The sequence below is a fragment of the Pseudomonas sp. TSO6 genome (assembly GCF_056098905.1).
In genome coordinates this window covers 110,927-226,269 of the sequence record NZ_JBLZWV010000026.1, presented here as the reverse complement: position 1 = coordinate 226,269, position 115,343 = coordinate 110,927, and the positions used below count along the sequence as shown (strand labels likewise).

96 protein-coding genes and 6 pseudogenes (1 of these 102 cut by a window edge) are annotated in these 115,343 nt (G+C 54.2%); 57 read left to right on the top strand and 45 right to left on the bottom strand.

What is annotated here, in order from left to right; genetic code table 11:
• Positions 1–380 precede the first annotated feature (380 nt).
• Genes ACN6NG_RS10780 through ACN6NG_RS10755 form a run of 6 tightly spaced genes read right to left on the bottom strand, consistent with a single transcriptional unit; the run spans position 381 to position 5,119 of the window.
• Positions 381–980 carry a prepilin-type N-terminal cleavage/methylation domain-containing protein gene (locus ACN6NG_RS10780; RefSeq protein ID WP_474313939.1) on the bottom strand — a complete coding sequence of 200 codons (600 nt, stop codon included), beginning with the start codon at positions 978–980 and terminating at the stop codon, positions 381–383.
• Positions 977–1,339: a type II secretion system protein gene (locus ACN6NG_RS10775; protein ID WP_474313937.1), complete on the bottom strand. Its 363-nt coding sequence runs from the start codon at positions 1,337–1,339 to the stop codon at positions 977–979. The genes ACN6NG_RS10780 and ACN6NG_RS10775 overlap by 4 nt, the downstream gene beginning before the upstream one ends.
• Positions 1,336–1,782 carry a GspH/FimT family pseudopilin gene (locus ACN6NG_RS10770; RefSeq protein WP_474313935.1) on the bottom strand — a complete coding sequence of 149 codons (447 nt, stop codon included), beginning with the start codon at positions 1,780–1,782 and terminating at the stop codon, positions 1,336–1,338. The genes ACN6NG_RS10775 and ACN6NG_RS10770 overlap by 4 nt, the downstream gene beginning before the upstream one ends.
• A complete protein-coding gene (gene gspG, locus ACN6NG_RS10765) occupies positions 1,779–2,198 on the bottom strand; it encodes a type II secretion system major pseudopilin GspG (RefSeq protein ID WP_474313934.1) in 420 nt (139 codons plus the stop codon). Before gspG ends, ACN6NG_RS10770 begins: the two co-directional genes overlap by 4 nt.
• 10 nt (positions 2,199–2,208) lie before the next feature.
• Entirely contained in the window at positions 2,209–3,411 is a 1,203-nt protein-coding gene (gene gspF, locus ACN6NG_RS10760) for a type II secretion system inner membrane protein GspF (RefSeq protein ID WP_474313932.1), read from the bottom strand.
• Positions 3,404–5,119: a GspE/PulE family protein gene (locus ACN6NG_RS10755; RefSeq protein ID WP_474313931.1), complete on the bottom strand. Its 1,716-nt coding sequence runs from the start codon at positions 5,117–5,119 to the stop codon at positions 3,404–3,406. Before ACN6NG_RS10755 ends, gspF begins: the two co-directional genes overlap by 8 nt.
• 517 nt (positions 5,120–5,636) lie before the next feature.
• On the opposite strand from ACN6NG_RS10755, the gene ACN6NG_RS10750 reads away from it, so the two are divergent.
• Entirely contained in the window at positions 5,637–5,888 is a 252-nt protein-coding gene (locus tag ACN6NG_RS10750) for a hypothetical protein (RefSeq protein WP_474313930.1), read from the top strand.
• A 41-nt stretch (positions 5,889–5,929) separates the two neighbouring features.
• Positions 5,930–8,623 carry a beta-glucosidase gene (locus tag ACN6NG_RS10745; protein WP_474313929.1) on the top strand — a complete coding sequence of 898 codons (2,694 nt, stop codon included), beginning with the start codon at positions 5,930–5,932 and terminating at the stop codon, positions 8,621–8,623.
• A gap of 304 nt (positions 8,624–8,927) precedes the next feature.
• On the opposite strand, the gene ACN6NG_RS10740 is transcribed toward ACN6NG_RS10745, so the two are convergent.
• The 4 genes from ACN6NG_RS10740 to ACN6NG_RS10725 all read right to left on the bottom strand — a co-directional run bounded on the left by ACN6NG_RS10740 (position 8,928) and on the right by ACN6NG_RS10725 (position 14,110).
• Positions 8,928–9,590 (bottom strand): TetR/AcrR family transcriptional regulator, encoded by a 663-nt coding sequence (locus ACN6NG_RS10740; RefSeq protein ID WP_474313987.1) that lies wholly within the window; start codon positions 9,588–9,590, stop codon positions 8,928–8,930.
• 58 nt (positions 9,591–9,648) lie between these two features.
• On the bottom strand, positions 9,649–10,896 hold the full coding sequence (locus tag ACN6NG_RS10735) for an MATE family efflux transporter (RefSeq protein ID WP_474313927.1): 1,248 nt from the start codon (positions 10,894–10,896) through the stop codon (positions 9,649–9,651).
• A 940-nt stretch (positions 10,897–11,836) separates the two neighbouring features.
• The gene (locus ACN6NG_RS10730) at positions 11,837–12,994 is read right to left on the bottom strand and encodes an alpha/beta hydrolase family protein (protein ID WP_474313926.1); all 1,158 of its coding nucleotides are present in this window, start codon (positions 12,992–12,994) and stop codon (positions 11,837–11,839) included.
• A gap of 171 nt (positions 12,995–13,165) precedes the next feature.
• A complete protein-coding gene (locus ACN6NG_RS10725) occupies positions 13,166–14,110 on the bottom strand; it encodes a LysR family transcriptional regulator (RefSeq protein WP_474313925.1) in 945 nt (314 codons plus the stop codon).
• A gap of 270 nt (positions 14,111–14,380) precedes the next feature.
• On the opposite strand from ACN6NG_RS10725, the gene ACN6NG_RS10720 reads away from it, so the two are divergent.
• The 12 genes from ACN6NG_RS10720 (at position 14,381) to ACN6NG_RS10665 (ending at position 27,873) form a co-directional block, all read left to right on the top strand.
• Positions 14,381–15,322 (top strand): VOC family protein, encoded by a 942-nt coding sequence (locus tag ACN6NG_RS10720; RefSeq protein ID WP_474313924.1) that lies wholly within the window; start codon positions 14,381–14,383, stop codon positions 15,320–15,322.
• 3 nt (positions 15,323–15,325) lie between these two features.
• Positions 15,326–15,724, top strand: a complete 399-nt coding sequence (locus ACN6NG_RS10715) for a Rieske (2Fe-2S) protein (protein ID WP_474313922.1) — start codon at positions 15,326–15,328, stop codon at positions 15,722–15,724.
• Positions 15,725–15,819: 95 nt separating this feature from the next.
• A complete protein-coding gene (locus ACN6NG_RS10710; RefSeq protein ID WP_474313921.1) occupies positions 15,820–16,941 on the top strand; it encodes an FAD-dependent oxidoreductase in 1,122 nt (373 codons plus the stop codon).
• Between the two features lie 85 nt (positions 16,942–17,026).
• Entirely contained in the window at positions 17,027–18,709 is a 1,683-nt protein-coding gene (locus tag ACN6NG_RS10705; protein ID WP_474313920.1) for a DUF1302 domain-containing protein, read from the top strand.
• 14 nt (positions 18,710–18,723) lie between these two features.
• The gene (locus ACN6NG_RS10700) at positions 18,724–20,091 is read left to right on the top strand and encodes a DUF1329 domain-containing protein (RefSeq protein WP_474313919.1); all 1,368 of its coding nucleotides are present in this window, start codon (positions 18,724–18,726) and stop codon (positions 20,089–20,091) included.
• A 56-nt stretch (positions 20,092–20,147) separates the two neighbouring features.
• A complete protein-coding gene (locus tag ACN6NG_RS10695; protein ID WP_474313917.1) occupies positions 20,148–21,206 on the top strand; it encodes a WD40/YVTN/BNR-like repeat-containing protein in 1,059 nt (352 codons plus the stop codon).
• 3 nt (positions 21,207–21,209) lie between these two features.
• Positions 21,210–23,669: an efflux RND transporter permease subunit gene (locus tag ACN6NG_RS10690; protein ID WP_474313916.1), complete on the top strand. Its 2,460-nt coding sequence runs from the start codon at positions 21,210–21,212 to the stop codon at positions 23,667–23,669.
• An 87-nt stretch (positions 23,670–23,756) separates the two neighbouring features.
• Positions 23,757–24,530, top strand: a complete 774-nt coding sequence (locus ACN6NG_RS10685) for an SDR family NAD(P)-dependent oxidoreductase (protein ID WP_474313915.1) — start codon at positions 23,757–23,759, stop codon at positions 24,528–24,530.
• Positions 24,531–24,541: 11 nt separating this feature from the next.
• The gene (locus ACN6NG_RS10680; RefSeq protein WP_474313913.1) at positions 24,542–25,114 is read left to right on the top strand and encodes a cupin domain-containing protein; all 573 of its coding nucleotides are present in this window, start codon (positions 24,542–24,544) and stop codon (positions 25,112–25,114) included.
• Positions 25,111–26,103: a fumarylacetoacetate hydrolase family protein gene (locus tag ACN6NG_RS10675; protein ID WP_474313912.1), complete on the top strand. Its 993-nt coding sequence runs from the start codon at positions 25,111–25,113 to the stop codon at positions 26,101–26,103. Before ACN6NG_RS10680 ends, ACN6NG_RS10675 begins: the two co-directional genes overlap by 4 nt.
• Positions 26,094–27,092 carry an NAD-dependent epimerase/dehydratase family protein gene (locus ACN6NG_RS10670; protein WP_474313910.1) on the top strand — a complete coding sequence of 333 codons (999 nt, stop codon included), beginning with the start codon at positions 26,094–26,096 and terminating at the stop codon, positions 27,090–27,092. Before ACN6NG_RS10675 ends, ACN6NG_RS10670 begins: the two co-directional genes overlap by 10 nt.
• Positions 27,079–27,873 carry a cyclase family protein gene (locus ACN6NG_RS10665; protein ID WP_474313908.1) on the top strand — a complete coding sequence of 265 codons (795 nt, stop codon included), beginning with the start codon at positions 27,079–27,081 and terminating at the stop codon, positions 27,871–27,873. Before ACN6NG_RS10670 ends, ACN6NG_RS10665 begins: the two co-directional genes overlap by 14 nt.
• 166 nt (positions 27,874–28,039) lie before the next feature.
• Here the strand turns inward: ACN6NG_RS10665 and ACN6NG_RS10660 are convergent, their stop codons facing one another.
• Positions 28,040–28,510 carry a MarR family winged helix-turn-helix transcriptional regulator gene (locus tag ACN6NG_RS10660; protein WP_474313906.1) on the bottom strand — a complete coding sequence of 157 codons (471 nt, stop codon included), beginning with the start codon at positions 28,508–28,510 and terminating at the stop codon, positions 28,040–28,042.
• A gap of 273 nt (positions 28,511–28,783) precedes the next feature.
• Between ACN6NG_RS10660 and ACN6NG_RS10655 the strand changes: the two genes are divergently transcribed.
• The 5 genes from ACN6NG_RS10655 (at position 28,784) to ACN6NG_RS10635 (ending at position 34,947) form a co-directional block, all read left to right on the top strand.
• The gene (locus ACN6NG_RS10655; RefSeq protein WP_474313904.1) at positions 28,784–29,734 is read left to right on the top strand and encodes a PDR/VanB family oxidoreductase; all 951 of its coding nucleotides are present in this window, start codon (positions 28,784–28,786) and stop codon (positions 29,732–29,734) included.
• Positions 29,735–29,768: 34 nt separating this feature from the next.
• On the top strand, positions 29,769–30,848 hold the full coding sequence (locus ACN6NG_RS10650) for a Rieske 2Fe-2S domain-containing protein (protein ID WP_474313903.1): 1,080 nt from the start codon (positions 29,769–29,771) through the stop codon (positions 30,846–30,848).
• A 63-nt stretch (positions 30,849–30,911) separates the two neighbouring features.
• A complete protein-coding gene (fdhA, locus tag ACN6NG_RS10645) occupies positions 30,912–32,111 on the top strand; it encodes a formaldehyde dehydrogenase, glutathione-independent (RefSeq protein ID WP_474313902.1) in 1,200 nt (399 codons plus the stop codon).
• A 191-nt stretch (positions 32,112–32,302) separates the two neighbouring features.
• Positions 32,303–33,637 carry an MFS transporter gene (locus ACN6NG_RS10640; RefSeq protein ID WP_474313900.1) on the top strand — a complete coding sequence of 445 codons (1,335 nt, stop codon included), beginning with the start codon at positions 32,303–32,305 and terminating at the stop codon, positions 33,635–33,637.
• A 35-nt stretch (positions 33,638–33,672) separates the two neighbouring features.
• Complete coding sequence (locus ACN6NG_RS10635) at positions 33,673–34,947, top strand: OprD family porin (protein ID WP_474313899.1); 1,275 nt, start codon at positions 33,673–33,675, stop codon at positions 34,945–34,947.
• Positions 34,948–35,115: 168 nt separating this feature from the next.
• Here the strand turns inward: ACN6NG_RS10635 and ACN6NG_RS10630 are convergent.
• Together ACN6NG_RS10630 and ACN6NG_RS10625 are read right to left on the bottom strand one after the other, a co-directional pair.
• A pseudogene (locus ACN6NG_RS10630) lies at positions 35,116–35,327 on the bottom strand (hypothetical protein); the annotation flags it as partial.
• Between the two features lie 601 nt (positions 35,328–35,928).
• The gene (locus ACN6NG_RS10625) at positions 35,929–36,828 is read right to left on the bottom strand and encodes a helix-turn-helix domain-containing protein (RefSeq protein ID WP_474313897.1); all 900 of its coding nucleotides are present in this window, start codon (positions 36,826–36,828) and stop codon (positions 35,929–35,931) included.
• A 134-nt stretch (positions 36,829–36,962) separates the two neighbouring features.
• Between ACN6NG_RS10625 and pobA the strand changes: the two genes are divergently transcribed.
• On the top strand, positions 36,963–38,147 hold the full coding sequence (gene pobA, locus ACN6NG_RS10620; protein WP_474313896.1) for a 4-hydroxybenzoate 3-monooxygenase: 1,185 nt from the start codon (positions 36,963–36,965) through the stop codon (positions 38,145–38,147).
• Between the two features lie 377 nt (positions 38,148–38,524).
• Here pobA and ACN6NG_RS10615 read toward each other — a convergent pair whose 3' ends face one another.
• The 12 genes from ACN6NG_RS10615 to ACN6NG_RS10560 all read right to left on the bottom strand — a co-directional run bounded on the left by ACN6NG_RS10615 (position 38,525) and on the right by ACN6NG_RS10560 (position 53,203).
• On the bottom strand, positions 38,525–39,358 hold the full coding sequence (locus ACN6NG_RS10615; RefSeq protein WP_474313894.1) for a cache domain-containing protein: 834 nt from the start codon (positions 39,356–39,358) through the stop codon (positions 38,525–38,527).
• A gap of 236 nt (positions 39,359–39,594) precedes the next feature.
• Positions 39,595–40,380: a cyclase family protein gene (locus ACN6NG_RS10610; RefSeq protein WP_474313892.1), complete on the bottom strand. Its 786-nt coding sequence runs from the start codon at positions 40,378–40,380 to the stop codon at positions 39,595–39,597.
• A 144-nt stretch (positions 40,381–40,524) separates the two neighbouring features.
• Positions 40,525–41,499, bottom strand: coding sequence for an NAD-dependent epimerase/dehydratase family protein (locus ACN6NG_RS10605; protein WP_474313890.1), 975 nt, complete (start codon positions 41,497–41,499; stop codon positions 40,525–40,527).
• A complete protein-coding gene (locus tag ACN6NG_RS10600; protein WP_474313889.1) occupies positions 41,490–42,482 on the bottom strand; it encodes a fumarylacetoacetate hydrolase family protein in 993 nt (330 codons plus the stop codon). The genes ACN6NG_RS10605 and ACN6NG_RS10600 overlap by 10 nt, the downstream gene beginning before the upstream one ends.
• A gap of 57 nt (positions 42,483–42,539) precedes the next feature.
• Positions 42,540–43,130 (bottom strand): malonic semialdehyde reductase, encoded by a 591-nt coding sequence (locus tag ACN6NG_RS10595; protein WP_474313888.1) that lies wholly within the window; start codon positions 43,128–43,130, stop codon positions 42,540–42,542.
• A gap of 77 nt (positions 43,131–43,207) precedes the next feature.
• Positions 43,208–43,951, bottom strand: a complete 744-nt coding sequence (locus ACN6NG_RS10590; RefSeq protein WP_474313886.1) for a glutathione S-transferase family protein — start codon at positions 43,949–43,951, stop codon at positions 43,208–43,210.
• Positions 43,952–44,007: 56 nt separating this feature from the next.
• The gene (locus ACN6NG_RS10585) at positions 44,008–44,961 is read right to left on the bottom strand and encodes a PDR/VanB family oxidoreductase (protein WP_474313884.1); all 954 of its coding nucleotides are present in this window, start codon (positions 44,959–44,961) and stop codon (positions 44,008–44,010) included.
• Between the two features lie 77 nt (positions 44,962–45,038).
• Complete coding sequence (locus ACN6NG_RS10580; RefSeq protein WP_474313883.1) at positions 45,039–47,516, bottom strand: efflux RND transporter permease subunit; 2,478 nt, start codon at positions 47,514–47,516, stop codon at positions 45,039–45,041.
• A 23-nt stretch (positions 47,517–47,539) separates the two neighbouring features.
• Positions 47,540–48,610: a WD40/YVTN/BNR-like repeat-containing protein gene (locus ACN6NG_RS10575; RefSeq protein WP_474313882.1), complete on the bottom strand. Its 1,071-nt coding sequence runs from the start codon at positions 48,608–48,610 to the stop codon at positions 47,540–47,542.
• Between the two features lie 64 nt (positions 48,611–48,674).
• Positions 48,675–50,045, bottom strand: a complete 1,371-nt coding sequence (locus tag ACN6NG_RS10570; RefSeq protein ID WP_474313880.1) for a DUF1329 domain-containing protein — start codon at positions 50,043–50,045, stop codon at positions 48,675–48,677.
• A gap of 16 nt (positions 50,046–50,061) precedes the next feature.
• A complete protein-coding gene (locus ACN6NG_RS10565; RefSeq protein WP_474313878.1) occupies positions 50,062–51,741 on the bottom strand; it encodes a DUF1302 domain-containing protein in 1,680 nt (559 codons plus the stop codon).
• A gap of 556 nt (positions 51,742–52,297) precedes the next feature.
• Positions 52,298–53,203 carry a LysR family transcriptional regulator gene (locus tag ACN6NG_RS10560; protein WP_474313877.1) on the bottom strand — a complete coding sequence of 302 codons (906 nt, stop codon included), beginning with the start codon at positions 53,201–53,203 and terminating at the stop codon, positions 52,298–52,300.
• A 140-nt stretch (positions 53,204–53,343) separates the two neighbouring features.
• Between ACN6NG_RS10560 and ACN6NG_RS10555 the strand changes: the two genes are divergently transcribed.
• The 11 genes from ACN6NG_RS10555 (at position 53,344) to fdhA (ACN6NG_RS10505) (ending at position 66,526) form a co-directional block, all read left to right on the top strand.
• Complete coding sequence (locus ACN6NG_RS10555) at positions 53,344–54,402, top strand: fumarylacetoacetate hydrolase family protein (RefSeq protein ID WP_474313875.1); 1,059 nt, start codon at positions 53,344–53,346, stop codon at positions 54,400–54,402.
• A gap of 1 nt (position 54,403) precedes the next feature.
• Positions 54,404–55,411 carry a VOC family protein gene (locus ACN6NG_RS10550; RefSeq protein ID WP_474313873.1) on the top strand — a complete coding sequence of 336 codons (1,008 nt, stop codon included), beginning with the start codon at positions 54,404–54,406 and terminating at the stop codon, positions 55,409–55,411.
• A 242-nt stretch (positions 55,412–55,653) separates the two neighbouring features.
• On the top strand, positions 55,654–56,517 hold the full coding sequence (locus ACN6NG_RS10545) for a fumarylacetoacetate hydrolase family protein (RefSeq protein WP_474313871.1): 864 nt from the start codon (positions 55,654–55,656) through the stop codon (positions 56,515–56,517).
• 12 nt (positions 56,518–56,529) lie between these two features.
• Positions 56,530–57,504, top strand: a complete 975-nt coding sequence (locus ACN6NG_RS10540; protein ID WP_474313869.1) for a C-terminal binding protein — start codon at positions 56,530–56,532, stop codon at positions 57,502–57,504.
• Between the two features lie 18 nt (positions 57,505–57,522).
• On the top strand, positions 57,523–58,818 hold the full coding sequence (gene eno / locus ACN6NG_RS10535) for a phosphopyruvate hydratase (protein ID WP_474313868.1): 1,296 nt from the start codon (positions 57,523–57,525) through the stop codon (positions 58,816–58,818).
• Positions 58,815–59,846, top strand: a complete 1,032-nt coding sequence (locus tag ACN6NG_RS10530; RefSeq protein ID WP_474313866.1) for a phosphotransferase — start codon at positions 58,815–58,817, stop codon at positions 59,844–59,846. Before eno ends, ACN6NG_RS10530 begins: the two co-directional genes overlap by 4 nt.
• Before the next feature lie 32 nt (positions 59,847–59,878).
• On the top strand, positions 59,879–61,012 hold the full coding sequence (locus ACN6NG_RS10525) for an FAD-dependent oxidoreductase (protein ID WP_474313864.1): 1,134 nt from the start codon (positions 59,879–59,881) through the stop codon (positions 61,010–61,012).
• Positions 61,013–61,036: 24 nt separating this feature from the next.
• On the top strand, positions 61,037–62,080 hold the full coding sequence (locus ACN6NG_RS10520; RefSeq protein ID WP_474313862.1) for a Rieske 2Fe-2S domain-containing protein: 1,044 nt from the start codon (positions 61,037–61,039) through the stop codon (positions 62,078–62,080).
• 56 nt (positions 62,081–62,136) lie between these two features.
• On the top strand, positions 62,137–62,592 hold the full coding sequence (locus tag ACN6NG_RS10515; RefSeq protein WP_474313861.1) for a nuclear transport factor 2 family protein: 456 nt from the start codon (positions 62,137–62,139) through the stop codon (positions 62,590–62,592).
• The gene (gene ppc / locus ACN6NG_RS10510; RefSeq protein ID WP_474313860.1) at positions 62,589–65,273 is read left to right on the top strand and encodes a phosphoenolpyruvate carboxylase; all 2,685 of its coding nucleotides are present in this window, start codon (positions 62,589–62,591) and stop codon (positions 65,271–65,273) included. The genes ACN6NG_RS10515 and ppc overlap by 4 nt, the downstream gene beginning before the upstream one ends.
• Before the next feature lie 53 nt (positions 65,274–65,326).
• The gene (gene fdhA, locus ACN6NG_RS10505) at positions 65,327–66,526 is read left to right on the top strand and encodes a formaldehyde dehydrogenase, glutathione-independent (RefSeq protein ID WP_474313859.1); all 1,200 of its coding nucleotides are present in this window, start codon (positions 65,327–65,329) and stop codon (positions 66,524–66,526) included.
• Between the two features lie 309 nt (positions 66,527–66,835).
• Here the strand turns inward: fdhA (ACN6NG_RS10505) and ACN6NG_RS10500 are convergent, their stop codons facing one another.
• Positions 66,836–67,891, bottom strand: a complete 1,056-nt coding sequence (locus ACN6NG_RS10500; RefSeq protein ID WP_474313857.1) for a Rieske 2Fe-2S domain-containing protein — start codon at positions 67,889–67,891, stop codon at positions 66,836–66,838.
• 653 nt (positions 67,892–68,544) lie between these two features.
• Positions 68,545–68,823: pseudogene (locus ACN6NG_RS10495) on the bottom strand (isochorismatase family protein); the annotation flags it as partial.
• 239 nt (positions 68,824–69,062) lie between these two features.
• On the opposite strand from ACN6NG_RS10495, the gene feaR reads away from it, so the two are divergent.
• Positions 69,063–70,037, top strand: a complete 975-nt coding sequence (gene feaR, locus ACN6NG_RS10490) for a transcriptional regulator FeaR (RefSeq protein ID WP_474313856.1) — start codon at positions 69,063–69,065, stop codon at positions 70,035–70,037.
• Positions 70,038–70,081: 44 nt separating this feature from the next.
• On the opposite strand, the pseudogene ACN6NG_RS10485 reads toward feaR, so the two are convergent.
• The 4 genes and pseudogenes from ACN6NG_RS10485 to ACN6NG_RS10470 form a co-directional block, all read right to left on the bottom strand.
• A pseudogene (locus tag ACN6NG_RS10485) lies at positions 70,082–70,258 on the bottom strand (hypothetical protein); the annotation flags it as partial.
• 65 nt (positions 70,259–70,323) lie between these two features.
• Positions 70,324–70,467, bottom strand: a complete 144-nt coding sequence (locus ACN6NG_RS10480; protein ID WP_474313855.1) for a hypothetical protein — start codon at positions 70,465–70,467, stop codon at positions 70,324–70,326.
• A 339-nt stretch (positions 70,468–70,806) separates the two neighbouring features.
• Positions 70,807–72,246: an APC family permease gene (locus ACN6NG_RS10475; RefSeq protein ID WP_474313853.1), complete on the bottom strand. Its 1,440-nt coding sequence runs from the start codon at positions 72,244–72,246 to the stop codon at positions 70,807–70,809.
• Between the two features lie 128 nt (positions 72,247–72,374).
• A complete protein-coding gene (locus ACN6NG_RS10470; RefSeq protein ID WP_474313852.1) occupies positions 72,375–73,193 on the bottom strand; it encodes a MoaF C-terminal domain-containing protein in 819 nt (272 codons plus the stop codon).
• 317 nt (positions 73,194–73,510) lie between these two features.
• Between ACN6NG_RS10470 and ACN6NG_RS10465 the strand changes: the two genes are divergently transcribed.
• From ACN6NG_RS10465 to ACN6NG_RS10445, 5 genes and pseudogenes are all read left to right on the top strand, one after another.
• Positions 73,511–74,851 (top strand): alginate export family protein, encoded by a 1,341-nt coding sequence (locus ACN6NG_RS10465; protein ID WP_474313851.1) that lies wholly within the window; start codon positions 73,511–73,513, stop codon positions 74,849–74,851.
• A gap of 111 nt (positions 74,852–74,962) precedes the next feature.
• Positions 74,963–76,195: pseudogene (locus ACN6NG_RS10460) on the top strand (methyl-accepting chemotaxis protein); the annotation flags it as partial.
• Between the two features lie 150 nt (positions 76,196–76,345).
• Positions 76,346–77,101 carry a methyl-accepting chemotaxis protein gene (locus tag ACN6NG_RS10455; RefSeq protein ID WP_474313986.1) on the top strand — a complete coding sequence of 252 codons (756 nt, stop codon included), beginning with the start codon at positions 76,346–76,348 and terminating at the stop codon, positions 77,099–77,101.
• 146 nt (positions 77,102–77,247) lie between these two features.
• Complete coding sequence (locus ACN6NG_RS10450; protein WP_474313849.1) at positions 77,248–78,735, top strand: aldehyde dehydrogenase family protein; 1,488 nt, start codon at positions 77,248–77,250, stop codon at positions 78,733–78,735.
• 237 nt (positions 78,736–78,972) lie between these two features.
• Positions 78,973–80,274, top strand: coding sequence for an NAD(P)/FAD-dependent oxidoreductase (locus ACN6NG_RS10445; protein WP_474313848.1), 1,302 nt, complete (start codon positions 78,973–78,975; stop codon positions 80,272–80,274).
• Between the two features lie 56 nt (positions 80,275–80,330).
• On the opposite strand, the gene ACN6NG_RS10440 is transcribed toward ACN6NG_RS10445, so the two are convergent.
• The 4 genes from ACN6NG_RS10440 to glnT form a co-directional block, all read right to left on the bottom strand.
• Positions 80,331–81,656: an FMN-binding glutamate synthase family protein gene (locus ACN6NG_RS10440; protein ID WP_474313847.1), complete on the bottom strand. Its 1,326-nt coding sequence runs from the start codon at positions 81,654–81,656 to the stop codon at positions 80,331–80,333.
• 15 nt (positions 81,657–81,671) lie between these two features.
• Positions 81,672–82,346 carry a protein glxC gene (locus ACN6NG_RS10435; protein ID WP_474313846.1) on the bottom strand — a complete coding sequence of 225 codons (675 nt, stop codon included), beginning with the start codon at positions 82,344–82,346 and terminating at the stop codon, positions 81,672–81,674.
• Between the two features lie 26 nt (positions 82,347–82,372).
• The gene (locus ACN6NG_RS10430) at positions 82,373–83,278 is read right to left on the bottom strand and encodes a class II glutamine amidotransferase (protein ID WP_474313845.1); all 906 of its coding nucleotides are present in this window, start codon (positions 83,276–83,278) and stop codon (positions 82,373–82,375) included.
• 72 nt (positions 83,279–83,350) lie between these two features.
• Positions 83,351–84,685, bottom strand: a complete 1,335-nt coding sequence (glnT, locus tag ACN6NG_RS10425; protein WP_474313844.1) for a type III glutamate--ammonia ligase — start codon at positions 84,683–84,685, stop codon at positions 83,351–83,353.
• Between the two features lie 330 nt (positions 84,686–85,015).
• Between glnT and ACN6NG_RS10420 the strand changes: the two are divergent.
• The 7 genes and pseudogenes from ACN6NG_RS10420 to ACN6NG_RS10390 all read left to right on the top strand — a co-directional run bounded on the left by ACN6NG_RS10420 (position 85,016) and on the right by ACN6NG_RS10390 (position 92,589).
• Positions 85,016–85,621 (top strand): annotated as a pseudogene (locus ACN6NG_RS10420) (helix-turn-helix domain-containing protein).
• A gap of 202 nt (positions 85,622–85,823) precedes the next feature.
• Positions 85,824–86,690 (top strand): formyltetrahydrofolate deformylase, encoded by an 867-nt coding sequence (gene purU / locus ACN6NG_RS10415; RefSeq protein WP_186478122.1) that lies wholly within the window; start codon positions 85,824–85,826, stop codon positions 86,688–86,690.
• Positions 86,687–87,589: a bifunctional methylenetetrahydrofolate dehydrogenase/methenyltetrahydrofolate cyclohydrolase FolD gene (folD, locus tag ACN6NG_RS10410; RefSeq protein ID WP_186478121.1), complete on the top strand. Its 903-nt coding sequence runs from the start codon at positions 86,687–86,689 to the stop codon at positions 87,587–87,589. The genes purU and folD overlap by 4 nt, the downstream gene beginning before the upstream one ends.
• The gene (locus tag ACN6NG_RS10405) at positions 87,571–88,812 is read left to right on the top strand and encodes an FAD-dependent oxidoreductase (RefSeq protein WP_474313842.1); all 1,242 of its coding nucleotides are present in this window, start codon (positions 87,571–87,573) and stop codon (positions 88,810–88,812) included. Before folD ends, ACN6NG_RS10405 begins: the two co-directional genes overlap by 19 nt.
• A gap of 11 nt (positions 88,813–88,823) precedes the next feature.
• Positions 88,824–89,126 (top strand): sarcosine oxidase subunit delta, encoded by a 303-nt coding sequence (locus ACN6NG_RS10400; RefSeq protein ID WP_186478119.1) that lies wholly within the window; start codon positions 88,824–88,826, stop codon positions 89,124–89,126.
• Positions 89,123–92,020, top strand: a complete 2,898-nt coding sequence (locus tag ACN6NG_RS10395) for a 2Fe-2S iron-sulfur cluster-binding protein (RefSeq protein WP_474313840.1) — start codon at positions 89,123–89,125, stop codon at positions 92,018–92,020. Before ACN6NG_RS10400 ends, ACN6NG_RS10395 begins: the two co-directional genes overlap by 4 nt.
• A 2-nt stretch (positions 92,021–92,022) precedes the next feature.
• A complete protein-coding gene (locus ACN6NG_RS10390) occupies positions 92,023–92,589 on the top strand; it encodes a sarcosine oxidase subunit gamma (protein ID WP_474313838.1) in 567 nt (188 codons plus the stop codon).
• Positions 92,590–92,694: 105 nt separating this feature from the next.
• Here ACN6NG_RS10390 and ACN6NG_RS10385 read toward each other — a convergent pair whose 3' ends face one another.
• Both ACN6NG_RS10385 and ACN6NG_RS10380 read right to left on the bottom strand, forming a co-directional pair.
• Positions 92,695–94,449, bottom strand: a complete 1,755-nt coding sequence (locus tag ACN6NG_RS10385) for a UvrD-helicase domain-containing protein (protein ID WP_474313836.1) — start codon at positions 94,447–94,449, stop codon at positions 92,695–92,697.
• A complete protein-coding gene (locus tag ACN6NG_RS10380) occupies positions 94,442–96,520 on the bottom strand; it encodes an ATP-dependent nuclease (RefSeq protein WP_474313835.1) in 2,079 nt (692 codons plus the stop codon). The genes ACN6NG_RS10385 and ACN6NG_RS10380 overlap by 8 nt, the downstream gene beginning before the upstream one ends.
• 238 nt (positions 96,521–96,758) lie before the next feature.
• Between ACN6NG_RS10380 and ACN6NG_RS10375 the strand changes: the two genes are divergently transcribed.
• Positions 96,759–98,348, top strand: coding sequence for an amidohydrolase (locus ACN6NG_RS10375; RefSeq protein WP_474313833.1), 1,590 nt, complete (start codon positions 96,759–96,761; stop codon positions 98,346–98,348).
• Here ACN6NG_RS10375 and ACN6NG_RS10370 read toward each other — a convergent pair.
• Positions 98,342–98,560, bottom strand: a complete 219-nt coding sequence (locus ACN6NG_RS10370) for a hypothetical protein (protein ID WP_174369508.1) — start codon at positions 98,558–98,560, stop codon at positions 98,342–98,344. The genes ACN6NG_RS10375 and ACN6NG_RS10370 overlap by 7 nt on opposite strands.
• Before the next feature lie 176 nt (positions 98,561–98,736).
• On the opposite strand from ACN6NG_RS10370, the gene ACN6NG_RS10365 reads away from it, so the two are divergent.
• From ACN6NG_RS10365 to ACN6NG_RS10355, 3 genes are all read left to right on the top strand, one after another.
• The gene (locus tag ACN6NG_RS10365; RefSeq protein ID WP_474313831.1) at positions 98,737–99,699 is read left to right on the top strand and encodes a CobW family GTP-binding protein; all 963 of its coding nucleotides are present in this window, start codon (positions 98,737–98,739) and stop codon (positions 99,697–99,699) included.
• Between the two features lie 188 nt (positions 99,700–99,887).
• Positions 99,888–100,748 carry a transporter gene (locus ACN6NG_RS10360; protein ID WP_186596341.1) on the top strand — a complete coding sequence of 287 codons (861 nt, stop codon included), beginning with the start codon at positions 99,888–99,890 and terminating at the stop codon, positions 100,746–100,748.
• An 80-nt stretch (positions 100,749–100,828) separates the two neighbouring features.
• Positions 100,829–101,935 (top strand): MFS transporter, encoded by a 1,107-nt coding sequence (locus ACN6NG_RS10355; RefSeq protein ID WP_474313830.1) that lies wholly within the window; start codon positions 100,829–100,831, stop codon positions 101,933–101,935.
• A gap of 21 nt (positions 101,936–101,956) precedes the next feature.
• Here the strand turns inward: ACN6NG_RS10355 and ACN6NG_RS10350 are convergent, their stop codons facing one another.
• From ACN6NG_RS10350 to hpaA, 4 genes and pseudogenes are all read right to left on the bottom strand, one after another.
• Positions 101,957–102,907: a helix-turn-helix domain-containing protein gene (locus ACN6NG_RS10350; RefSeq protein ID WP_474313828.1), complete on the bottom strand. Its 951-nt coding sequence runs from the start codon at positions 102,905–102,907 to the stop codon at positions 101,957–101,959.
• Between the two features lie 66 nt (positions 102,908–102,973).
• Positions 102,974–104,170, bottom strand: a complete 1,197-nt coding sequence (locus ACN6NG_RS10345; RefSeq protein ID WP_474313826.1) for a Bcr/CflA family multidrug efflux MFS transporter — start codon at positions 104,168–104,170, stop codon at positions 102,974–102,976.
• An 87-nt stretch (positions 104,171–104,257) separates the two neighbouring features.
• Complete coding sequence (hpaR, locus tag ACN6NG_RS10340) at positions 104,258–104,680, bottom strand: homoprotocatechuate degradation operon regulator HpaR (RefSeq protein WP_474313825.1); 423 nt, start codon at positions 104,678–104,680, stop codon at positions 104,258–104,260.
• Positions 104,681–104,919: 239 nt separating this feature from the next.
• Positions 104,920–105,825 (bottom strand): annotated as a pseudogene (gene hpaA / locus ACN6NG_RS10335) (4-hydroxyphenylacetate catabolism regulatory protein HpaA).
• A gap of 176 nt (positions 105,826–106,001) precedes the next feature.
• On the opposite strand from hpaA, the gene ACN6NG_RS10330 reads away from it, so the two are divergent.
• From ACN6NG_RS10330 to hpaI, 8 genes are all read left to right on the top strand, one after another.
• Positions 106,002–106,673, top strand: coding sequence for a fumarylacetoacetate hydrolase family protein (locus ACN6NG_RS10330; protein ID WP_474313824.1), 672 nt, complete (start codon positions 106,002–106,004; stop codon positions 106,671–106,673).
• Entirely contained in the window at positions 106,670–107,437 is a 768-nt protein-coding gene (locus ACN6NG_RS10325; protein ID WP_474313822.1) for a fumarylacetoacetate hydrolase family protein, read from the top strand. Before ACN6NG_RS10330 ends, ACN6NG_RS10325 begins: the two co-directional genes overlap by 4 nt.
• Before the next feature lie 5 nt (positions 107,438–107,442).
• Positions 107,443–108,903, top strand: a complete 1,461-nt coding sequence (gene hpaE / locus ACN6NG_RS10320; RefSeq protein ID WP_079230505.1) for a 5-carboxymethyl-2-hydroxymuconate semialdehyde dehydrogenase — start codon at positions 107,443–107,445, stop codon at positions 108,901–108,903.
• Between the two features lie 91 nt (positions 108,904–108,994).
• Complete coding sequence (hpaD, locus tag ACN6NG_RS10315; RefSeq protein ID WP_474313820.1) at positions 108,995–109,918, top strand: 3,4-dihydroxyphenylacetate 2,3-dioxygenase; 924 nt, start codon at positions 108,995–108,997, stop codon at positions 109,916–109,918.
• A 66-nt stretch (positions 109,919–109,984) separates the two neighbouring features.
• Positions 109,985–110,395: a 5-carboxymethyl-2-hydroxymuconate isomerase gene (locus ACN6NG_RS10310; RefSeq protein ID WP_474313819.1), complete on the top strand. Its 411-nt coding sequence runs from the start codon at positions 109,985–109,987 to the stop codon at positions 110,393–110,395.
• 50 nt (positions 110,396–110,445) lie between these two features.
• On the top strand, positions 110,446–111,759 hold the full coding sequence (locus ACN6NG_RS10305; RefSeq protein WP_474313818.1) for an MFS transporter: 1,314 nt from the start codon (positions 110,446–110,448) through the stop codon (positions 111,757–111,759).
• An 11-nt stretch (positions 111,760–111,770) separates the two neighbouring features.
• A complete protein-coding gene (hpaH, locus tag ACN6NG_RS10300) occupies positions 111,771–112,574 on the top strand; it encodes a 2-oxo-hept-4-ene-1,7-dioate hydratase (protein WP_474313816.1) in 804 nt (267 codons plus the stop codon).
• A 10-nt stretch (positions 112,575–112,584) separates the two neighbouring features.
• Entirely contained in the window at positions 112,585–113,388 is an 804-nt protein-coding gene (gene hpaI / locus ACN6NG_RS10295; RefSeq protein ID WP_474313815.1) for a 4-hydroxy-2-oxoheptanedioate aldolase, read from the top strand.
• Positions 113,389–113,518: 130 nt separating this feature from the next.
• Here the strand turns inward: hpaI and hpaR (ACN6NG_RS10290) are convergent, their stop codons facing one another.
• Positions 113,519–113,941, bottom strand: coding sequence for a homoprotocatechuate degradation operon regulator HpaR (hpaR, locus tag ACN6NG_RS10290; protein ID WP_474313814.1), 423 nt, complete (start codon positions 113,939–113,941; stop codon positions 113,519–113,521).
• 359 nt (positions 113,942–114,300) lie between these two features.
• Here hpaR (ACN6NG_RS10290) and ACN6NG_RS10285 point away from each other — a divergent pair, with 359 nt between their 5' ends.
• Positions 114,301–114,666, top strand: coding sequence for a cupin domain-containing protein (locus ACN6NG_RS10285; protein ID WP_474313812.1), 366 nt, complete (start codon positions 114,301–114,303; stop codon positions 114,664–114,666).
• A 393-nt stretch (positions 114,667–115,059) separates the two neighbouring features.
• Here ACN6NG_RS10285 and ACN6NG_RS10280 read toward each other — a convergent pair whose 3' ends face one another.
• Both ACN6NG_RS10280 and ACN6NG_RS10275 read right to left on the bottom strand, forming a co-directional pair.
• Positions 115,060–115,305: a DUF2274 domain-containing protein gene (locus ACN6NG_RS10280; RefSeq protein ID WP_343473046.1), complete on the bottom strand. Its 246-nt coding sequence runs from the start codon at positions 115,303–115,305 to the stop codon at positions 115,060–115,062.
• Positions 115,302–115,343, bottom strand: the final stretch of a protein-coding gene (locus tag ACN6NG_RS10275) for a TraB/TrbI/VirB10 family type IV secretion system protein (RefSeq protein ID WP_474313811.1). Its footprint extends 1,236 nt past the window's final position; the window shows 42 of its 1,278 coding nt (coding positions 1,237–1,278); the start codon falls outside the window, past its right edge; the stop codon is at positions 115,302–115,304. Before ACN6NG_RS10275 ends, ACN6NG_RS10280 begins: the two co-directional genes overlap by 4 nt.

Below are 115,343 nucleotides of genomic sequence, written 5' to 3'. Positions count from 1 at the left end.
TAATGACTGAGCCACCTGTTGAGCTTGTTGCCCCCCGTATCCACAGGCGATCAGAACTCCCTTAATGTCATCAGCGCTTGCACTATTGAGGTCGAGCTTGCCTCGCTCGCTTCTCACGCTCACGGACAGTCTCGAGTCATCAAATTCCAGATGATGAACCTCACCGTTGCTCTTCCAGGGATTGCCAGGCCCTAGCGCTTGAAGCCCCATGACTGCGAGTGTGATACCGGCCTCAGCGGCAAGACCTGCTTGCGTCTGCTGCATCTGGTACCTGGCCTGGAATTGATGAAGTCGTACCGTCCCCGCAATGACCCCTAGCGAGGTTGCTAGAACTGCCAATACGCCCAGCACTAAAAGCAGCGCCATACCCCTCTGCCGCGTCATTGAGATAACGAACCGCTACCGAGATCAAGACGCAAACGAACACTTTGGGTCACCCACGAAACCGGCCCTCCCAAACGTGCGTCAATCCGAACCTCTCTGGGCAGCCGTTCAGGCCACGGCCACGTGCCCTGCCATCCGCTGTCCTTACCCTGCGGGGAGGTACCGCGGAAACTGAAACTAAAACTTTCGACATCCTTGATGAGTACTTGGGATTCCCCAACCGCTTGAAGCTCATCCACCTGCAGGCGTGCGAACTTAGCCACCAAGCGCTGATCGCTAAAGCTGATGTGCTGCTGGAAAAGCCCTCCTCCTACTGAATCTGGCAGCGGCGCGAAAAAAACCACCGAAGATGTGTCGCCAGCAAAACGCACAGTAGGGCCATCCCCTGCGACAGCGATAGGTAACGCCTGGCTAATCGAGCCACGCAGGTACTGCTGAGCCGCTCTCAGCTCATCAAGCCGAGCGCCGAAAACTTCGACTTTCACGAGACTGCGATTTACGCCAATGATGAGGGTGCCAACGAGTACCAGCAGCACTGTCAGTAGGCTCAGGACGATCAGTATCTCAATCAAGGTAAAACCATCTTGGCGGTTCATTTGCGGGTAGTACCCACTCGGGCTTGAAGTGTGCTCAAACGAATCTTGCGCTTGCTCGCCTCCAGCGTGAGGTCGATGCGGTAGAGTTCTAGAGTGGTGTGAGCTGAAGGGATGAGGGCGATGTTGCTGTACCACCTGATGTCATTCAGGTATCCATCCTGCCGGCCGACGGTCAGCGGGCTGGCGGTCAGCGCATCCATCAACGACTTCCCTGCCTGATCTAGCTGGTTGCTCACAGCGAGGCGACGCATGCTAGCCGCTCCCTGGCTCACCCCACCAATAATGGTGGTCGCGCAGATAGCGAGAACGGCCAAGGCAGCAAGTGTCTCCAGCAGCGTAAAGCCGCGCTGCCGCTTCATGGCAGCTTCCTGAGATGCACTACGCCCGTAAGCCAATTGATATCAATCCGCCAATGGCGCCCGCGCCCAGTGATGGTCAAGTTTCCGCCGCTCGCGCTGCCATCGGGAAAGAACTGATAGCTTTCGCCCAATCCCTGAGCCGTGTTGAGCTGAACCTGCCAACCCTCAGGCCACTGCCTCGTTGGTTGTCCGGGCCCCTTGATTGAACGCGCGATTAGGCCGAACTGAGCCGTGGCCGGTTGGCCCGAAACGATCGCTTGAACTCTCGCAGCGCGCAGCGCCTGAACCATGGCAGTGAGTGCTTTATCCTCAGCGAGTCGGTGCTGATATCGCCCTATACCGATACTCAGTACGACCATCGCAGCTGCTATCAGTGCAACAACCGCGAGCATTTCGAAAAGCGTGAAACCACGACTTCGAAAGCGCGACCGGTTCAACCTCACTCCCAACTACCCACGTCTGCCCTGTAGCCGTCACCGCCAGCCTGGCCATCTTGACCGTAAAAAATCAGGTCAAAGCTCCCGTGCTCACCAGGATATTTGTAGCCAAATGCGTGGCCGAACGGATCCTTCAAATCCGATTTCTTCGCGTAAGGCCCGACCCAGCCAGTGGCGCTACCAGGTTTTTTCACCAGTGCTTCCAGGGTTTGAGGAGGGGTGCCAACATCAAGGGTGTAGTTCTCGATCTTCATGCTCAAGCTGGCCAACTGTGCCTTGCCGGCACCAAACTTGCCTTTGTCGACGTTACCACCGACTTGCCGTACCACGATCGTGGCAACAATCCCCAGCAAGACAATAACGGCAAGCATTTCGAGCAGCGTAAACCCAGCCTGACGGCGTGCTTTCTTTTGCGATTTCATCAACTATTCCTCAGATATTACTGGTCAGGCTCATCAGTGGCAGCATGATGGCGAGCATTATCAGTGCCACCATCCCAGCCATAACGACCGTCAGAGTGGGCACCAATGCCGCCAAGATACGGTCGATCCCGCGCTTGGCTTCTACATCAAAGGTGTCGGCGACCTTGATAAGCATCGAACTGAGCTTCCCGGATTGCTCACCAACTTCGATCATTTGGACGGCCAGTTCAGGAAGTAACCGCTGATCACTAATCCCCTCGGTTAGCGTTCCTCCACCCTTCACGTGCTCAGTGGCCTGCTCCAAAAGGGCTCGGATCGCGACGTTGGAGGTTGCTTGCCGAACGATGATCAACCCTTGAAGCAACGGCACCCCATTTTCCAAGAGCGTGCCCAATGTGCGAGCGAAGCGCGCCGCCTCTAGCTTTTGCGACAGCGGGCCAATCACTCTCAGCCGCAATAGCCATCGATCCTGGCGCACGCGCCGAGCGTCAGTTCTTTGTCCAGCCACCAGCATCCAGACCGCGAACCCCACCGCGATCAACATGATCAGTCCATAGCTGCTTAGCAGTTCGCTGAGCCCTAGAATGGCTTGCGTGATCCAGGGGATCGGGACGCCCAAGTCTGCAAAAATGGGAACAAATTGGGGGACTACATATGCCAAAAGCAAGGCAAGCGCCCCGACCACTCCGAAGACTAGAAATGCAGGATAAATGAGGGCGTTGATGACCTCGGCTCGTAGCTTGTGTGACCGCTCTAGGTAGGCCGCAAGCTGTTCCATCGCCGTCTCAAGCGCTCCACCGGCCTCACCCGCGCGGATAAGGCTTACGTAGAGTGGGGAGAACTGCCCCTCTTCACGCAGTGCTTCTGAAAGCGGCTTACCCTCTTTCACCTGCTCGCGTATTCGATTAACTAATCCACGACGTTTTTCATTTGCTTGATTGCCGAGGGTATTGAGCGCGCGCTCAAGAGGTTGCCCAGCGCCTAAGAGGGTCGCCAGCTGTTGAGTAAAAGTGACCAAGACAGCACCGGAGAGCAGCTTTTTAGTCCGAGCTGTGAAAGCGCTCCTGTGACCAGTCTCTACCTGCAGTACCAACAAGCCTCTGGCCTGTAACTGCTGGACGGCGGACTGCTCCGACACGGCCTCTACATTGCCGCGGTGTTCTTTCCCAGCAGCATCCAAGACCTTGTAGGAAAAAGACCTCGCCTCAGTCATTGCGCGCGACCCTCATGACTTCCTCGAGAGACGTGATACCCGCGAGTGCCTGGCGAAGACCATCACGGTACAACGTGATGAGACCGTTCCTGGAAGCCGCATCTTCCAGCTCCCTGGCATCGGCTTGCCGCATCAACAATGTGCGTAACTCATCGTTCATTACGAGCAACTCTGTGATTGCGCTGCGCCCCACATAACCACCACCTGCAGCTGACTCGTCCGGTCGATACAGCACAATTGGCCGTGCATCTGTGAGCAGGTCAAGGCGGTGTTGCGCAATCAATTCGTCCGGAGCTTCAAAGGCGATCCGAGTTGCAGGATCCAACTTGCGAACCAACCGCTGTGCCAGTATTCCCTGCAGCGTCGACGCGATGAGGTAGTGCTCAACCCCCATATCCAGCAGCCTGGTGATACTTGCCGCAGCGCTGTTCGTGTGCAGTGTCGAGAGAACCAGGTGACCCGTCAGCGACGATTGAATAGCTATCCGGCACGTTTCCAAATCACGCATCTCACCAATCATGATCACGTCCGGGTCTTGACGAACAATCGAGCGCAAAGCGCTGGGGAAGCTCAACCCGATGGCCGGTTTCACTTGTATCTGATTGATTCCTGCGAGCTGATACTCAACAGGATCTTCAACCGTGATTATCTTTTTCTCGGCGGTATTGAGACGAGAAAGCGCAGTGTAAAGAGTCGTGGTTTTACCCGAGCCAGTAGGGCCTGTGACAAGCAAAATCCCATGCGGTCGTTCCAACAAGCCAAGGAGGGTCTCAAGTCGCTGTCCATCGATCCCCAGCGTCGGGAAGTCGAAACTGATCGTCTCCCGATCCAGTAGTCGCATGACCACGGACTCTCCAAAACTCGTGGGCACTGTCGATACCCGAAGGTCGAGCTCGCGACCCTGTATGCGGAGCATGATTCGGCCATCTTGGGGTAGACGTCGCTCTGCGATGTCCTGACGAGCAAGGATCTTGAGGCGAGAGATGATCGCTGCAGCCTGGCTCGCGGGAAGAGCCTCTCCGTTAACCAAAAGGCCGTCCACGCGATAACGCACTTGTAGCCTGTCTTCAAAAGGCTCCACGTGAACATCGGATGCTCGAAGCTCCGCCGCTGTCTGCAAGATCAGATTCACAATCCGGATCACCGGCGCTTCTGATGCGAGATCCTTTAGATGCTCAATGTCATCGTGATGTACATCATCCTGTTCCAAGGACTCGACGAGAGCCCCCATCGCTGAGCGGCTCTCGCCAGATGCCTGATCGAGCAGAACATCAAGCTCCCCGGAGGTAGCAATGACAGGAGTCACCTCTCTTCGACTCAGGTATGCCATCGCGCCTAGTGAATACCGAGTCAACGGAGGACGGGCAGCGACCACCAAGCGATGTTCATCCAGACCGATGGCTGCGACACCGTAGTGCCGCATGAAACGCTCAGTGCCGACCTGAATGTCCTGGGCACTCAACAGCGCATCAGCGAGAGCGAGGCGCGGTGCTTTCATCAGCGCGGCGTAGGCGTCACACGCTTCATCATCGTTAACACTGCCGAGCCTCAGAAGTGCTCGCAGCACTTCCTGCTCATGCCCGTCCTCAGCCTGACAGAGTTTACGGGCACGGTTTAAATCGGACGGTTTCAAAGCACCGTTCTCGACTAGCCAATTGCAAATTTCTGACTGGACAGGGACGCTAAAGGGCGAGTTGTTTCCGAACATAAGATGCACTCACCCTACAAATATCGGATATAGCAATAGCCACCAACCCAGGCTAAGGCACACCCTGCCATATATTTAAATAGTCAAAAGAAACCCCCGGCAAGACACAACAGCGCTCGCCGAAAGCATAAGTAAGTTTTTCGCACCTGGCATATACAGACCAGCGCCGAGCAAGGTTACCAGAGCAAAAAACTGAATGCTATATTAGTTTAGCAAAAAGAGCAGAATTAACTATAATATCAATCTGAATTGGTGATTTATATCTATAAATTCATTTTTACAGACATTTTCATGCTTAAGAGGCCCCTTAACCAGCGTCAAACCCTACCGCCCGCTAACAAAAAACCTGCAACATCATCGCAACTGAAGGCATATTGATATCACATGCACGCTTGCAGTTTTTTGGGGCGAAACAGTTGTAATTTTAATATTGATAACCCTACTATCTGCCCCGCCATAGGTACCCGGCATTCTGCGCGGTGTAACTTTTCAAAAAAATCCATTCAGAGATCCAACCATGAAGCGACCGTTGTTGCCTGTAGTAGGCGCATTGTTTCTGTGCGCCCAGAGTTTATCTGCGCTGGCAATCGAGCCAACGACTCAGCCATCCAATGGCGCAGACCAAAAACTTAGAGAGCAAGTCGAGCTGAAGCGTGATCAGATTTCTGGGGCAGCCGATATCGCGCCTTCCAAACAGGAGGGCTCTGTCAACGTCATGGACGCTCCGATCGATACAGAAGACGCCCCGACCCAGTCGCTAGATCAGTGAAACCGCCAACCACTCGATCATCTCAGTTAAGGACAAACCCCTTGCTAGCTATCAAACACACACTAGGGCTAAGCTTGCTGGCTTTTGGAGTCATTCAGGCCAACACCGGCCTTGCGGCCACCACGCCCATGACCGGCAATGAGGTCGAAGCACGCGTTGGTGCAGTCTTGGACAACATGACGCTGTCTGAGAAAATTAACTTCTCGAGAGTTGATGACGGGCACATGATCCCCGTCCTGAACCGTTTTGGCATGCCAGGAACCGTAGCCTACGATTCCTCCCATGGCGTGCACGTCAACAATGCTACCTTCGGCGCACAGTATCCTTCGCAGACGGCATTGTCGGCGACATGGAGCGTCAACCGGGCCAAAGAATTTGGTCTGGCTATCGGTTACGAGACTCGGATCGCAGGTGGACAGCAAATGCTTTCACCGGGCGTCAATTTGTACCGGACTCCATACGGCGGTCGCGCAGCGGAATACCTAAGCGGCGAAGATCCGTTCCTCGGCGCCGTTTTGGCTCCAGCGGTCACAAACGGTATTCAAGCTCAGGGCATTCAAGCCTCCGGCAAGCACTACATCGCGAACGAACAGGAAGCGAACCGGCACTACGTCGACATCCATGTGGATCAGCGCACCTTGCGCGAGATGTACATGCCTGGCTTCGAATCGATGGTGAAGAACTCAAACATCGCGTCGATCATGTGCGGTTACAACAAGATCAATGGCGACTATGCGTGCGAAAACCACCATCTGATCACTGACGTACTGAAAGGCGAATGGGGCTTTCAGGGCTTCGTGATGAGTGACTTTAACTCTGTTCAAGACGCCTTCAAAGGCGCCTGGGCGGGAACAGACATCGACATGCCTTCAGGCCTTCAGTTTACTGAAGCAAAGCTGATGCCCTATGTCTGGAGCGGACAGCTTCACCAGAGCGTCATTGACGACAAAGCCCGTCGCAACCTCAGAGGCATGGTGAGCTACGGTTTCGATAAAGGTCTCAACAAAGCGCAGCCTTTGGAGCACCCTGAGTACGGAGCACGTGCATCGCTCAACATGGCGCGTGAATCGATCGTCATGCTGCGCAACGAAAATACTTCCGAGGGCAAGCCACTTCTGCCCCTGTCGAAATCGGCAAAGATCGCAGTGATTGGTGACCTGGCCCTGCAAGCACCGGCCTCCCCGTTTGGTACTGGCAATGCGACGCCCAACACATACGTCACCGAACTCAGCGGCCTGCAACAGCTTTCTTCGAATCTGAAGAACGTCGAGTATCTGCCTGAACTGAGCCTCAACCCCAAAGCATCCGCCTGGTACCAACCAAGTGCCGGGAATTCTCAGGTCAGCAATAGTGGCGTCAAGGCCGAATACTTCAACAACGCTGACTTCGCCGGCTCTCCAGCCGTCACGCGCATTGAGCCTGGCGTAAACCTGAACTGGACGAGCAACAACAACATCACCAATGCTGGCACCACCAGCGTCAGTGGTTTCTCCCCAACGCCTGGCGCGTTTTCGGCACGCTTTACCACAACCGTGAAGCCAACGATTACTGGCCCGCATGTATTCAAGGTACGTGCAGACGGCCCCTACAAGCTGTGGGTAAACAACGAGCTTGTGGTGGAAAGTGACGGGAAGGCGCTCTCCTTTGACCTGCTCAATGCGCTGACTACGTCCGGTAAGACGCACAAACTCATCGCTGGTAAAACCTATGATGTGAAGCTTGAGTATCGTCGCTTGGAAGGCAACTTCACTACCGTTTTGGGCGGTCTGGCGGGTGTTCAAATGAGCTGGGCATCGCTCACGCCTCCTGCAGATCTCGCCAAGTATGATGCTGTGGTCGTTGCTGTCGGCAGCAGCTTTGAGTATGAAGGTGAGTCCTCTGACCTCAAGTACGAACTGCCTGAGTATCAAGCTGACCTGATTGGCAAGACAGCCAAAGCGAACCCAAATACTATCGTAGTGATGCACGGTGGTGGTGGCTTGAACATGCAGCCTTGGGCCAAGAAGGTTGGCGCCACGCTACATGCCTGGTTCCCAGGTCAGCAAGGTGGGCAAGCGCTGGCTGAAATTCTGTACGGCAAGGTCAACCCGTCCGGCAAGCTTCCATTCACCATCGACAAGCGCATTGAGGACAACCCTACCTACGCCTCCTATCCTGATCCAAAGCTCTATCTGGGTGACAATGCGCTAACAGATATGACCTACAGCGAGGGGATCTACCTAGGTTACCGTGGGTACAACAAGAAGCACGCCAAGCCGCTCTACCCGTTTGGTTTCGGCCTCTCGTACACCACATACAGCTACAGCGATCTGCATCTCTCCAGCAACGTCATGACTCCGGGCGCGACGGTGGATGTGAAGTTCACCATCACCAACACCGGTGACAAGGCTGGTTTCGAAGTAGCACAGCTCTATATTCAGCCCGTTAAGCCAGCTGTTGACCGCCCTATCAGGGAACTCAAGGGCTTCACCAAAGTGTATTTGAAGCCCGGTGAGAGCAAGGTTGTGAGTATTCCGGTCGACGCGCGCTCCCTAGCTTACTACGTGGACAATACCGCCAGCTGGAATGTGGATGCTGGGAAGTACAAAATTCGAGTCGGCTCTAGCTCTCAAGAGCTTCCACTGACTCAAACCCTTACCACCCTTTACCCTGAGCAGTTGACCACCCGCGACAGTAATCCACTGCCAACGCCGTTGCGCAAAGCGGTTCAGGTCTCGGCTGCCCAAACCTACTAAGACCTCACCAGACTCAAGGACGAGTCTGGTTCGTTTGCCGGCGGCAGGGTATCTTCTGCTGCCGGATTTTTTACCACCCAAAGCAGCCCGCGCCCCTCTAGAACGAGATAGCGCCTGGTTGTAATGCCCGCCAAATTACCCTTTCAGCCTGCAAGTCCCAGCTCTGGGTCAGCTCACCGACGACTGATCAGCGCGAATGCTTGAACTCACCCTGCACATCCGCAGCCTCACCGCCCACCCAGCGCGGGCTTCTACTGTTAGCACCCTGGCTGAGCCCAAAGCCCACCACCCAGCGTTGCTCCATCTAGGAATGATTGGCACTATCTGGCCTGATATCCCTGACTAGGCGCTCAAGGTAGGTATCAAAGACCTTCATGACATCGACTCGGTCAGGGCTTCTAAGCCACTGAATCTGAATCCCGTCCATGACGGAAAATATTTCTTGAGCGAGCGAGGCGAGATCGACATCGTCGCGAATCTGGCCCGCTACCTTCAAGGATGACAGATGGGTAGCAGCGTACTCGTGAATGGTGAGGAATTTCTCCTGATACCAAGGAAATGCAGGGTGCTTTTCTGACAGGCTATCGGCATTGATCATGACCGAAGCCCTACATTCACTTTCACTTTCTACACTCATCGCCATGCTCGCGCGTAGAAACGCCACAAAACCATCAAGAGACGGCTCAATGCCGAGCTTGGAGAACCTTTCCGAATCACGGCTGTTTCTCCGCTCAATGAGGGCCTGCAGGAGAGCCGGCTTGTTAGGAAAGTGATACAGAAGGCCTACTGCGCTGATACCCGCAATGTCTGCGACGTCACGTAAAGACGCCGCGTAATAACCATCCCGAGCAATGATCAAGGTCGCAGCGTCCAACAGCGCTGCTCGCCGGAACTCCCCCTTGGGAGCTCGCCGGCGTTTCGGTGCGTTCAGCTCCATCCCCTCGTCAGATGTTGTGTTCGTGTCCATAGGATCCTTTAACACTAAAACTTGCATTGAGAACGCGATGAGTTGCATTCGGCCATCATCATATCCCCTTGAGCGTTCGCCGGCACACGTAGCACGCCATGCAAATCGAGAGGATCGACACCAACGCGTTCCCACACCACAGCCCCATCAAGGCGCCCGGGGCGCCCTGCCATTGTGCGCCTAGGTAAACAAAAGGGAAGGTTCCCAACGTACCCCTGACCCATGCAAAGATAAGCACCCACCGGGCTTGACCCATCGTGAGAAAAATCGCCTGAGCTACGAAGTCCAACCCAAAAATGATCCATAGCCCAGCCCCGGCACGACCAAATGCACCAAACATTTCTGCCGCAGCCCCCTCGAGGTTCAGATGGTGAACCGCCAAGGGAGCCAGAAGGCTTACCGCGAACCAGACGGTCAAACCATAGACAACCACCAGCGCCATTGCACTCTTGAGCGTCGCCAACACGCGGGCGGAATGGCCACCACCCATGTTCTGGCCAAGGATGGGTACCAACGCACTAGGTATTGCGAAGTAAAAACAATAAGCGAACTGCATTACACGATCCATAACCGCCATGCCCGCCATTGCAGATGCGCCCATTGTCGCCAGGATGGTCATGAGGTAAGTGAGGCTTATGGGCGTAGCGAGGTTGCCGAGGGTTGCAGGCAAAGCTATTGGCAAAATTTGTCGGAGATGCTCCAGTAACGCGCCCTTCTGGGGCTTGTAGATTCCACCAGCGCCCTTTAAAAACCACACTCCGCAGGCCAGAGAGATAGTCGCGGACAGCGCAAGCGCGGCACCTGCGCCCTCGAGCCCCATTTCAAAGCCAAAGATAAAAATGGGATCAGCTATTGCTAAAGACAAAGCACCTGAAAGCGGTACCCCAACCGCCCGCCCGACCTCCCCACTAGCACGCAGCACCTGACTGCATGTCTGGGAGACTGCGAGCAGAGGACAGGACGCCAGGGCCATCCATCCGAAGTTTTTCGCGGCATCTACCGTCTCCGTATCCGCTCCAACCCACTGTGTCAGGCGCGAGAACGCCATAGTCTCCAGCAAGACAATAAAAAGGGAGAACAGAAAAGCCAGGAAGAGCAAATGTGCAATGAGATGACTGTGCACCCTAGACCCGGACTCACCTATCGCCTTCGACAGCAGGACACCCGCAGAAATTACCAATCCAGAGCAAAAGGCAACGTTCAAAAACACCAAGGTTTTGGCTAGACCCACAGCGCCAACCAGTACAGGCTGACTCAGCTGGGAAACGTAAATCACGGTAAAAAAGTCTGCCAAGAATGTGGCCAACAGCCCCACTCCGCTCGCCCCCATCATCCGGGCAACATGGCGCAACGCAGAGCCATGCGTAAACAAAGCTGGTCTATAGATAATCAAGATATTGACTCAGTGAGAGTGCAAGGTTGGTAGTAACTTTACTCGGACCAGTTGCAGCTCAGATGAAGATGAAAACCAATATCGCAATGCGTACAACTGAATTGTTAGAGAGGATATTCTCCGGTCAGACCATCCTCTATCTTAAGACCGCTTTGGGCCAGCCTCATCTCCCTGATTCTCACCAATCACTAGGCTCCATCCCCACGCTGTCGTGAGTGGACGCAGAAGCTTCCGTTCATTTAACGAAATGCCGCCTAAAAAGCAACTGAAAGAGCGACTGCGAAAGGGAGAACAGCAGACCCAGCGGGTTCAACGCACTGGCTGACGCACGCAGAGAGCCCGCTCATGCGGTTTGCACCTGGCGCCCCAGATTAAAGATCGCGGCAATCTCGTCGTTCAGGAGCAGACTCTGCATCGTAGCCGCCTATACATGATGGTGGTCGGTGCCAGAGAGTAGACGGAGGGCACAATAGTATTCCGAAACCGAGATGGCCAAACTGTCGGGGTGATGGAGTGGACGGATTATTGAGTTGGCAGCGCCAGGAAATCGAAGCGCCGGATGCGGCCCTGCATCGAGAGACGTTCCGGGGACTTGACAAGGTCAAATGTCAGGGGGGCCAAACCCTCACCCAACGCTACATCATCCATTCTGCCCTTGGCATCAAAAGGAGTTCCGTTACGGGCCCGATATAGATAGTTAGGCTCCGCTGAAGGTTCTCCGTGGTCTCACGGCTATCGCCAACTGGAAGCCTCCTCCTACCCGTAACTGCTCGACGGAAGGGATGCCCACCATAAATTTTACTCTGACGGTGGGCACATAGCTTGCTAAAATCCGATCTATGTCCGCCCTTACTCAGGCCGTACGCCCAGCCAGCGTCTCTGCAACCCAATCCGCAATGTATTGGCCTGCATTGATACTGTTATCAAAACTAGAGTGTTGCACCCCCCCTTCACGCTCAGTGAAAATTTTCAACTCGCGTTTGGGGCTGTTCACCAGATGTTCGTACGTGCGATGTGCCCATTTCAAAGGAATCTGCGAATCCTTCTCTCCGTGAGTTACAAGGAAAGGTACTTTGATGCGATCTAAGATGCCGTCCAGATGTACCTTATCTGCGAGCCGCATGAAGTCGTCAATGCTTTTCGCGCCCCATACCCAGCATACGTGTGTCCAGTAATGTGGAACGGGCAGACTGCCTTCTTTTTCCAGGCGGCGCTTCTGCACGTCACGCCAATCATGATTGGCACCCCATACCACGCCGCAAGCGAAGCGTGGCTCAAAAGCAACCGCCCTAGGGCAGTAGTAACCACCCAACGATACACCTTCCATTCCGATTCGAGTCGAATCAATCTCTGGTCGCGTCTCCAACCAATCTACGACCCTGCTTGCCCAATGTTCGCTATCAAAGCGAGCGGTAAGGTTCTGGAGACGCAGTGCCTCGCCAGTCCCAGGCTGATCGATAAGAAGAGAGGACACTCCCCGTTTTGCCAGCCAAACAGGTAACCCTACGCGGTATTTCATCTCCTTGGTCGAATCCAAGCCATTGACTTGCAGGAGCAGCGGGGCTGGCCCCACTACGCCCTCTGCTCGCACGTACAGGCCTGAAAGCACTTTACCCTCGTAAGGGATCTCGACACGTTCGCAGTTCTCCTTGGACAGCGCTATGCCACGAGCGAAAGTCTGCAGAAACTGCTGGTATAGATCATCACGGCCCGGAGCACCATGAGCCTGCAAGCGCTCGCACGTTAGGTAGTAAGTAGCAGCCCGATTGTACTTTTCACCTGCAGACAGCATGCGGCCAACAGCCTCGTCCTCTTCAGCAAGGCCGCAGAGCTTGTCCGCCATCTTTGACCAAGTTTGGCGGAAGGCGGCGGTACCCGCAGCGTCAGGTTGTGTTGCAGCCTCCAGCAGCGGAGCGCACATTTCTTCAATCTCACCCATGCGAGCCCCCATCTCGATGGCAAGATCTACAGACAGGTTCCAAACGTAGTTGGTTGGGAAGTAACGGAACATTCTTATTTTCCTTTTCAGTCGGAAGGCGAACGCAGAGCTTGCGAGAACACCAGGTATGGTGAAAAGGACGTTATTGAGCAGGCTCAGCTTTGACCAATCGCGAATAAGGATGCAAGGTATCGCCAAATTCAATGTCTGAAGCGAGTGCTAGACGCCTTCGCGTTTGACTACTCACCGGCATGGAATATGATCACGACGATCAGGTGCATTATCGAGTGCCAAAATGGAGTCACGTATAGCCTCTCTAAGCCAGCGATGCATAGAATCTCCATCCATGCTGCGATGCCATTGCATAATTTCCTTCATAACCGGAATGTTTACTGGAGGCGGAAGAATCCGTAGAGGTAGATACTGCGAGTAAAGCTCAGCCAGTCTTCGGTGCATGGTGGCGATCCGATGAGTGCCAACCAACAGCTGAGGTAGCGTGTTGAAGTCGTTAGTGATTACTTCGAGCCTACGCTTGAACCCGTATTGACTCATGAACCACTCCTCAATGCTCAGCTGCCGTGTGCGCCCAAACCCGACTGATACATGCCCCATTTCCATATATTGTTGCAAGGAGAGGGTAGAACCAACCAAGGGGTTCTGACTCCAAACCACACAGACGTGCTCCTCATCGAACAGCAACTGAGACGGATGACCTTCGATGCAGTAACGCTCAGGGACGAACATCAGGTCAATTTCACCCCGGCTGGTCATCTCTACAGCCTGCTCCCCCGGTGGATACATCTCAAAGGTGATCCCTGGAGCTTCCTGATGGATGCGCTGAATCACTCGCGAGAAGAGAACACTGATCAAGTAATCAGACATGGCGAGGCGAAAATGCCGCTTGCTGGACGACGGGTCGATGACAGGCTTTGCAGTGATCGAAGAACGAATGGTCAGCAAGACTTCTCGGACAGGAGTTGCCAACTCCAGGGCGTAAGCAGTGGGCTGCATTGAGCGCCCAACCTGCACCAGCAACTCATCCTCAAAGTATTTTCGAAGCCGCCCGAGCACCCCGCTTGTTGCAGACTGCGTCATGTGAAGGCGTTCGGCTGCCCGGGTTATATTCTGCTCCTCCAAAAGGACATCCAGAGCTACGAGCAGGTTCAGGTCCAAGTGGTGAAATCGCATCGCGATGCATCCTTGTGATTCTATTTATTTTTGAAATACCTTCGCCCTGCATTCTCGATACGTCAAGTCGTTATCTAATGCGTCACCCGCTCAACCCCGAGTTCACCTGCCTCCCGTCCATGTATTGAATTTGCGGATGACAGGCATCCCAAGTCGCGATTAGTCAGCACCGTAGCCAGCTATCACTCTCATTCGCGTCATGTGGCATGCCTGCCGCAGAGACCACCACCGGCACAACTGCCGGATCATAATTTCAACGGAGTGGTTTCCATGAAAATTCTTGGGCTTGATGCCTTGGTTTTTGGCGTCGACGATCTACAAGCCTGTGCAGATTGCCTGCGTGACTATGGACTGGAGGCTGTCCAGTTTGACGCCGAAGGTGGACGCTTTGAGGCACTGGACGGTACATCCATCATTATCCGATCTCCAGATGACTCTTCCCTTCCGCCGCCTATTGGCCCAGCCCCGTCGCTCAGAGAAACCGTCTACGGCGTGGAAAGCAATGCCGATCTGGCAGCTATTGAAGATGAATTGAGCAGAGATCGTGATGTTCACCGAGATGCCAATGGCGCACTGCATACCTTCGACGACCTTGGATTTGCCATTGCTTTTCAGGTCACCTGTCGCCGCCCGTTCAGTGCGCCCGCTGACCTTACCAATGCGCCCGGCAGTGCGGCACAACGCCCCATGAATCAGCTGGGTATCACGCCCGACATGGTCGCCCTTCCCCGGACACTCTCACACGTTGTCTATTTCGTGCCTGATGTCGCCAAGGGCGAAGCTTTCTATCGTGATCGGTTGGGATTCGTGACAACTGACAGCTTTGTTGGCGTCGGCCCTTTCATGCGTACGAACGGCATGGATGATCACCACTGCCTGTTCATGATTCAAACACCGCCTCACATGCAAGGCTGCGAGCATTTCACCTTCCACATGGGCAGCGGAACGGAAGTGCTGCTAGCCGGGTATCGTCTACAGCAAAAAGGATGGACGAGTTTCTGGGGCCCAGGCCGCCACCTTTTCGGCTCAAATTGGTTTTGGTACTTCAACAGTCCCCTCGGCTGTCATATCGAATACGACGCCGATATGGACAAACACGATGATACTTGGGCTGCTCGCCAGGCACCAATGTCCGCTGATAACTCTCAACTGTTCCTATTCAACTCCCGCGACAAATGGGCACCAGGTGGCCCACCTCCGAAGCAGGAATGAGAGATGGATCGTAGCGTAGTGCTATGCCCACTCGATCATCTGCAAGAAGGCACAGCTGTGGGTTTTGATCCGTTCAACTCCGGGCGGACGACCGTGTTCGCGATGGTCTATCGAGGCGAAGTGCGCATCTATCGCAACAGCTGCCCTCACCTTGATGTGCCTCTGGAGTACCGAAAGGATCGCTTCCTGTCTGCAGATCGTGAGCGAGTTATCTGCTACGCGCACGGAGCGCAATTCATGCCTGACACTGGCCTGTGCGTCCACGGCCCTTGCTTGGGGAATTCCTTAACGGCGCTCGAGTATAAGTGCGAGGCCAATCTGATTCTCCTTTCGATCGATAGCCTCGGGCGCCCTATCGAGGTATCGCGAACCGCGATAGGTCGCATCCGAGGAGTCGATTAGTCAAATCTGTCTGCTCTGGGGAAACTCAGCCCAACCACGAAAATGGCCACATCCGTAAATGGCGGGCCGAACAAGAACAACACGTGAGTACCTTCATGAATATCGAAAAAACCCTGATCGTTGGTGGCGGAATTGGTGGCCTGTGCGCAGCAATCGCATTGCGCCGTAAAGGTATCGCAGTCGATTTGGTCGAGATTAAAACCGAATGGACTGTCTATGGGGTGGGCATCATCCAGCAAAGCAATGTTGTTCGAGAAATGGCAAAGCTGGGGCTGCTCGATGCCTACCTTGACGCGGCATATGCTTTCGAAGACGTGGGTATTTACGACACCGATGGCGTACCTCTGGTTCGGATTCCTGGCCAACGCCTTGCGGGGCCAAAATACCCAGCCAACGTAGGCATATCCCGCCGCGCGTTACACAAGGTACTCAGCGAAACTGCGATTGAGCTCGGTACTCAGGTACGACTGGGTATTTCGATCAAAAGCTTCGAGCAGCACGCGAATAACATCGATGTGGTTCTGAGTGACGGAACAAAAGACAGCTACTCTCTGGTTGTGGGTGCTGACGGCCTGTTCTCCAAAGTGCGCACCTTACTTTTCGGCGACAAGTACGTTCCCAAATTCACTGGCCAATCTGTTTGGCGTTACAACTTCCCCCGGCCATCAGAGATCGACCACTTGGCTAATTACCAGGGGCCCTCCGGAAACGCGGGACTTGTGCCACTGGCAGATGACCTCATGTACCTCTTCACCACCTCCCATGAGCCAGGTAATCCTCGAATGGATGAGAACCACTTGGCGGAAGAACTACGTAATCGCTTGGAAGGATTCGGTGGTTTGATCGGGCAACTGCGCGAATCGATAACCGACAACACTCAGGTTGTATACAAGCCGCTTGAGGCTGTTTTTGTTGATGAGTCCTGGTTCCGGGGTCGTGTTCTGCTGATTGGGGATGCCGCACATGCCACCACGCCCCATCTCGGCCAAGGTGCTGGCATGGCTATCGAGGACGCCATTGTCCTGAGCGAAGAACTCACCTCAGGAGGTACGATTTCCGAACAACTTGATCGATTCATGACGCGCCGTTTCGAGCGCTGCAAGTACATCAGTGAAAACTCGTTGCTCGCCGGCGAAAAAGAGATCCAAAAAGACCGCAACTTCGACCGCATCGCCCTCGTGAAGCAAATGCTCGAACTCACTGCTCGACCTGTGTGAATCCTAGGGGGCGCATCCGGCTACCTGCGGTGGCCCCTATATAAAAACTAACACTGTCAAAAATAAAAATAATGAGGTGACTTAAATGCCGTCTTACAAACGCTCGCCTAAAAACAGAGCGCCCGCCCTCAAGCCAATTGCATTGGCCGTAACATTCCTTTCGATCACGGCAGGCTTGCCTGACGTTCACGCATTCGAGATCGACACAGGGAATCCCGATCTGCGAGTGCGCTGGGACAACACGTTAAAGTATAGCGCAGCATGGCGTACCAAAAGTCAAAGTGACAAGCTGACCGAAAGCCAGACAGCTTTGAACCAAGACGATGGCGATCGAAACTTTAGCAAAGGCCTTATATCAAACCGCCTTGACCTTCTATCGGAAATGGATGTTACATATCAAAACTTCGGTGCCCGCGTTAGTGGTGCCGCGTGGTATGACGACGTTTATAACCAAGGCAACGACAATAACGACCCAAACCGGGCCAACAGCTATTCTGTTAGATATGACGCTTTCACTGATGACACCCGTACACTCCATGGACGTGAAGGTGAGCTACTCGATGCATTTATTTTCGGCAAAACCGAAATAGGTGACATGCCGATAAGCGGTCGGATAGGTCAATATGCGATGCAATGGGGTGAAAGCCTTTTCTACGGTATGAACGGTATCGCGGGCGGTATGGCCCCCATTGACGTGGTCAAGGGCCTGTCGGTGCCCAACACGCAATTTAAAGAGCTCATCCGCCCTGTACAGCAGATCTCCGGCCAGTTACAGATCACCCCTGATGTTTCCCTTGGTGCGTACTACCAATTTGAGTGGGAAGCCAACCGTTTGCCTGCTTCAGGCAGCTACTTCTCTAGCTTCGACAACATCGGAGATGGCAACGAACGCATGTTCATTGGAGCCCCTGTCTTCCCAGGTGGTCAACCTCTGGCGTTTTTCCATGGAAATGACAAAGAGGCAAAAGACTCCGGTCAAGGCGGTGTTCAGCTTCGTTGGCGAACTGAGACTGTCGATTGGGGTCTCTATGCAATCCGCTTCCATGATAAGAATCCTCAGCTGAATGTTCGCCCTGATTTCGCCAATCTCAACCCTCAGTCTGGGAAAGCGGGTGAATACTACTGGGTTTATCCTGAAGGTATCGAAGCATTCGGTGCAAGCTTCTCCACAACACTCGGGAACTACAACGTCGCCGGCGAATTGTCCACGCGCTGGAATCAGCCATTGGCCTCTACCAATCAGCATATTCTTGCGCCAGGTGAGGTCATCAACAACGACTCAAATCCCATCTATGCGACAGGCCGCACGCTGCACGCCAATATATCTTGGCTGTCCAGTATGGAGCCCAGTTTCGTTGCGCAGGAGGCAAGTTTCGTAGGGGAAATCGCCTGGAACAGAGTCATGAGCATCAGCAAGAACAAAGATGCATATGATCCGAATGCTGATCGCGACGCGACAAGCATCAGGGTTGTATATGAACCAATGTACCGCCAACTTTTCCCGGGGTTAGATGTATCTGTACCCGTAGGCTTTAGCTACACAAATGGCGCATCCGGCGCACTAGGCACTGGTTTCGGCGCCAACAATGGCGGCGACATAAACATAGGCCTGAAAGGTAACTACCTGAACACTTGGAACCTAGGACTTACCTACACGCATTACTACGGGCCAGAGAACACTTTCCTGGACGAAAATAACAATTACACCTTTGAACAAGCGCTCAAAGACCGCGACTTCATCGCCTTTACTGTCAGCCGCACCTTCTGACCGAGGACACCTGGATGATACACAACAAGAAAATTCTTGCTGCTCTCACTGCCTTGAGTGCTTCGTTACTTTTTTCGCATGCAACCATGGCCGCCGTTTCAGCAGAACAAGCTGCCAAGTTGAAATCGTCGCTAACTCCCTTTGGAGCAGAGCGTTCCGGAAATGCCGACGGCAGCATCCCCGAATGGACTGGAGGCCTTACGAAAGCAGATCCCGCCTACAAAGAGGGCGGTAAACGAAGTGATCCGTATGCAACCGACCAACCCGTGATGACCATTACAGCCCAAAACATGGCTCAGTATGCGGACAAGTTGACTGCTGGCACCCAGGCCATGCTGAGGAAATACCCGGACACCTACAAGGTTGTAGTCTACCCCACCCATCGCAGTGCCGCCGCGCCGCAATCTGTTTACGATGCAACCTTCGCAAACGCGACAAGTGGCAAGCTCGTGGATGGCCCCGCTGGGCCAATGCCACAAGGTGCGGCGGGTGGGATTCCGTTTCCAATTCCAGAGAATGGCGCACAAGCCATTTGGAACCACCTGTTACGTTGGCGCGGGGCATCTTGGCAAGCCAATTTCACGCAGTATCTCACTACCGCCGACGGCAAGCACGTCCTGACTAACGACTCGCGGGCAGATCTGCAGATGCCTTGGTACTTGCCAGGCTTTAGTGGCGATAAAGGGGTGTATTGGTCAATTCGCATGATCAACGACGGTCCGCCTCTTCGCGCAGGCGAGGCCATTACAGGTCTTGAAAACCTGAATGCCGACAACTCCGCGGCCTGGACGTACCTACCTGGGCAAAGACGGGTTCGTCGCCTGCCTAACGCTTGCTGTGACACGCCCACTCCTGCAACTGCAGGGGTGATGAGCTTCGATGAGCTGAATGTCTTTAACGGTCGAATTGATCGCTTCGATTGGAAGCTTGTAGGAAAAAAAGAGATGTACATCCCGTACAACTCGAACCGGGTGTTCACCGCCTCCTCGCCGGAGTCCCTGTTCGATGCTCACCACATGAAATCGGAAGCCGTGCGCTGGGAGCTTCACCGTGTCTGGGTAGTTGAGGCAACGCTAAAAGCAGGTGCTCGCCACGTCATGCCGAAGAGCACCTACTACCTCGATGAAGACACCTGGACTGCGGTTCTGGGCGATCGATATGACGCGCGCGGTCAGCTCGCCAAAGTGCTGTGGACTTCACCAGTTGTTCTTCCCGACCTACCTGGCACCGCGTCGCTGACCACAGGCTTCTACGACCTGCTCTCCGGCTCTTGGTTTGTAGGCGACGTGTTCGCTGGCAAAAACCAGCAATACCGCATCGTACAACCCTTCAAGGACTCGGTCTTCACCGCTGATGCCATGGCAGGTGAAGGGGTTCGCTGATGCAGGCGGGGCGATCGCCCCGCCCGCCTCTAACAAGAAGAAAAAGGTTTTACGAGATGAAGAAGATAGTCTCAGGTTTGCTCTTACTTGCGAGTTGCGCACTGCCGACCGTAGCGCCAGCAACGTCTATGGATTCCCTCTCCCAAGGCGCAGTGCTTGGGCCTCAAGCGCTACAAGCAGTGCTGTTGGATGTCGCCCTTGTCGGCTCTCGCTTGGTTGCAGTCGGCGAGCGTGGCGTTGTCCTGCTCTCTGACGATTCAGGCCTCAGTTGGCGGCAAGTACCAAGCCCCGTCAGTAGCACGTTAACTAGCGTGCAGTTCGTCGATCCTCTGAATGGCTGGGCCGTTGGCCACTCAGGTGTGGTGCTCCATAGCGGCGACGCAGGAGCAAGCTGGCAGGTACAACTGGACGGTATGCAAGCCGCAGCAATCGAACTAAGGGCCGCAGAACGCTCAGAAGACGCAAGACGCTTAGCCTCCGCTCAGCGATTGTCAGCTGATGGTGCCGATAAGCCTCTGCTAGCGGTCAACTTTAGCGATGCTAATAACGGAATGGTCGTCGGCGCTTATGGACTCGCATTGACGACCCGTGATGGGGGGAAAACCTGGCAGTCCAGGATGGGCGAACTTCCGAACCCTCGTGGCTTGCACTACTACGCGATGGCACGCCATCGCGATGAGATCCTGATTGCTGGAGAGCAAGGTCTTCTTCTGCGCTCTACAGACGGGGGCGCCAGCTTCCAAGCCCTGAAAGGTTCATACGATGGAAGCTACTTTGCTGCTGCCATCCTACCCAGTGGAAAGCTTCTGATTGGCGGTCTACGCGGCAAGCTCTTCTCTTCGGATGATGGCGGAGTCACTTTCCAGGCGATAGCCACTCCAATTCCTGCATCCCTAAATGCCATCCGTATCGAGGAGGATCAGCTGCTGCTGACCAACCAAGCCGGAATGCTTCTGAAGGGCAGTCTCAGTGGTTCAGGCTTCCAACCCATTGCGGTATCTGAAGGGCTGCCTTTAAGCGCTGTTGCAGGTTCACCCGACGGCAATCTGGTCGCTGTTGGCGTTGCGGGCGCCCTTCGTGTCGCCCCCTCCCCCCATTTGAAAAACGCGGACTAAGCCATGCATGTACCAACCTCTTCCGCTCCCCCTTCAGTCAGTCTTGAAGACTTCAACAGTGCTTCCGGCTCATTACTGGAGCGCGCTCTGTTCAACCATCGAGCGTTGGTTCTGCTGCTATGCCTGGCGGCAACGCTTTTCTTGGGATGGCAGGCAACACGCCTCACCTTGAATGCCAGCTTCGAAAAAATGATCCCACGTGATCACCCTTTCATCGTCAATTACCTGGATCACCGTGACGAGCTAAAGGGCCTCGGCAACGCTGTGCGTATTGCCGTAGCGAACCCCCAGGGAAGCATTTACGACAAGGCGTACCTTCAAGTCCTCCAACAAATCAATGATGAGGTGTACCTGCAACCAGGCGTTGATCGGGCCGCCATGAAATCTCTATGGACACCATCAACCCGCTGGACGGGGGTGACCGAAGAAGGTCTCGAAGGTGGCCCCGTGATTCCCGACGGCTACGATGGCGAGTCTGAGAGCCTTGAGTCGCTGAAGCGAAACATCGAACGCTCGAACGAAATTGGCCAGCTGGTTGCCTTTGATCAGCGCTCCAGCATCATCTATGTACCACTGCTGGAGCAGACGCCGGACGGACAACCGCTGAACTACGCAAGCTTCGCTCATCAGCTTGAGTATCTGCGTGTCAAGTACCAAGCCCAAGGTGTAGAGATTCACATCACGGGCTTTGCGAAGGTCGTGGGAGATCTGATCGATGGCCTGAAGCAGATTCTGGTGTTCTTCGCTGTTGCGATCCTGATTACTGCTGCCGTGCTCTATTGGTACACACGATGCATACGCAGCACTTTCTTGGTCGTCATGTGCTCTCTGGTAGCAGTTGTCTGGCAACTAGGCTTGCTGCCAGTTCTTGGGTATGAGCTCGATCCTTACTCAGTTCTGGTGCCATTTCTCGTCTTTGCTATTGGCATGAGCCATGGTGCCCAAAAGATGAATGGCATCATGCAAGACATTGGACGAGGTATGCACCGGCTGGTAGCTGCACGCTTCACATTCCGACGGCTTTTCCTCGCAGGCCTGACGGCCCTGTTATGCGATGCGGTGGGTTTCGCCGTTTTGATGATCATCGACATTCAAGTGATCCAAGACCTGGCGGTAATTGCGAGCCTTGGTGTAGCTGTATTGATTTTCACCAATCTGATCCTGCTGCCAATTGTCCTCTCGTACATCGGTGTAAGCCCGAAGGCTGCTCGGCGTAGTTTGCGTACAGAAGAGGCTGAGGCGTCGGGTGCAGAAAAGCATGCGCTGTGGCGCTTTCTTGATCTGTTCACCCGCAAACGTTGGGCAACAGCCTGCGTCTTCGTAGCTGCTGCAGTGGCCGTAGCAGGCTACGCGGTGAGCCTGCAATTGAAGGTCGGCGATCTTGATGCTGGTGCTCCAGAGCTGCGACCTGACTCTCGATACAACCAGGACAATCGCTTCATTACCCAACACTACGGTGCGAGCAGTGACCTCTTTGCAGTCATGATCAAGACACCCCCGGGGCAATGTTCTGCGTTCAACACCTTGAAAAAAGTCGACGACTTGGATTGGCAGCTTCGCGGGCTTGAAGGCGTAGATTCGACAAATTCGTTGGCGTTGCTCAATCGTCGCGTGCTGGTTGGCCTCTCTGAAGGCAACCCAAAATGGTACGAGTTGGTGAACAACCAAGCGACCTTGAACATGGTCACTGCAGGCGCCTCTCGCGGTCTGTACAACGATGATTGCAGCCTGCTTACTGTCTTTGCCTACCTCAAAGACCATAAGGCGGACACCCTCACTGACGTAGTTGCGAGCGTTGAGCGCTTCTCCTTGGCCAACTCTTCAGAGGACGCCAAATTCCTGATGGCCGCAGGAAGTGCGGGGATCGAAGCGGCGACCAATATCGTCGTGAAGAAGGCTAACCACGACATGCTCTGGTGGGTCTACGGCGCGGTGACGTTGTTGTGCCTGGTGACATTTCGCTCCTGGAGGGCAGTGCTTTGCGCAGTGCTCCCGCTTGTACTTACCTCCCTTCTTTGCGAGGCCTTGATGGTAGCACTGGGGATCGGGGTCAAAGTCTCCACTCTCCCCGTGATCGCCTTGGGCGTCGGCATCGGTGTGGATTATGCGTTGTATGTGATGAGCATCGTCTTGGCACAAATGCGTCAAGGCGCCAGCCTGTCCCGAGCCTACTACCAAGCGCTGCTCTTCACTGGAAAGGTCGTAATGCTGACGGGTGTGACTCTGGCGATCGGCGTGGGTACCTGGATCTTCTCTCCGATCAAGTTCCAAGCCGACATGGGTGTGCTACTCGCCTTCATGTTCATCTGGAACATGGTTGGCGCCCTCATCCTACTGCCTGCACTTGCCTATTTCCTACTCCCCCAGCGTACGCCTGGAAAATCAGAGGCTGCGGTTCCCGAGCAGAAACACACCCAAACCCTTCCCTGCAGTGAAGTGCATAGGGCCGTGCCTTGGGCGTAGTAGCATTGGAAGCCTCGATGGGCTGTCGGTTGCAGATGACGCAGCGATTGACGCCCATAGCTCAAATTATCCGGGCATAGGTGCCGTATGAACGAACTCTTTTCTCTCACTACTAAAACGGCGCTGATCACCGGTGCTACGCGTGGAATAGGCCTTGCGATTGCCAATGCCCTTGGGCAAGCCGGTGCCCAGTTGATTGTAAGCAGTGAAAGCCATGACGAAACCGCTCGCGTCGCGCAGAAATTGAATGATGCCGGGATCAATGCCATTGCGATTCCTGCTGATTTGAACAACCAAGACGAGGTGCAGGCGCTGGCTGCTCAAGCGATCGAACACTTGGGGCACATCGACGTCTTGGTTTGCAACGCCGGTGTTGCGCCGCACTTGGGTGCGATGAGCGCGGTAAGCGATGCAGACTGGGAGTTGACCCTCAACGTCAACCTGCGAAGTGCTATCTGGCTCACCAATAGCTTACTGCCCGCCATGGCTGAACATGGCGGCGGCAGCGTCATTCTCATGTCAAGCATCGCTGGTGTTCGCGGAAACAAGGCGCTCGGTCTGTATGGCCTTTCCAAAGCGGCTCTCTCACAGCTCGCACGCAACCTAGCGGTTGAATGGGGGCCACAAAACATTCGGGTGAACTCGATCAGCCCCGGTGTGATTCAAACCGAGTTCGCCCGCCCCCTCACCGATAACGCCGAACTTATGCAGCGTCGTCTCGCACTGACGCCACTGCGCCGTGTTGGACGCCCCGAGGAAGTAGCTGCTGTTACGTTGCTGCTTGCCTCGCCAGGCGGTGCATTCATCAGTGGTCAAAACATCATTGTCGATGGTGGCACAACCATCGGTGACGGAAACTAAAAGGAGATCCTATGCAAAACCTTCCTACTTTCAAGCGTGTGGTGACTGGACACAATGGTGAGGGACTGGCGGTGGTCGCCCACAGTGCGCCAACGCCCAACAACTTCCCGCTCAAAGCAGTTCCTGGCACTGTCTTTTACGAAGTCTGGAACAGTGCTACGACCCCTGCGCCGCTAGATAACGCCGATGATCCGACCTCCCAGCCACTACAGCTGAGCCCTAGCCCACTGGGTAGCGTCATTCGCGTCGTGGACATTCCCCCAGATAGCGTACAGAACCAGGTCAGTGCCGAGGATGCTGCCGCCGCATTTGCCGAAATTGGTGATTCTCACGCCGGAACCGGGAAAGCGAATTCCAAGCATAAGCTCATGCACCGCACCGAGACGCTTGATTACGGCATCGTCACCGAGGGCGAGGTATGGCTGGTGCTGGACGAAGGAGAGGTGCACCTCAAGCGCGGTGACATAGTTGTCCAGCGCGGCACGAATCACGCTTGGAGTAACCGCACTGAACAGATGTCGCGGATGGTATTCATCCTTATCGACGGGCGTTATGCGCCTGAACTGCAGGAGCTACTGGGATGAAGCTCGCAACCCTCAACGACCATACCCGGGACGGAGCCTTGGTTGTAGTCTCTCGAGACCTGCAGCAGGCTGTCATCGCCGGCCCGTTAGCTCCCACAATGCTGGCGGCATTGGAAAATTGGGCGAATGTTGAGGCGCACCTCGCATCGCTGTACTACAAACTGAATTGTGGTGAGGCTGCCGATGCGTTCGCGCTCACGTTTGATCGATTGATGGCTCCCCTGCCTAGGGCGTGGCAGTGGCTGGATGGCTCCTGCTTCCTAACTCATGGCAAGCTGATGCAGAAAGCATTCAATCTAGAACCGATCGAGAACGCTGATACCATTCCGTTGATTTACCAAGGAGCGGGGGACGATTTCCTTGGCCCAAATGAAGACGTTGCACTCCCTTCTGAAGCAGACGGCATCGATTTCGAAGGCGAGTTTGCGGTGCTGCTTGGCGACGTTCCCATGGGATGCCCTGCAGACGAAGCGTTGCGCCATGTCCGCCTAGTCCTCCAACTGAACGACGTCAGCTTGCGTGCCATCGGCCCGCGCGAAATGAAAACGGGTTTTGGTTTTCTCCAGGCCAAACCCTCCAGCAGCTTCGCCCCTGTAGCAGTAACTCCAGACGAGCTGGGTGATGCATGGCGAGATGGCCGAGTGCACCTCCCTCTGAGCGTGGAGTGGAATGGTGAGTGGTTCGGTGATCCGCATGGAGGTGAAATGCACTTCGGCTTTCATCAACTGATCGCCCATGCTGCACGGACCCGCCAACTGAGCGCTGGCACACTTGTAGGATCAGGCACTGTCTCCAATAACGATCGATCCGTAGGGTCGGCTTGCATCGCTGAACGCCGGGCAATCGAAACCATTGCTGACGGAGCACCTAGCACTCCGTTCATGCGCTTCGGAGACCGCGTGCGCATGGAGGCGAAGTGCGCTGACGGTAGCGTACTCTTCGGGCCTATCGACCAGCGAATAGTGCAGGGAGGTAGGTCATGCGTGTAATGATCAGCGGAGCTAATGGCTTCGTCGGTCGGGAGCTCGTCGAACGCTTGCTTAAGCAAGGTGAGCTACGCGGAAAAAAGATCGAAGTCATTCTTGCGGTAGACCAAACTACCGATGGTCTTCCTGACGATAACCGTGTTCGCCGGCAGGAAGGGAGCATCACCAATCCTGCGCTCCTACGTCGAGTGCTGGCAGATGGGATTGATGTCGTTTTCCACCTCGTAAGCATCCCGGGAGGCGCAGCAGAGGCCAATTACGATCTGGGTTACCAGGTCAATCTACAAGCCAGCCTGGAGTTGCTTCAACAACTCCGTAACCGCCAGCGCCCTCCTATCCTCGTCTATGCGAGTAGTGTGGCGGTCTACGGAGGGGATTTACCAGTTCGCATGGATGAGTCCCAGCCTGCGCATCCGCAATTGTCATATGCGGCACACAAGCGGATGATCGAAATAGGCATCGAAGATCTGGTGCGCCGGGGTGAGCTGGACGGTCGAGTTGTTCGGCTGCCTGGGATAGTGGCTCGTCCTCAGGAGCCGAACGGTTTGAAGTCAGCATTCATGAGCGATCTACTTCACGCCTATGCAGCGGGCGAAGACTATGAGTGCCCGGTTTCACCTAAAGCGACTTGCTGGTGGATGTCCGCAAGCTGCTGTGTGGACAATCTAATCCTTGCAGCGGAATTGAACGGGCTTCGAAATAATCGGGTCTGGCAGCTCCCAGTTTTGCAGTTGTCTATCAGCGAAATCCTTGAAGCGCTCAGCTCGCAGTTTGGCGCTGAAAACTACAAGAAAATCCGGTTCAATCCAGACCCCCAGCTTGAGGCGCTCTTCGGGAATCTACCTCCTCTGCGAACCACTCGCGCCCGCGATTTTGGTTTTCGGAATGATCGCTCAGCGGCCCTAATGATACGGAATGCACTCGGCAAGCACCCGGCCCTCACACGCCCCAAGGGTACGAAAGTAGGGACTGCTAATCATGAACTTCGCTGAGTTGCGCTTGCTCGACCTTTCAGTCAACCTAGACAACAACCCCTATACAGATCCCCCACCCCTGCTTCCCAAGATTGACTACATGGACCACCAGCAGGGTTGGCCAGAGATGGCTGCCATGTTCCCGGGGCTTCGCAAGGAGGATTTACCTGGGAATGAATCGTGGGCAGCAGAACGATTAAGTATCACCACGCACAGCGGTACCCACATGGATGCGCCTTGGCACTATGCATCGACAACAGACGGTGGCAAGCCGGCATACGGCATTGATGAACTCCCTCTCGAGTGGTGTTTACAGCCTGGCGTGAAACTGGACTTCCGTCACTTCCCCGACGGCTACGTCGTAGCCGCTGCGGACGTAGACGCGGAATTGAAACGCATCGGCCACTCGATACAGCCTCTGGAAATCGTGGTGATAAATACACGCGCAGGAAGCTTATTCGGCCAACCCGGGTACCTTGATGCGGGTGTTGGAATGGGCCGCGAAGCGACGATGTTCCTGCTCGAACGTGGTGTTCGCGTCGTCGGCACTGATGCCTGGAGCTGGGACGCGCCCTTTAAGTTCACACGCGAACGGTTCGCCCAGAGCGGTGACGCCTCGATCGTCTGGGAAGGACATAAGGCGGGCCGTGATATCGGCTACGGTCAAATGGAAAAGCTGGCAAATCTTGATCAGCTTCCGTCTACCGGGTTCTGGATTTCATGCTTCCCATACAAGATCCGCCATGCATCAGCAGGCTTCGTCAGAGCAGTAGCATTACTTGAAGGTGAGCGCTCCTGATACCCATCTAAAACGTGGCCTCGCGCTTAACTGCGAGGCCACGCGCCCGAGAAATCCTTCTGAAGACGCATCGCTATTTCCCTGACCATGCCATTCAAGATGGCCATTGACGACTCACGCAGTCTGCCGAACCTCGTTACGGACTGCGCAATACTTGAGTCGCAACCTAGTTTTGGCCCTCCGGCTCCACTGCATTCACTGCCTCCAACTGAGCACTCATTCTGTGCAGGAAGCCAATCAACATATCAACTTCATCTTCGTTCAGAGCTGCGAGAAGAAGCTGTTCCCTCCTAAGGGCTGTCTGCAGGACGCGATCGTGAAGACTCCGCCCTGCTTCAGTCAAAGACACCGTGGTGCGGCGAGCATCCTGAGGATCCATTGCAGAGCTGACATAGCTATCGCGCTCCAGCAGCTGAAGCGATCGACTTACCGCGCTTTTGTCCAGTCCGATGGTTTGCACCATCCGATTCGCGTTCGCCTGCCCTTCCACAGCTAACAGTGCTAGCAGGCGCCACTCGACTATCCCAATGCCGAAGTGTTTCCGATAGCAGGCCGACGCGCCGCTGGACATTTTATTGGTCAGGAAGGTCAGGAGCGCAGGTACATACCGTTCCAGGTTCATTGATGGGTGAGGCATGACAGGTGGTTTCCTGCTTCTCGTCAAAAAAGGTTGATACCGCAACTAAATTGGTTGACACCGCAACCAATGTGGCTAGTATACAAAAACATAGATGTCGCGTCCGCATTCTACGCTTACGCGCCCATACAATAAAAAATTGAGAGACCGTGCCATGCCCCCTTCCCTAGCCTCCTCCTCCCCCTGACTCCGAGTCTTCATCCGCTTCGCCACTGAAACGGATCACATCTACTTGCCTTTTAAACGCTGCATTTATGCGGCGGGGGAACACTCATGCTCGAAGTACGCGTATCACGAAAAATTACTGAAGCCGAGGGGGTCTGCTCCTTTGAGTTAATCGCTGCAAACGGGGGAAGTCTGCCCGCATTTACAGCAGGTTCGCACATCGACGTCCATGTCGCGCAAGGCCTTACTCGCCAATACTCACTCTGCAACCCCCCTCATGAACAGGATCGCTACGTCATCGCAGTGCTTCAGGATCCGTCATCCCGAGGAGGATCCAAAGGCATGCACGGCAATATTTCGCAGGGTACGAAACTTGGCATCAGCAAACCTCGAAATCTGTTTGAGCTCGATTTGACTGGTCAGCGCTACGTGCTGTTTGCAGGAGGGATTGGCATCACACCGATTCTGGCCATGGCTCACACACTGCTGGCGGAGGGCAAAGATTTCGAGCTGCATTACTGCGGTCGCTCGGTGGAACGACTCGCCTTTCTCAACCTCTTGCGCGAGCCGCCCTTCGCGCAACACCTTCATCTACATGTTGATGACGGTGATGCCGAGCAACGACTGGATGCTGCGAACATTCTGCAATCACCTAACGCAAATGAGCAGATCTACGTCTGTGGCCCCACTGGCTTCATGAATCACATTCAAGACGTCGCACAAGCAGCGGGCTGGTACGAGAGTCAGGTGCATCGAGAAGACTTCGCAGCGCCTGCGCAGGTACTCGAAGGCGACCAGTCGTTCGAGATTGAGCTTCAACGCTCTGGCCGCGTGTTGACAGTTCCAGCCGACAAAACTGCGCTTGAAGTGCTGATTGAACATGACATTGAGATCGAAAGCTCGTGCGAACAAGGCATCTGTGGCTCGTGCGTGACTCAGGTGCTCGCCGGTGTCCCTGATCACCGCGACCAGTTCCTAGATGCAAATGAACGAGCTCGCAACTTCTTCACCCCATGCTGTTCACGCTCCCAGAGTCCTCGCCTTGTGCTGGATCTCTGAGACCAATTAGCCCACCTTCGTTACGGAGAATGCCATGAATACATCCCAAGCCCAGACGCTGGCCTACGATGCCGGACCACCAGCAGATCTGCCCGCCTTTCCCCTTAATCAGTGGTACGTAGCCGGGTTTGCCTGGGAACTCAAGGACAAGCCGGTTGGCCGCACGCTGCTAGGTAAACCGATCGTGCTCTTCCGAACTGCAGATGGCTCGCCAGCAGCTTTGGAAGACCGCTGCTGTCACCGAGCCCTGCCTCTCTCTCACGGCACTCTCGAAGAGAAGGGAGTTCGCTGCGGCTATCACGGGCTGCTGTTTAACGGTGCGGGACAGTGCTTGGAAGTGCCTGGCCAGGCAAAGATCCCTTCCAAAGCAAAAGTCCCTGCGTATCACGTCAAGGAAAGCAATGAGATTATCTGGATCTGGTTCGGTAGCGCTGATTATCCTGAGCCCGCGTGTGAGCCGCCAGATTACGCTGTGCACAGCGACGGCGAGTATGTGTTTGAAGGCGATGTCTACCATTACGAGGCACCTTACCAGCTTATCCATGACAATCTGCTGGACTTGAGCCACTTGGGGTATGTGCACCTGAGAACGATCGGTGGCAATGCCAGCATCCACATGAACGCTGAGATGCGGGTCGAAAGCGATGACAAGAGCGTGCGTGTGACTCGACACATGCTTGGCTCAGAGCCACCTCCAACCTATTCGGCGGCTTATCCATTCAAGGATAAGGTTGATCGCTGGCAGGAAATCGAATTCTTCGTTTCCCACCTTCGCATATGGACAGGCGCTGTCGACGCTGGCACAGATTCTCTGGACGATCCGAGTCGCGGAGGCTTTCACATGCGTGGATTCCATGGCGTAACCCCGGAGACGGAAACCACCAGCCATTATTTCTGGACGATCGCAACCAACCCCAAGAGCAATCATGAGGAGATCAAGGCAAAGGTAGTCCAGCAAACAGCCATGACCTTTGACGAAGACAAGGTTGTGATCGAAGCTCAATACAAAAATATGCTGGAGTTTGGCCCAAAACCTATGGTGGATATCCATGTGGACGTCGGCGCCAACCGAGCCCGCAAGATCATCGAGCAGTTGCGCCAAGCATCTAAATAGCCGCTTAACGATAAGCCCTTTCCAAAGACCCAAAGATTTGCGTCTTAGACGCAAGGAGCAGGTATGTCTGTAAATCGTGGCGTAGTGTATCTCGGTGCGGGAAAAGTCGAGGTTCAAAGCATCCCTTATCCAAAGATGCAGGATCCACAAGGTAAGCAAATAGATCACGGCGTCATACTGCGTGTTGTCTCCACCAACATCTGCGGATCAGACCAGCACATGGTCCGCGGACGTACCACTGCGCCAGTCGGCCTGGTGCTGGGTCATGAGATTACCGGTGAAGTGGTCGAGGTTGGACGAGGCGTTGAAACCATGAAGATCGGAGACCTGGTCTCTGTCCCTTTCAACGTCGCCTGCGGCCACTGCCGAACATGCAAAGAGCAACACACAGGTGTTTGCTTGACGGTAAACCCATCTCGCGCCGGCGGTGCCTACGGCTATGTGGACATGGGAGGCTGGGTAGGTGGCCAGGCAGAATATGTTCTAGTCCCGTACGCCGATTTTAACCTGCTGAAGCTTCCTAACCGCGATGCCGCCATGGAAAAAATCCGCGACCTCACGTGCCTCTCGGACATTCTGCCTACCGGGTATCATGGCGCGGTTACAGCAGGAGTGGGCCCTGGTAGCACGGTCTACATTGCCGGTGCGGGGCCTGTTGGTCTCGCTGCGGCAGCCTCTGCTCGCTTGCTGGGCGCTGCAGTCGTCATTGTCGGCGACGTCAACCCGACCAGGCTTACTCATGCCAAACGCCAAGGGTTCGAGATCGCCGACCTATCCAAAGATACCCCGCTCCACGAGCAGATCGTTGATTTGCTGGGCGAGCCTGAAGTCGACTGTGCGGTTGATGCAGTTGGATTTGAGGCACGAGGACATGGCCAACACGGCTCACAGCAGGAAGCTCCTGCAACGGTGTTGAACTCTTTGATGAGCGTCACGCGCGTAGCTGGAAAGATTGGAATCCCAGGTCTCTACGTGACTGAAGATCCAGGTGCAGCTGACGCGGCGGCTAAACAGGGAGGTCTTAACATTCGCTTTGGCTTGGGCTGGGCGAAATCGCACAGCTTCCATACCGGGCAAACCCCCGTGATGAAGTACAACCGTCAACTGATGCAGGCAATCATGTGGGATCGCATTAAGATCGCTGACATCGTTGGAGTGGAGGTCATCACTCTGGATCAGGCCCCCAAAGGCTACGGCGAATTCGATGCGGGTGTCCCTAAAAAATTCGTAATCGATCCGCACAACCTATTCCGCGCCGCTTGATTCAACCGTGACTGGCCAAGGCCGATTATCAGTTGGCCTTGGCTGGAACCTATTCGGCCAGCCTGGCTGATTCCTTGCAGTGCTTCGATAAAAACAAGAAGAAGGTCGCCAATGAATTTCTCAAACTCCCTATTAATCAGGGTGCCTGCGCTCGCCCTCAGAAGCTTTCGTCTCGTATGGAGGAAAGGACAATGAGCCAGTCCATCAATCATCAACTTGATCATAACCGGATGAGCTTGTTTCAGTGGTTAGTCATATCCCTGTGCTTCCTCATCAACATGCTCGACGGATTCGATGTTTTGGTCATGGCGTTCACTGCCGCATCCGTATCTGCTGAATGGGGCCTGAGCGGGATAGAGCTTGGATACCTGCTCAGTGCCGGACTGGTGGGAATGGCAATCGGATCTCTCTTCATCGCTCCGTGGGCAGATCGTTACGGGCGTCGGCCTCTGATTCTCGTCTGCATCTCAATAGCGGGTCTGGGAATGCTTGCGGCTTCACAAGCCCATTCCGTACAACAACTGGGACTGCTTCGATTTGTGACCGGGCTCGGCATAGGCGGCGTCCTGGCAAGCAGCTACGTAATTGCAGGCGAGTTCGCCAACCAGAAGTGGCGTAGCTTGGCGATCAGCCTGCAGTCCACGGCCTATGCTTTCGGGGCCACAGTGGGCGGCATGATCGCGGCTCACATTATTCCAAGCATGGGATGGCGTTCTGTGTTTTTCTACGGCGGCATAGCAACCCTTCTCACGCTCCCGGTGATGTATTTCCTGCTCCCGGAATCCATCGCCTACCTGATTGCTCGCCAACCAAGCAAATCACTATCGCGAATCAATAAACTGCTCAAGCGCGTGGGTATTGGGCAAATCGATGAGATGCCGCAAGCGTCAGTCGGCGCCACTGCATCGCTGCGCCAAACCTTCACAGGCTTATTCTCAAAACCGCTTTTACGTTCCACCTTATTGGTCTGGGCGGGATTCTTTCTTGTGATGTTCGGTTTTTACTTTGTGATGAGCTGGACTCCGAAGCTGCTGGTTGCAGCCGGCCTGTCCAATCAGCAAGGCATCACAGGAGGGGTTCTGCTTAACGTAGGCGGTATCATCGGTACGTCCTTGATCGGCTTGCTGGCTGCGAGGTTCCAGCTACGTAGTGTTTTGATGATCTACCTAGGCCTCAATGCTCTGCTCCTCGGTGTTTTTGTGAACTTCACCGACAATTTGGGCCTCGCGTTCGGCCTAGTCCTGATTATTGGAGTGCTTGTGAACGGCTGCGTGGCAGGCCTCTATGCCCTCACCCCTACTTTCTATTCCCCCGAGCAACGCGTTACCGCACTGGGGTGGGGAATCGGCATGGGCCGCGTTGGCGCAATTCTCTCACCACTAGTCGCAGGTTTTCTGATCGATGCCAGTTGGAAACCAACCGACCTTTACGCACTCTTCGCCACGGCATTTCTCATCGCGGCGCTAGCAGTCTGGTCGATGAAGCGACAGCACAAACCGCAAGCAGCGCTAACAACTACTGCCTGACCTGATCACCAATAAAAACAACAAGGTGTAATGCCATGTGCAACCGGCTTTTAAGCCTCAGGCGTCCTGGTCTGGGCATCATCGCGCTCGCGTTCGCGCAGAACGCCTGCGCAGCGTTTCTTGACGACAGCAATGTATCGCTAACCGCTCGCAATTTTTATCTGGATCGGGATTACAAAGGCGACACCCCGTACTCAGCAGCCCGGGAGTGGGCTCAGGGTTTTATTCTCCGGGCTAATTCGGGGTTCACCGATGGCAAAGTAGGCTTGGGTATTGATGCAACGGCCATGCTTGGACTCAAGCTCGACTCTTCACCCGACAGAACAGCCACACAGTTGCTGGCCTACAACCCGGTGACGCGGGAAGCGAAGGATGAGTATTCAGAGCTTGGGCTGGCAGTCAAAGCCAAAATATCCAAGTCTCAGCTTTCGGTAGGCACCCTCTTCCCTTCGCTACCGGTGATCACCGCCAGTCCTGCGCGCCTTCTCCCTCAATCGTTTCGTGGGGCGTACCTGGTGTCCGATGATCTGGATCGACTTACCGTGCATGCCGGCAGGATCGATCGCGTCAATTTGAGAGACTCCACAGACTATCAACCCATCTCGCTGGCATCGCCAAACGGGAGATTCAAAGCTGGGGCGACTTCCACACGGTTCGACTTCTATGGTGGGGATTATCGATGGACGGACACGCTAACACTTCGGCTTTTCCATGCACAGCTTCAAGACATTTACACGCAGGACTACCTTGGGTTACTGCATACGCTTCCATTGGGGGACGGCAAGCTTAGAAGTGATATCCGAGTTTTCAACAGCCGAGAAGATGGTCAAGCCAAGGCAGGAAATGTGGATAACCTGAACGTCGGCGGCATGTTCACCTACATTTTGGGAGGTCACAGTCTAGGTGTGGGGTACATGCGTCAATTTGGCGATTCGGCATTTCCTTACATAGCTGGTGGGGAGCCAGTCGTACTCAGTGACGGCACGATGAGCGCCGACTTCGTCAACCCAAAAGAGCGCACCTGGGCAGTACGGTATGACTACAACTTTGCTGCATCCGGTATTCCAGGTCTCTCGGCAATGGTGCGCTACCTTCACGGCGACAGCATAAACCTCCCTGCTTTGGGCGGCAGCGATCTATCTGAATCCTCTAAGGATTTCGAACTGTCCTATGTCATCCAGTCTGGGCCGGCCAAGGACTTGGCCTTTAGAATCCGCGAAGCGTTCTATCGAAACGAGCATACGACTGCGTCTACGTTTCGAAGTGATAATGAAACAAGGGTGAACATTGATTACACCATAAAATTTTAGGTAAACGAGCCCCAGCCCTACCGCAGGCGGTATATGATGCGTGGACCAAGGCGCACGTTTAGAAAATTGACTGAGTCCTGCCTAAGTCAAAGCAGGGATGAGCTAATTTAGCGCTTCCTCGGTAGCTTCGAGGTCTGTATTGAGCAAGTCATCCTGCAAGGTGCGTTAAGCCGGGTTGATTTGCTCGCTACGGATGAAAAGTTTTTGGCGTTGGAGAACGGCGGTTTCGCAACTATGCTGTTCGATGGTGGTGGTGTCGTTCTGGATGCCCTGCTCATGGCCTCGACTTGGGACTGCAACCGAAACGCTTGTGAGCCCAATGCACGAAGCTTTTCCGGCCAAGGCTGGGTGAGGAAGTCACGCCACCTATTGTGTGCCAGAGCAGGCGCAGGACGACCCGCGGGTCTGCGAAATGCCAACGTTTACAGCATGATAATCGCACCGTTTATGCCAACTCGCAGCCACGGTAACTCCAGCACAATTATCTGGAGTTATCAACCGTCGAGTTTGACCCCATAGTCGTGGCCAATGCCGGGCCAGGGAAGCACACCTTGGTTTTGTCACCACGATGCAAACCAGACTCCTCCGTGCACCTGCACTTTCATCTGTTGGCTTAACGCTTGATGAAACGTTAAGGGATGTAGGGCTTCGCCGCATCGGACACCGCGGTCATATGGCCTGATGCGGACTCGCTATGTCCATAGGCTTGTCGACCAGCCAGATCGGTTCAACGAGGATATTGCTATAGCCCGATCGCGCAGCCCTCATATTCTGAAGATTAAAAATCGACGCAGGCCGCGCCCAGTCCATTCGAATTGGCGAACAGCTTGCTCAGGAGAAGACGCCGGAAGTAACTCTCTTAAAGGGTGAAGCTCTCGACAGGATCAAATCATGGGCTCTCATTTGAGCAATGTGTCATTAGCGGCTTCCTGCCTACTGCTCCCTGAAAAAACTATCAGCATTCAGTATTGCAATTTAATACTAATCTGGGCGCTCGACAAAGTGAGCCGGGGGCGCAATAGTTTCAGTTCGGAATTCTCGCGGACTCTTTCCTGTGAGCCTACGAAAGAAACGTGCGAAGTATGTGGGCTCGGCGAACCCAAGACAGTCGCTGATTTGGGTAATACTCATAGTGGTGTAAATAAGCTGACGCTTTGCCTCAAGCAGCAAGCGCTGATGAAGCAGAGGCAAAGCACTTTCCCCTCCCCACTCCCTGCAAGTGGCATTTAAGGTTCGTGCAGATACGCCCAAGCGATGTGCCAAGTTTTCGACCTTTGGCTGCATCTTGAATTCCGAGTCGAGCAATCTATAGAAACGGCGCATAAGCTCCCGTCCTGGTTTGGAGGATATGCTGCTATGGCGCTGTAAAAGGAACCTACGGCCAATCCAGACCAAAACGATCTGGATCAAAGATTGGAGCATCACGTCTCGCCCCGGGCTGGAACCGTGGTATTCGTCACTAAGTGCAGAAAGTTGTGTATAGAGATGGTTTGCGTCATCTCCGACCGGCCAGTCGCCAGGATACTCAAACACGCTTGAGCCCAAACCCGTGATAGCACCCAGCCTAGCCACCATAGGAGCGGCCATTGTAATTATGTATCCATCAACGTTCTCAGAGAATCGAAAACCATGGATGCACAGAGGAGGTATGAACTGAAGCGTGGACTCGGTTACTAGACGCACCTGCCCCTCGATCTCAATCTGAGCTTGGCCCTGATGGATGTACAGCATCTGGGCTAGATCGACATGTCGGTGTGGTGTGATTTCCCAACGATGAAGTCTGCTGCGTTTTGGAATGCTCTCACAGTGCAGGAGGTCTGGCGTTGGCCAAGCTAAATCATCCCCGTAGAGGGTATACACAGGTACGTCATTCGCCACCATGCCGTATTACTCCGCTCGATAAACGCACACTTTTCCAAAAAATCCCTATATACCACCGAAAAGTGCCTATATTAAAGCAATCTTCCGCACAAAAATACCTGCATACCAATCATAAAAACGCAGGAATAATTATAATGAAAACCCAAGTCGCGATTATAGGTGCTGGTCCATCAGGGCTTCTGCTTGGGCAGCTGCTGCACAAGGCAGGCATCGATAATGTCATTCTGGAGCGTCAAAGCCCCGACTATGTTCTAGGTCGCATACGCGCCGGCATCCTCGAGCAAGGCTTGGTCGACCTCCTGAGGAAAGCTGGGGTCAACGACCGACTGGATGCGGAAGGGCTGGTTCACGACGGCGTCGAGCTGATATCTGGTGGAAAGCGTGTACATATCGACCTGAAGACGCTTACTGGAGGTCAGAGTGTGATGGTCTATGGCCAGACAGAAGTAACCCGCGACCTTATGCAAGCGCGGGCAGAGAAAAACCTTCCCAGCTTTTACGAAGTTAGCAATGTGCGTCCAAATGGACTTGAGACCGATTCACCTTGGATCACATTCGAGAAAGATGGCTTGTCGCTCCGCCTTGATTGCGATTATATAGCAGGCTGTGACGGTTTCCACGGTGTCTCTCGACAGTCGGTACCATCCGACATCCTCAACATCTTTGAGCGTGTGTATCCGTTCGGATGGCTTGGGGTGCTGGCAGATACGCCACCAGTCAACGAAGAACTCGTGTACGCTGCCCACGAGAGAGGCTTTGCGCTGTGCAGTATGCGCTCTCCCACTCGCACTCGTTACTACATTCAAGTGGAAGCAACGGAAAAGGTAGAAGATTGGAGCGATGAACGCTTTTGGACAGAACTGAAAGCCCGCTTACCACAAGACTTAGCAGACTCGCTAATTACGGGGCCGTCGATTGAAAAGAGCATCGCCCCCCTGCGAAGCTTCGTTGCTGAGCCCATGCAGTATGGTCGACTATTTTTGGTAGGTGATGCTGCGCATATCGTTCCACCGACGGGTGCGAAAGGCCTAAACCTAGCGGCCAGTGACGTAAGTACACTCTTCGACATTCTCGTAGAGGTGTATGGGCAAGGCCGAACGGATCTCATCGCCCAATATTCACCAATTTGTTTGCGTAGGGTTTGGAAAGCCGAGCGCTTCTCTTGGTGGATGACTAGTATGCTGCACAATTTCCCCGATCAAGATGCATTCTCGCAACGGATCCGCGACACCGAGATAGACTATTTCCTCAGCAGCGAAGTTGGCAAACAATGCATTGCAGAAAATTACGTTGGACTTCCCTACGAGAAAATAAGTTAATTTCAACGCTTGACAGCTAGAGAAAGCCTTAGTCAAGGAGGGGAAACTCATAATCCCCCTCCCTGGATTTCAGCTATCCGAAAACAATATAAAATGAATTCTCGCCCCTCACTAAACCCTCCAATACCATTGGCACACCCGCACCCAGTGCATTGCCAAGGAATTTAGACGCACCCTTAGATCTTTGCGTGACAACAACCACTATATTTATACACAAACCAGAGGCTTACACAGATCGAAAGATCTCCTCATCGAAAAACTCGACCAAGGAAGATAGCTTATAATCTTAACCACTATTTTACTCGACACGCTCAGATAACTCTCTGAGCGAATCTAATCAGCCCACCACTGAAACGTTCAACAATCGGCCTTCATAACTATTCAGTTTTCTTGTAGTAACCGACAGCTACCAGCATATTCCCGGTCTTACGCAGCAAAGCGAATTTCTGTTCTACTTGGCCAGTAACAGGATTCTTCCATCGGTATTCATACCCCCCTTTGTCCTTATCTTTCATCATGGCGAGAATGGGTATACCTACAGGCTTTCCGTCAGGATCTTTGATCGTCTTGAAATCAACACCTAAAAGGCGGAGGTTATACCCGTGGGCGAGATAGCGCCCCGTAGTCATATCAATTACAAAAATATACAAATCGTCTTCACGAAAGCTTGGGGACAATGAATTGATCGCTGCCAGGCTTCCCTTCGGATCCTCGGATACTGACTTAACTGCTTTATCGAGAAGTTGCTCGGCCTGCTGCGGTGAAGCTCTAGGAAGGTTTGAACCAACCGCCAGAATACGGTCGCCTACGCGCTGGAAGTAAACTCTTCTAACCTCGACGCGGGCATTTCGAGAGTTCATCCAGCGATACTCAGCAGAATGCACCTCACTGTCTGGGGTCTCAAGCGCCTCTTGGAAACGTCCTCTTAGCTCGGGCTCAAGAGCGTTAGTAACGTCACGACCAATCAATACGGCGGACGAGCCTCCACTGGCTAGCATCGTACCTTTCGTATCGACAACGAAAACGTAGTGATCGCCGTCAATGAATTCGCCTTGCCGGCTGAATGCAGCGAAGGATGCGTCACCTTGCACCTCGTAATACCCGACGGCCTTCTGTAGAAGATGCTTGGCTTCCAGATCTTCTGCTGCCTGCACGGCTGTGACAAAAAAACCGAGCGCTAGGGCACTTCGCAACTGATACAGTATTTTCATAATCACTCCATGCAGCGGACTTGGAGATGCCCGTTAAGAATCCAGTGGGAGCATCCAAACACTCCGCTAATATCATTTGAGCAAAGCACGTCCGGTGGAAGCGCTATATGGATTTAGCTAAAAGAGCATTCGCCAGACTGAAACCGCTGTGCAGCTCACGTTACAGTCGAAAAATAGACGCACTTTTCAGGGCGCGCCTAAAATTTTCAAGACGACGCTTTGAGCGTAGAAAACCCTCAGTCTTCAAAAATGGCGACCGCCCTGACGAATCCTGCAGAGGCTTTTTCGATCTTGTAGGGAAAGCATGAAATCATAAAGCCATACGGGGGGAGATTATCCAGATTTGCCAGCTTTTCCATTTGGCCGTAGCCAATATCCCTACCCGCCTTGTGCCCCTCCCAGATGATCGAAGGATCACCTGTTTCCTCGAAACGTTCACGCGTGTACTTGAATGGTGCGTCCCAGCTCCATGCGTCGGTGCCGACCACCTTAACACCGCGTTCCAGCAGGTACATTGTTGCTTCCCTGCCCATGCCAACACCGGCATCCATGTACTCGGGTTGGCCGAATACACTTCCTGCACGCGTGTTGATCACGACGATATCAAAGGGCTTCAAATCGTAGTTGATGCGCTTTAGTTCCGCCTCTACCTCGGCAGCAGTGATCACATGCCCATCGGGGAAGTTCCGAAAGTCCAGCTTAACGCCAGGTTGGAGACACCATTCAAGTGGAAGCTCATCGATACCAAACGCTCGTTTGCCGCCGTCAGTCGTGGAAGCGTAGTGCCATGGCGCATCCATGTGCGTGCCGCTGTGGGTGGTGAGCTGCATAAATTCGCCAGCCCAGGCCTCACCTCCCGGCATATCCTCCTTCTTGAGGCCAGGGAAGGTGGCAGCCATTTCGGGCCACCCTTGTTGGTGATCCACATAATCAATTTTCGGCAGCAATGCCGGTGGATCGGTGTAAGGATTGTTCTGCAGGCTGACCGACAGATCGACGAAGCGGCGTTTTTTTTGGTTCATCACGGGACTCCCTTACTAACAGCTCTTGGCAGTAAATACTTTTGAGTGAGCAAACGCGGTTGGCAAAAAAACCATCGAGTCGAGCATGCCGCCCGTTGACGTGGACTGTTCGTTGAAAGCGATGAGCGTTTTCATACCCAGTCCTCAAGAATGATTGGCGCGCGTTCGCCGAGGTCGTGATGGGAGGTTGAGTGCGTTTCGAATAAGGAGTTGCACAGTCCCATCATGCATAAAACCCAACGCCTTAGCGGTTGGCGCACGAAGTAATGAGCTTCTAATTGGAGAACCTTCTGGTTCAGCCCCCACCTCGAACGAAATCAAGCTTCTCCTTGCCTCACCGAACTCCTCGATAAGCGCCTCGAATACCTCACCCACCGTCACTTGAAGTACCGGTAGCTGCCAGCAACGTAGGGCCTCGGAGGTCACTAGCTCCGCCGCATGGACGAGATTCTCAACACACCGCCTAGCCGACATGCACCAAGCCTTTGCGGAGGGCGACAGCGGGCACACATAACGGCTAGACTCGGTGACTGCTCGGATGAGGTTACTTACACAGGAACCAGCGAAATCATTCGAAGCTCCAGGGCGAGCAACTAGCTCCGGAAATCGAAGCGACCGCCCATCAAGCTCGTTACGTCGAGTAAGATCGATGAGATGAGTTTCAATCATCAGCTTGTGAGCTCCGTACGACGTATGGGGCTTCAGCGCAACGTGCTCATCCACGCGCGCCGGCAAATCGGGGCCATACACTGAAACGCTACTGGCAAAAACCACGATCGGTGGCTTTTCCCGGTTCCGCAGTTGGTCGAGCAGCTCAAGGCTCGCCATCAAATTGATTTTTCTACCCTGCGCGTATTGCTTCTCAGCAGCGCTCTCAAGCAACCCGGCCAAATGGAAAACTACATCTGCTCCATCGGCCAGAGTGCGCCGCAACAGGGTTGCATCCGTGATGTCGCCCTCATGAAGTCGAAGACGCGAATCAGCCGCAAAGCCGTGAAGCTTAAAATCGAGCAAGATCAATTTCTGAATTGGTGAGCCGCGCAGAGTTCCAGCGCGCTGGAGCTGCTCTACGAGCAGCCGCCCGATAAAGCCACCGGCACCGGTGATGATCACGCGCATGGAGCAGCGGCCTCGATCACTTGTTGGTCGATCGCGCCAAAGAGCGGTTGTCCCTGCAGATCCCGAGCTTCCATGCGGATACGGTCACCGAATCGCATAAACCCAGTAACTGGCGCACCATGCTTGATAATTTCGATCGCGCGACGCTCGGTAATGCAGGCAGATCCAACGCTACCATCGGCATTGGACACCGTGCCAGAACCGATCACAGTGCCGGCACTCAAGCGCCTGGTGAGAGCAGCGTGGGCGACAAGCTCTTGGAAGCTGAAGTGCATGTCGCCGCCATTAGGGTGACCAAACCAGTCGCCATTCCACTCAATGTTCAAAGGCAGATGCACTCTGCCTCCGCGCCATGCATCACCGAGCTCATCAGGGGTAACCGCTACCGGAGCAAAGCTGGTCGCGGATTTGGCTTGAAGGAACCCAAAGCCTGTCTTCAGCTCTCGAAGGGCTAGAGCCCGAAGGCTCATATCATTCAACTGCACAATCAACTTGATATGGGACTGCGCCTGGGCTGCGGTGCAACCCATAGGTACCTCGTCGACGATGACAGCAAACTCGCCTTCAAAATCGATCCCGTGCGCCTCACTGGGCAATGGAATGTCTTGTCTAGCAGCCAGAAAATCGTCGCCAGCGCCCTGGTACATCAAGGGGGTGACGTCCAGTCCTTCAATAGGTGCCGAGTTGAATGCTCTCTGCATGAGCGATCCATGGTTCAAAAAGCATGACCCATCAAGCCACTGCCAAGCTCTTGGCAGAGGAGCCATCACTCGCATCGGATCAAAGGGATGTGCCGCACCGAGGGATCCGCCATTAAGCGCCTCATAACGCGCCTGAAGGTCTTTTTCTACAACACTCCAAGAGTCGACTGCCGACTGGAGTGTGCTAGCAATATCGCTAGCGTCGACGGCACGAGTCAGGTCGCGAGAAACCAGAAGCAAGCGACCATCTTTACTACCGTCAGCAATAGTGGCTAGTTTCATTATTTTGTCTCCAGAAACTCACTAGAGAAAATCAGTATGAATACAGAAAAACCTGCTTCAGATAATTCGACAAGCTTCTTCAAATGACAATCTAGGCCCTGCGGGATAGAGCTTGGAATCATCACCGTAACCCACGCAGCACAGGAAGTTACTGCGCCACCGGCCATCAGGGAAAAACGCCTCATCAACTGCTTTGTTATCAAAGCCAGACATTGGGCCACAATCCAACCCCAGCGCCCTAGCTGCCATCATGAGATATGCACCTTGCAAGCTTCCATTTCGAAGCGCCGCAACATAGGTAGCATCAGGGCTATCACGATATTGAGCGGCTGCATCATAAATCGGAAACAACTTAGGAAGATGCTCATAGAAGCTGCTATCCCAAGCCACAATCACGGTCACAGGTGCCTGAAGCATTTTCGCCCCATTATGGCCTTTTAAGGCCGGCAACAGTTTGTCTTTTGCCTCGGCGGAACGCACAAAGACGAAACGAGCTGGACAGCAATTGTTGCTTGTCGGGCCTTGCCGTAGGAGGTTGTACAACTCCTTGATCAAATACTCCGATACATCAGTATCTTTCCACGCGCTGTGGGAGCGCGCACTCAAGAACAATTGGTCGAGAGAGGATTGATTAAGTGGCTCACGCATGATCATCACACCAAATGTAGTTTGAAGTTACCAGCACATTAGCGTTGTGCTGATTTTCGAAAGCACGCTCTTTCGGCTCAGTTTGCGAAATCGCCCAGACGGCTGCCTGGTGGATACGCCGCCTCGAAGGCCGGTTTCTCCTGCAAGCGCTTGTACCAGGCCTGAACGTGCGGCAGGTCGGCGTACAAATCTGTTCGACCAAGGTCTTCAAGTCGTACGACGCTTGGCATCGCTGCGATATCGGCAAGGGTCAACTTGTCCCCAACAAGCCAGAGGTTGCTGGATAGAGCGGCCTCCATACGCTTGAGGCTTGAGCGGATCCGATCAATAGCCGCGTTCAAGGCTTTGTCAGGAAAACCGTCTTTACCCTCAATCTCCAGAGCGAAATGCTTACGAAGTGGAAGACGGTCGGCATATTCCTGACGCTGCTCGTCGCTCAAACCGCGAATATGCCAACCGAAAAACTTCTGGAAAGATGGGTAACGAATGGAGGGAGTCATAACCTCGTCCAGGTACTGAACCCATGCTCTCATCTGGGAGCGCTGGTAAGGATCCTCTGGGATGAGCGAATTAGCCGGGAATACCTCATTCAGGTATTCATTGATGACGCTTGAGTCGTTTATGGCCCGTCCATTGTGGACGATAGCGGGAACGAGCCCATTTGGGTTAACTCCAAGGTAATCCGGACGGAGGTGCTCACCCAGGTCAAGGCGAATAGGCCGGCTTTCATAACCAATACCCTTCTCTGCCAATACGAAACGTACACGTTGGCTGCAGGTTGAGGCTCCAGCGTGATACAACTCCAGGGCATTATTACTCATTCTCTTCCCCTATAAATAATCATGGTCGCGAATCGGTCATCGGCCACGAGACATCGTCAGATGTCTAGCACAAGGACTTTGCTCTTTGCTCGAGAGCAGCATGGCGTGAACTGATCGTTGCGAGCATGTTCGGCTTGAGTCAGGAACATGTCGCGATGATCAGGCTCACCTTCCAACACGCGAGTCAGGCAAGTTCCGCAAATGCCCTGTTCGCAAGAAAGAGGAATTTCAATTCCGACATCCGCTAGAACTTCCGCGACGCTTTTCTCAGCGGGAACTATGACTGTCTCACCAGTGCTAGCGATCTTGACCTCGAATGAGCCGTCATCGGCTTTCGAGGTAGGCGCTGCTGCGAAATACTCACGATGCAGTTGAGCATCTGTCCAGCCGGCTTGACGTGCGCTTGAAAGTACAAATTCCATGAAGCCGCCAGGCCCACACACATAGAGGTGCCGACTGCTACCTGCGTCAGCAATTACCTTCCGTATATCCAGCTTCTGAGTGGTATCACCGTCATCGAAGTGGAAATGCACTTTTTCAGCGAACAAGGACTCCTTGATCCGGTTGACAAAAGCAGTGCGTTCCTCAGCGCGAGAGCAGTAATGCATTTCGAAGTCTGCGCCGCTCTGTGCCAAGCGTTCAGCCATGCACAGGATCGGTGTGATGCCGATACCTCCGGCGAAGAGGATAGAGCGCGAAGCTCCGTGCTCAAGCGCGAACAGGTTGCGCGGCTCGCTAATTTTCAACTTGGTTCCTTCGTGCACGTCCTCGTGCATGGCCTTGGAACCCCCGCGAGAAGCAGGATCGAGCAGCACGCCAATCATGTACCGATGGCGCTCCTCGGGATGGTTGAACAGCGAGTACTGGCGAACATGGCCACCAGGGAGGTGAACATCAATATGGGAGCCAGCACTAAAAGCGGGAAGGAGCTCACCGTCTTCACGAGCCAATTCGAAGCTGCAGATGTCTTTGGCTTCTTCCCGCTTGCGTACCACAGTAACGTCGATCATTTCACACCTGCCTAAAAATGCGTACACGTTCAGGTTATCTATGCCCTCATGAGGGGCATTTGGGTTATTACAGGTAGCTACTTAACAGCCGCCTCAAGAAGCACTGAACTTTGATTAGGTTTTAAGGCGCTTACGGCTTTAGCGCTTTGGATATCTTCGATTGGGGTTTCTTCTGTTTCTGTAACAGAGGTTGAAGGCCGAAGGAAAAAGTAGGCCAGCGCTGGCAACAGCACCAACGCACCGACCATGTTCCAAACAAACATAAATGCAAGCAGCAGGCCCATGTCTGCCTGGAACTTGATCGGCGACAACATCCAGGTACCAACTCCAATGGCCAGTGTAATGCCAGTAAGCATGACAACCCGGCCCGTTGAAATCAGGGCGGCGTAGTACGCTGTGGTAAGGTTCGCACCTTTGCGTAATTGCGCGATCATGATGCTCATCACATACAGTGCATAGTCGACACCAATGCCGACACCCAATGCGATAACAGGTAGCGTCGCAACCTTAACCCCCATTCCAAGCCAGACCATCAGGGCTTCGCACAAAATGGAAGTCAGTGCCAATGGGATTACCGCACAGACGGTCGCTCTCCAAGACCGGAATGTTACAAGGCACAGCAAACTAACGACGCCATATACCCAGAACAGCATTTCTCGATTTGCTTTAGAGACCACCATGTTGGTTGCTGCTTCGATACCCGCGTTGCCCGCTGCCAGTAAGAACTGGACATCAGCGGTGTTTTCTTTACGAGCAAACTCTTCAACGTGGGTAACAATGCTAGAAAGCGTGCCAGCCTTATGGTCGGTCAAATACGCATAGACGGTAAGCAGGCTGCAGTCGTCGTTGTACAGACCACGGGGTGCCCCGGCGGTCACCATATTGAGCATCGACTGGTTATTTTGCAGCTCATACCAGCGAGGACTGCCTTCCGACAAGCCTACAAGCATCCTGCGGTTCAACAGAGCTAAGGAATTGGTGCTTTCAACACCTGGGAGCTGACGTAGCTGCCAATCCAGCCGATCCACCTTTTCGAGGGTCTCATAACGTGAGCACGCTCCAGGAGCGGTTCTAACCATGACGGCAAATACGTCACTGCTGGCTCCATAGTTCTGGGTTAAAAACGCGTCATCGACGTTGTAACGCGAGTCGACTCGCAGCTCCGGTGCACCGGAATCAAGATCTCCAATCTGCAGCTTCAGACTGGTCATGAAGCCAAAAATACCGAGCGCAATACTGACCATTACGCATCCGATTGCCCACTGCCTCTTAGTGAAGAGAGTCAAACCCCGCCACAGTGTCGGCTTGCTGATGGCTGCTTCGTCTTCCTGCTCGCTACGCAGGCTGCGTGCGGCAGCGGTCTCGCTGACACCCACATAGGAGAGCAGCACTGGCAGAAGAATTAAGTTTGTCAGGATAAGTACGGCCACACCCAAGCTAGCGACTACAGCCAAATCTTGGATCACTTGGATCTTGATGACCATCAGCACGGCAAAGCCCACAACATCACAGAGCAAGGCAATCAGGCCAGCCATGAAAAGGCGCCGGAATGTGAAGCGCGCGGCGACATGGCGGTGCATGCCTCGTCCGATATCTTGCATGATGCCGTTCATCTTCTGGGCGCCATGACTCATCCCGATTGCAAACACCAGGAACGGTACGAGCACGGAGTAAGGATCCAGTTCGTAACCGAGGATAGGCAAGAGACCGAGTTGCCATACGACGGCAATCAACGAACAGCATACAACCAACATGGTGCTCCGCCAGCAGCGGGTATACCAATAAAGCACCGCCGTGGTAATCACAATTGCAGCCGTGAAGAAGGTCAGAATTTGATAAAGGCCCTCAATCAAATCACCAATTTTCTTCGCGAAACCAGTGATATGAATAGATACCTGGTCATTCTGATACTGCTGACGGATGTCCTCTAACTGCCCGGACAATACCGAGTAGTTCAATGGGCTGCCATCCGGAAGTTTCGAAAGTAATGGGACGAATAGCACACTGGACTTCTGATTGGCTGCGATCAACTGCCCAATCTCATTAGACATGAGAACGTTTCGTCTCAGCTCATCAAGGCTGCCCTGGCCACCATCATATCCGTCAGGGATCACAGGCCCGCCATCGAGACCATCTTCAGTCACCGCTACCCACCGAGTTGCTGGTGTCCAGAGCGACTTCATAAAGGCACGATCCACGCCAGGTAGCAGATAGATCTTGTCATTGATCGCCTGTAAAACCTTGAGGTACTCCGCGTCGTAGATATCGCCCTTATTGTTTACCACAGCAATCCGCAACGAGTTGCCCAGCCCAGTGAGTTCACTCTGATTCTTCAGATAATTCGAAATGTAGGAATGTTGCGTTGGAATCATCTTCTCGAAGCTGGCATTTAATTCGAGACGAGGAATCTGCAGCGAAAGCGCTACGGTTACCAAAGCACAAAAAACAAGAACCCAAATTCGATTATTGAAAAGGATGCGCTCGATGTACGAACCTGAGCGGGGATCAAAGCTTTCGAGACTATCTTCGCCTTGAGGACTGGTAGACCTGGACATCAGCATCACATCACCCCGATCATTTATTGTATTTTTGGTAGCGATTTAAGACCGGAAAAACCGGCAGTCACAATTTTTCCGTCTACGGTCTGGGCAAGACCGGACAGCGGCGCGTATAAAGATGCACCATATGGCTCAAGCGATTTATTCGAATCGGTGATGAAGACTTGGCCAGCTTGCGACGCCATAAGCACGCGACCATCTCCCAGAATTAGCGACCGGTTAATAGTTGCAGGAACATGATTTGTAAGGGCGGCAAAAGTCTCACCCGAGTCCGTGGAAACAAAAGCGTTACCTTTGAGACCTGCAATGAAAACCTTGCCACCTGGCAACGACGCGAGTGCGAAATAGGTACCAGCGTAAGGGGTCTCATGAGATGTAAAACTGGAGCCAGCATTGTCAGAGCGGGCAAAATAGCCCTGTTCACCACCAAGGTACCACTGGTCACCGCTGTGAGTAACAGCATACAAGTGCATACCGTTGGGGTTCTCAATATCCCCCATAGCTGAACTCCAAGTCTTGCCGCCATCTCGTGTGCGCATCGCCAGACCAAAGGCGCCCACAACGAGGCCGTTCTGGTGATCTGAGAACTCCATCGCCAAAAATGGCTTATCGGGGCCGTCATCAACTAGCCGTTGTGCCGTCTCAAGACGATGCTGAGCTTCTTCTAGGTTTTGAGCATTAGCTACGTCAACGGACTGCTTCGCCGAGGCGAGCTCAATCTGAGCAGCTTGAGTGCCATCCAGCTGCAACTGCCAGTTATCGCCACCGTCAGTTGTATGAAGCACGACGCCAGCATGACCGATCGCCCAGCCTTCTTTGGCGTCAAGAAAACGAACTGCCGTCAATCCACTCGTAACAGGGATGGATACTTGTCGCCAGGACTTAGCGCCGTCATCAGAGATAAGCACGATGCCCCTCTCGCCTACTGCGACCAGACGATTGCCGGCAGCCGCTACGTCTGTAAAGACGGCTCGATTGGAGAGCTGTGTTGATTGAACTGGCACTTCAGCCCGAGCAGAGGAGGCAGACGCAACCAACGTGTAATTCGAAAGCAAGATACAACTAACCAATCCACAAATACGCACTTTCATAACAGACCTCGAGGTCACCTGAGCCATCGCTGCCCTCGGTTATTAAGGGCAGCGGCTAACCGAATTAGCGAACGCCTTTACCAGTCAATATGCCTTGGGTGAACTGAGTGTTGCGGAAGCGGTCAACACTCTTGTACTGAGCTTTACCACCGTTGAATAATGTTTGTACGAACCAGGCGCCGGAATTCAAATCATAGAATCCAGAAGTCTGGGCGATGGAGCCTGGCAAATCTGGCATTACAACAGGAAGAGTCCAGATTGTTTTGGCAAGACGATTCCCGGAGTCCCAACGATCGCCAAGAACTGCAGTCCAGGTGTCTTCATCAAGATAATAGCGACTTTTAGACATCTGATGTCGCTGTCCATTAGCAAGGGTCGCTTCAACGACCCACACTCGGTGGAGCTCCCAACGTACCGCCCCCGGATCCAAATGACGCGCCTTGAGGACATCTTCCGGATTGTCAGGAGTGTTGATCTTGTTGCTGTTGTAGGGGACGTACATTTCTTTTTTTCCGATCAGCCTCCAATCGAAGCGATCTAGGCGACCTGTGAATACATCCAGCTCGTCATACGTCATAACGCCAGCGGTTGCCGGTGTTGGCGTATCGCAACATGCATTAGGAAGCTTACGTACGCGACGCTGACCAGTAAGGTATGCGTACCCCATCGTATTTTTGGTATCAAAAAACTCATTCCCAAGAACTTTTTCACCAGCTCTAAGTGGTGGCCCGACGCTTTCCATCAAAAAGTTTTGATAATTTCCATCGTAATCCGCCGACCGTTCTTTAAAGTAGTAAGGCATTTCCTGGGAGGCGTTACCGTGAGTAGTCAGTACATGCTTACCATCTGCGGTAGTCAGGTACTGAAATACATCCATTTCCACAGACACCCCACGCCAGCGGAGTAAGTGGTTCCACATCACCTCGACGCCCGTTGAAGGGATCGGAAAAGGTATGCCGGCGACTGTGTTAGAAGGAATGGGACCAGTTGTCCCTTTTACGATCGCAGCGGTGGTGGCATTTTTAAATGTATTGTCGTATAGCCACTGCGGAGCAGAAGCAGTGCGCCGGGTTTTATACACATCAAGACGGAACGTGTCAGGATACTTTTTGAGCATCTCTTTCGTGCCATCTGAAAGTTTATCAGCGTATTTTTCCAGATTCTGCGCGGTGATGGTGAACATCACCTTATCATCAGGAAACAGATCGCGGCGCTTGCCCCCCGATTTGTAGCTTGGATCTGGGGTGGTATAGCCACCCTCCCAAGAGGGGATGCTCCCATCAGCATTTCCAGCTTTTTCGGCCCCCAAAGGAGTCAGTGTGGACTTGAGCTCTACAGCTTTTTCTGGAGAAACCGCCGCATAGGCGTTCGGCGCAGCGATCGCTACTACCGAGATTGCAAACAGTAGTCCGTTAATCTTATTTTTATACGACATCTCAATTCCTCCAACTTTAGAAGGTTCGGCTCAGGCTTATCGATATGAAGTCTCGATCTTTCAACGACTGTTCATAGGTGAAGTGGCTATTCTCATCTAGGGTTGTATTTTCCGGCCCATAGTAATGGGTGTAAGTCAGCCCCAGTTTCCAGACAGAGAGATATGTTGCGTTCACGCCAATGTTGATATCTCCGCCGTGATCCTGGCCAAACCCAACCCCTAGAGCCGATGAATTGCCGTTGGCGTAGCTGACACCCAACGGAATACCAACGTCCCAACCGGGCAGGATTTGGCGGTACATAGGTTCATACACCATGCGCAGAGCCATGGCGTCGCGATCAGAGTTGGGATCTCGCGCACCAGGATTTTTTGTAACACTCATGACGCGGTTCCAAGCTACTTCCCCAACGAAAGAAGCCTCTTGGGAAATGAAGGATGGGCCGAGCGATCCAAGCCAAGACACTTGAGCGTGCAACGTTTTACCAACAGCGTAGTTTGGGTCGTTACTATTATTGATGCTTTCATCAGGCGCGAGCGCTGCGGCATTCGTTGATGCCAGCGGTTGATTCCAGCGCGTTGAGATTTCGCCCGCCAAGTTGAACGTATCGATCGTCGTGGAGAAGCTTGCGCCGAAAGCTCTGACGTCTTCTGGATAGACCCAATAATATTCACCAATCTTTCCCGACGCAAAATCAGGTGTGGCGCTCGGTCTTACTAGCAATTGCGCTTGTTTCTCATGAAACTGAATTGCGTAGAGCCCCCAGTCAATATCACCAGTACTCCATCGAACTTGTACACCGCCCTGCCCGGAATCCTTAGCTTTTTTATCTTTGCCATGATAAAAGGCCGCGGGTCGATCAGGACGCCCACCTAAGAAAGCAGGAAATGGCTCGCCGACAATAAGACGTTCGTTACCTTCACCTAGCGTGTCAGAGGAGGAAAAATAACTACCTACACCTGGCAAGCGAGTTTCTTCCCATTCGAACTGGTAATAAGCGGCAACCAAAACATCAGGAGTCAGCTGAAACTGACCGCCCAGTTGTTGGATAGGGCGAACCAGCTCTTTGAACTGAGAGTTCGGAACAGAGACCGCTTTTACCACATCAATTGGTGCCATGCCGCCAGCGATACCGTTGACACCAAAAAATAGACTTTCACCCCAGAGCTGCGCGAATTGACCTGCGCGCACTGTTGTCGGGTGCTCACCGAGATCACCGCTCCAATAGGCGAAGGCATCCAGCAGTTCAACATCACCACCGTGAAGGCGCCGAGTGTCGTCGGTGAAATGATTAGGCTTGACCGAGTAAGCGTTGACACGATCCGGGGCGTTATTATCGTTGTTTTCCTGGTAAACGGTGTCATACCAGCCAGCACCGCTCACTCGCAGACCAAAGTCTTGGTAGCTCATATCAAATTCGCTCAACAAGTCGAGACGGTTTGATATCAATCCTTTACCAAAATTTCGATCACCATCATCCTGGTTCAGCGCAGTGCTCCCCTCGGTCAAAGCCCTGCTTCGGTCTTTCAAACGCCACCCTGCGCTGTATTTGACCGTATTGTCCCAGCGAACGCTCAGGTCAGAATTTTCGATATTGAACTCAACAGCACCTGCGTGGTGCGCGAATGCTGCGATTGAAAGAGATATTGCGAAGCTACTAATCCGTAGGTTGGGCGGAACAATCGTATTCACAGACATCTCGACCTCTTATTTTTTTTATGGCGCAATTTGTTCGCGAACGAATGCACTAAAGCAACCCTTCGCCGGAGTGCCGCTGAATTATTACTACGCGTTGAGTGCGCAGGCTAAACACTCGAGGAAGTCAGCCGCCTCGAATAGCAACCAACCTGGGTGAGGGTAAATCGCGGGCGATGAGAGGCATCCCAATGAAAAATAGCAATGGGATATATGGTGAACTAACAGACAGACGAACGCACAGGCAAATATTATTATACTTGTTCATGGTTCCAACCTTTTTGCGATCCTAACGAGGTCAGGCGGTTTCGATATTCAATCGATTAAGACTGGTCGGTGTGAACAAGTTAGGGATATCCACCCCCACCTTACAAGACGTTTATCTGGATTGGAGGTATCCGTGAAAGCGCTAGCTCGGTATCCTAGTATCGCAGGCGGAGGGAGGCGGTTTTAGCTAGGCCACGGGATTGGTCGCCTCCATGCAGCTGAGAAGAGGCCACGCGGCTGGCGCTTCAGCTTACGTGGCGGTGACATCGGGCAGACACTACGGCTCAGCCGTTCATATTTTCTTAGCCTCTTCTTCGAGCACCCCTCGCAGCCATAGCAGCCCAGGCTCAGCCGATCTGTGCTTGTGCCACTGCACAACTTGCTGCAGCACAGGGATCTCAACGGGTGGAGGCAAGATACGTACGGGCAGGTAAGAAGAGGCCATATGGGCGAGACGTCGATGAATCGTCGCGACCCGGTTGGTACCTACAACGAGCACAGGCGGGAAAAGGAGGTTTGACGTTATCACCTCTGTACGACGAGCCACGCCAAAATGCTTCAAAAACCATCCGTCGAACGCCGGTATACGACTCGTGCCGTACTGTACCGCAACGTGGCCGGCGGCCAGGTAGTCCTCGAAGCTGATGGAGTCACCGAATTTCTCATTATCCGCCGACACTACACAATCGTATCTCTCTTCGTAAAGCACCACGCTCGGATGGTCTTCTGAGGCGAACTGGCTCGGGATGAGCAAAAAATCAGCTTCTCCACGTTCGAGCATCTCCCCGGGCCTATCGAATTGAGCAAGCAGCTCTAGCCGAACGTTAGGTGCCTCCACTGCGAGACGGCGTACAAGCGGAGGCATCAGTAGCAGCATCGTCAGCTCTGAGACCAACAACCGGTAGGTACCCTCGTCTGTCAGGGGATCAAATTCGGGTCTCACCACGATGGTGGCATCGATCCTGAGCAGGACTTCACGGACGGGGTTCACGAGCGCCTCAGCGAGAGGGGTCAGAACTAGATTACGCCCCATCAGAACAAGCAGCTCATCCTGGAAATACTCGCGCAAACGCGCTAGAGCGCCACTCATCCCCGATTGACTCAAATGAAGCGACTCAGCTGCGTGACTGATGTTCTTTTGCGTCAGTAGTGCATCCAGTGCGACCAACAGATTCAGATCTAAGCCTTTGAAGCGCATACAGCCTCCAGGTATCCATGATAGCGATAGGGTGCATCCGTAATATCCATTTTACAGATTCGCGCGTCGAAAAGTAGTCTCAACCCTATAACAAGTCAGCGAGCCTTCTGCTCAGCTGCTCCAGATATAGGAATGTCCCAATGAGCCACCTCGTTGATTTTGGTGCCAAGTTTTCTCTCGGCACCTTTTCGGTTGCAGGCGGGCCGAGCTTCGTAGGTATGGTTATTGATGACCAAGTCATTGCGGTAGCCGCACTACGGCCTTTGTGCGACGAGCTTGGTTTGTCGCTTCCAGTAACAAATGATCTTTTCGAGCTTCTCCAAGTTTGGCCAAATGCATTCAAATCATTGGAGGCTGCCAGCCGGGCATTGAAAGAAAATCAACGGGGCGTACAAGGTGTACGTGCACGTTTCACCCCGCTCGCTAATTTGCAGGTGCACACGCCTGTAGAACGCCCACGGCAGGTCTTCTGCACCGGTGCAAACTATTTCAAACACGTAGTTGATCTGCTGGTTGCGGCAGGCCCTGACGAATCCTCAGAAACTGCTGGCATGACGCCTGAGCAGTTGCGTACATACGCTCAGGACTTGATGACGGAACGCAAGGAGACCGGTGCGCCCTACATGTTCAGCAAACCTGCTGGCTGTATCACTGGCCCTTACGACCCAGTCCTGATTTCTCCCCACACACAAAAAGCGGATTGGGAACTGGAGCTGGCTGTAATCATCGGAAAGCCTGCACGACATGTATCTCGTGAAGACGCCTTGAACTATGTGGCCGGTTACACGATTGCAAATGACCTGACCAACCGCGATCAGATCTGGCGTCGCGATGACATGAAAGCAATGGGCACCGATTGGATTGCGGGCAAAAGCAGCCCAACTTACTTGCCCGTTGGCCCATACCTGGTTCCCGCTGACTTTATCCCGAACCCACAGGATCTTCGTCTGACCTTGAAATTGAACAGCGAGGTTAAGCAGGACGAAAACACTTCGGACATGATCTTCGACGTCGCTCGTCAAATCGAATATCTCTCCAGCTTGGTACAGCTCTACCCCGGGGACATTATCTGCACCGGCTCTCCGGCTGGTAACGGGGCGCACTACAACCGCTTCCTTCGTCATGGCGACGTAATGGAGTCATCAATCACTGGCTTGGGCACTCAGCGCAACCAATGCCAACAAGAAGGTGCTAAATAAAATGATCAATGGTATCGAGTCACTGCTTTACGGTGTAGATGACGTCGAATTGTGCACGCGTTACTTTGTCGACTTTGGCCTGCCGCTTGTTGAGCAAAGTCCTGACCACGCGCTGTTCCGCCTCGACGAGGGCTCCAGCGTCATCATCCGCGCCATCAACGACCCGGTCATTCCGAAGAGTTCCGTTGTGGGCACCGGGGTGCAAGAGGTGATCTGGGGGGTCGACACCCAGAACAACTTCGACCGCCTCGTCAATGGCCTGCGTACGGATCGTGAGGTACGTATCGATGCTGACGGTAGCGCTCATTTCTTCAGCGACGACGGTTTGGCGATTGGTCTGCGCGTGTTCACCAAGCTACCTGTGGTTTCTGCTCCTAGCCCTTCGAACTCTCCAGGAAACATCAACCGCATCAACCAACATCGAAAGTGGCTGGTGAAAGCGCGTCCGAAAACCATTCAACACGTGGTCTTCCAAACCCCTGATGTTGAAAAAGGTTGGGCGTTCTACCGCGATCGCCTGCACTTCAAGCTCTCAGATGTTCAGAAAGGCTTTGGCATCTTTGGTCGTGCATCGGGCGCACATGACCACCACAACATCTATTTCCTCAACGCAAACCTTCCGTTCAAAGGACCGGACGTGTGGGGCATGGACGGGCAGATCCGCTTCGACCACGTCAACTACGGCGTTGATGACGTGGATGAGGTCATGGTGGGTGCCAACCACATGCAGCGCAAAGGCTGGCCGAAATCGGCGTGGGGCCTGGGTCGCCACCGTATTGCTTCCTCGCTGTTCATGTACCTGCCCTGCCCTACCGGTGGCCAGGCCGAATATGGTGCTGATTCCGACCACGTTGACGACAGCTGGGTACCGCGTGTGTGGAACCCGATGTTCGGCTTCTTCAGCTTCATCACCAATATGGCCCCCTTCATGCTGGACGCCGCCCCTTGGGAGTATGAGTACGCCCCTGGCTACACCCCTGAGAAGAAGAACAATCAGAAGTCCGATTAGCACATGTCACCAGCTGACCCGGTAACTGAAGTTTGAGCTGTTGAGGCGGTCTCCTCAGCTCAGGGTAGCTGGTGAGGGAGGTTACGAAGTTGCATCACTCGAATCAGCTTAAGCTCGCCAATGCCTCACTTGCTGGATGCTCTCCGTTCCCCGTAATCGTGCTCGGTGAACGTGCATTGGCGGTCAACTCTCTGGTTCCCTTAGCCCAACGACTCGCGCTTACGTTAAGCGGCGCCGATAGCATGACTGGGTTGTTGACTAGCTGGAAAACCAACCAAGCAACGCTTCTAGAGTTGATCAATCACATTGATGATCTCTGGCAGTCCGAATCGATCATTCTGGATCGTCTTGATCTGCATGCTCCAGTGGCTCCTGGCCAGGTGTTCTGCACCATTGGCAATTACAGTGAGCAGCTGATCGAAGCGGCCATCGATGCTGCGAAACGCTCCGTGGGTGCCGAGACGACAGATCTAGACACGGTGAAAGGCCGCACCTTGTCGTTCATTTCGCAACGCAAGGCCGGATCACCCTACGTTTGCACCAAGTCTCCAACTTGCGTCATCGGCCCAAATCATGCGCTGGAGTTGGACGCGGACGCCAATCTGGTTGATTGGGAGGTGGAACTTGCTGTCGTCATTGGGAGGGGCTGCTATCAGATCTCTGAAGCTGAGGCGCTTGACCATGTGGCCGGTTTCACGATTGCAAACGACATCACGAATCGAGATCGAGTATTCCGAGCCGATCCCCCAGGTTTTGGTACTGACTGGCTGCAATCGAAGGCAAGCCGAGGCTTCCTGCCATTAGGGCCGTTCTTACTCCCTGCTGCTTGCGTACCAGACGCTCGCGACTGGCGTTTGTCCCTGCGCCTCAATGGCCAGGTCATGCAGGAAGGCGTCAGCTCCGACATGATTTTTAGCATCGCGCAGCAGATCTCTTACATCTCCCATCACACATGCCTGCAACCCGGCGACGTCATCTGCACGGGCTCGCCTGCAGGATTCGGTGTGCACCACGAGCGCTTTCTACGAGATGGCGACCATATTGAGGCCAGCATCGAAGGCTTAGGCACTCAACGCACGCAAGTGCTTAGCCGCAATCATAATTAGGAAAAAACCAAGATGAATGCACCCACGACTGTCCTGCTCACTGACTATGCCTGGCCTGATGACAACGTTGAGCGGGAGATCATCGAAGGCGCCGGCTTCAAGTTGGTCAGTGGCCCGGCAACCCCCTCTCCTGCAGATGCAATTGAAGCGCTGGTCAAACAGCATCAACCCGCTGCCATTCTCACCTGCTGGGCGCCGGTTTCGGCAAAAGCCATCAATTCATCGACCAATCTGAAGCACGTCGCTCGCTTGGGCGTAGGTCTGGATAACATCGCAGTCGATGAGGCAACTCGCCTCAACGTCATGGTGACCAACGTTCCTGACTATTGCGTTGAAGAGGTTTCTGATCACGCAGTCGGCCTGGCTTTAGCCTGGACGCGTGGCCTGGTCAGCTATGATCGCGACGTGAAGTCCGGTGAGTGGAATCCAGGAGGAGCCAAGCTTCGTCGACTGGGCAATCTGACCTGCGGCATTATCGGCTACGGTCGCATTGGCCGTCGTACTGCGCAAAAACTCATGGCAATCGGCTCCAAGCTGATCGCGCACGATCCCATGCCACCTCAGAGCGAAGAAGGCGTGGAGTTCGTTTCCCTGGAGGCGCTCTTGAGCGCCGCCGACGTCATTATCGTTCACGCCCCTCTGGTACCGGCCACCCATCACTTGATCAACAGTGAGCGGCTTTCGCTGACCAAGAAGGGCGCGTTCCTGATCAATGTCAGCCGAGGCGGCATCGTAGATAACAATGCCTTGGTCGCTGCTCTGGAGTCAGGCCAGCTCGATGGTGCGGGTCTCGACGTTCTTGAAGACGAGCCAAAAGTCCCAGACGCCCTGTTGAAGCATCCTGGGGTGATTCTCACACCACACGTCGCATTTTCCTCAGATGCCTCGCTCCTTGAGCTGCGCCGTCGCGCAAGTGAGGAGGTGGTTCGCGTGTTACGCGGAGAGGCCCCTCAGAATCTTCGCAACGCCCTTAAAACTAAATCATAAAATAGAGCGACTTGTCCCATGCCTACACGTCAGATCAAATCCGTTCAAGCCCGCCAAATTCTCGACTCCCGAGGCCGCCCTACCGTTGAAGTCGACGTCACACTCGACGACGGCTCCTTGGGCCGTGCAGCGGTACCGTCCGGCGCCTCCACGGGTGCAGCCGAGGCACATGAGCTTCGCGATGGGGACAGCAGTTATTACGAAGGTCGTGGGGTAAAACAAGCTGTCGCCAATGTGAACGGTCGTATTCAGGAAGCCCTGATTGGGTTGGATCCCACTAAACAGCAGGAAATTGATGCCCTTCTGGTCGAGCTTGATGGCAGTAAGCAGCTGAAGAACCTCGGCGCCAATGCAATCCTTGGTGCGTCGCTGGCTGTATGTCGTGCCGCCGCCGAGACCCAGAAGATCCCGCTCTATCAATACATCGCACAGCTCGCTGGGTCTTCCAAAATCAGCATGCCCATGCCGATGGTAAATATTCTGAGCGGCGGTTTGCATGCCGGACGCGGAATGGACGTCCAGGACTTTCTGGCAATTCCTGCCAGTGCTCAGTCCAGCGAAGAAGCCATCCATCAAATCTCCAGAATCCGTAGCGCCGCCACTCGCCTGATGGACAAACGCGGCCTGACCACGTTGCTCGCAGACGAAGGCGGCCTGTCCCCAGGGTTCAAGACTGGCCGAGAAGCACTGCAACTGATGGTTGATGCTACCGTCGAAGCTGGCCTGGAACCGGGCCGAGACATGTTGATTGCAATCGATGTGGCTGCCAGCTCGTTGAAAGGGCCACAAGGTTCTTATCGTTTCGCGCGAGAAGGCCGTGACTACCAGAGCGACGAGATCATTGAGCTGCTTGATGGCTGGGTGCAGGACTTCCCGATCGCTTCTATTGAGGATGGACTCGACGAAGAGGATTGGGCTGGCTGGCAGCGCCTGACCCAACGTTTGGGAGGCAAGATCCGACTCATCGGCGACGACCTTTTTACTACCAACCTCCGCCGTGTCCAGCGTGGTATCAGCGAAAACATCGGTAATGGCGTTCTCGTGAAAGTGAATCAAAACGGCACGCTTAGCGGTACCCTCGCAGTGATTGACGCTGCTCGCCGTAGCGGCTATTCGCCTGTTATCTCTGCGCGTTCCGGCGAAACCGAGGATGCATTCATTGCGGATCTGGCGGTCGGTACCGCTGCTGGTCAGATCAAAATCGGCTCTGTTCGTTGCTCTGACCGCCTTTCCAAATACAACCAACTGCTCCGTATCGAAGAACAAAGCCAAGCTGAGTTTGCCGGCCTTTCCGCTATCAGGATCCAGCCATGAGCACTTCCGAGGTTTCACAAATCGCCTCGGCAGCAGGGAGTGTGCGAGACATGCATGCGTTCCTCATCCGCAGCGGGCTTGCGCAACCAGGTGCACCAGTTCAGTGGACTTCTTTGGTAGGGGGCGTGTCATCCGACATTTGGATGGCTGAGCTGCCCGACAGGAAGCTATGCATCAAACGCGCGCTGCCTAAATTGAAGGTTGAAGCAGATTGGGAAGCCCCGGTTTCACGCAATGCTTACGAATGGGAATGGATGAAATTTGCAGCGTCTGTCGTACCGGACGCAGTGCCAGCTCCGCTCGCACAAGATCTGGATGCTGGGCTTTTTGCGATGGAATACCTGCCGCCTGAACAATATCCGGTATGGAAAAATCAGCTGATGGCTGGTCAAGTCGACCAGGGCGTAGCTGCCGCAATCGGTAAGACGCTAGCGCAGCTGCACAAGGCCAGTCAGGGCAACGACGTAGTTGCAAGAGGGTTCGCGACCGATGCCAACTTCCATGCGCTCCGACTTGAGCCCTATCTAGTCGCGACTGCTCGGCGCCACCCGCACCTGGCGATACATCTGCACAAACTCGTCCAGGTTACCGCCAACACTCATCAAGCGCTCGTACACGGGGACGTCAGCCCCAAGAATATTCTTGTCGGCGTAAAAGGCCCCGTGATCCTGGACGCCGAATGTGCTTGGTATGGTGACCCTGCCTTTGATGTCGCTTTTTTTCTCAATCATCTGCTTCTGAAGTGTTTGGTGAAGCCTGCCGCTAGGGTCGAGTACCTCGCGTGCTTTGAGAGTTTCATCAAGTCATATTTTGAGCAAGATTACAGCGAGACATTGGAGGCACGGGCTGCCAATCTCCTACCTGCACTGCTGCTGGCCAGAGTGGATGGGAAATCGCCAGTTGAATACATCACTGATGAGTTCTCACGAGACCAGGTTCGGGGTTTTTCCAGCACATTGCTTGAGTCTCCACAATCGAAGCTGTGGGATGTCGCTTACCTTTGGAACGATTTTTTGCAACGGCCTTAGATCTGATCAAACCTCTTTAAAAGGTACAGAGAATGAATAACAAAAAAGCTAAAAAAGTACTTATCGTAGGTGGCGGTATCGGTGGACTCTCTGCTGCTATTGCACTGCGCAGGAAAGGCATTGAGGTTGACCTTGTCGAGCTTCAGCCAGAATGGAATGTGTATGGCGTGGGGATCGTACAGCAGGGCAACGTTGTCCGTGCGATGGCTGAATTAGGCATCGCTGATCAATGCCTCGCTCAAGGTTTTTCTTTCGACTCCGTCAAGCTTTGTGATAGCGCCGGCAAGCAAGCGATTGTGATTCCCGGTGCACGACTCGCCGGTGAAGAGTTCCCTGTTAACGTAGCGCTTCCGCGCATTGATCTTCATAACATTTTGCTCGGCGAAGCAACCCGAGTTGGCGTCACTATCCAATTAGGTTTGACTGTAGACCGCATCGATCAACCCGCCGATCAGGTAACGGTTCAGTTAAGTGATGGACAGCAGTCATCCTATGATCTGCTTATAGGCGCAGACGGAATCTACTCGAAAGTTCGATCATTGGTGTTCGGAGAAGACCTTCGTCCTTCATTCAGTGGACAAGGTGGGTGGCGTTTCAACTTGCCTCGTTTCCCAGAGATAGATTGCCTCACCATGTACCGCGGCAAAAATGGCGGGCAAGCTGGTTTCTGCCCCCTCAAGGATAACTTGATGTATCTGCTGCAAACGACCGAAGAGCCGGGAAATCCATGGATGGCGAAAGATCAGTTGCACCTACTATTCCGTGAGCGACTGGCTGAGTTCGAAGGCCCGGTCGCGAAAGCACGTGATGAATATCTTACTGATCCATCGCAAGTTATCTATAAGCCATTTGAAAGCATCTTTATGGATCAACCTTGGTTCGACGGGCGTGTAGTGCTCATCGGTGACTCAGCACATGCAACGACCCCGCATCTCGGACAAGGAGCGGGTATGGCAATCGAGGATGGCGTAGTCCTCGCTGAAGAGCTCGCTGAGAGAGATGTAGACGGTGCTCTCCACGCCTTTATGGAGCGCCGATTTGAACGGTGCAAATTCGTTGTCGAATCCTCGCTCCAGATTGGCAAATGGGAAATGGAGCGCAATACCACTGCAGACTACCACGGTCTTACCAAAAAGATGATCGAGATAACTTCTCAGCCCATCTAAAAAAAACGCCGATGAGGGGCCACCATGAGTTTTCTGTACAACGCTTGGTATTGCGCGGGTTGGTCTGCCGACCTGACTGAAAATCTTTCTCCTATCACCATTTTGAATGAGCCAGTACTGCTCTATCGAAAGCAAAATGGTGCTGCCGTTGCCATTGGTAACCGTTGTCCCCATCGGTTTGCTCCATTGCACTTGGGCACTAAGGTAGGCGATTGCGTACAGTGTCCTTACCACGGTCTGCGATTCGGTGACGATGGTAAGTGCTCTCATAATCCGCACGGCGATGGCTCGATTCCAAAAGCTGCCCAGGTTAAGAGCTATCCCATCGTTGAGCGCCACAATGCCATCTGGATCTGGATGGGTGAACCTGAGAAGGCAGACCCCGAGACCATCATGGATATCCATGAGGTAACTGAGCGTCAAGGCTGGACTCAGGTACGTGGAAAGCTTCAGATCAAGGCCAACTACGAGCTGGTGTCTGACAACCTGCTGGACTTGAGCCACGTTCCGTTCTTGCACCCCTTCCTGTCCTTCGATGGCCCACCACCGGGAGGTTTTCAGGTACTCACCGAAATGAAGCATGAGGGTGACGTCGTTTATCATAACAACACCGTTCTGAATATTCCGGTTAGCCCTCTGTTCCGCGCGCTATGGGGCGCTGATCAGGTGGAGATCGGTGATATGCGATCGCACATGCGCTGGACGCCCCCGTCCAATCTCTTCTTGGATGTAGGGATGACCCGCTGCGGTGAGCCCGACGATCGCGACACTCCAGCGATCCCGATTGCTCACCTGCTAACCCCTGAGACTGAGAACAGCACCCACTATTTTTGGGCTCAAGCGCGCAACCGGCATGTAGGAAATGATGAGTTCTCGGCTGAAATGCAAAAGGGCATCACTGATGTGTTTGTTCTTGAAGACGAGATGATTATAGAGGCATGCCAAGAAATGATGGGGACGCACGATCTGATGTCGCTCCGCCCAGTGCTGCTGCCAGGTGACTCCGCCGCAATCCGGGCTCGCCGGGTACTGCAGGGAAAAATCGAGGCTGAGAAAGCCTCGAAGTAACAGCCGCCGCACTAGCGTAACCGGATTAACTACTGTTTTTCCGGTGGTGCCCCCTCATGCTCATTTTTTTTACTCGATTAAATGGCTTTCATATGAACAATCAGACCGAAGTCCTCAATGCAGTTCGTCGTCGCGAGCGCCTACGTTGCAACTCACTTGCTGCAGAGAATTTTGAGCAGCTTGCTGAGGTGCTTTCGAAAGATCTGCTGCATGTTCACACACGTGGCAACTCAGACAACTACGAAAGTTATCTTCAATATGTACAATCCAAACTTCGGCTACTGAACGTCGCCCGGGGTGAACTCCTCCTCCGTCAATATGGAGATGCAGTGGTTATGACTGGAACCCAGACTAATACCGCCGAGATTAGGGAGGGGGATGGTACTGTTTTGGAGATCCAAGCCCATGTTACCCAAGTGTGGGTAAAAGAGGCAGATGGCGAATGGCGCTTAGCTTCGTTCCAGGCCACCTCTCTGGGAGCGCCAAAAACGCTGCGTGGGCCGGAACGATGACCGATTCGATCTGCATGGCTAGCGATAGCTCACAGCAGACACAGAGTTCTATGCTAGTTAATCCTAGGCTTAGAGCTAATGTCGGCATGCTGGGGTCGCTCCTCGGTCAAACCATTCGAGAGTCCTTTGGTGATGAACTCTTAGTTAAGATCGAATCCATCAGACAGGACGCCAAGCGAGCGCGCTTGGGCGTCGACCAAGCGCAGGATGCGTTGCTGAAAAACCTGGAAGGACTTGAGAGCGATGAGCTCCTACCCGTTGCTCGCGCTTTCCATCAGTTTTTAAATCTCGCCAACATTGCAGAGCAACATGAGCAGGTGCGTCGTTACACAAACGATGAACCTAGCCATGCTTCAGAGCACTCATTGAAAGAGCTGTTGTCAGGTTTCATGCAGAAGGGATGGGGGAGCAGCCATCTTTACAGTCAGCTCCGTGAGTTGAAAATTGACCTGGTTCTGACGGCTCACCCGACTGAAATCATGCGTCGGACTCTCATTCAGAAATATGACGCCGTCGCTGCTGAACTCGATAGGCTCGATCTCGCGACTGCTGATCGACAGGTGCAGGCAGACGTCAATGAGCGGCTCGCCAACCTCATTGATCAAATCTGGCACACAGACGAAATCCGTGCAGCTCGCCCAACACCTGTAGATGAGGCGAAATGGGGGTTTGCCCTGATCGAAGCCTCCCTGTGGGAAGCGGTTCCCAAGTTTCTACGTTCTATAGATAGAGATGTGTCGGCAGTGTTAGGGCAGGGACACCCTCCTCTACCACCATCTATTCGTTTCTCCTCTTGGATGGGAGGAGACAGGGATGGCAATCCCAACGTAACTGCCGAAGTTACCGAGCATGTACTGCTACTCGGGCGCTGGATGGCCTCTGATCTGTATCTCCGGGATGTGGAAAAACTCATCGCGCAGCTTTCCATGGGAAGAGCGACTGATGAGGTTTTAGCTGTGACTTCCACCTCCAGCGAGCCCTACAGAGTACTGCTCAGACAGCTCAGAACCCGTCTTAAAGCGACCCGAAACTGGAGCGAGGCTAGGCTCAGCGGCCTCACCTGTTCTGATGCAGGTGTTGTGCATTCCACTGAAGATATTCTTGAGCCGTTGCAGCTTTGCTATCAGTCACTACTGGACTGTGGGATGCCCCGGGTGGCTCAGGGAGAGCTGCTAGATACCATCCGCAGAGTACAGGTTTTCGGCCCTAATCTGATACGTTTGGACATCCGTCAGGAGAGCACTCGACACGCTCAAGCGGTATCCGAACTCGTCAATCACATGGGCCTAGGTGATTTCAAATCGTGGTCGGAGACAGAACGTCAGGAATTTCTTGCCTCTGCACTTGCTGCTGAAACCGCCAGCATTCCTGAGGACATGACACCTACCCCAGAGACAGCAGAAGTCTTGGCTTGCTGCCGGGTTATTGCCACGCAACCCGCTGGCATGGTCGGCACCTATGTGACCTCAATGGCACGTTCCGTTTCCGACGTACTGAGCGTGCGCTGGTTAATGCAGCTGGCGGGTGTGAAACAGGCAATCCCAATCGCTCCGCTCTTCGAAACACTTTCTGATCTCGAAACCGCTCATCTCTGCATCAAGGAGTTACTGAGCAATGGCGCCTATAAAAGATCGATAGGTGGTGTGCAGGAAGTAATGATCGGCTACTCCGACTCAGCCAAAGATGCTGGCACCCTGGCAGCTTCCTGGGCTCAATACCAAGCCCAAGATCGTCTGGTCAAAGTCTGCCGAGACAAAGGGGTAAAGCTTCGTCTGTTCCATGGCCGTGGTGGCACGATTGGTCGAGGTGGAGCTCCGGCACATCAAGCAATCCTTTCACAACCGCCTGGATCGGTTGGCGGCATGCTTCGGGTAACCGAACAAGGCGAGATGATCAGGTTCAAGTTTGGCCGCCCGAACCTCGCGGTTCAGAGTTTGCGCCTGTATCTAAATGCCGTCCTTGAGGCGACCCTACTGCCTCCCCCCGCCCCTCTCTCAGAGTGGCGTAGCACTATGGACGAGCTCTCTAGAATCTCAGTCGAAGCGTACCGAGCGGTGGTTAAGGACGAATCTTTCGTTGAGTACTTCCGACAAGCAACGCCTGAGAAAGAATTGGGTCGTCTTCCTTTGGGCAGTCGGCCTCCTAAGCGCCATGGCGGTGGTGGGATCGAAAGCCTACGCGCGATTCCTTGGATGTTTGCTTGGACGCAAAACCGCCTGCTCCTTCCCGCCTGCCTGGGCTTTGGCAGCGCCATATCTACTGCCTTGGCCTCTGGAAAAACATCTGAACTCAAAGAGATGTCGAAGAAGTGGCCTTTCTTTAGAACACGGATAGACATGCTGGAAATGGTGCTCAGCAAAGCCGACATCAGCATTTCAAGGTTCTACGAGCAGAACTTGGTCACCGGGAATTTTGGTTCCCTTGGGCGAGATCTTAGGTCTCAGCTCCTTGAATGCATCGAAGCTCTCCTGGAGCTTAAGCACCAGTCTCAGCTGCTTGAGCGAAGTGCCGAGCTCCAGCACGCGATGGATCTACGTAATCCCTACATCGATCCACTCCATCTTCTGCAAGCAGAGCTCCTACGACGTTCACGTTCATCTGGCGAGCATCATCCTGAAGTGGAGCAAGCACTTCTTGTGACGTTTGCTGGTGTAGCGGCGGGAATGAGAAACACAGGCTGATTACAAAAACCCTGCGGATATTCGCAGACAACCACAAGAAAGAGGAAGCAGAAATGTCCGACAATCGTGGCGTTGTTTATCTCGGAGCCGGTAAGGTCGAGGTTCAAAAGATCGGCTACCCCAAGATGCAGGATCCTAGGGGCAAAAAAATTGAGCACGCTGTAATCCTCAAGGTGGTAACTACCAACATTTGCGGCTCAGATCAGCACATGGTTCGGGGTCGTACCACTGCCCAAGTCGGCTTGGTTCTTGGTCACGAAATCACCGGCGAAGTCATCGAAAAAGGCCGTGACGTGGAACACCTGCAGATCGGCGATCTCGTCTCGGTGCCATTCAACGTTGCCTGCGGTCGCTGCCGCTCTTGCAAAGAGCAGCACACCGGCGTTTGCCTTACCGTCAATCCTGCTCGGGCTGGCGGCGCGTACGGCTACGTCGACATGGGCGACTGGACTGGCGGCCAGGCTGAATACGTTATGGTGCCGTATGCCGACTTCAACCTGCTGAAACTGCCGAACCGCGATAAGGCCATGGAGAAAATCCGTGACCTGACTTGCCTGTCAGACATTCTGCCGACCGGCTACCACGGTGCCGTTACCGCTGGTGTAGGCCCAGGCAGCACTGTCTATATTGCCGGCGCTGGCCCGGTCGGCCTGGCCGCGGCTGCTTCGGCTCGCCTGTTGGGTGCCTCGTGCGTCATCGTTGGCGACCTGAACCCAGCCCGCCTGGCTCACGCCAAGGCTCAAGGCTTCGAGATTGCAGACCTCTCGCTGGATACCCCACTGCACGAGCAAATTGCCGCTCTGCTGGGTGAACCGGAAGTCGACTGCGCTGTTGACGCAGTGGGCTTCGAAGCCCGAGGCCACGGCCATGAAGGCGCCAAGCATGAAGCTCCGGCCACTGTGCTCAACTCGCTGATGCAAGTGACTCGCGTGGCCGGCAATATTGGTATTCCTGGCCTATATGTGACTGAAGACCCAGGTGCTGTGGACGCTGCAGCCAAAATTGGTGCCCTGAGCATCCGCTTCGGTTTGGGTTGGGCGAAGTCGCACAGCTTCCATACTGGTCAGACCCCAGTTATGAAATACAACCGTGCGCTGATGCAGGCGATTATGTGGGATCGCATCAACATCGCTGAAGTAGTAGGCGTCCAGGTCATCAGCTTGGATGACGCCCCTAAGGGGTATGGCGAGTTCGACGCAGGTGTTCCGAAGAAATTTGTAATTGATCCACATAAAGTTGTAAGCGCAGCCTAAGCACCTCCAAGATGGGGCGGCCACTCAAAATGGCCGCCCCTTTTTTGTCCACTTCCCATCTCCATCCCCTATCACAATTTCTCCCCGCCCATTCCGAACACGCTGCTTACTTCGCCTCAAACTAATGAAATCTCCACCGAATTTAAATTGATAAAGCACTGAGACAGCCAAACCGCCCTGAAGTTGGTCTAACTACAAAAAAGCTAGCCAAGGCCAAACGCACGATGATTGAGAACAAAAAAAGGCGAGGCACAATACATGCCTCGCCGCAACCAAACTTCATCAAGAGCAAACCTGATTACTGCTAACTCAAGAGATCTCGTTCTTAATCTGCTCTGTCAAAAGCCTGCGAATCCTCACTCCACCGACGTCTTGAGCAACAGAAACTTCGTCATCAGGTCGGTCAATAAATTGGAGGCCAGCTTCTACCAGTTCTAGAGCATCCTCGTCTTGCTGCCTCAAGCCGTCATACATGATAACGTTGACATTGATGAATTCCTCGTCATCTGTTCTAAAGTTATGAGCGAGGCCGCCGAAATAGAAAGCGGTATTTTCAGTTTCTGGGGTGATACCGTGGAGCCAGGCGATCTCGCCATAATGCTGGGGTGTTTCGTGGTCGGCATATTGACTTTTTGCCCGATTGAACGGGCCACCCGTAATTACAAGACATGGCCCGTAATAGTCAGAGTAAACGTCGCTATCCACGAGACCTTCGCCAGGGCCGAAAAGAAATTCTTCGTATGGAGTATAGGGCGCATCTTTAACATGGCGCACCATACGGACAATGCCATTGACCTCCGTCATTTCAACGGGCGTTCGCACAACTTCGTTCAACTCGCCCACATACGAGGAGTGAATGAAACCAAGATGACTGAGATCAAAAAGGTTATCAAGGGCCAATGAATAGCGGGATTTTACAGCCATAGTTTTGGCTTGGGTTGCCCGCCAACCAGGCTGATCAATACAGTATGGCGCAGGGATTTGAGACTCGTCCGCCAGAGCCGGATCCCCCATCCAAATCCAAACCCACTTCCAACGCTCAGCCGTAGGATAAACTCGAGTCCGGCATTTAGCTGGAATTTTTTCTTGGGACGGAATTAATTTACAACCGCCATCGCTGCCGTATGTAAATCCATGATAGCCGCACTGAATGGAATCACCGACCAACTTCGATTTAGCGAGAGGGTAGTGACGGTGTGGGCAGTTGGCTTGCATGGCCACTGGCTGACCTGCCTCGGTACGGTAAAAGACAATATTCTCCCCGAGAATTTTTCGCTCAAAAATGTCTCGATTCACCTCATCGCTAACCGCAGCGATCCACCATTGATTACGCGGATATGTGTAACCTTCTGGAAGTGGATACATGTCACGATCTCCTAGTATTTTTATGCTTATAACAGAGGACTAACACAACAAACGCTTGCGCCGTAACCTGGTACTGCAAGCCCCCCCCCAGATGACGATCATCCTCTTGCCAAGCTTTGTAGTCGGCTTCGGCTCTCATCATGAGGTCACGCCTCAGATACCCAGATGCTTACCTGCGCAAATCCACAGGGATCTGAAGCTCAACACAGCACACACTTTTTCGATAAATTTCGCCGATGGAGCGTGTGCAATGGCTGAAAGGCAAGCGCCTGAGGATCAGGGCGGCAGAACCATCAAGGTACGGGATTCACCCATCAATAATCACGTTACCCACAGGCTACTGAGTCCAGACGATAACCACAGGTGAGTCATACATCCACTCTCTTCCATCGCTAGGAGGTATCGCTGACAGCGATGTAAAGTGAGTGACGACAAGATCGGGGCTAAGAGCTGGAGCCTGTGCAGCCAGAGCATCACAACTTTTGGTCAGCGGGCAGCTTCAGTCGAAAGCTACTTGTAGGCTCAGGCAAAGCGTTTCAGCCAATCTCGCATTGAGAAAATCGCCCCGTCGCGGGTATCCACACGTGCTTGCCCCTAGTTACGGTGCCAGCGTTTGCGGCAATTCACCCGCATTCCCGCACTCTTTAGACCTGCTAGAAGCACCAATCCTCATGGCAGAACGGCCCATCAAGCGTTGCATTGTGACGAACTACGATGTCCTCAGCTTTCATCACTGGCGTGCCTGAACAGGTATGGTCGTCGGCGATCATTACTGCATCGAAGCTAAGACCACAAGCAGCACGGCAGGTGCTGTGCACACAGTATTGAGTTTTCATCCCTGTGGTTACTACACGGTAGGCGCCACAATCGCGCAAGCTGTCAGGGAAGTCGGTCATTTCAAAGGCGTTGGGGGGCCGCTTTTCGAACACCACTGACAGATGGGCTTGATAACAGACGCCCCACATCATTAACATGTTACCAAAACACCCACGATGGAGCGTCGCTTGGAGCCCAGCATCACAAGATGGATCGGGATCACCCGGATGGCCCCCAGCCTAGAGCTGAATTTCCAGCGTAATCAGCTAGTTGTGCGAAGATGCATTGCGCGGTCTAAAATTTGCATGTCAACGGATGGTCTTCGCAGACATCTGATCACAAAAATAGGTGCGCCATGAACAATCACACGACTCTCAACGACCGTCTCCTTGGATCCCATGGTTACCAGCTGTGGGAGTCGACTCTAGCAGAGCAATGTGGGGCGTTTCATCCGGAACCACCGCTGACACAAGGGATTGAGACCTTCGAGGGAGCTATTCTCCCTGCTTACATCGCCACCCCAGGGTACGCAGGAGCCAAGATTGGTACTAACTGCCCTCACATCCACCGTGATGTGAAAGACATCAAACGGGATGGCCAGGATTTCTTCTACATCGTTCACCAGATTTCGGGCGACGCGGTGATGGATCATTGCGGGAAGCAAAGCACACTGAACGCAGGCGACCTGGTTCTCCTCGACAGCTCGCTTCCTAGCGATTTCTACTTTTCCGGCATGTCAGAGCAAATCTCCCTTTTGATTCCTCGTCACAAGGTGGAAGCCAAAATCCAAAACGCGCACCAGATCCTCAATCAGAAGATCAGCGCCCAAACTCGGATCGGTTCCGTGGCCGGCTTCATTGCCAACCAGTTTTTCAACGCTGCGGAAGCGGACGAAGACACAGAGCTTGTAATGGATAGCTTGCTCGGCCTGATACTGCCAACGTTGAAATGCTCTGAAAATCAGGGATCGTCCTACAACGAAAAGGTTCAGAAGGCGTATTTCGAGAAGGCACAGCGTTGCATCGACAGCCGGCTGATGAACTTCGAGCTGTCGCCCGAGATGATTGCCAGTGAGCTGGGCACATCGAAAAGGACATTGCACCGCATCTTCGCTCAACGAGGCCTGTCGATCGGTCGCTACATCCTGGACCGCAGACTGGACAAGTGCGCCAGTGAATTCGAATCAGGTTCTGACATTCAGAAGGTTTCCGCGGTCGCTTTTGCCTGGGGATTTAACGATGTCAGCCATTTCTCCCGCGCATTTAAAACACGGTTCGGAATCTCACCTAGGGAGTTCAGATGCAAGAACCCGAGCGGCGCGCCTAACTAAAACCGCCAAGCAGGGCTCCCTGCCCTGCTTTCCCTAGGCTGATATCAACTAGCGCCTGAGCGATCCAGAACGCTAGTCATGTCCAGTAACTTCTGAACAAACGCTTCACGCTGGTCAGAACTGGGCGGTGTCAGACCTAGCGCCTCATCAAGCCAGACGCCGTCAGTAGCCATCTGGATCACTAAAGACCACATCATATCGTCGCGCCCCAAATCCACCCTGGATTCGGACCACTTTGATTGAAGATCTCAGTAGTGTTCCAGCAAAGCGGGGCTGTGGCTGATGCTCACAATAAAGCTGAGGCCGAAGCCGATTTCTGCTTAACCGTGCCAGCGGAAATGAAGGTGCCCCGAACGTAACCTCGACTCCAATCTCCCGCGCCAAGGTCATCGGCTTGGTGCTGCTCGATGTACGCTTCGAAGGTGTCCATCGCATGGTCCATGCATCCCATTTACCGAGGCATCCTTGGATTTCAAATGATAGAGCCACCCACCTTTGCTCACGCCTGCCTTTTCATCCACGCCGCTAAAAGTTAGCCGGTTCACGCCGTACCCACTCACTACCGCTTTGGCAGCCTGAATTACGGCTAAGTGCCTCATGCCTGATTGAGCGGTAAGAACAGCGGCGCACTGCGTTGCGAGTGAGGTACGACCGCTTAGCAACCCGGACCGATGCATACAGACAGCAAAAAAAGCCGGCATCTGGTGAGAATGCCGGCCAAACCGAGGTACCAAAGGTGAGCACCCTCAGAAGACAACCAGAAAAGCTTTTAGACCTCGTTCAGCACTCGTCCGAGGTTTGCGTAGATCTGTGGGTTGCGCCATTTGTGCCAACCAGCCAGGCACATGCCTGCAACCGCGACCCCAAGCATGCCGACAGGTATCAGGGTGTTAAACACCGATTCACCCCCGGTGAGCAATGACATGTTGTTGATGATCAGTACAACGCCGAATGCCAATGCCAGAGCGCTCAGAGAAGGTGCGATCAACCCTTGCCAAGCATTGGCCCCTACAGGGTTCTTCCGGAAGTAACGGATGACGGCAATTGAAGCCAGGCACTGAACCACAAGGATACCAATTGTCGCTGGAGCGCTACCCAGAGGCAGAACCTGAGTAATTGGATCGGCGCCTGCGGTGCCGAAGATAACCAGGAGTGTTAGGCAAATTAGAGTCTGGATGGTGCTTGCAACGTACGGGGTATGGTGCTTCTGATGAGTGATGGCCAATACACTAGGAAGAATCCGCTCGCGCCCCATCGAGAACAGGTACCGCGAAAGGGAGTTGTGGAAGCTCAGCAGCACCGCAAAAAGGCTGGTGATCAGTAGGATGTTGATGGCATCCGAAAGCGCCACACCCACCAGTTTGGTCGACAGCTGGAACCAGATACCACCTGGGTCCTGTGTGATTGCGCTGATAGCGTTGGATGGGCCAATCGCTACTACAAGCAGCCAAGACGAAGCGGCATAGAACAGCATAATCAGGAGCAGAGCTGTAAATGTAGCCCGCGGGAGAGTACGAGCAGGATCACGCGCTTCTTCAGCGTAGATAGCTGTGGTTTCAAAGCCCATGAACGCGCCACCTACGAATACAAGCGCTGCCCCCAAGCCGGTGGCGAAGACGTTGGTGGGATCGAAGGAAGCGACGCTGAAGCCTTCGGGGCCTCCGCCGTGCCCAATGACTGCAATGTCAAACACGACAATGACAACCAACTCAGCCAGCATCAGCAGGGCCAGAAAACGGCCGTTGAACTCAACGTTACGTGTACCAAAGACTTGGACCAGAATTGCGTAACCGATGCTAGCTACCCACCACTCTACATCCAGCCCTAGGCGATGGAATGCCTCCGATGTGAAATAGCCGATCAGGCCATAACAAGCGATTTGCATACCTGCATAAGCGACGATTGCCAAGAAGGCTGAAGCCGCTCCCATCGGGCGCCCAAGGCCAGTAGCCACGTAAGCGTAAAATGCGCCGGCATTACGAACATGGCGCCCCATGGCCACGAATCCTACTGCGAAGAGCAAGTAAACTGCTCCTACAAGCAGAAATACCCCTGGCAGCCCGACGCCGTTACCCATAAGGATGGCAGTGGGAACTACTCCGATCAAACCGGTAAGCGGTCCGTTCGTTGCCAATACGAAAAAGACAATGTTCCACATACCCAAAGCATTCTTACGCAATGCTCCGGTTGGTGCAGATGTTTGACCCATGATCAGGCCCTCGTTAAACGTTAATTTGTAATTGTTGTGACGTCACTGAGCGTTGAGTTCAGCTATTTCTTGCACGCAACTGTTGCCATTCAAGCAGACTGCAAAACTAGGCCTGCCCGGTGTAATCGTTACTCTTTGAAAGTCGCGGGGTAGCGTGTTTCATTCAACAGGGTCGCTTTCGAACCGAAGGTCAGATGCAGGAGCTTTTCCGGTTTTGGATCCCAGCAGAAGAAACGTCCAATGGAGCGCATCAATTTGAGGTCGACGACGACCACAGACTCAACGGGCATGATTGCCTCAGTCCAGAACAGGACATGGAGGTCGTCTGCAACATCGTAATAAGCACATTTTTCTACGTCAGCGATGCCTTTTTCAGCTCCATTAACGCAATTCCAGGCCATGGTCTCGGCACTGAAGTAGACATGCTCGTACCAGTCATCTTCGCTATAGCGGTAAAGAACCCGCTTACCAGCGAGGCTGGATGATTTCGTGATGGGTGAACCGCCTGGCATGCCTTCAACTACTGCTGCTGCAAACCCGCTTTGTGTGCGCTTTTCACCAGCTTGCTCGTGGAACGAAGAGACCGCAGCAAGGATGTCCCCAGTCTCCAGCTTCCAAACAAGGGTCGCGCACTCTTGATGTGCCGGTTTGAGAAATTCAACAAACAAGATCCCAGGGCGCACCTCAACCGCTTCGTAGATCTCAGACTCACTGAGGCCGCTTCCATCGCCTTCGAGAATGGTCCACACTAGAGCATTAGCACTTTCAAAACGGTGTTCGATCAGCCATCCGTTCTCGAACCTGATGGTGAACGTCTTGCCGGCAAGGACATCTGTACTCGCGTACTTATGCCCTTCGAAACCATCCGCCATCTCGGCTAGTGTTGGCCATTCCGTGGTCGGGATGTAGGTCTGAGACCTCATTTCTTGTTCGATTTGGTAGATCACGGGGCTTCCCTCATTGCATCTTCGGCGGTACCGAAACGCCTACATCATAAGGAGGTGGCTACCGCTCCGTCTTGGCTGTCAGTGCCATCACTAGGATCTGAGTGTCAAACTCGATACCGCTCGGCAGCTGGCATCCGCTGCCACATAAACGCATGCCTCCCCACCTATCCGACAAACCAAAATTTGGCACCCTGAGGCGATTGCTTGGCTCTCAAAATCAAGATACTCACCCTTCTCCGACGATAGCCTTCTGCCAACACACGTCGAGTCGTGTCTCGCTCTCAAAAATTCTAATAAGTGCAGCAGAGGTAGCGTTGATGAAGTTCAAAATGAGCGGGCTTTCCCTTCGGATTGCTCTGAGTTGTGCAGCACCCGCAGCAATATTCTTCTCATCAACCGCCCAGAGCCTACCGCTCTATAGTGATGGCGCGACTACGGTCGATGCCAAGCTAGCGGCATCGTTCGGCATTTTCACAAGCCGTGAAAAATACGCTCAAACTCCGGACCAGACATCTGGCTCTGCGACTTGGCAAGAGGCGGTCTTCCAATACGGCCTCGACGTTAAACACAAAACTGAGAACTTCGGCAGCCTCTACTCAGCACTGAACTGGGTTTCCAGTGCCACCTTTGGAGATGGCGACGCGGCCGGCTGGAGTGTCGGTGACGAACGCACCACGAAGATTGAAGATGCCTATGCGGGCTGGAAATCAGCAGGTCTTTTCCCCGCCTTGGGCGAGGATGGTGTAGAGGTTTCCTTCGGTCGACAGAACATTGTGGTAGGTGATGGCTTCATCGTCTCCGGCGACGCACTCGACTTTGGTAAGGGTCTTCTGGATGGCCGGCTGAACCGAGGCGGGGCTTACTATCTAACAGGGCGCAAAAACTTCGACGAAACCGCTGTTCTACGACTGGGCGGCAGTCAGGGATGGCGCGGTGACTTGATGTGGCTCAAATCTGATAACCGAGCCCAAGCATCGCCGGAAACGGCTGTCGCGACCCTGGAGAATGTCTCAGAGAAAGGTACCATAGGCCTCACAGCCGTGAAGGTTCTAGACACGGATAGGGAATTCGCTGACATCCTGTATCCCGAGCGCAAGGATATGAAAATCTACAGTATCCGTGCTAAGGGCGATGCAGGCGTTCCAGGACTGTTCCTGGCCGGCGAGTACGCCAAAGAAAAGAAAACCACTACCGACGAAAATGCTTGGTATCTCGAAGCTGGCTGGACCTTCAATGACGTAAAAACCACCCCGAAGATCAGCTATCGTTACAGCCGCTTCTCTGAGGCCTATGACCCACTCTTCTATGGTAACGGCCGTGAGCTGGGAACCTGGTTCCAAGGTGAGGTAGCAGCGAACTACGCAGGCCCATTCAACACCAATTCGACCATCCAGCAAGTCGGACTGAAAATGGTCGTGACACCAACGTTCAATGCGGGCGCGATGCTCTATAAGTTCGACACGATCAACAAGGATGTCATCGATATCTCCGGTAAAGAGCTTGATATCTACGGTGAGTGGACCGTGAGCGAGAACCTCCTCGTTCTACCCCTGGTTGGCTTCTACAAACCTGACCACAGTGCGGAGAACGGCGGGAGTCAGCTGGGAAGTGATCGCACAAACGTTTACGCCCAACTACTGTTTGTCACCAATTTCTAAAGCATCAAACGCGCGCCACTTTCGTGGCGCGCGGTCTTCTGGCTCCAGCCAATCCACACCCTGTGATTATGACGCCTCCTTAGGAGGCTGCCCTCCCTGAGATAGCCAATAATGCTCAAGTCGATGTCCATCCGCCTGAAGATCGTTCTCCTGTCGGGCCTATGCCTCTTGGTCATGATGAGCCTCATCGCAGGCATGAGCATCTACCAGAATGACGTCAGCAACAGGTTGATCAGCACCGAAAGCCGCAAAATGCTGACCAAAAGCGCTGAGGCGCAGTTGCAAGCCAAAGCAGCCGAACAGGGATTGGAGCTGGAGCAGACCTTTCATTCGAGCCTGAAGTTGATGCAGTCCCTGGCAGATCAGGCGAATGATCTTCGAGCTATGGCCACCCACCGCGGTTTAAGCGCGAGCATCCTGCGTGAAGAGCTGGGAAGGCAGCTGACCACCGCGTTTGATCACAACCCTGACGTGGTCGGGATATGGTTGGTTTACGAACCTAACGCTCTGGACGGTCGGGATAGCGACTTCTTAGGCGACACTGAACGTGCCTCCAATGACAAAGGGCGCTTTGGGAAGGTTCTCAACCGAGGCAGCGGCCAAACTGCGGAATTGGTGTTCACTGAAAATGACCTCACCAAAACCGAGCTGAGCCTAAGCGGGGCTCCTTACAACAGCTGGTACACATGCCCCAAGGACACGAAGAAGGCGTGCTTGATGGAACCGTACTCCGACAATGTCGCCGGCAAGCGCCTGCTCATGACCACGCTATCCATGCCAGTCATCTCAGAGGGTAAAGTACTAGGCGTTGTCGGAATCGACCTTTCTCTCGAAACCATACAAGCAACGGTGAAACAAGCGCAAAGCGAAATCTTTGACGGTGCCGGCAACATAACCATCACCTCGACCAGCGGCATTCTGGCTGGCGTCAGCTCATCTTCCGAACAGGTGGGAGAACGGATCGAACAGATAATGGGAGCAGATGGTAAAGCCATTCTGCATCGTCTCGACGCGCCCAGTCCCACGATTTCAGCAGAGGGCGGTGTCATACGAGCAGTACATCCGGTGAAACCCATTCCGAGCGCTCAAAACTGGGGCGTCAGCATCGACCTACCGGAACAAGTATTGCTGGCAGACTCGCAAAAACTCCAAGCGCTGCTCGACCAGGTACAGGACGAAGGTGTGTCCCAGACCGTTTCAGCTGCGATTATCGCTGCCATGCTGGGCCTGGTGCTGATGTGGTTTGTAGCTAGCGGCATTACTCGGCCGATCAACACTGTCTCGGCAATGCTCAAAGATATCGCCAGCGGCGAAGGCGATCTAACTCGACGCCTTACTTACAGTAAGCATGATGAATTGGGAAACCTTGTTGGGTGGTTCAACAGCTTCCTAGAGAAGCTGCAACCAACGATTGCAAGCATCAAACAGAGCATAAGTGATGCTCGCGGCACGGCCGACCAGTCTGCTGAAATTTCGCGCCAGACCAGTAACGGGATGCAGGTTCAATTCCGAGAGGTGGACCAAGTAGCTACGGCAGCCAATGAAATGAGCGCGACCGCGCATGAGGTTGCCACTAGTGCGTCGAACGCTGCCCAAGCCGCAATAGCAGCGGATGCCGCAGCAAAAGATGGGGTCGCAGTAATCAATCAGAGCACCCGTGACATAAGCCAGCTAGCGGCCGAGGTCAGCAGGGCCGTGGTAGAGGTAGAGGCCCTCGCCTTGAGCAGTACTGAAATAGGCTCGGTTCTTGAAGTGATCCGAAGTATTGCCGAGCAGACAAATCTGCTAGCCCTGAACGCTGCCATTGAGGCCGCGCGTGCCGGCGAAAGCGGTAGAGGATTTGCAGTCGTGGCTGATGAGGTGCGTAATCTAGCCAGAAGAACACAAGACTCCGTTGAGGAGATTCGCGGTGTCATCGAACGAATTCAAAGCGCTACCCGCGGCGTCGTAGCCACGATGCACTCAAGTCAAGCTCAAGCGCAGACAAACGCCTCGCAAATTCAACAGGCCGCGCAGTCACTCGCCAAGATCGGCGAAGCGATCACGCTGATTGGTGACATGAACTTGCAGATCGCCAGCGCGGCAGAAGAGCAAAGCGCTGTCGCTGAGGAGGTGAATCGTAACGTGTCGGCGATTCGTACGGTGACTGAGACACTCACTGAACAGGCAACTGAATCAGCCCACATCAGCGGACAGCTGAATGCGCTAGCGAGTCATCAGAAACAGCTCGTTGACCAATTCAAGGTTTAGCCACACAAGCACAGGGCGCTGGCACCGTGAGTCATACGCCTGACAGCGTCAGTCAAGATGTCACGGGTTGGCCGAGGTACCGTCAGTAATTGTTTCTCCAGAGATACGGCCTCCGCCGTTCTGCCATTTTGATGGAGCCTGCCCGAATGACCGATGTAACCCTCCTCTCAACCGTCAAAAGTTTCCTCGCCAAAGACCACGGCCACTTCATTGATGGCGAATATGTATCTAGCTCGTCGTCCAGCAAAATCGAGGTCATCAACCCTGCAAACGGGGAAGTGATCGCTCATGTGAGCGAAGGTAGCGAGGGTGATGTCGATCAAGCTGTAGTCTCCGCACAGGCAGGGTTCAAGGTCTGGTCGAAAACAAGCCCCGCCGCCAGAGCTGGTGTGCTGTTCAAACTGGCAGACCTCCTCGAACAAAACCGCGAAGAGTTAGCCCAGCTCGAAACATGCCAGTCTGGCAAGATCATCCAGATCGCCCGCGCCTTTGAGGTCGATCAAGCCGCACATTTCCTGCGCTACTACGCGGGATGGGCAACGAAAATCACAGGCGAAACCATCACTCCTTCCCTGCCATCGTTTGGCGGGGAACGCTACACCGCATTCACATTGCGAGAACCCGTTGGCGTTGTTGTTGGCATTGTTCCGTGGAACTTCTCGACGATGATCGCCATTTGGAAGCTGGCATCCGCGCTCACCACCGGTTGCAGCATTATCATCAAACCTAGCGAATTCACCCCGCTCACAATACTGCGAATCGCCGAGCTTGCGATTGAGGCTGGCCTGCCGCGAGGAGCGCTCAACGTCGTAACGGGTACTGGGGGCGCGGGGAAGGCGCTCATCGAGCATCCTGGCACTAACAAAGTCTCCTTCACTGGGTCGGTGCCCACAGGGATTTCTGTTGGGAAGACCGCCATGGATGCGAAGCTCACCCGAGCGACGCTGGAGCTAGGCGGCAAAAACTCCGTCGGTTTCCTCAAGGATGTCGACCTTGATAAGGCGGCCGATGGGATCATCGAGGCTGGCTTCCTGCACTCTGGTCAGATCTGCGCAGCTGCCGAGCGTTTTTTTGCTCATCGCTCTCAAATCGAGCCACTGATGGATAAGCTGGCTCAGCGCCTGGCCAGCCTCAAGATCGGCTCCCCACTTGACGAATCGACCCAATTCGGCCCGGTTACGAATAAGCAGCATCAGCAAAAACTCGAAAGCTTCTTCGAAATTGCCCGGAACGAAAAAAACACGATCGTGTACGGCGGTAAGGAGATAAGCGGCCCAGGTTGCTATGTTCAACCGACTATCGTTCTGGCCAATTCCGCTCAGGACACGCTGCTGCGTGAGGAAACATTTGGCCCAATTGCAACATTCCTCGCCTACGACACTGAAGAAGAGCTTCTTCAGTTGATGAACGACACTCCGTACGGGCTGAGCGCAAGCATTTGGACCAATGATCTTTCTAAAGCGCTGCGCATGGTCCCGGAAATCGAAGCGGGGACCGTCTGGGTAAACATGCATACCATGTTGGATCCGGCCGTGCCTTTCGGCGGTGTCAAAGCTTCAGGCATCGGCCGCGAGTTTGGCGGAGCTTTCATCGACGATTATACCGAGCTGAAATCGGTAATGATTCGCTACTGACCTCTGGTCTCATCAAACCCGGCTTCGGCCGGGTTTCTTTTTTCCGGTGAGTGCGCATCCAAATTGGCACCGTCAGGCAACTTCTTGCACCTTGAATCATGTCCTCTAGACGATGGTGGACGTTAAATAGAGGACGCACATGGACGGGGGTTAGCCCTTCCATTATTCATAAAAAAACTGCTGGAGCTGAGACGCTTTCTGAGCGGAACAGCACTCACCAGCTGAAAGGTGCCTCACATGCTTTCTGTCGAAACCCCTACGACCTACTACACCGCAACTCGAAAGTACGACTCCAGATATCCTGACCTAGAACATGAGATCGACACAGAAGTCGTGATCATCGGCGGCGGCTTTTCTGGCGTGAATACAGCCTTGGAGCTAGCTGAGCGAGGGGTCAAAGAGATCGTCCTGCTTGAAGCCCGCTACGTGGGATTCGGTGGCTCCGGCCGGAACGGTGGTCATGTGATGGCTGGGATCGGCCATGACCTCGAAAAAATACGTAAAAGCGTAGGCGGCGAAGGCCTCCAAGCCGTTTTCGAGATCAGCGACCTCGGCGCCTCTGTCATTCAATCGCGCATCGAGAAATACGGCATCGACGCTGACTTCCGCCACGGCTATGGCTACATGGGGTTCAACAAACGACAAGGTAAACTTCTTCAGGCATGGGAGAAGGAGTTCAAGCAGCTCAGCCCCAACCATGACATTGAATACCTAGAGGGAAGCGCTGTGAGATCCATAATCGGATCTGACTATTACACCTGCGCTTTGAAGCACATGGGCAACGGTCACATTCATTCTCTCAACATGCTGCTGGGTTCAGCGAAAGCGTTCGTGGACCTAGGAGGGAAGATCTTTGAAAACACCCCCGCCCTAGAGGTGACCTACGGCGATACTATTACAGTCCGGACAGCGAAAGGCATTGTCCGAGCCAAGAAAATCCTCTGGTCATGCGGGGCATTTTTAGATCGGATGGAGCCATACCTGGATAAAAAGGTCATCAACACCTACGCATATCAGCTGGTTACCGAGCCACTGCCCGACAGCCTCATCGAGCAGATCAGCCCGATCCGTGGTGCATTCAGTGACGTCCGCCCGGTGATCGATTACTACCGGGTCACCAATGAGAATCGCGTCTTGTTCGGCTCCGCCACGAAGGCAGTGGAGTACATCCCGAACGACCTGAAGGCGTGGAACAGAGGCCTGATGCTGAAAGTGTTCCCATACCTAAAAAATGTGAAAATTGATTTGGCCTGGGGCGGTCCTATGGAGTGCACATCCAATCTGTTCCCTCAAATTGGCACCCTGCCTGGCCGGCCCAACGCCTATTTCGTTCAAGGCTATTCAGGCTTCGGAGTCACGCCGAGCCATGTCGTAGGTCAGGTCATTGCCGAAGGAATGCTGGGGGGCTCTCGTCACTGGGACATCATGAGTTCCATCAAGCCTGCATCCATCGTAGGGAAAGAGCATTGGCGGAGTCTGATCTGTACGCTTGGTAAGGTGAGCCACCAATTGGTGGGCTATACCAACGGCAGGCGTTGAGTTGGTCACCTCCTAAAACAAACCGCCGGCCTTTCAGCCGGCGGCTTAATCTCGGTTTAGTATTGGGTTTGCCCCGGTACCCAAGTGGTGCCAGCCAGTGGCACCCTCGCCATTGCAGCAGCTTCAACCGTCAACGCTACCAAGTCCTCGGGGTCGAGATTGTGCAGGTGCGACTTGCCGCAGGCACGGGCCATTGTCTGCGCTTCCAGCACCAGCACACGCAGGTAGTTGGCCAGGCGGCGACCGGCCTCCTCCGGGTTCAAGCGCTTGGCCAGCTCCGGGTCCTGGGTAGTGATGCCGGCCGGGTCGCGACCGTTCTGCCAGTCGTCATAGAAGCCGGCGGCCGAGCCAATCTTCTTCAGCTCGCTGTCCAGCCGCGGGTGGTTGTCACCCAAGGCGATCAGCGCCGCAGTGCCAATGGCCACCGCATCCGCCCCCAGGGCCATGGCCTTGGCCACGTCGGCACCGTTGCGGATACCACCCGAGACGATCAGCTGCACCTTGCGGTGCATGCCCATTTCCTGAAGCGCCTGCACCGCCTGCGGGATGGCCGGCAGAATCGGGATACCAACGTGCTCGATGAACACTTCCTGAGTCGCTGCGGTACCGCCCTGCATGCCGTCAAGCACGATCACATCCGCACCGGCTTTCACCGCCAGCTTGACGTCGTAATACGGGCGGCTCGCACCGATCTTCACGTAGATCGGTTTCTCCCAGTCAGTGATCTCACGGATTTCCGCAATCTTGATCGCCAGGTCATCCGGGCCAGTCCAGTCCGGGTGACGGCAGGCGCTGCGCTGGTCCACGCCGATCGGCAAGGTGCGCATGCCGGCCACCCGCTCGGTAACTTTCATGCCCAGCAGCATGCCGCCGCCGCCCGGCTTGGCGCCCTGCCCCAAGACGATCTCGATGGCATCGGCCTTACGCAAGTCGTCGGGGTTCATCCCGTAGCGAGAAGGCAAGTACTGGTACACCAGGTGCTGGGACTGGCCACGTTCTTCCGGGGTCATGCCGCCGTCGCCGGTAGTGGTGCTGGTACCAGCGATAGTCGCGCCACGGCCCAGGGCCTCTTTGGCGTTGGCCGATAGTGCACCGAAGCTCATGCCCGCGATGGTCACCGGGATCTTCAGGTGGATTGGCTTTTTCGCAAAGCGGTTGCCCAGCACCACGTCGGTGCCGCACTTCTCGCGGTAGCCTTCCAGGGGGTAGCGCGACACGCTAGCCCCCAGCAGCAACAGGTCGTCGAAGTGCGGCACACGACGCTTGGTACCGCCACCGCGGATGTCGTAGATGCCGGTTTCGGCGGCACGCTGAATTTCCTGGATGGTCAGGCGATCGAAGGTGGCCGACTCACGCAGTACTGGGGGAAATTGTTCGCTCATGGGAATGCTCCTGAATCAGTACGCGGAGGCGTTATCGACTTTGAAGTTGTACAGCTGACGGGCCGAGCCATAGCGCTTGAAATCGGCAGCCTTGTGGTCAAGACCCGCGTCGTTCAGAAGGTCCTGCAACTCTTCCAAGTGCTCGGCACGCATTTCTTTCTCGATGCAATCCGAGCCCAGCGACTGCACCGAGCCCTTGACGTAGATACGTACTTCGTACAGCGAGTCGCCCAGCGCGTCGCCGGCATCGCCACACACCACCAGGCGTCCGGCCTGGCCCATGAAGCAGCTCATGTGGCCGATACTACCGCCGACCACGATGTCCACGCCCTTCATCGAAATACCGCAACGCGCACCGGCATCGCCTTCGATCACTAGCAAACCACCGTGAGCAGTGGCGCCAGCAGCTTGGGAAGCACTGCCCTTCACCCGAACGATGCCGGACATCATGTTCTCAGCTACACCAACTCCAACGTTGCCATGCACAGTGATATTGGCCTGCTGGTTCATGCCGGCGCAGTAGTAGCCCGCGTGACCTTCGATATCGACGGTAACTGGTGCATTGATGCCCACGGCCAAGTTGTGTTTACCGTCGGGATGAGTCACTCGCCATTCCTGAGCCTGCACTTCACCATGCAGGCCCTGGTTGAGTTCGCGCACCGAGGCGCTGGAAAGGTCGATCGTCTTCATAAATATCTCCAGTGATTCGGTGGGGGTCAGGCGCTTTCGCGTTCCCAAACGTACAGAGTGGCCGGGGCCGGCTCCCAAACCTTGGCCTTTTCAATACCAGGCAGGCTTGCCAGCGCTTGATATTCCGAGGCCATGGCCACGTAGTCGTCGGTTTCAGCCAGCACTGCGGGCTTGCAGGCGATCGGATCGCGGATCACGGCGAAACCGTTGCGGGTGCCGATGGCAAAGGTGAAAAAGCCGTCCAGATCTTCCAGAGCACCATCCAGGGCCTGGGCCAGGGTATCGCCCTGCTGCAAACGCCAGGTCAGATAGCCAGCGGCTACTTCGGTATCGTTTTCGGTTTCAAAAATGATGCCTTCGCGACGCAGTTCCTGGCGCAGGCGGAAGTGGTTGGACAGCGAACCGTTGTGCACCAGGCACAGGTCAGCGCCGGTGGAGAACGGGTGGCTACCTTCCATGGTCACCGCGCTTTCAGTGGCCATGCGGGTGTGGCCAATGATGTGGCTACCCTTCATGCCGGCCAGGCCGAATCGGCTGGAGATTTCCGCCGGCAGCCCCATGCCCTTGAGGATTTCGATGCTCTGTCCGGCGCTCATGATGCGCACGCTCGGGGCCAGCTCCGAAAGAGCCGCACGAACTACTGCCTCATCAGCTTTAATCTTCAGGACTACAGCGCTCGCATTCTGGAACCAGTCAAGCGGAGCACCGAGACGCCCCTCAAGTGTGCCAATCAGCTCTTTGAAATCGTACTCGTCAGTTGTCGCCTGAAGGGTCAGCTTAACCCAGCCGTCAGAGACCTCATCCCCGTAGATTGCAAAACCCGCACTATCAGGACCACGGTCAGTCATCGCTTCGAGCATCGGCTCAAAAAGCTTACCGAGCTGCGATTCCAGCGCTGGATTCTTCAGGTAAAGACCCACAATTCCACACATATTTCAGACTCCAGGGCAAAAGGTACCCTAACCCACTCAAGGGCACCTGATTGATTATCAAGACTTAACTGATTAGAAAAATTCGGTGTAGCGCTTCACTTCCCAATCGCTTACATGACGGCTGTACTCAACCCATTCCATGCGTTTCAATTTGATGAACTCACCAACAATTTCCTTGCCCAGAACTTCGGCAAATAGTGGGTCGGCTTCCAGCGCATCACAGGCCTCTTTCAGCGATTGAGGAAGCGTGCGGATGCCCTTTGCAGCAATAGTCTCCAGCCCAAGGCTGTAGAGGTTTTCATTACAGATCTGGTCAGGCATCAGCTCTCGCTCGATACCGTCCAAACCCGCTGCAATGATGGCCGCGGTAACCAGATATGGGTTGCAGCCTGCGTCAGGCAGGCGGAACTCCAATCGCCCATAGGGCACACGCACCATCGCCGATCGGTTATTGGCGCCGAACGCGATGAAAGCTGGCGCCCAAGTCGCACCGGAAAGTGAATTACCCACTACCAGTCGCTTATATGAGTTAACAGTTGGGGCCGCGAAGGCGCACAGTGCGGGGCCATGTGCGAGAAGTCCGGCGGCAAAGTGATAGGCCAGCTTCGAGAGCCCCATGCCATTCACGTCGGAATCGTCGTGGAACAGATTCTTGCTAGTAGCGCTAGAGATCGAGAGATGGAAATGCATTCCATTGCCAGCACGCTTAGGATCTGGCTTGGGCATGAACGAGCAGATCATCCCCATATCGTTTGCAATCTCACCGGCAGCCATGCGGAAGAAGGTGAAGCGGTCAGCCGACTCCATCGCATCGCTGTAGGTGTAGTTGATCTCAAACTGGCCGTTCGCGTCTTCGTGGTCAATCTGATAGATGTCAAAGCCGACTGGTTGCAGCGCCTCAGTCAAACGCTCCAAGAATTCCCGAGAACGAGATAAGCCTTTGTAGTCATAGCAAGGCTTGTCGAGGGTATCGCTAGAATCGACTAGCTGAAGAACACCGTTGGCATCACGGCGCATCAGGTTGAATTCTGGCTCCAGCCCCGTGTTCAACGTCCAACCCTTAGCCTTCAAGCGCTCGACCTGTTGCTGCAATACGTATCGGCTGTCGTACGGCCACGGCTTACCGTTCACATGACCGATGCAGACCACCCGCCCATAGCCAGGCTGCCAAGGCACCGGGGTAAGTGTGGAAAGGTCACCACGAGCCATGAAATCTGGACCGTGAGGCTGCATTCCCATACCGCAAATCGCAAACCCCGCAAAACCGGCACCATCCTCGGCCACAGCCTTGAGACCGGTGATCGGTACAGATTTGGTTTTCGCAGCGCCGTGGATATCGACGAATTGAGCAAGCACGTACTTAATTCCGTGCTCCTCGATCAGACGCTGGGTTTCCGCTGGCAACATGGTTGAACTCCTGAATAGACACGCTTCATTGACTGGATGAGAGCAGCTGGGCTGAACCATTCGAGTGACCGAAGCGATCGCAGCGCCTTTGTAACCCACCCTCAAAATTCCCACAAGGAAAATTAATTTCCTTAAGAGAATGCAAGCCGTTTGCCAATTCCTGGTATTGAGGTCCATCGAAAGCTCAAAAAATCATTGGAGCCCGTGAATTTCGTGAAAAAAATATTCACAAAGGGAATATTTTTATGGTCTTGTGGAGGGGCCACGATTCGGGCGATCGCTCGCATTCGGTGCACGTTCAGAAGACACGCAACCAAAAAGAGCAAAAAAATGCCTAGAGCCGATGATCAAGAGCCCCGCTTAAAGCTGGAGCAATACCTAGGAATTCAGATCAGGAAGCAGCGACAGGCTCAAGATCTGAAGCTCGCCGACGTCGCGCGGATAGCCGGAATAAGTCAGGGGATGCTGAGCAAAATCGAGAATGCTCAGGTATCCACCAGCCTGGACACCCTCTCTCGCCTCTGCGATGTACTAGGGATCCCAATGTCAAAGCTTTTTAGCCAGTACGACCAGCAAGGTGGTGGGGCACTGCTGGTGTAGGCTCATGAGGGCTTGGAGGTGGTTCGACGAGGAACGGACAAAGGGCACACCTATCATCTACTCAACCACGTCAGAGGGCCCAAACGCAGCTTCGAGGCATACATGGTGAGCATGGATGATGCGAGCGAAGAATTTCCAACCTTCTCCCATCCGGGCACCGAATTCCTTTTTCTGCTGGAGGGAGCGCTTACGTATCGCCATGGTGACCAGCTTTACGCAATGGCGGCTGGAGACAGCCTGACTTTCGAGGCCGATATACCCCACGGCCCAGAGCACCTTGCCCAGGTACCAATTCGCCTCCTTTCCGTAGTGAATTACAGCTCTAACGACGACTGAGCCCGGCATCGGCTCGCCCCATACGCGGGGTGGGTCGCGCCAACAAAGATTTCCCACTAGGAAATTTTTATTCCTATCAGGTGGACACACCCCCTCCGTTTCCCTTATAAAGCACGCAAAAGAATAAAATTTTCCTGACAGTCATTTTTCCGTTTCAATTCTTTGGTGATGACCTGCCCGTCGCCCCTCCGGAGGAACCACCATGCAAGGCCAACCCAACGCTTTTGTCCTGAAAATAAGCTGCCCTGCCACCTCTGGCATCGTGGCCGCAGTGACGTCTTACCTCGCTGAAAACGGATGCTACATCGGAGAAATGGCGCAGTTTGACGATGAGACAAGCAGCAGGTTTTTCATGCGTGCAGTCTTTCGCTTCAACGCCGGCATCGACGGCAACATCGAAGCTTTGAAAAGTGGTTTCACCGACGTTGCCGAGAAGTTTGGCATGTCCTGGGAACTGTTCGATTCCAGCAAGCCAATGCGCGTTTTGCTCATGGTGAGTAAATTCGATCACTGCCTGAGCGATCTCCTCTACCGTCATGGCAAGGGCGAGATGGACATGGTGATTACGGCAGTAGTTTCTAATCACCTGGATCTTCGTCCTATGGCTGAGCGCCAAGGAATTCGGTTCATCCACCTGCCGGTCACCAAAGAGACCAAGGCGGCCCAGGAAGCTGAGCTGATGAAAATCGTCGATGAAACTCAGACTGATCTGGTGGTGCTTGCGCGTTACATGCAGATCCTTTCCGACGATCTCTGCAAGCAGCTTTCGGGCAGAGCAATCAACATTCACCACTCCTTCCTTCCCGGCTTCAAGGGCGCCAAGCCCTACCACCAGGCTTACGAGCGTGGCGTGAAGTTGATCGGCGCAACCGCACACTATGTCACCAGTGATTTGGATGAGGGGCCGATCATTGAGCAAGAGGTCCAACGCGTCGACCACGCCTACAAACCAGAAGATCTGGTCACAGTCGGACGAGACACCGAAACCGTCGCCCTTTCCAAAGCGGTCAAGTACCACCTTGAACATCGCGTCTTCCAGAACAACGACCGCACGGTGATTTTCCGATGAATAGTCCGCTACTGATCGACGGCAAGGTTGCAGCCGCCGAAGTCCTCGCGCAGGTCAAAAATGACGTTGAGATCATGAAAGCCGGTGGCGTGCACCCTTGCCTCGCGGTGATTCTCGTTGGCGATGATCCAGCAAGTGAAGTCTATGTGCGTAACAAAGTGCTGCGCGCCGAAGAGTGTGGGATCACCTCTCTGGAGTACAAGGTTGGCTCTGACACCAGTCAAGCCCATGTTCTTCATATGATTGAGGTGCTCAATCAGGATGCTGCGGTGCACGGCATATTGGTGCAGCTCCCCCTACCTAAGCACATCGATGAATCTGTAGTCCTTCAAGCAATCAACCCGCAGAAGGACGTCGATGGATTCCATAGCGAGAACGTCGGCGGGCTCAGCCAAGGCCTTGATGTTCTGGCCCCCTGCACCCCAACCGGTTGCATGTACCTCCTGCACAAAACACTGGGTGATCTGAGCGGAAAGCACGCAGTTGTTATCGGGCGCTCCAACATTGTTGGCAAGCCGATGGCAGCCTTGCTCCTCAAAGCGAATTGCACAGTCACCATCCTGCACTCACGCAGCGAACGAGCTGAAACTATCTGCCGTCAAGCTGACATCGTTGTTGCAGCAGTTGGTCGCCCCTTGATGGTCGATGCTGACTGGCTTAAGCCAGGGGCAGTAGTCATCGACGTTGGCATCAATCGAATCAACGCTGGTGGCCGCAGCCGACTCGTGGGTGACGTTGATATGGAAAGCGCGTTGACAAAAGTATCAGCCATCACCCCTGTTCCTGGCGGCGTAGGCCCGATGACTATCGCATTCCTCATGCGAAACACACTCACCGCCGCGAAACAGCAAACTCAATCACGAGCTAAGTCGGAGGCATCATGCCTTTCAATCTCCTGAAGTATGGCCTGAGTGCCGACTATCCAGTTGAGGTCGATCTCCCGCCTCCGTGTGAGCTTAAGCCGCGGTACGATGTAGTGATCATCGGCGGTGGCGGCCATGGTGTAGCAATTGCCTACTACCTGGCTAAGTACCACGGTGTGACAAACGTCGCCATTCTTGAAAAAGCGTATCTCGGCGGTGGCAACACTGCGCGGAACACCGCGGTGATCCGCTCCAACTACCTGACGTCCGAAGGCGTGCGCTTCTATGCCGAATCGGTGCGGATGTTCCAGGGTCTTTCCAACGAATTCGACTTCAACATCATGTACTCAGAGCGCGGCCAGCTGACACTGGCGCACACCGATGCCACCGTGCGCGCCTTCCGCCAACGCGCCGAAGTGAACAAGCACTTTGGCGGGCGCACCGAGATGATCGATCGTCAGCAGATCCGCGAATTGGTACCCAGCCTCAACCTTGACCCCGGCCATCTGCCGGTGCTTGCCGGCCTGTGGCACATCGACGGCGCCACTGCACGTCACGATGCGGTGGCTTGGGGCTACGCCAAGCAGGCAGCCAAACGCGGCGTAGAAATCCATCAGCTCACCGAAGTGCAGGACCTGGTCATCCGTAATGGTCGCATCGAGGCAGTCAAGACAAACCGCGGCATCGTGCAGTGTGGCTGCGTGGTCCAAGCGGTGGCCGGAGCCAGCTCGTTGCTGATGGCCAAGGCTGGCATTCGCGCCCCGATCCACACTTACCCGCTACAAGCCATGGTCACCCAGCCGTTCAAGCCATTCCTCGATCCGCTGGTCAGCTCCTCGGCGTTGCATTGCTACGTACAGCAGACCAGCCGTGGCGAGATTGTCTTTGGTGGCGGCTCCGATCCCTACCCGCTGTACAACACCCGCTCTACCTTGGACCTGAAGGAAAGCCTACTGGCACACGCCATAGAGATGTTCCCATTCATGGCCAACGCCAAACTGATGCGCCAATGGGCCGGGATGACCGACATGACCCCGGATTACAGCCCGATCATGGGCCTGTCGCCGGTCAAGAACTATTACCTCGATGCTGGCTGGGGGACATGGGGCTTCAAGTCCACGCCGATCTGCGGCAAGACCATGGCTGAATTGGTCGCCAGCGGCGGCAAGGTGCCTGAGTTGATTGCGCCGTTCGCCCTGGAGCGCTTCAGCCGCTTCCAGCAAGTCAACGAAATGGGCGCGACTGCGGCCAGCCACTAGGAGCAACGAAGATGAAGATCCTGACCTGCCCCTTGAACGGTCCGCGCAACATCAGCGAATTCACCTATGGCGGTGAGTTCAAGACCATGCCTGACCCGGCCACTTGCAGCGACATCGAGTGGGCTGACTACGTATTCAACAGCGACAACCGTATTGGGGTTGTCACTGAATGGTGGTTGCACAACGCCTCTAGCTACTGGTTCCTGGCCGAGCGCCATACCGCTACAGATGAGGTGATTCGTACGTTCGACCCCAAAGAAATGTTCGCAACCCGGGTTGACTTCACTAGCCCCGCCCAGGAGATCGCCAGATGAGCCGCCTACTTCCCCCGATGGGCTTGCTGATCAATCGTGATCAGTCGATGACCTTCAGTTTTGATGGACGGAGTTATCAGGGTGTTGAGGGCGACACCATCGCTAGCGCCCTCCTCGCCAATGGGCAGTTTTTGTTGTCTCGGTCATTCAAGTATCACCGGCCTCGCGCGCCACTTACCATGGCAGGCCAGGACGCCAATACTCTGGTACAGCTCCCTGAGGAGCCAAACGTGTTGGCTGATACGCAGCTGATCAGAAATGGTCTCACTGTGACGGGCCAGAATTTCAATGGCTCGCTGGAAGGTGACAAGGATGCCTACCTGGGCAAATTCTCCAGGTTCATGCCAGTCGGTTTCTACTATCGCTCCTTCTACAAGCCCAAGGGCATGTGGAAGGTGTGGGAGCCGCTGATCCGTAAGAAAGCTGGGTTGGGCGTACTGAATCTTAACTTCAAGCCCGAATATTATGATAAGGCTTATCTGTTCTCGGATCTTGCGGTCATAGGGGCTGGTCCTGCTGGCTTGCAAGCGGCATTGACCGCAGGTAACGCGGGCGCCAAGGTCGTCCTGATCGAGGAGCAACCTATCCTCGGCGGCTCGCTGACATACGCGCGGTTTGATGTTGAAGGTGTTCGGGCCGATGCGCTTCGTCGCAAGCTGGTAGCGGCAGTCGAGGGCCACCCAAACATCACCATCCTCAAGCAGGCCACCTGCAATGGTTGGTTCACCGATAACTATCTGCCAGTGATCCAAGGCAAGCGCATGTCCAAATTGCGCGCCACTCAATGCCTGGTCGCAAGCGGCTCCTTTGATCAGCCCGTCGTTTTTCGCAACAACGACCTGCCGGGCGTCATGTTGACCACTGCCGCGCAACGCCTGATGAAGCTGTGGGCGGTAAAGCCGGGCAAAAGAGCGGTTGTGCTCACCGGCAACGACGATGGTTACTACGCTGCTCTGGATCTACATGAGCAAGGCGTGAAAGTGGCTGCTCTGCTCGATATGCGTCCAACCGCAGACGATCGTAGCCTGCCTCGGGTCTTGGGTGAACGAGGAATTCAGTGCCTCAGCAGCTCAACTGTCTATGAGGCAATGCACAACAAGGGGATGAAGCACGTTACGGCAGTTGATGTACGTAAGATCACCGGGCAGGGCCAAGTTGAGCAAGCTGGCACAGTCATCCCCTGTGACCTCGTCTGTATGTCAGCCGGCTACATGCCTGTCTATCAGCTGTTGTGCCAAGCAGGAGCAAAGCTTGCCTACGACGATGAGTCAGCTGAGTTCAAAATCAGCGGGCTCCCAAAAATCGTGCGCATTGCCGGGTCAGCTAACAGTCTGCATAACCTCGACAACGTCTTGGCGGATGCTACCAACGCGACTGTCGACGCACTCAAGGACTTGGGTTTTGAATCAGTAAAGAACCAGAACCCTGTCCGCGAAGAGCCGAAGGTGAACTTCCCATGGCCCATCTTCCCTCACCCTAAGGGCAAGGACTTTGTTGATTTTGACGAGGACCTTCAGGTCCGAGACATCATCAACGCGACGAAAAGTGGCTATCGCGATGTACAGCTCGTTAAGAGATTCTCGACAGTTGGCATGGGCCCTTCGCAGGGCCGGCACTCTGCTTTGCCAACTGCACGGCTCGTAGCAGCATCAACGAACCGAAGCGTAAGCGAGACCGGAGTAACGACGGCACGTCCACCATTCTCGCCTGAGAAATTAGCCCACGTAGCTGGCAGGTCCTTCGATCCCTATCGTCACACGGCAATGCACAAGCGCCATGTAGAGCTGGGTGCCAAGCTGATGCCGGCAGGAGCCTGGCAACGACCTGCCTTCTACGGCAAACCGCATGAGCGGGAAAAGTGCATGCAGGCAGAAGCCCTACATGTACGTAATAAAGTCGGCATTATTGATGTTTCGACGCTGGGTGGCTTGGATGTTCGCGGTCCTGATGCGGCGGAGCTTCTCAACCGCATGTACACCTTCGCTTTCCTGAAGCAGCCAGTTGGGCGCTCCCGCTACGCCCTCATGACAAACGAACATGGCGTCGTGATCGATGACGGTGTCTGTGCTCGATTTGCGGACAACCACTTCTATGTAACCGCCACAACCAGCGGCGTAGACCGCATCTACCAACAAATGCTGAAGTGGAATGCTCAGTGGCGTTTGAATGTAGATATCGCCAACGTCACGGCCGCGATTGCCGCAGTGAACGTAGCAGGTCCTGAGTCTCGCAAGGTGCTTGCCAAGATTTGTAATGATGTGAACGTTTCGCCGGAAGGCTTCCCTTATCTCGGCGTCCGCCAAGGCACGGTAGCAGGTATTAAAGCGCGCCTGCTGCGCGTTGGCTTTGTAGGTGAACTCGGCTATGAGATTCACGTCCCTGCTCGACATGCCCTGAAGCTCTGGGATGCCATTATGGAAGCGGGTAAAGAATTCGACATTCGTCCTTTTGGTGTCGAAACCCAACGCTTGCTGCGTTTGGAAAAAGGCCATGTGATTATCAGCCAAGATACCGATGGCATGACTCACCCATCGGAAATCGACATGGGCTGGGCCGTCAGCCGTAACAAACCCTTCTTCGTCGGCCGACGCTCAGTGGACATCCTGGAAGCGCAGCCGATGACTCGGAAACTCGTGGGCTTTAGCTTGCCTAAGGGAAGTCCCAAACCGCTAGAAGGTCATTTGGTTCTCAAGGGTAATGACATCAGCGGCAATGTCACCTCCTGCGAATACTCCGAATCGTTAGGCAAGATAATCGGCTTGGCGTATGCAGGCTTCGATCAAAGCACCGTCGGCCAACAAATCCCGATCCGGGTCGAAGGTGGCGTGATGGTAAACGCAACGGTTGAAGCGCTCCCCTTCTTCGACCCTGACAACAAGCGACAGGAGCTTTAATGATGAGCAATCTCCAGCTAGTACGGAGTGCGAGCAGCACGGCAGTCCCCCCCGTCGCCTTGCAGGACCTCACGGAATTTCCGCGAGTTGGATTTCGCGGTGCAGATGCGGCTGAGTACCTGAGAGGCCGCGGCTTCGATTTGCCAGATACCCCCAACCGAGCGCTGGCTCAGCAGGACGGGACAGTCGTGGCGCGCTTATCGCAAACGGAGTATTTCATTCTTGGATGTGGCAGCGATATGGGTCAACGCGTTGCGGATGAGGAAGCAACCTGGGAACTCGATCACCGTGCAAACTACCTCCTGCCACGAGAGGACAGCCACGCCTGGTTCGAACTAAGCGGCCCGGCAATCGAGCAAGTGATGGCCAAGGTTTGCGGCGTCGATCTGCGCTCTTCCACGTTCAATGAAGGTCAGGTAGCTCAGACATCGGCTGCTCGCATCAACGTGATCGTGATCAGGTCGAAGCGGAACGACATGCCTTGTTATCACCTACTTTTCGACCGCGCTTCGCGCGAATATTTCCATGTTGCCTTGCTGGATGCGATGCAGGAGTTCTTGACTCGCTAACATAGGATCGGCCGCCCTTGGATTGATCGTTTGGGGAGAGATAGCGTGCAGCTTTATTGCGGCCACTCTCCCCGTCAACGTTAGCATGTGTGAAACCGCATCACTTCACTCCAGGTCTGAGGGCAACTCAATAACATGCTCGGCACCGAACCAGGCTGTGATCTGAGCCAGCGCTGCCGGGCTTAGCAGTTGAGTGAAAAGCAAAGCTAAACGGACCTTGGGACGAGAACAAGCGACGTAGAAGAGGTTCCGATTGCTTTCGAATTTCTCACGCCTGTTCGCCGGTGGCCCCGGCTGAAACCACTCAAGCATTTCAGCGAAATTATACTGGTTCCAGCCCCGACCCAGCACAACGATCACGTTTTCGAACTCAGCTCCCTTTACCCCGTGTTTTGTCGCGAACGGCGTATGCCCATCGATGAATTGGTCCAGCGCTATCAGCTCCGAGTAAGGAACTTCCCTTAGCTTTCGAAGCTGAGTAATCCTGCGCGGCTCGTCCTCACCTGGTTCTACACCGGCGTCCTGTAACCCTTGCTCATTTCGTAGCACCGCATTGGGGAGTTGCATCTGCGGTACGGCTTTTATGTGGTCAATCACCTCGCCGATGGTACCGGTCAACCTCAATTCGAGGAGCGCCTCCATCGCCTCAGTCCAAGCGACTTTGTCGCTGTGCCTTCGAATCGTTGGCCGATCGCTTGCCAGATGCCCAAACATGGCACCGTATCTACGCTGTTGGTATGCGACACACGCTGGCTCAAGCTGATCCGCCAAATACTTGATGTGCGGATCTTCCTTCTTCAGCCACGGATCGTTGAACTGTCCATAAATGTCACGGATCGAGGAATACCCCTGCTCACGAGCAATACCTCTGTGGTTCAGAATCAAAATCTTGGTCGTTTTCGGAGAGAAATCCCATCCTTCCACGCTGAGCTGAGCTTTCAAGCATTCGAAGTAGGCACTAGCAGCCTCAGGACTAGTGTCGCCAGTCCAGTGTCCACCCCCGGCCCCCGTGCGGCGTGCGCCAGGCCAGCGATTGGTATGGAACACCCGGGCTTCTCCGATCAAGTCCGGATCTCTTACCTCTTGGCGCAAGCCTGGTCGCATCTGATTCAATACATCGACAATCCGCGATGCAGAGCGAAAATTCGCATTTTTTTCGATCGGCTGGAGTGCCTCGTGTTCTACCAGGCCGCAGCCCTCATCATAAATTTTTTGCCAATGGTCACCAAACAGGCCAATCATCGGCCCCTCACCGCGATCTAGAAACCACGATTTCAGAGCACCGACAAAATGCTCATCCGTGTCCTGATACTCGTCGACAAACAGGATCGGATATCGGGATGTCAATACGGCCCTGAACTTCGGAGACGGAAGCGCCTGAACCATCAAGGTCAGGACATCTTCGTGCCGAATCGAGATCTCGTCCTCCGATACGCGGGGGATACCCATTTCGTAATGGATGCGCCTATTGCCTACGCCCCCCACCGTTTCAAAGCGCTCTCGCCAAAAAGCTTCAGCGCCAAGGAACTCTCTCAGTGATGATTGAAAGTCTCTGAGCAATGACCAGCAGAAACCATGCACGGTCTCGGCTCTGATCGCAGGGTGTGCCTGGAAGCGAGAGATGATCTCGTCTTTTGCCACATTGGTGTAAGTGATACACGCGACTTGCTGACGCTCCCGGATCAACGCTGGACCTCGGTGCTCAATCAATCGGCTCAGCGCCTTCTCCAGCGAATAGGTCTTACCAGCTCCAGCACCTGCTTCCAGGCGAAAGCTTTGACCTTCATCCAAACAAGCGAACATGCGCTCCAGCGCTTCTCGCCCTGCTCTGTCCGCGGGGCTTTCGTGGTAGTTAGGCATCGCCTTGATCTCCCTCAGCAGCCACTGCCTCGTCAGCAGCTTGAACCACTGCGGCCATGGCCCGAGCAGCCGTTTGGGCATCAACGACAGGCGCCCCAACTGCGAGCCAACGCAATCCCTCAGCTATGTATCTAGGCACGCGCCAGTTCCTATCATCGATCGCGTAGTTCAACGCGAAGGCTGACTTTTTCTGTTCTGCCGCGTGCTCATAAGCTAGCGATGCAGCATCACCCGGCCCCAGTTCGAATCGATCAAGGTTCGCCAGGATGAATGCGTCCTCAAAGCTTCTGCCTGAGGGCCCTGGTTCAAGCCCTTCCGGAACTTGGTAGGCGAGACGCGTTAATCCTCTGGTCTTCTCTGCTGACGTTTTCACCAGAAGTTGGGTAGGAGTGACTTCGGCCCCAAACCAGTCTTTAAGACAGGCATTGCTCGTGTACAGCCCCTCCGCAACAGGACAGGCTTTTCGTTTTCTAGCTGCGTTCGGCTTAACGGAGTCAATGTCAGTCACGATCAGCGTCCGCAGCTCCAGGAAAGTAAGCAGGTCATGGAACCGATGTGCGTACGCGCCGCCAACCTCCATAACTGTCAAATACTGACTTGCCAGCTGAGGCTCACCGACCGCAGCTGCATCAGTTTTGGCGATCATGGTTGGCAGCAGCAATCGTTCTGATGTCCCCTCGATCAAGATGGCTTTGTCTGCAAAGAACAGGTCGCAGCGAGTGAGCGTCAGGTATTGATACAGAAAATCTCTGTCCGGTGCAGGAGCCCCGCCCATACCCTGCCTCAGGTCTTTGATCTTGGACTGCCGGATCCCGTGCTCATCGGTCACTGAGAGAAAGTAACGCATGGTTTCGAAGCGCGCTTCGTTGGCCATGTGCGGAGAGTGGGTGGAAATTACAAACTGCACAGGCCACGGACGGCTTTCATTCAGCTGCTGCTCGAAGGCGCCCTTGATCAGGTGCAATTGCCGGATGAAGACCTCCTGCATTTGCGGATGCAAATGGGCTTCAGGCTCTTCAATGAAGATGAGATGTACGCTTGCCGCTGCCGGCGTGGCTTGGAACTCCCTGAAGAATTTCAGTAGTTGCAGAAGTATGTATACCAGGTTACGGACGCCGAGTCCGTTGTAGCTCTCCGGGAGGGTCAGACCGTTTACCCCTCTGTATCTGACCTGCGTGTGGTCTTTGAGCAGGCGCTCGACATCGAAGGTGGTCACAGTGGTGAGGCCAGGGTCATCTAACCCTGGGTAGCCGAAAAGCTCGAACGTAGGTAGCAGCGAAGTCAGCCCAGCGTTGAAGCCGTCATGCAGTTCCCTTTGAATTTTCTCCACCGCTCCATGGAGCTGTTCGGCTGTGGTTCGCTTCTCGGGATCTGTGGGGTCGGTCAATGCCGATTGGAACAGTACCTCCACCACCTTCCCAAGAACATCGCGCTCCCGGTGTGTATCGTCATCTAGACCCCGTTGCGCATTGATGAATCCGCCGCGGATCAACGTAGTGAGTGATTTAAGGTCGAGGTCCTTGCGGTTCGTAGGATCGTTGGGGTCGACCGCTTCCAGGCGAGGCTCGTAGGCCGCCGCCAAACGCTTTTTTATCAGGCTGAAAAAGCCAGGACGTTGATCCCCCTGCTCAGGGTTGGGAGCAATGATTTCCGCGAAAAGAGACTCAAGGCCTGTCGCCCGTGGTCCATACGTCAAGACGATGCGCGCGAAAGAACAATCCGGATCTAGGTCTACGATGCATTCGCTGAGCGGCCCCAGATCTGGGGCATCAACGTCATAGGAAATGTCCAGTGTGACCTTGACAACGGGAAGCATGGCAGCAACGTCGGTACGGGCTATGCCGGCGTGAAACGCATTGAATGCTGTCCAAAACTCTTCGTGACTCCCCAGGGAGAAATCCTCAAGCCTGAAAGAGGGAGCCCTGTCTGAAAGAAGCCGGCGGAACACCTCAGCTATTGAGGTTTTGCCGCAGTTGTTGCGTCCGACAATCAGTGTCGTGCCGTCTTCTAGGCCAAGGCTGACGTTCTGAAGCAGTCTGAAATTTTGAATCTCAACGCGCTCGATCCGCATGATGTCCCTACCGTGAAATCGTATGGCCATCACTGTAGATCTATGAGCTGGTTAGTCAAACCGATTCATTGGGCCATCGCCTTTCTTGCCAGTTCGCAGCGATGGATAACGTTTTTAGCGAGCATGGATAAGACATTTACCGGTTGGATGGCGCCTAATCGGTAAGCCTCATCGCACAAGGCACGGGCGTTTCCTCTAATAGCCCTTATAAAAAACATGTGCGAATAAAGGTCATTCCATGAACAAAAAAACAATATATACAAATGGCAAAATTTTTACCGGAAACTCTACCCAACCTTGGGCAGACACACTGATCATTGAGGAAGGTAAGCTTGCTGCTGTCGGCTATGCGACAGACTTGGCGGAAATGATGGAGGGCTACCCCGCAATCGATCTCAAGCAAAGAATGATTATGCCTGGGATTCACGACGCTCACATTCACTTACTGCTTAGCGGCCTAAAGTTTGGGTTTGAGTGCCGTATCCGACCAAATGCTAACAGCAAGCAACTTATTGAAGATATCTGCAACTGCCGCAAATGTAAAAGCGGCGCGCTTAGCAGCTGGATCATTGCTGGTGAATACAATCCCTTCGAAATAGAGAAAGGTCAACTCGACAGAAAACTGCTGGATGAACATTTCCCCGATACGCCAGTTTTTATATCCGACTACACCATCCACAACGCATTGGTGAATTCCAAGGCGCTGGAACTAGCCGGTTTGAATAGCGACGTTTCGGACCCCCATGGCGGCCAGTTCGTCAGACGCGAAGGAAGTGACGAACTCACTGGAGAACTCGTAGAGCGGGCACGGTGGGCCGTAAGTGCCGCTATACCCGAATATTCATCGGACATCTACGAGGATGCTATGCGCTGGTCAGTGAGCATGGCACATCGCTACGGCATCACTTCAGTCCCGGAAGCCTCTGCGTCACTGCCTGAGCTGAAAGCGCTGAAGGCGCTGGACGCAAGCGATGAACTCAACCTTCATGTTGCAGCACACCTGGTATGGCAGGAAGTGACCTTCTCCGGCGGCGCCTCTCTTGATCAACAGGACGATTTGATATCGAGGCATAAGGAGCACTTGACGCAGCATGTCGACACACGATTTGTGAAGTGCTGGTTGGATGGAGCCCCGCTTCCCCCACATTTCACTGAGTCGCGAATAGACAGCGAAAACAAGGTCGATTTGTCGAAAATCGTGATCAGTGAAGATGATCTGACTGCTGCCCTGATCAAGCTAGACCGAGACGGTTTAACGTTGAAGATGCATTGCGCAGGAGAGGGAGCCGCTCGCGTTGCGCTCAATGCCGTAGAACGCATGCGTGAACAAAACGGAAATCAGGGGCCGTTCCACGAAATTGCGCATGCAGGCTTCATTCATGTGAACGACAGGGGTCGACTGGCTGCGTTGCGGGTTGTTGCTGAAATGTCACCAGCGCTGTGGCACAACACCTCCCCGGAATTCAAATCCCTCAGCACCGGCTTCAAGTTTAACACGATGCACAGACTGGGAACTCAAGTAACGGTAGGATCGGATTGGATAATTACTGAAAACCCTAATCTATTCCCTGCCCTCCAAGGAATGTTGCTACGTGGCGAAGAAAGTGTGGATTTGGATACTGCGCTATTCATGATGACACTGGCAGGAGCGAAAGCTGTTGGCAAACAAGATCAATTTGGCTCGCTAGAAGCAGGGAAATCTGCTGACTTTATTGTGCTAGATCGCAATCTCTTCGAGATCGAAAAAAATGAAGTTGGCGACACTCAGGTGCTGCTCACCGTTTTCGAAGGTAAAGCCGTTTACTCGGCCGATGCAGGCTTTCAATGAAAATTAAAAATTCGGTCCCACTGGGAGTCATTGAAAAATACAACCGGCATTGCACGCACTTTAATTCCGGCAAGGTCGATGAGCTTCTTGCGGACTTTTTTACGGCCGATGCCTTCTGGAGCGGCGCCGGACTTCCGGAACGGCGCGGTCACGAACAACTCCGGGAGATGTTCACTGAAGTTATCACCGCACAGACGGTCGCTCATAGTCATGGCGAAAGTGCCTTCAGCGAGACCACTGGATGGGACTGCCGAAACTGGCATGTCACCCCCATGGACAGCATCGCTCAACCATGGACATTTAGGGCGCTGTTTTACTGGACGTGTATAGGTGAACAGTGGCTGTGCGAAGCCGTCATGTGCTACCCCTTGGAGGCATGAGGTTTACAATGATCAATTCATCCATCCCGATTGTCGTTGTCACCGGTTTTCTGGGCGCCGGAAAAACCACTTTTCTACGCTCCTTAATCGAAGCTGGTGAACTCAGAAAAACTTTGTTCATCGTTAATGAAATTGGCGAAGTAGGTCTCGATCAGCAGCTACTCCAAGCATCTGGGGCTAAAGACCCCATACTACTATCAGGTGGTTGCTTGTGCTGCGAAATGAAAAATGACCTCGGCTACACACTGAGAGACTTGTACCTAAAATGGCCTGATAAAGCCAACCCACCCATTGACAAGATAGTGATTGAAACATCCGGCCTTGCAAGCCCTGCTTCCGTCATCCTTCAACTGGCTCAAGACCACTGGTTAAGGGACCGTTTCCGACTATCACAAATTATAGGGGTAATTGACAGCGAATTCGGCCTAGAGACACTGACAACCAATGAACTTGCCTTAGATCAGGTCATCTATTCTGATACTGTATTTCTGAGCAAACAAGACAAAGTCAACGCAGAACAATCCGCGCATCTTACCGAGTGCATTCTAAGAATAAACCCACGCATCAAGATCAAAGGAGTTAATGGCAAGGATATCAAATCAGCAGATTATTACTTTATGTCACCCGTTCGGAATGACACCATTCGACAAGTCAGCAAGCCGTCAGTCGATCATCTTCTGAAATATAGCACTACCAATATTTTAATGCCAGACGCCATGCCCTGGAGGTCTCTCGCCAGCGCATTGGATGAGTTGAGCCAGACCTACCAAAATGATCTATTGCGTGTGAAAGGTGTGGTTTACATCAAGGAGCTGACCACCCCATTTGTTATACATGGTGTGCGCGGTATATTTATGCAACCGGAGGTACTTGTGATGAATGATCATACTCATGCGAGTCTGACCTTGATCAGCGCTGGAACCCATGCAAACGTCATCGCTGAACACCTAAGCCGACAATTGCTCGCTTAAGCTCTAACACCCACGGCGAGTGCACGCCGCTTCAAAAGCGAGCTTTAACTTATAAAAAGAATACTGATATGACTCCGACTGCGATAGATCTTTTCTAATCGCATAGTTCTGTCAGCGTTAGCGTCACCCCAACTTATCACGCAGACTTGCGTGCAAGCCTAAATCAATTACAAACAAAGGCTAAGATAATGCGCAACCTCATCACCTGTTTTATTGCAATAATTGCATCTTTCAACACGTTTGCAGCCGACATGAATGCCAGAGATTTCATAGCGGCGCCTGATGGAACTGTATTAAGCGCCTACTATCTATCCTATTCGCACTCGACAAATTTTCGAGGTGATGGCGACACCTATAAAAATGCCAAGGCTACAGTCACGGCCTTCGCTTTCCGACAGGTTCTGTATACAGACCTATGCGGAGTCATCTGCACGCCACAGTTTGTCATTCCTTACGTCGACATTGACAGCCGATCGCCAGGTCAAATGGGAAGCGGGTCTGGAAGTGGGGTGGGCGACCCTCAAATTGGCGGCACACTATTCTTGATCAATAACCCAAATACCCAGACCTACAGCGGCTTCATGACGTTGCTGACGGTACCTGTTGGCGAGTACCACTCACAAAGTCCAGATGTCTCCCCCGGAGGAAACAGATGGGTGCTTGATCTTCTATACAACTTCACACAGGGCCTTGGCGAGCGCTGGGTCGTAGAAGCCGACTTAGAGGCATTGCTATTTGGAAAAAACAACGATTACTACGGCGAATCACTGGAGCAAAAACCAGTGTTCCGACTCCAGACCTTTCTTTCCTATGCATTTACCGACAACACCTATGGCGCACTTCGGTTTATTCAAGGACAAGGCGGAGAGGCTCGGTTCGATGGTGCAACCCTTTCCGATACTGAGCAGAAGTACACCCAACTGGGCGTAGAGATTGGACACAAGCTTGATCAAAAAAACCAGTTCATGCTCGCGTTAACCAAAGACTTGGACTCAAGCAACACATTCCAGGGCGCCCAAGCACTGCTTCGTTTCGTCCATGTATACTGAGCTGAGCGAATATCATAATGACTATAAACAGCACAACCAGGCAGCATGCAGACTCTGAGATTTCTTCAGTAAATCTTCGCTTGACTGCGATTATCGTACTGGCTTCTTTTCTTCCCCTTGTCATGATGACAGCGCCGGCCTTCACTGCTCAGTTTTCCAGACAACTCGAATTGAATCCTGCGCAGATCGGCAGCTTGTTCATGGCGGAACTGGGTGCGATGAGTCTTGCCACCCTACCGGCACTTTTCTGGATCAAGCGCGTAAACCTTCGTACTGCGGCGGTTGTTTCAAGCTTGATATTTTTGACTGGAAACCTGTTATCTGCCACTGAGCCTGGCTACAGCTACCTGCTGCCTCTACGCTTCTTTACGGCGCTCGGAGGAGGTTCACTCATGATCATTTGCATGAGTACCGCCGCAACGCTCCCCAACCCCGCTAAGGCTTATGGGCTCTGGGTTCTCGGGCAACTGCTCGTGGGCGCGATAGGCATCCAGGTATTGCCAGGTTTATTCGATCGATTTGGGTTGGCTGTTGGATACCTTCTGATGGCATCCCTGATGGTAGCTACGTTGACGCTGACCAAAGCATTCCCAAGAGCGTTATCTCCGGTCCATACAACAACCCAATCCCTAGCCCACAAAGGGAGTGTCATCCTAGGACTGCTTGCAGTTTTCGTGTTTGACTTGAGCATAAGCGGCGTCTGGACATTCATTGGAAGCATCGCCGCCGCCAGCGATATCTCCATCCAAAGCAGCAGCTCCATCCTCGCGGTAGCTACGCTTATGGGGGTTGCAGGTGCCGGAGTTGCTTCGCTGACAGGCAGCCGCCCTTCAAGGATGCCTATGACGGTAGCGGGCTATGCTGCCCTTGTCACCTCTGTGCTGCTACTGCTCGATAAGCCTGACCTGTTGCGCTTCGCCTTTGCGGCCTTGGCATTCAAGTTCACCTGGACCTTCGTTCTTCCTCTGGTGATGGCTTGCATTGCGGACCTCGACCCTTCCGGCCGCTTGATGAATATTACCAATCTGGTCGTGGGCGGCGGTTTGGCACTGGGCCCTGCTTTAGCCGGCCAACTGATCCAGTCACAGGGCAGCTACACACTCACCCTCCTTGGCTCAGCTGCTCTGTGCTCAGTCTCGTTGGCGCTGGTGCTTTTGAGCCGAGCGTCGCGATCAGTCTCAACGTGACAACCTGAAGCGAAAGCCACCTCAGTAAAGCGCCAAGGGTCCACCTTGGCGCCACTCCTTGGCAGGCATGCCAAAACGCTGGCGGAACTCTCTGGAGAAGTGCGTATTGCTATTGAAACCACAGTGATACGCCACTTCACTAATCGTGAAATGCCTGAATGCTGGTTCCCGCAACATTTTCCTGCTTAGGTCCAAACGCCGCTCCCTGATGTAATTCGCAGGGGAGCTGTCGATTTGCTTCATGACGGTATACAAATGTCGACAGCTCACACCTAACACCAAGGCGATTAGCTCAGGTGTCAGCTCAGGATCTCGCAGCCGGCTGTCGATTTCTCGGACCGCTGAGGCCAGAAGCATAGAGTTAGAGACCGAAGCCTGTTTATTTCCAGTTGACAGATATGACGTAAAAGCTGTCTGGCAAGTCGCCAGCAGCATTTCTGCAAGGAAATCGCTATCCAGCTCTTGAGAAGATGGTCCATTAGTAAAAATCGATTCCATCAACTCATGAATGATTCGACTGCTCCCAGAGTCTGGTAGCGCCCTACCAGACATCATTTTTGCACAGGGGAAGCGCCGATCAAATTTTGATCTGGGGATTATCAGCGAGGTAAAGGTTGCTGACTTCTGGCAGAAAAAGTCATATTCGAACGCAGTATCGAGGAAAAAAATCTCACCATCTTTCAGGTCGATCGCTCGGCTATTGACATTAAGACTTGCCTTGCCGGAGGTCTTAACCGTCACCGCATAGGGTGCTGTACCGGTATGGTCAGCCTGATGCCGGATCAAGTGAGGCGAGACTTCAGACCGAGTCAGCTTCAAGGCACCTATGGATTGAGTACTGAACTGCCCCTTAAAGCGTCGATTATCATCGAGCGTATGTAGCTCTACTTTCCAAAGCAAACCTTGCATCGTGGAGTGGATTGCGGGCAGTTCTTTCTCGGCAAAACAGGATTCCAACGTCAGCCTTTCCATACTCCCCTCCTGAGCCAGGCGGCAATTCGGCACCGCCTGGCGATGCTCATCTACGAAGCTGACTCATCAAGCTTGTGCCAATGAACGTGTAGACCGAAACCTAATCCCCAGATAGCTCAACGCAGACCCTATACCCGCAGCAGCGATGACCATGCACATCGGTCGTGGTGAGTCATGAGCCAGGCCTCCAACCCAGGCACTGAATGCGGCACCCAGTGCGAATTGGGTCGCGACCGCCAGCCCTGCCGCGGCTCCCGCGTTTTCAGGAAAGCGTTTAAGCAAACTGGCAACACAATTCGCCCCCATCAGCCCTGTGACACTGACATGCAGAATTACAAAGCCAACAATACTCCAGAGACTCATCGATTCGCTGCTGCTTAACACGATCAGGCCCACCGCGGAGACTCCTGCAAACGTCGCCCCGACGCCCAGCATACGTATAGCGCCGAGTCGACTGACCAGGCGGGCATTGGCCACGGTCATGATAATGACGCCACCAATATTCAAAGCGAACAACCAACCGTAGCCATGGGGTGAGACGCCAAAATATCCGATATAAACGTAAGGCGACGCAGTAATGAAGGCAAACATCCCACCAAATGAAAGACCCATGCACAAAATGTAAGCGATCGCAGTCGGGTCGGTAGCGATGCGCCAGTAACCCAGCAACGCTGCTGCGACAGACTGGCTCCGTTTATCGGGGTAATGCGTCTCGGAAATGCTGAAAATACAGGCGAGCAGACAAACGGCTGCAAACACAAACAGCCCCACAAAAATTACACGCCATCCATCAATGAGCATCAGAAAACTGCCTGCAAGTGGAGCCACGAGCGTCGCTAGCATGGTGACCAGATGCATGAGGGATAGGGTTTTGGCGGCGTCGCCGAGGGAGAACAGGTCTCTGACGATAGCACGTGCCAGCACGGACGCTGCGGCCCCGCCGAGCGCCTGAAAGAAGCGCCAGACGATAAGTTGCTCTACAGAACTCGCCAGCATGCAGCCTACCGAAGCAACCAGATACAGAGCCATCCCTCCAAGCAGCAATGGCTTTCGCCCGTAACGATCCGAAAGCGGGCCGTAGAAGAGCATGCCAATGCAAAGCCCTGCCAAGAAGACACCGATGGTCATCTGCACGCTCGCAGCGCTAGCGTTCAAATCGTCTGCTATGGAGGGCAAGCTAGGCAGGTACGTGTCAATAGATAGCGGTGCAAACGCCACTAGGGCAGCCAGCAAAATGATCAGGCGTCGCGGGTTGTCCAGCATATGTGCTCCACAGCGATTTCAAAGGGCGAAAAAACGATAACATCTTAACGTTATGTCGCGCACCTTCTCTCTGCAAGCACATTGTTCCTAAGGCTCTATCTTCTTCAAGTCGTTCAACAAGGCAATGAGCTGGTCCATTTTTTCCTGGCCAAATTGGGCATGGATCTTCTGGTAGTTTCTCTCCATGTCTCCACTCATGGCAGCAAAAAGAGTCTGCCCCCGCTCAGTGAGACTGACGAAAACCCTCCGCTGATCCTGCTGTGATTTTTGACGCAGAACGACACCATCACGCTCCAGTCGGCTGAGCACACCGGTCATGCTGGGTTTCAGAATGCACGCCTGGTGTGCCAACTGATGGCTTTCAAGTTCACCCTGCTGGCTAAGAATACGAATGACCCGCCATTGCTGTTCAGTGAGGTCATGTTCATTCAGAGAAGGCCTGAAAAATGCCATTGCGGCCTCTCTTGCTTGCAGGAGAGTCAGAGTGAGAGAAGGTCTAGGTTTAGCCATGATCAAACCACGTCAAATGAGCGAAACGGCAGCTTATTAGTATGCCTGTATAGGTGCAAGAAAGGCCAAGCTCTGTCGCATCACCATTAAAGCCTTGGGATGCATCGCAGAGGTTGCTTGAGCCAATCCTATGAAAAGTACAATTTCTCCCACGAAAACCTCATTCTCCAGGGAGGGGTTAACTGCGACCATCTGGGTACAACAATCAAGATGACCGGAGCGCTTGAGCCGTGTCCAGATCAGCTCAGTCCAGAATGTCGTTGCCGGTAATCTCCCGGCGTGAGGTTAGCGTACCGTTGGAAAAACCGGCTGAAGTAGGCCGGGTCTTTGAAACCCAGCTGGTAACAGACCTCATTCGCGGAGCTGCCACTGAAAAGCAGCAGCCTTTTGGCTTCCTGCATGAGCCGCTCTTGGATGAGTCGCTTCGATGGAAGGTCTGCGATTCGACGACATACATCGTTCAGCCTTGGCTCTGTGACTCCAATACCAGCTGCATACCTAGAAAGCGGCCAATGCTCACGGTAATGAGCTTCAATCAGCTCATTGAATCGGTGAAAAATCTTGAGATCCTCCCGTCGTGCCGGCGTCGCCTTCACAGAGTTGGAGCACAGCCTAAGCAGGCTGATCATGATCAATCTCGTCAGATTTTCCAAAGCCGCACCTCGGCCTGGTCGTTGATCAGCGATTTCATTACTCAGCTCTTCGAACATCAGCTCAACACGCCTCGCTTCAGCCGCATAAGCCGACGAAAGGCCGGTCAGCGCAACACATGCCGGCGCCACCTGGAGACCAGAAGACACGAGGCTGCCATCTGCCTCAATCAGCTGCCATACCAGTTGCTGGCGAACCGTCAACACGTGCCCGTCGCTGTCCTGCTCAGTGACGAAGGAATGCGCGACCGTCGGGGGCGTAAGGAAGAACATCGGGCCGGACTCGATGTACTGCTAATCATCGAGATACACACGGACGGTACCCGTTTTCACGTAGTGAACCTGGAAGAACCGATCATGCCGATGGACAGGCATGTTCCTGCCAAAAAATCCGGCGAGATTGCCCAGTCGGTCGTAGTGAACCTCGCTATCGCTGTAGCGTTGGTCGTACACCTGGCCGATGTTGATATTCGGGATTGGCTGGCGATCAGTCATCGATTCCTACTCGTTTTTCTTGTCGTTGCAATTGGCCGCTACGCCCATGGTGCACCTGTGTCAGAGGAAGCGCTATGGCATGAATGCTTGACGGTCGTTAACATCTTAAATATAACGTTAACACATTAACGAGTTTTGTAGGGCTCTCGCTGCCCTACCCCTGCCAGGAGAGAAGCATGAGCCTTGCCCTGCATGACGCTGCAACCGGCACCTTGTTCGGCGTTGCGCTGAACTACACCGGCCTGCTGAAACAACGTCTCGCCGAGTTTGAGCAGCCGCCTTACAAACAAGCCCCGGTCAAGCCGGTGCTGTTTATCAAAACGCCTAATACTCGTAACGCTCATGGCGCCGAAGTGGTTCAGCCCACTGGCGAGCGCTTGCAACCAGGCCCAGCGCTAGGCGTCGTTATCGGCAAGGACGCCAGCCGAGTGAGTGCCGCTGAGGCGCTGAACTATGTGGCCGGTTACACCATCGTCAACGAATACAGCCTGCCTGAAGACAGCTACTACCGCCCGGCTGTGAAGGCCAAATGCCGCGACGGCTTCTGCGCCATTGGCCCGGAACTGGTGCCGGTTGCGAGCATTGCAGACCCACACCAACTCACAATCAAGCTCTATGTGAACGGTAAGGTTGTGCAAGAGAACACCACTGCCAATCTGGTACGTGGCATCCCGCAACTGATCGCTGAACTGAGCGAGTTCATGACCTTGCACGAAGGGGATGTGCTGATCACCGGTACGCCTGAAGGGCGCGTCGACGTTCAGCCTGGAGACTTTGTAGAAGTCGAAATAAACGGCCTCGGCCGTCTGGCTAACAACATCGTGGCTGAATCAGAGGACCAAGCATGAAACACGCTCGTATCCGTTATGAGGGCAGCGTTCATGCTGTCACCGTTGAGGCCAACAATGCGGTTCGCCTTAGTGACGGTCGTCTAGTTGCTCAAGAAAATGTTGAGTGGCTTCCGCCAGCCAACGGCAGCATGTTCGCCCTGGGCCTGAACTACGCCGACCACGCCCGCGAACTCGCTTTCGCCCCGCCTACCGAACCGCTGGCGTTCATCAAGTCTCCGGGCACCTACACCGGCCACGACCAGATCACCTGGCGCCCGGATAACGTCGAGTACATGCACTACGAGTGTGAACTTGTCGCGGTCATCGGCAAACCGGCCAAGAACGTCAAGCGCGAAAACGCCCTGGACTACGTCGCCGGCTACACCGTTTGCAACGACTATGCCATCCGCGATTACCTGGAAAACTACTACCGCCCCAACCTGCGGGTGAAGAACCGCGACGCCACCACCCCGGTCGGCCCGTGGATCGTCGACGCCGCCGATGTGCCGGATGTAAGCAACTTGAAGCTGCGCACTTGGATCAACGGTGAGCTGAAGCAGGAAGGCACTACCGCGGACATGATCTTCGACATCCCGCACCTGATCGAATACTTCTCCAGCTTCATGACCCTGCAACCGGGCGACATGATCGCCACCGGTACGCCGGAAGGCCTGGCAGACGTAGTGCCGGGCGATGAAGTGGTGGTGGAAGTCGAAGGCGTTGGACGCCTGGTCAACCGTATCGTCAGCGAAGCTGATTTCTTCAAGAACAACAAGGCATGAGCAGCATGATCAAGCATTGGATTAACGGCCGTGAGGTCGAAAGCAAAGACACCTTCGTCAACTACAACCCCGCTACCGGTGAGGCCATCTGCGAAGTCGCCAGCGGCGGTGCCGAGGAAGTGGCTCAGGCTGTGGCCGCGGCGAAGGAAGCGTTCCCTAAGTGGGCCAACACCCCCGCTAAGGAACGTGCCCGCCTGATGCGCAAGCTCGGTGAGCTGATCGACCAGAACGTACCGAAACTGGCCGAGCTGGAAACCCTCGACACCGGCCTGCCGATCCACCAGACCAAGAACGTGCTGATCCCGCGTGCCTCGCACAACTTCGACTTCTTTGCTGAAGTGTGCACACGCATGGACGGCCACACCTACCCAGTCGACGACCAGATGCTCAACTACACCCTGTACCAGCCAGTGGGTGTGTGCGGCCTGGTGAGCCCGTGGAACGTACCGTTCATGACGGCTACCTGGAAGACTGCGCCTTGCCTGGCCCTGGGTAACACCGCAGTATTGAAGATGAGCGAGTTGTCGCCGCTGACCGCCAATGAACTGGGCCGTCTGGCTGTTGAAGCTGGCATCCCCAACGGCGTGCTGAACGTAATCCAGGGTTACGGCGCTACCGCAGGCGATGCACTGGTGCGCCACCCTGATGTGCGCGCCATTTCCTTCACCGGCGGTACCGCCACCGGCAAGAAGATCATGCAAACCGCCGGTCTGAAGAAGTACTCGATGGAGCTTGGCGGCAAGTCCCCAGTGGTAATTTTTGAAGATGCCGATCTTGATCGTGCGCTGGATGCTGCACTGTTCACCATCTTCTCGCTGAACGGCGAACGTTGCACCGCTGGCAGCCGGATCTTCATTCAAGAGACGGTCTACAAACAGTTTGTCGCCGAATTCGCTGCTCGCGCCAAGCGTCTGAAAGTGGGTGATCCGACTGATCCGCAAACCCAAGTCGGCTCCATGATTACCCAAGCTCACTACGACAAAGTCACCGGGTATATCCGCATTGGTATCGAGGAAGGCGCCACCCTGCTTGCCGGCGGCCTGGAGCGCCCGGCCAACCTGCCGGCTCACCTTGCGAAGGGCCAGTTCATTCAGCCGACAGTCTTCGCTGATGTGAACAACAAGATGCGCATTGCCCAGGAAGAGATCTTCGGCCCGGTGGTGTGCCTGATCCCGTTCAAGGACGAAGCCGAAGCACTTCAACTGGCCAATGACACCGAGTACGGCCTGGCCTCGTACATCTGGACCCAGGACATCGGCAAGGCCCACCGCCTGGCGCGTGGTATCGAAGCTGGCATGGTCTTCATCAACAGCCAGAACGTGCGCGACCTGCGCCAGCCGTTCGGTGGTGTGAAAGGTTCCGGTACCGGGCGTGAAGGCGGGCAGTACAGCTTTGAGGTCTTTGCAGAGATCAAGAACGTGTGCATTTCCATGGGTAGCCACCACATCCCGCGCTGGGGTGTGTGACTTTTAACCCAACGCGCCGGGTGGGCCAATGTTCTGACGACAGCCTGTTCCACCCGGCGCCGCGGGGTCTACAACAATAAGGAGTCTGATCATGGGTAAAGTGGCCCTAGCAGCAAAGATCACTCACGTGCCCAGCATGTACCTGTCGGAAATGCCTGGCCCTCGCCAAGGCTTTCGTCAGGCCGCGATCGACGGACATTACGAGATCAGCCGCCGTTGCCGTGAGCTGGGTGTGGATACCATTGTGGTCTTCGACACCCACTGGCTAGTCAATGCCAACTACCACATCCTTTGTGGCGAGCATTACAAGGGGGTTTACACCTCCAATGAGCTGCCTCACTTCATCAGCAACATGGAGTACGAGTTCCCTGGGAACAAGGAGCTTGGCCTCATCCTCGCTGACGAGTGCAATCGGTTTGGCGTCGAGACCATGGCTCACCATGCGACGACTTTGGGCCCTGAGTACGGGACCTTGGTGCCGATGAGGTACATGAACCAGGATCAGCATTTCAAGGTGATCTCGGTTTCGGCTTTGTGTACCTCGCACTATCTTGCCGACAGCGCACGTCTTGGATGGGCCATGCGCAAGGCTGTGGAAGAGCACTACGACGGCACCGTCGCATTTCTTGCGAGCGGATCCCTGTCACACCGCTTTGCACAGAACGGCCAAGCGCCAGACTTCGCGACCAAGGTCTGGAGTCCGTTCCTGGAAACCCTCGACCACCGCGTCGTGAAGATGTGGGAAAACGGGGAGTGGGACGAGTTCTGCGGCATGCTTCCGGAGTATGCCACCAAGGGCCACGGCGAAGGCATGATGCACGATACCGCAATGCTTATGGGCGTTCTGGGTTGGTCCAAATATGACGGAAAAGCTGAGGTAGTAACACCTTACTTCGGCTCCTCGGGCACAGGCCAAATCAATGCGATCTTCCCCGTCACTCCACAAGACGGATCCAGTGTTCCACCGGCCCAAGCTGCGAATCCTGCCGCAGTAGTGTCGACCAGCCGTTTGTAAAACGCCTTATATCCAGTGGAGCTGCTCTCCCCCAGGAGCGGCTTTCACAAACGGAGGAAGATTGTAATGCCACACCTCGTACTGCTTTACACACCTGAGATCGAAGCAGAGGTCAACGTTTCGGATGTATGCCGCGCGATGGCAGACGCCATGCTGCAACAACGGGATGAAACAGGAAAGCCGGTGTTTCCAACTGGCGGCACTCGGGTACTAGCCTATCCCTCAGCCCACAGCGCAGTCGCCGATGGCAAAGGAGATTACGGGTTCATTTATGCGAATCTCCGGATGGGCTCGGGAAGAAGCTCGGCCGTTCATAAATCTGTTGGTGACAGCCTCTTGGCTGTTCTGCGGAAGCATTTAGACGAAGTCACTCGCAAGCGTCCTGTGGGAATCACTTTGCAAATCGATGAGAGCCCTGGCCAGGTGTACGACGGGAAGCACAGCAGCTTGCACCCGCTATTCAATAAGCAGGTCTAACAAACAGCATCCGCCCCGCACCGTCTCATCTAATAAGAAAGTACAAGACAATGAGCACTATTCATTCTGCCTCAGGGCCGCACGCCTCCTTGTCGGCGTCATCCGAGCCCCATAAGAGGGTCACGTGGCGGCTGATGCCACTCCTCTTGGTCTGCTATCTCTTTGCTCATCTGGATAGGATTAACATCGGCTTCGCCAAGATGCAGATGGGTACTGATCTTCAGCTTTCCGACACCGTATATGGGTTGGGGGCGGGACTGTTCTTCGTCGCTTACGCCTTGTTCGGCGTTCCCAGCAATCTAATGCTCGACAGGTTCGGACCAAGACGATGGATCGCGACCCTCATGGTCGTATGGGGCGCGCTTTCTACCAGCATGCTGCTTATAGAAACCAGCACTGGTTTCTACGTGGTCCGATTCGCTCTCGGCATCGCCGAGGCGGGCTTCTTCCCCGGCATTCTGGTTTTCTTGAATCGATGGTATCCCGCCCGGCGCCGCGCCCAAATAACAGCGCTATTCGCCATAGCCGTCCCCCTCGCAGGGGTCGTGGGTGGTCCACTCTCCGGCACCATACTTTCGCTGCTCCATGACACCGCGGGGATGCGAGGCTGGCAGTGGATGTTTCTGCTCGAAGGTGCACCAGTCGTCGCACTCGGCTTCGTGGTGCTCGCCTATCTGCCTGACTCATTCGAGCAGGTGAAATGGCTGACCGAAGAACAAAAAGCCGCGCTACGCGCGGAATTGAGCCACGAGGAAAAGCGCAAAGCGGTTACCTCGCTAAAGGGCATTATCACCAGTTCCTCAGTCTGGTTGCTGGTTGCCATCTACTGCGCAGTAATGCTGGCCGTCAATACCCTGGCGTTCTGGATGCCCAGCCTGATCCATAGCGCTGGAGTTGCTAGCGACGCCACAGTTGGTCTGCTCAGCGCCCTTCCCTATCTTGCAGGTTGCGTGTTCATGATCTGGTGTGGCCGATCATCAGATCAGCGCCGCGAACGACGCTGGCACCTTAGCGCCCCGCTACTGATGGCCTCATCCGGGATAGCCCTAGCAGGCGTAGCTCCCGACCAAGTGAGTACAGTGATCGTCGGTCTTGTGATTGCCGGTATGGGAGCAAGTGCTGCGTTGCCCATGTTTTGGCAACTGCCTCCAGCCTACTTGAATGATCGAACTCAGGCAGCGGGCATCGCACTTGTGAGTTCGTTCGGTAGCGTAGCTTCTTTCTCAGCGCCCTATCTCATTGGCTGGGTACGAGATACCACTCATAGCGCTAGCTTGGCGCTGTACATCCTTTCCGTATTTATCACCCTTGGCGGCCTTCTGGTGTTCCGGACAAAGGCTGCAATTGTTAACCCTTCGATATGAGAATCAATGACATGCTTGATAACGCATTCATCCAGCAAGCTGCCGAGCGTCTCGACCAAGCCGAACGCTCGCGTGAACAGGTTCGCCAGTTCTCGCTGGACCAACCAGCCATCAGCATCGAAGATGCCTACGCCATCCAACGTGCCTGGGTAGCGAAAAAAATCGCAGCCGGGCGCAAGCTCGTGGGCCACAAGATCGGCCTGACCTCACGCGCTATGCAGGTGTCGTCAAACATCACCGAACCCGACTACGGCGCCTTACTCGACGACATGTTGTTCGATGAAGGTAGCGACATCCCCTTCGAGCGCTTCATCGTGCCCCGCGTTGAAGTGGAGCTGGCGTTTATCCTGGGCAAGCCGCTGAAGGGCCCGAACGTCACCGTATTTGATGTGCTGGACGCTACCGAATGGGTGATCCCGGCGCTGGAGATCATCGACGCACGTATCCAGCAGGTGGACCCGCAAACCCAGGCAACTCGCAAAGTGTTCGACACCATTTCCGACAACGCCGCCAATGCCGGTGTGGTGATGGGTGGTCGGGCCGTGCGCCCCACCGAAATCGACCTGCGCAAGGTGCCGGCGGTGCTGTACCGCAATGGCGTGATCGAAGAGTCCGGGGTCAGCGCTGCCGTGCTCAACCACCCGGCCAAAGGCGTTGCCTGGCTGGCCAACAAACTGGCGCCGTACGACGTCACCTTGCAACCCGGCCAGATCATCCTTGGGGGTTCGTTCACCCGCCCGGTCGCCGCACGCCCTGGTGACACCTTCCACGTCGACTACGACATCCTCGGCTCCATCGCCTGCCGCTTCGTTTGAGGACCTGCCCATGGACATGCCCATCAACCACTTCAAACAGCGCCTGCGCAGCGGTGAACCGCAAATCGGCCTGTGGCTCGGCCTGGCCGATGCCTACTGCGCAGAACTGGCCGCCAATGCCGGTTTCGACTGGCTGCTGATCGACGGCGAGCACGCGCCCAACGACCTGCGCGGCATGCTAGCGCAGCTGCAGGCGGTGGCGCCCTACCCCAGCCAGGCAGTGATCCGCCCGGTGATCGGCGATACCGCGCTGATCAAGCAGGTGCTGGATATCGGTGCGCAAACTCTTCTAGTGCCGATGGTCGAAAGCGCCGAGCAGGCGCGCGAGCTGGTGAAAGCTGTGCACTACCCGCCAAACGGTATACGCGGAGTGGGTAGCGCCCTAGCGCGTGCTTCGCGCTGGAACACTATCGCTGGATACCTCGATCACGCTGATGAGCAGATGTGTCTACTGGTACAGATCGAAAACAAAGAAGGCCTAGCGAGCCTGGACGATATCCTCGCCGTGGACGGGGTAGATGGCGTGTTCATTGGCCCAGCCGATTTGAGCGCGGCATTGGGACACCGTGGCAATCCAGGTCACCCTGAAGTCCAGGCAATCATTGAAGAGGCCATCGTCAAGATCGGCAAAGCTGGTAAGGCCGCTGGTATTCTGAGTGCAGACGAAAAGCTGGCACGGCGCTACATTGAGCTTGGTGCTGCATTCGTTGCCGTTGGTGTAGATACGACTGTATTGATGCGTGGCCTCAGAGAGCTTGCTGGAAAATTCAAAGACACCCCAGCTTTTAGCTCCTCAGGAGGCGGGGTTTACTGAGAGCGCTCGCCCCCTGGCATGCAACATGGATGGCCCTCTCCGTCTTCGAGGGTCATCCAAATTCCCAGCTTGATTAACGCCAGAACGCTATGAAGCTCGCTATGTGCTGATTGCCGTCCGAACGACCCAATCACGGCTTGATATCTCTCATTTGCTCTAAAAGCGAAATGAGCAAGGATGCCTTCTCGCTTCCAAACCTACTCAAGACCCGGTCGTAATAAACATCCATTTCGCCATTCAACTCAGTGAATGTCTGCCCCCCCTGCTCCGTAAGCTCAAAAAATACCTTACGGCGGTCCCCAAAGGATTTTCGGCGAGAAACCATCCCATCCCGCTCCAGGCGCTTAAGCACTCCGCTCATACTGGGTGCAAGGATACATGCTAGCTCAGCCAAGCGATGGCATTCCAAGACGCCGTGTTGATGAAGAATTCTGATGACTCTCCATTGTTGCTCCGTAAGTGAATGGGCATTCAACACCGGTCTAAAGAAAGCCATTACAGCTTCACGCGCTTGCAAAAGCGATAACGTCAATGAAGGGCGAGGAAGCGTCATGTAGGCACTCCGCATACTCCTGAAGAGTGAGGTGAGTCTTTATTTACTTTATGTACTGCATGCATCTGCGGAGATTGTTAGGAACTCATTTCTCGCGAGCTTAGTTTTGAACTCAAACAGCTTGACTGCGAATTGAGTGAACGCATTACCAATACGAAATATGACGAGAGGCTGCCACAGCCAGTTCATTAACATATGTACAAATAATCGTTGACCTCGATCGCGGCGTCAAGCGTGGTGAGTAGGGGAAGCCGAGATTGGCACCGTGGTCATACTCATTGGCAATCTCAGTCAAGACATTCGGCATCGGTTGTCGCTCAATTCACCTCGCCCAAATATTTTTTCATTGGAGAACTGCCATGACCATTACCGCCATCAAACAAGGCGTCCAACTATCTGAACTCGATGCATGGGGTACCGTCGCCGATCTGGGCTCGACCATCTTGGAAGGTGAAGTCAAAGCGTACGGCAAGATGACCTTCGGGGCCCCAACCGACGCTCTTAGCAGCGGCTATTTCGGCACCACCAGCGGTAAATTCCGAATGGTCTACCCATTCAATGAGCAAGCGGTCATCATGACCGGTGAAATCCAACTCACAGATGAATCGACTGGCCAGGTCAATCGATACAAGGCCGGCGACGCCTGGTTCGTGACTAAGGGCACCCCAGTTTTGTGGGAAATATTGAGCGAGTCGTTCGTAAAGCACTACATCGCTGTAGTTTGACCCTCTATGAAACGCCGCAGACTTCTGGCCTGCGGCGCATCCCAGCGACCTTTTGCTACGTGGCCGAACACTTCAACTCCCGAGAGATTTAGGGGCATAAAAAATGGCCAGTGTCAAGCCTTTCGTGAAAAGCGCACGAGGCTTGAAACCATATACGGGGCAATAGGTTAGCTCTGTTTCATGCTGCTTGCAGAGGATGCAGCGTTGTGAGCTGGGAGCCACATAAGAGCCTGGAGAAAGCAAGCCGGGTCGCGTTGCAGCGATGGAGATTGCCAAGAGCTGGCAGGCTTGTTTGATCATCTTAGCCGATTCCCTCGCAGCCTATCCAGAACGAAGAACGCGCAGCGTTGGGCTGCGCGTTCGAGGGATGGTTAGTCTGGTTCCAGTGCATCTTCAGCTTGGCTTCGGCGGCAAGGCCTTGCTGGCGTTTCCTTTCTTGAATCCCCGATCCCCCGCCATGAACGCCTCCAGCATGTGCGGGATCAGCGTCGAGGCATCGACCGCCTCGCCATACGCCTGCGCATGCAGCGCGGCGTAGCGGTCGAGATCGGCTTTCAAGCTGGCCGGGCAAGCGAAGGTCAGCTTGACGCTTTCGGTCTTGGGTAGCGGCCCTAGCCGCAGTTTCTTGGTCGTGCTCATCGCGAAGTCCCCTTGTTGAAAAACAGTGGCTGATAAGG

What these genes read in the sequence shown, in the direction of transcription:
- ACN6NG_RS10780 (WP_474313939.1), bottom strand. Translation starts at nt 980, where the DNA reads ATGAACCGCCAAGATGGTTTTACCTTGATTGAGATACTGATCGTCCTG.
- ACN6NG_RS10775 (WP_474313937.1), bottom strand. Translation starts at nt 1,339, where the DNA reads ATGAAGCGGCAGCGCGGCTTTACGCTGCTGGAGACACTTGCTGCCTTG.
- gspG (WP_474313934.1), bottom strand. Translation starts at nt 2,198, where the DNA reads ATGAAATCGCAAAAGAAAGCACGCCGTCAGGCTGGGTTTACGCTGCTC.
- gspF (WP_474313932.1), bottom strand. Translation starts at nt 3,411, where the DNA reads ATGACTGAGGCGAGGTCTTTTTCCTACAAGGTCTTGGATGCTGCTGGG.
- ACN6NG_RS10755 (WP_474313931.1), bottom strand. Translation starts at nt 5,119, where the DNA reads ATGTTCGGAAACAACTCGCCCTTTAGCGTCCCTGTCCAGTCAGAAATT.
- ACN6NG_RS10750 (WP_474313930.1), top strand. Translation starts at nt 5,637, where the DNA reads ATGAAGCGACCGTTGTTGCCTGTAGTAGGCGCATTGTTTCTGTGCGCC.
- ACN6NG_RS10740 (WP_474313987.1), bottom strand. Translation starts at nt 9,590, where the DNA reads ATGGACACGAACACAACATCTGACGAGGGGATGGAGCTGAACGCACCG.
- ACN6NG_RS10730 (WP_474313926.1), bottom strand. Translation starts at nt 12,994, where the DNA reads ATGTTCCGTTACTTCCCAACCAACTACGTTTGGAACCTGTCTGTAGAT.
- ACN6NG_RS10725 (WP_474313925.1), bottom strand. Translation starts at nt 14,110, where the DNA reads ATGCGATTTCACCACTTGGACCTGAACCTGCTCGTAGCTCTGGATGTC.
- ACN6NG_RS10720 (WP_474313924.1), top strand. Translation starts at nt 14,381, where the DNA reads ATGAAAATTCTTGGGCTTGATGCCTTGGTTTTTGGCGTCGACGATCTA.
- ACN6NG_RS10715 (WP_474313922.1), top strand. Translation starts at nt 15,326, where the DNA reads ATGGATCGTAGCGTAGTGCTATGCCCACTCGATCATCTGCAAGAAGGC.
- ACN6NG_RS10710 (WP_474313921.1), top strand. Translation starts at nt 15,820, where the DNA reads ATGAATATCGAAAAAACCCTGATCGTTGGTGGCGGAATTGGTGGCCTG.
- ACN6NG_RS10705 (WP_474313920.1), top strand. Translation starts at nt 17,027, where the DNA reads ATGCCGTCTTACAAACGCTCGCCTAAAAACAGAGCGCCCGCCCTCAAG.
- ACN6NG_RS10700 (WP_474313919.1), top strand. Translation starts at nt 18,724, where the DNA reads ATGATACACAACAAGAAAATTCTTGCTGCTCTCACTGCCTTGAGTGCT.
- ACN6NG_RS10695 (WP_474313917.1), top strand. Translation starts at nt 20,148, where the DNA reads ATGAAGAAGATAGTCTCAGGTTTGCTCTTACTTGCGAGTTGCGCACTG.
- ACN6NG_RS10690 (WP_474313916.1), top strand. Translation starts at nt 21,210, where the DNA reads ATGCATGTACCAACCTCTTCCGCTCCCCCTTCAGTCAGTCTTGAAGAC.
- ACN6NG_RS10685 (WP_474313915.1), top strand. Translation starts at nt 23,757, where the DNA reads ATGAACGAACTCTTTTCTCTCACTACTAAAACGGCGCTGATCACCGGT.
- ACN6NG_RS10680 (WP_474313913.1), top strand. Translation starts at nt 24,542, where the DNA reads ATGCAAAACCTTCCTACTTTCAAGCGTGTGGTGACTGGACACAATGGT.
- ACN6NG_RS10675 (WP_474313912.1), top strand. Translation starts at nt 25,111, where the DNA reads ATGAAGCTCGCAACCCTCAACGACCATACCCGGGACGGAGCCTTGGTT.
- ACN6NG_RS10670 (WP_474313910.1), top strand. Translation starts at nt 26,094, where the DNA reads ATGCGTGTAATGATCAGCGGAGCTAATGGCTTCGTCGGTCGGGAGCTC.
- ACN6NG_RS10665 (WP_474313908.1), top strand. Translation starts at nt 27,079, where the DNA reads ATGAACTTCGCTGAGTTGCGCTTGCTCGACCTTTCAGTCAACCTAGAC.
- ACN6NG_RS10660 (WP_474313906.1), bottom strand. Translation starts at nt 28,510, where the DNA reads ATGCCTCACCCATCAATGAACCTGGAACGGTATGTACCTGCGCTCCTG.
- ACN6NG_RS10655 (WP_474313904.1), top strand. Translation starts at nt 28,784, where the DNA reads ATGCTCGAAGTACGCGTATCACGAAAAATTACTGAAGCCGAGGGGGTC.
- ACN6NG_RS10650 (WP_474313903.1), top strand. Translation starts at nt 29,769, where the DNA reads ATGAATACATCCCAAGCCCAGACGCTGGCCTACGATGCCGGACCACCA.
- fdhA (WP_474313902.1), top strand. Translation starts at nt 30,912, where the DNA reads ATGTCTGTAAATCGTGGCGTAGTGTATCTCGGTGCGGGAAAAGTCGAG.
- ACN6NG_RS10640 (WP_474313900.1), top strand. Translation starts at nt 32,303, where the DNA reads ATGAGCCAGTCCATCAATCATCAACTTGATCATAACCGGATGAGCTTG.
- ACN6NG_RS10635 (WP_474313899.1), top strand. Translation starts at nt 33,673, where the DNA reads ATGTGCAACCGGCTTTTAAGCCTCAGGCGTCCTGGTCTGGGCATCATC.
- ACN6NG_RS10625 (WP_474313897.1), bottom strand. Translation starts at nt 36,828, where the DNA reads ATGGTGGCGAATGACGTACCTGTGTATACCCTCTACGGGGATGATTTA.
- pobA (WP_474313896.1), top strand. Translation starts at nt 36,963, where the DNA reads ATGAAAACCCAAGTCGCGATTATAGGTGCTGGTCCATCAGGGCTTCTG.
- ACN6NG_RS10615 (WP_474313894.1), bottom strand. Translation starts at nt 39,358, where the DNA reads ATGAAAATACTGTATCAGTTGCGAAGTGCCCTAGCGCTCGGTTTTTTT.
- ACN6NG_RS10610 (WP_474313892.1), bottom strand. Translation starts at nt 40,380, where the DNA reads ATGAACCAAAAAAAACGCCGCTTCGTCGATCTGTCGGTCAGCCTGCAG.
- ACN6NG_RS10605 (WP_474313890.1), bottom strand. Translation starts at nt 41,499, where the DNA reads ATGCGCGTGATCATCACCGGTGCCGGTGGCTTTATCGGGCGGCTGCTC.
- ACN6NG_RS10600 (WP_474313889.1), bottom strand. Translation starts at nt 42,482, where the DNA reads ATGAAACTAGCCACTATTGCTGACGGTAGTAAAGATGGTCGCTTGCTT.
- ACN6NG_RS10595 (WP_474313888.1), bottom strand. Translation starts at nt 43,130, where the DNA reads ATGCGTGAGCCACTTAATCAATCCTCTCTCGACCAATTGTTCTTGAGT.
- ACN6NG_RS10590 (WP_474313886.1), bottom strand. Translation starts at nt 43,951, where the DNA reads ATGAGTAATAATGCCCTGGAGTTGTATCACGCTGGAGCCTCAACCTGC.
- ACN6NG_RS10585 (WP_474313884.1), bottom strand. Translation starts at nt 44,961, where the DNA reads ATGATCGACGTTACTGTGGTACGCAAGCGGGAAGAAGCCAAAGACATC.
- ACN6NG_RS10580 (WP_474313883.1), bottom strand. Translation starts at nt 47,516, where the DNA reads ATGTCCAGGTCTACCAGTCCTCAAGGCGAAGATAGTCTCGAAAGCTTT.
- ACN6NG_RS10575 (WP_474313882.1), bottom strand. Translation starts at nt 48,610, where the DNA reads ATGAAAGTGCGTATTTGTGGATTGGTTAGTTGTATCTTGCTTTCGAAT.
- ACN6NG_RS10570 (WP_474313880.1), bottom strand. Translation starts at nt 50,045, where the DNA reads ATGTCGTATAAAAATAAGATTAACGGACTACTGTTTGCAATCTCGGTA.
- ACN6NG_RS10565 (WP_474313878.1), bottom strand. Translation starts at nt 51,741, where the DNA reads ATGTCTGTGAATACGATTGTTCCGCCCAACCTACGGATTAGTAGCTTC.
- ACN6NG_RS10560 (WP_474313877.1), bottom strand. Translation starts at nt 53,203, where the DNA reads ATGCGCTTCAAAGGCTTAGATCTGAATCTGTTGGTCGCACTGGATGCA.
- ACN6NG_RS10555 (WP_474313875.1), top strand. Translation starts at nt 53,344, where the DNA reads ATGAGCCACCTCGTTGATTTTGGTGCCAAGTTTTCTCTCGGCACCTTT.
- ACN6NG_RS10550 (WP_474313873.1), top strand. Translation starts at nt 54,404, where the DNA reads ATGATCAATGGTATCGAGTCACTGCTTTACGGTGTAGATGACGTCGAA.
- ACN6NG_RS10545 (WP_474313871.1), top strand. Translation starts at nt 55,654, where the DNA reads ATGACTGGGTTGTTGACTAGCTGGAAAACCAACCAAGCAACGCTTCTA.
- ACN6NG_RS10540 (WP_474313869.1), top strand. Translation starts at nt 56,530, where the DNA reads ATGAATGCACCCACGACTGTCCTGCTCACTGACTATGCCTGGCCTGAT.
- eno (WP_474313868.1), top strand. Translation starts at nt 57,523, where the DNA reads ATGCCTACACGTCAGATCAAATCCGTTCAAGCCCGCCAAATTCTCGAC.
- ACN6NG_RS10530 (WP_474313866.1), top strand. Translation starts at nt 58,815, where the DNA reads ATGAGCACTTCCGAGGTTTCACAAATCGCCTCGGCAGCAGGGAGTGTG.
- ACN6NG_RS10525 (WP_474313864.1), top strand. Translation starts at nt 59,879, where the DNA reads ATGAATAACAAAAAAGCTAAAAAAGTACTTATCGTAGGTGGCGGTATC.
- ACN6NG_RS10520 (WP_474313862.1), top strand. Translation starts at nt 61,037, where the DNA reads ATGAGTTTTCTGTACAACGCTTGGTATTGCGCGGGTTGGTCTGCCGAC.
- ACN6NG_RS10515 (WP_474313861.1), top strand. Translation starts at nt 62,137, where the DNA reads ATGCTCATTTTTTTTACTCGATTAAATGGCTTTCATATGAACAATCAG.
- ppc (WP_474313860.1), top strand. Translation starts at nt 62,589, where the DNA reads ATGACCGATTCGATCTGCATGGCTAGCGATAGCTCACAGCAGACACAG.
- fdhA (WP_474313859.1), top strand. Translation starts at nt 65,327, where the DNA reads ATGTCCGACAATCGTGGCGTTGTTTATCTCGGAGCCGGTAAGGTCGAG.
- ACN6NG_RS10500 (WP_474313857.1), bottom strand. Translation starts at nt 67,891, where the DNA reads ATGTATCCACTTCCAGAAGGTTACACATATCCGCGTAATCAATGGTGG.
- feaR (WP_474313856.1), top strand. Translation starts at nt 69,063, where the DNA reads ATGAACAATCACACGACTCTCAACGACCGTCTCCTTGGATCCCATGGT.
- ACN6NG_RS10480 (WP_474313855.1), bottom strand. Translation starts at nt 70,467, where the DNA reads ATGGACACCTTCGAAGCGTACATCGAGCAGCACCAAGCCGATGACCTT.
- ACN6NG_RS10475 (WP_474313853.1), bottom strand. Translation starts at nt 72,246, where the DNA reads ATGGGTCAAACATCTGCACCAACCGGAGCATTGCGTAAGAATGCTTTG.
- ACN6NG_RS10465 (WP_474313851.1), top strand. Translation starts at nt 73,511, where the DNA reads ATGAAGTTCAAAATGAGCGGGCTTTCCCTTCGGATTGCTCTGAGTTGT.
- ACN6NG_RS10455 (WP_474313986.1), top strand. Translation starts at nt 76,346, where the DNA reads ATGCAGGTTCAATTCCGAGAGGTGGACCAAGTAGCTACGGCAGCCAAT.
- ACN6NG_RS10450 (WP_474313849.1), top strand. Translation starts at nt 77,248, where the DNA reads ATGACCGATGTAACCCTCCTCTCAACCGTCAAAAGTTTCCTCGCCAAA.
- ACN6NG_RS10445 (WP_474313848.1), top strand. Translation starts at nt 78,973, where the DNA reads ATGCTTTCTGTCGAAACCCCTACGACCTACTACACCGCAACTCGAAAG.
- ACN6NG_RS10440 (WP_474313847.1), bottom strand. Translation starts at nt 81,656, where the DNA reads ATGAGCGAACAATTTCCCCCAGTACTGCGTGAGTCGGCCACCTTCGAT.
- ACN6NG_RS10435 (WP_474313846.1), bottom strand. Translation starts at nt 82,346, where the DNA reads ATGAAGACGATCGACCTTTCCAGCGCCTCGGTGCGCGAACTCAACCAG.
- ACN6NG_RS10430 (WP_474313845.1), bottom strand. Translation starts at nt 83,278, where the DNA reads ATGTGTGGAATTGTGGGTCTTTACCTGAAGAATCCAGCGCTGGAATCG.
- glnT (WP_474313844.1), bottom strand. Translation starts at nt 84,685, where the DNA reads ATGTTGCCAGCGGAAACCCAGCGTCTGATCGAGGAGCACGGAATTAAG.
- purU (WP_186478122.1), top strand. Translation starts at nt 85,824, where the DNA reads ATGCAAGGCCAACCCAACGCTTTTGTCCTGAAAATAAGCTGCCCTGCC.
- folD (WP_186478121.1), top strand. Translation starts at nt 86,687, where the DNA reads ATGAATAGTCCGCTACTGATCGACGGCAAGGTTGCAGCCGCCGAAGTC.
- ACN6NG_RS10405 (WP_474313842.1), top strand. Translation starts at nt 87,571, where the DNA reads ATGCCTTTCAATCTCCTGAAGTATGGCCTGAGTGCCGACTATCCAGTT.
- ACN6NG_RS10400 (WP_186478119.1), top strand. Translation starts at nt 88,824, where the DNA reads ATGAAGATCCTGACCTGCCCCTTGAACGGTCCGCGCAACATCAGCGAA.
- ACN6NG_RS10395 (WP_474313840.1), top strand. Translation starts at nt 89,123, where the DNA reads ATGAGCCGCCTACTTCCCCCGATGGGCTTGCTGATCAATCGTGATCAG.
- ACN6NG_RS10390 (WP_474313838.1), top strand. Translation starts at nt 92,023, where the DNA reads ATGAGCAATCTCCAGCTAGTACGGAGTGCGAGCAGCACGGCAGTCCCC.
- ACN6NG_RS10385 (WP_474313836.1), bottom strand. Translation starts at nt 94,449, where the DNA reads ATGCCTAACTACCACGAAAGCCCCGCGGACAGAGCAGGGCGAGAAGCG.
- ACN6NG_RS10380 (WP_474313835.1), bottom strand. Translation starts at nt 96,520, where the DNA reads ATGCGGATCGAGCGCGTTGAGATTCAAAATTTCAGACTGCTTCAGAAC.
- ACN6NG_RS10375 (WP_474313833.1), top strand. Translation starts at nt 96,759, where the DNA reads ATGAACAAAAAAACAATATATACAAATGGCAAAATTTTTACCGGAAAC.
- ACN6NG_RS10370 (WP_174369508.1), bottom strand. Translation starts at nt 98,560, where the DNA reads ATGACTATGAGCGACCGTCTGTGCGGTGATAACTTCAGTGAACATCTC.
- ACN6NG_RS10365 (WP_474313831.1), top strand. Translation starts at nt 98,737, where the DNA reads ATGATCAATTCATCCATCCCGATTGTCGTTGTCACCGGTTTTCTGGGC.
- ACN6NG_RS10360 (WP_186596341.1), top strand. Translation starts at nt 99,888, where the DNA reads ATGCGCAACCTCATCACCTGTTTTATTGCAATAATTGCATCTTTCAAC.
- ACN6NG_RS10350 (WP_474313828.1), bottom strand. Translation starts at nt 102,907, where the DNA reads ATGGAAAGGCTGACGTTGGAATCCTGTTTTGCCGAGAAAGAACTGCCC.
- ACN6NG_RS10345 (WP_474313826.1), bottom strand. Translation starts at nt 104,170, where the DNA reads ATGCTGGACAACCCGCGACGCCTGATCATTTTGCTGGCTGCCCTAGTG.
- hpaR (WP_474313825.1), bottom strand. Translation starts at nt 104,680, where the DNA reads ATGGCTAAACCTAGACCTTCTCTCACTCTGACTCTCCTGCAAGCAAGA.
- ACN6NG_RS10330 (WP_474313824.1), top strand. Translation starts at nt 106,002, where the DNA reads ATGAGCCTTGCCCTGCATGACGCTGCAACCGGCACCTTGTTCGGCGTT.
- ACN6NG_RS10325 (WP_474313822.1), top strand. Translation starts at nt 106,670, where the DNA reads ATGAAACACGCTCGTATCCGTTATGAGGGCAGCGTTCATGCTGTCACC.
- hpaE (WP_079230505.1), top strand. Translation starts at nt 107,443, where the DNA reads ATGATCAAGCATTGGATTAACGGCCGTGAGGTCGAAAGCAAAGACACC.
- hpaD (WP_474313820.1), top strand. Translation starts at nt 108,995, where the DNA reads ATGGGTAAAGTGGCCCTAGCAGCAAAGATCACTCACGTGCCCAGCATG.
- ACN6NG_RS10310 (WP_474313819.1), top strand. Translation starts at nt 109,985, where the DNA reads ATGCCACACCTCGTACTGCTTTACACACCTGAGATCGAAGCAGAGGTC.
- ACN6NG_RS10305 (WP_474313818.1), top strand. Translation starts at nt 110,446, where the DNA reads ATGAGCACTATTCATTCTGCCTCAGGGCCGCACGCCTCCTTGTCGGCG.
- hpaH (WP_474313816.1), top strand. Translation starts at nt 111,771, where the DNA reads ATGCTTGATAACGCATTCATCCAGCAAGCTGCCGAGCGTCTCGACCAA.
- hpaI (WP_474313815.1), top strand. Translation starts at nt 112,585, where the DNA reads ATGGACATGCCCATCAACCACTTCAAACAGCGCCTGCGCAGCGGTGAA.
- hpaR (WP_474313814.1), bottom strand. Translation starts at nt 113,941, where the DNA reads ATGACGCTTCCTCGCCCTTCATTGACGTTATCGCTTTTGCAAGCGCGT.
- ACN6NG_RS10285 (WP_474313812.1), top strand. Translation starts at nt 114,301, where the DNA reads ATGACCATTACCGCCATCAAACAAGGCGTCCAACTATCTGAACTCGAT.
- ACN6NG_RS10280 (WP_343473046.1), bottom strand. Translation starts at nt 115,305, where the DNA reads ATGAGCACGACCAAGAAACTGCGGCTAGGGCCGCTACCCAAGACCGAA.